Here is a 115343-nt window from a genome sequence, read left to right as displayed (position 1 = left end):
ATTCTTAATCGCTCAGCTACTTCACGTGCGCCATCTTCAGCTGTATTTGGGAGAAGTAAAATGAACTCTTCACCGCCATAACGGAACACTTCGTCATGCGGTCGCCGTAAGTGTGACTTAATTAAATTGGCAAATTCGCAAATAGCCTGATCACCAGCCAAGTGGCCATATTTATCGTTAATTTTTTTGAAGTGATCGATATCAAAAATGACGAGGCTCAGTACTGTCTGTTCCCGTCTTGAGCGTCGTACTTCCATTTGTAAGCGCTTATCGAAGTAACGACGATTTTTCACTTTAGTGAGTGGGTCTTCCATGTTCATCCGTTCTAGTTCTCGATTTTTATCTTCGAGTTCTCGTAACGTGACTTGTAGCTCAAAAGTGCGTTCCTCAATATTGGATTCTAAATCATATTGTGCTTGTTCTTGGAGTTTGAGCTTCTCTTTTAATAAGGCATCTTCAGCTTGGGTATGCGCCAATCGTTGTTGTTGCTTAACCAGCTTTTCGTCTCTTTGAAAAATGTAAAGGCGTACTAGTAAATAGCTGAGTAAAGTCGCTTCTATCGCAAAAATACCAAAGTACCCCAAGTGATTTAAAAAGCTTCCAGACTGAACACCGAGTTCAACTGTAAATGGGTAGCTGACCACAATAAAGTGGCAAAGTGCAATCGCAATTAAGATATTGCGGTTTTTATTGCTAAATCGGGTAAGTATGTAGATAAGTATTAGTGCGATAATAAAACTGATACTTTGAGCTAATAAAAGTGACTGAGAAACTGGCAGAAAAGCGGTTATTACGAACAAACTCACTATGACCGCAATGATTCTTTTACGTGTAAGCAGAGGGTGAGCGAGTAACCTTCTTTCTGCGCAATAACTAGCAGTAGGCAACAGTAGTATACTGAGCAGCAAAGTCATGACACCTTGGCCATACTGCTGGAACCACTGCCAAGTAGAATACAAGTAGCGGTAGCCAAAGCCATAAATATGAGCGTTAAATAGCCAGATTATAGCGATGAATAAAGTTGCGCATAGAAAGTAACTTCTTTTGGTAACAAAATAAAGTGTGGCATTAGTTAAAGCGAGTGCTAATACAAAGCCTGCTAAAATCCCAAAAATAAGATTAAATTTACTCTTAAATTGAAGGTATTCGTTAGGCTCCCAGATAGCAATAGGTGCATTGAACACACCATCATCATTGATTTGCAAATATAAATGGCTTTGCGTTTGTGGCTGTAGCTCAAGTGGAATGACTAACGACTCATATTTAAGTGGTCGTCTTATCAGTGGTAGCGCATCACCCATATCAAGAGTAAATATAGGATGGTTTGGTTTAACATGATAAGCAGTCACCGCATCAATGAGGTTATTGTTTATACTGACTAACACCGGTGTGAGAGCGTTATTCGCGTTGTGTATTGTAATCTTTAACCATAAAAATTTCTCAACAGGCCGGAGGCCTTTTGGAACTTGAATGCTTTCATGCCATTCGGCTGGGGCTGCAAGCAATTTAGCTAAAGAGGCGTCTTCACTCAGTGTATAACTTAACTTTATTTGGTGCTCTACCTTAAATGACTCAGAAATAGTCACAGTAGAAAATGCGGCGGAGCTGAATAACAATAAAAGTAAAGATAACACAATGCGCATTATTGGTTTTACCTCACAAACAATTGTTTAAAATTGGTAGTGGTTGTGGATATAACTTCTGAAATGGGACATTGTTTTAAGCGTGCAATTTGCTCAGCTACATAGGATAAGTACATTGGTTCATTGCGGCGAGATTTAGGTTTTGGGTTAATTGTTCTTGGTAGTAGGTACGGCGCGTCTGTTTCCAAAAGTAAACGGTCAAGAGGTATGTATTGAATGAGCTCTTGCAGCGTTGTGCCTCTACGTTCATCGCAAACCCAGCCTGTGATGCCAATCATTAGTCCGTAATCTAAGTAATGGCGCAGTGCGGTACGGTCACCAGTAAAACAGTGTAGTACTCCTTGAACTTTAACTTCTTGCAGTAGCGCAAATAGCGCATCGTGCGCATCTCTTTCATGTAGATACACTGGGTAGTTAATAGCTTCTGCTAGCTGCAGTTGCGTCAAGCACACGTTTTGTTGTATTGGCCTTGGTGAAAAGTCGCGATTAAAGTCCAAGCCACATTCACCAACAGCAATAGCCTTGTTGCTACTTTTTAAAAGAGTGAGGAGGTCATCGTAGAGCGTGTCAGGTGCATCTTTGGCATCGTGTGGGTGGACACCTGCTGTACAATAAAGTTGGTATTGCTCAGCGAGTGAAATACTTTGCTCGCTGCTTGTTAAATCGCAGCCAATTGCTAGCATAGATTCTATGCCTGCTTCTTTGGCTCTAGTAATTACCTCGGCCAAGTCGGATGAAAATTGCGAGCTGGTGAGGTTTACACCAGCATCGATCATCTTGTCCATTAGTTAACTCGTTTAACTCGCGTTGTGCGGTTTGAACCCGCTTTTTTCATCAAAAATGAGCCGAAAGAAGCACGCTCAATAATTAATGTGTCGCCCTCGTTGGCAAAAAAGGTCTCTGATGAAACTTGTCGCCATACTTGGCCATTGTCTAGAGTGAAGACCATTTTATTACGGCCTTGGGTAGAGGTTTTAACTAGTTTAGCCGTAATTTCTTCGATTTCTTCGCTTGCTGCTTTAACTTTATGCTCTAAGCCAAAACCATCTTCTTTCGACTCTATTTTTTCTACGCTTCGCGCTTCACTTACCTTATTTTTACTTGTGATTGCTTTGCCAGACTGCGCTTCAGTGATTGGTTTATTTGCAATCACATTGTCATAGCACATGAGCCGCTTAAAATTATTCTCAATCAGGGTACAAGCTTGTAGAGCCTGTGTATTGATCGGCTTTGCAGCGCAAAGAGAGGTAAAGCCAACTGCAAACAGTATCATGGTTTTTTTCATTCTTCTGACTCCTGTTGTTGTGGTTTAGTGCTATAAAATCTGGCTAGAATGAGCCCCAACTCAAACAAGAGTAGCATAGGTAGTGCCAATAAAGTTTGAGATAGAACATCAGGGGGGTTAAAAACATTGCGATGACAAAAGCACCAACGACAACATAAGGCCGTTTCTCTTTTAAACTCGCAGGGGTTGTCATACCACTCCAACATATAAGCATGATGGCAACGGGAATTTCAAAGGCGATGCCAAAAGCAAAAAATAGCTTCAGGATAAAGCCAAGATAACTGCTAATATCTGGTGATAATGTCATCATCTCCGGTCCCACACTGGTAAAAAAACCGAGAATGATAGGCATGACAACAAAGTAGCAAAAGGCAATCCCGCCATAAAATAGTAGTACACTAGAAAGTAATATCGGTATAAGCATCCGCTTTTCATGCTTATATAAGCCTGGTGCGATGAAGCCCCACACTTGATGTAAAATAAATGGCACTGCAGCGAATAACGACACGAATAATGTTAGTTTAAAGGGGGCAAAAAACGGTGCTGTAACATCTGTTGCGATCATTGTTGTATTGCTAGGCAAGCTATTTACTAGCGGCGCCGCAACAAACGCATAGATATCATTGGCGAAATACACCAAGGAAACAAAGATAACGAAAACGCTCATTAACGCTCTCATTAAGCGGTTTCTTAACTCAACAAGGTGAGCTATAAATCCACTCTGGGCTGATTCTGTCATGTAACTTGACTCGTACGAATATAATGTCAATTGGATAAGAGAAAAGGTACTGCTTGGATGTCTAAATATCCAAAACTTGAACCCATTCTAACTATCTAACTGGTAGATTGATTAGTCTTTATTTTTATTATTTTCGGTTGATTTATAAGAATGTCTGACTGATTCAGCCGCTTCCTGTAATTCTTGAACGGATTGCTTGAGTTCGGGGGCCAAATCTTGCATTCCCTGTTGTTCCGCTTTCTTTAAATTATTATGTAGCTCGTGAACGCGTAACTCTTCACTTACTTCAGCTTTGACTGAATTAGCGACAGACTTTACCGTTTTTATCCATCTCGCTACGGTGCGGATTGCAACGGGAAGACGTTCAGGGCCAAGTACAATTAGACCGACGATAAGAACGACCACTAACTCCCACATACCCATGTTGAATTACACCTTATCTTTTTCTTTCTCTGATACAGGTTGTGCTTGCTCAGTTGTTGTATTTTTTAACTTTTCTGGCTCAGAGTCGGTCGCAGTTTGCTCATCCGATACCGCCTTTTTAAAGCCTTTAACTGCACCGCCTAAATCACTACCAATACCGCGTAGTTTTTTAGTTCCAAATAACAAAACAATGATGGCTAAAATAATAAGTAATTGCCAAATACTGATCCCACCGAATCCCATAATAACTCCATTGATACTTACTGCTTATGAATAATGATTATACGCCTAGCGAGCAAAAAATCACCCTGTTTTACGCCATGCGCCAATAAATACTAGCACGGCAATAATCGCAAGTAGGCTACTTGCGACAGGTTTGTCAAAAATAAAGCTCAATCCCGATATTATTGCAAAACTACTCGCTGCTAAGCCTAACAACAGCGGCTTTGTAGCAGTATCTGCTTTTTGTGTGACAGGTGGAGGTGGGCGGCGCTTGAGATTTTGATAAATCAAATCTGGCAGTTCAGGCATTTTTTCAGCCCAAAATGGTAAGTTTGCATATAGCTTTTTCGCCACCGCGAAAGGGCCTACTTGCTCTTGTACCCAATGCTCTAAAAATGGTTTTGCTGTTTTCCACAGATCTAACTGCGGATAAAGCTGACGCCCTAGACCTTCTACATACAGCAGGGTTTTTTGCAATAATACTAATTGTGGTTGCACTTCCATGTTGAAGCGCCTTGCCGTGTTAAACAAATTCACTAGCACATGGCCAAAAGAGATTTCTGCAAGCGGCTTGTTAAAAATAGGTTCGCATACGGTGCGAATGGCAAACTCAAACTCTTCTACGCAGGTATCTGCAGGAACCCAGCCAGAGTCCACATGAAGCTGTGCCACCTGACGATAATCACGATTAAAAAAGGCGATAAAGTTTTCGGCCAAATACCTTTTATCTTCACGGTTTAAGGTGCCGACTATGCCGCAATCTATGCCAATGTACTTAGGGTTATGAGGATTTTCACGAGCGACAAAAATATTGCCAGGATGCATATCTGCATGGAAAAAACTGTCACGGAAGACCTGTGTGAAAAAGACTTCCACGCCGCGCTCGGCCAGCAATTTCATATTGGTGCCTTGCGCTAACAAGGCTTCGGTGTCTGAAACCGGAATACCGTAGATGCGTTCCATCACCAGCACGTTTTTACGTGAATAATCACTATATACCTCAGGGATATACAGTGAATCTGAGTCTTCAAAGTTGCGTCTGAGTTGAATTGCGTTCGCGCCTTCTCGCATCAAGTCTAGCTCGTCGAGTAAGGTTTTTTTGTATTCCCTAACAACTTCCACTGGGCGCAGACGTTTTCCTTCGCTGAGTAAATTGACAACGATTTTAGCGAAACGCTCCATTAAAGAGAGATCGGCATGGATTTGTTTTTCGATATCGGGACGAATAACTTTGATCACGACATCCTTCAGATCTTCTTTGTGTTGTAGCTTGGCAGCATGCACTTGCGCTATTGAGGCTGAAGCCAGCGGTTTTGATTCAAATTCAGCAAAGTATTCATGAATATCGTCGATTTCTAGCGCTTGTTCAATGAGCTTTTGTGCCATCGCGGGGTCAAATGGTTGAACTTGATCCTGCAAAAATGCAAGTTCTTCGGCAATGTCTGGTGGCAGTAAATCTCGACGGGTCGAAAGCATCTGGCCGAACTTGATCCACACCGGCCCCAAAGTTTGTAGTGCCAGACGTAGGCGTGTGCCTACTGGTTTGTCTTTATGTTTGTTGCGCAGCCAAAACAAACTTGCTCGAGCGAGTTTACCGTACCAAGGCTGCTTATGCGCAGGGACGATTTCGTCTAAACCATAGGTTAAAAATGTTTTGGTGATCTGATGCAAGCGAAGTAAAGACAACCTAATTTCCTTTGTTCTGCTGAAGTAATGCGCTGAGGCGTTGATTTAAGCTTTCGACTTGATTGTTTAATGTTCTCACTTGCTGCTTAAACTGTTGAAACTCGAGCGGGTGAGGCGCAACCTTCAACTCATCTTGAAATAACCCAGTTAGTGTTGCTTTGGCTACCTGTCCATCTTGCTTTGCGCGATGCGCTAACTTATGAAAGGTATCTACGGCAACTTGTGCGGGCCCATCACCAACATATTTGGCGAGGTGTTCCGCCCAATCAATATCAAGTGTTGCTAATGCATTACTATATAGTTGTGCGAGCGCCAAATCCCCTTCAAGATCGAGCTTATCTTGACGGATAAGCGCAGTGAGTTGGCTTGGATCTTTGAGCTCAAGCAAGGTTGGTAAATCGGCACTAATTGAACAATCGGCTTCGCCATCAAAAGGACATAAAACGTGAATGTTAATGCCTGTGTAAGTAATAGCTAAACAAGTATTTTGATCTCGAATATCAACACTGAGCACTTTGTGTTGGCCTTTACTTAGCACATGCTTTAGCTCAGGTGAGAGTTTAAGACCTTTGTTTAAAGCCGTCTCAAGTACGGCGCCAAGTAATGAAGCTAACACAGCAACTCCTAGAATTTAAAGCCGCGATGAAGGGCGACGATGCCTCCGGTCATATTTTGGTAGTCAGTTTGTTCAAAACCGGCTTCATCCATCATGGATTTTAGCGTTTCTTGATCTGGGTGCATGCGAATAGATTCTGCAAGGTAGCGATAAGACTCACTGTCATTTGCAACTAATTTGCCCATTGCAGGTAATAGTGTAAATGAATACATATCATACAGCTTTGCCAGCGCTTCATTATCTGTCTTTGAAAATTCAAGTACCAGTAAGCGTCCACCTGGCTTTAGTACTCTGTACATTGAGCGCAATGCTTTATCTTTATCAGTTACGTTACGTAAACCAAAGGCAATAGTGATGACATCAAAAGTATTATCGTCAAATGGTAGCATTTCTGCGTTCATTTGAACGTATTCAATATTGCCAACAAGTCCCGAATCGCGTAATTTTTCGCGGCCTACTTTAAGCATTGAGTCGTTAATATCACCTAAAACAACTTGTCCTTTATCACCAACTAATTCGCTAAATCTTGCGGTTAAATCACCCGTACCGCCAGCAAGATCAAGTACTTTGTGACCAGCGCGTACACCTGAGCAGGCAATAGTTTGACGCTTCCACAAACGATGGATACCGAATGACATCAGATCATTCATGATGTCGTATTTTGCAGCTACAGAATGAAATACGTCTGCAACCATAGAGGCTTTTTTGTCGGTCTCGACTGTTTTGTATCCAAAGTGGGTAGTATTGTCTTGTGACTCTTTCATGTGGGTTCCATCATTACTCTGCAACTATGCTTGCTAGTGTACTTGATTGGTAGCCGTAGGTGCAATTTCTTATCCGTGTTGTATTGTTGAAAATGCAAACAAAAGAGGATATTGCGGATCAGTGACTAATATAACAGTGTTGGCCGAGAGAATGTGCTTTCTGTGCAGCGTAACCTGCGCGTTTTGCCAACATATTAAAGTCTTGCTCTGGTGCAAGTTGGGCTATCCCAAGGGCCAGAGACACATTCGGTAATGGAATTTTCCCTTTCGCGCTGACAAACTTTAATCGCTCAACACCTTTACGCACTTTTTCCGCGATAACACTCGCGGTATCTAAATCTACATCGGCAAGGATAACCGTGAATTCTTTTTTTCCTGTGCGACCAGGTAGGCCGCTTTCAACGACATAACGTTTGATATTATTGGCGATACGATTAAGCACAACTTCACCCACAACATCACCAAACCGTGTTGAAAACTCGTCAAGGTTATCAACTTGTATAGAAAGCGCACAGACGGATTTTTGCTGCGATTGCCATAGGGACACTTTTTGATGAAGATAGTGACGCTTATAAAGACCCGTTTGTGGGTCTAATAAGTGTTGTTTACGCAAGTCGAGTAGTAACTTTTGATTACGTTCATAATCTAAACGCGATTTTATTAACGCTTGTTTAAATTGTTTGTGCTGTTTTAGCAATAGCTCAGTTTGTTTGGTGAGTGTTGATAGTGCGCGCTTACTCTTTTGAATGTTGTGTTCATCTAAATTATGCACACATTGACTGACTTGTTGGGCAAAGCGAATAACCTGCTTTTGAGAGGTTTCTGCATTTTCGTGTAATTCAGTCACCAAAGAATCAACACCTTCAAGCAATTCAGATTGTGTTTTTTGTCCTTGATCTAGAAACTGATAGTAGAGTTGCTCAATGAATACACAGTCTATTTTTGTGTGCGCTTTGATGGCTTTGTTGATGGCACAGTCGAGATCTTTGTTCGTGGCGCTAATATGGGTATAAGCAACCTGATAATTTAAAGGCGTGGGCGGCAAATGATGTTGCTCTAAAAACAGGCACACCTGTGTCATTTTTTCTTGGGCAACAGCCATGGGATCATGGAACATCATTTCATTTACCACAACAATTAATTATCAAACGTTAATGAACTACCACCAACTCCATCGGTGTAACTCTTGTCCTAATTGCACTAGACCTACATTAATCTGTATCGTCCGAATTTAAAAGTAAAAAATTTGTCTTTGAAATAGAAAATTTACATTTTTTTGTTGAATTGCTGATTTTCTCATCAATTTTTACTAGGTTGAGTAAATTGTATTCGATCTGAGATATTCGTGATTCTGTCGAATTAAGTTGCATCTGTTACGGGACTCTCCTACTTTGACTAGCAGAAAGTTCATTTCACCATAACAAAGCTCAGAGCGATGGATAATCATTATTTTTTGGCTATTTTATCGCGAGCTGAGTAACAACAACGTATCGAGGAAGTCAGCGTGTTATCACCAAAATTAAAGCTGTGGACTAAGCGTTCAAGCGTCGCCGTTTATTTAACTGTCGCCTTATCAGGTTGTGCTATTACCGGAAGTGACAATAACGCTGAGTTTACTCAAATAGCTGGCAGCGTTATGAAATTTAGAAGTGATAACAATGCCTATGGTCGCAGTGATACAAAAGTAGAGTTTCTGCTACCAAACCTCAGTGCAGAAAAGTTGGCGACCACAAATCAGCAGCGTCTACAGTTTTTGGCTCAGCTCGACAATATCGACACTTCAGCGCTAAGTGAGGAAAATCAAATCAATCTCACTATTTTGCGTGCGCAAGTGCAGAATAGCGTCGATGAATATCGTTTTCATAGTCACTATATGCCGCTCACCTCTGAATATGGTTTTCATTCCGGTCTGTCTTTTATGATCTCGAGTCATGACTTTAAGAAACGTGCTGGTTACGAGCTATATTTAGCACGTTTGCAGCAGGTTCCTCGTTATTTCAAGCAAAATATCGACTGGATGAAAGAAGGTATGGCGATTGGTCTGACTCAGCCGAAAGCTGTGCTTGAAGGTTATGAAAGTTCTATCGAAGCCTATATCGTTGATGATGTGACAAAATCTGAGTTTTATGGCCCGTTTACACAAAACCAAGCGGGTTTACCTGATGCTGAATTTAAAGCGCTGCAACAGCGTGCCAAAAAGATTATTCAAGGTGATGTGATCGCTGCATATCAAAATTACCTTAATTTCTTTGTCAATGAGTATCGTCCTGCGGCTAGAACTGAAATTGGAATTTCTTCGACACCAAATGGTGAAGCGTTTTATGCGAATCGTGCTAAATACTACACCACCACGAATATGACGCCAAAAGAGATCCACGAGCTTGGTCTTAAAGAAGTGGCTCGGATCCGTGCAGAAATGGAAAAAATCATTAAAAAAGTAGGCTTTAAGGGGTCTTTTGCCGACTTTGTGCAGTTCTTAAGAACCGATCCACAGTTTTATGCTAAAACCCCGAAGCGTTGCTTAAAGAAGCTGCATATATAGCAAAGAAGATGGATGCCCAGCTACCTAAGCTATTCCATACATTACCAAGAAAGCCATACGGTGTCGCTCCAGTGCCTGCGAGCATTGCACCTAAATATACAACCGGGCGTTATTCGGGTGCACGTAGCGATACTGACGCAGGCTATTATTGGGTAAATACCTACGCTCTGGATAAGCGCCCGTTGTATGTATTAGAAGCATTGACTCTACATGAGGCCGTGCCTGGTCACCATTTGCAGATCTCCTTGAATGCCGAGCTTGATTATCTACCGGAATATCGTCGTAACGAATATATTTCTGCTTTTGGTGAGGGATGGGGGCTATATTCTGAGTTTTTGGGTATCGAAGCCGGGTTTTATCAAGATCCTTACAGTGATTTTGGTCGCTTAACCTACGAGATGTGGCGAGCGGCTCGTTTGGTTGTAGACACTGGCATGCATATGTTTGGTTGGAGCCGCGAGCGAGCGATGAACTTTATGAAAGACAACACTGCATTGTCCTTACATAATGTTAAAACGGAGACTGATCGTTATATCTCTTGGCCGGCTCAAGCGCTGTCATACAAAATTGGTGAACTAACCATTAAGCGGCTACGTCGCAAAGCAGAAAAAGCACTGGGCGATCAGTTTGATATCCGTGAGTTCCACCATCAAATCTTACGTCATGGTTCTGTACCATTGTTTGTGCTTGAAGACCAAATCGACAAATATATTGAAACCACGATGAATCAAGCACGTAAGTAATCGAGATTATCCATTTAATAAAAAAGCCCAAAGTAAAGACGTTGGGCTTTTTTATTTTATTAGCCTAAGCTAGTTTAGTTTACAAAACTAATGATTAGCTGATACACATCATCAGTCGTTCGGCATTTATTGGCATTAATGATGAGCTGTTCACCTAAGTGCAGTGCTCGCTGTTGTGCCGCTAAGCGTGCATCTTCATCTTCAATCGCATCTATGTCCGCAACATGTGCGAGACCAATGGTGCGGCGGATCAATTCACACCCACAATAACCAACCGCGTCTTGCAATACCTTAGTGAGGAAGTATTCCGCGTAGCCATCTGCTTGCAATGACAGGTCGCGTGTTTGTGTTTTTGCCAGTTCAAGCCAAGTTACATAGAAGTTAGATAGGGTGGTGGCGATACTATCGAGTAAATACACTTGCATATTTCGACGTTTTGGCAGAGCGTTAATGCGAGCATGTTGGGCACAGTAGTTGAGCAATAAATTGCCGATAAATGAGCCTAAATCAAAGCCAATGGGGCCAAAAAAGCCAAACTCTGGATCGATTAGCTTAGTGTGCTTGGCATCGACGAAAATACTACCATTATGGACATCACCGTGGAGCAAGGTTTCTGGAGCATTGAGAAACTGGGCTTTGAGCTTTGCCACTTCAACTAATAACGTCTTATTGTTTCTTAGCATTTCCACAGACGATTGCAATGCGGCTGGAAAGTTGTTTCTTTCAGCATCGCGGTATGGGTCGTCGAAGAACAAATCTTCAGTGATTGCGCACAGCTCAGGATTAGTAAACTCGGTGACTAGGGCTTTCTTTTCACTCGGTGTTAAGTAAAAACTTGAGTGATAAAAGCTGGTTTTTGCTAGGTAATTTGCGACGTCTTTGCTGAGTCTTGCAAAGGTGTTTGCTTGGTTTAATTCACCGCGCAAAATGCGTAGATGACCAAGATCTTCCAACACAGTTACCGCAAGCTCTGTATTGTGGTGCAGCACTTTTGCTGTGGTATCTGGGCAGAGCTCACCATGGCGTTGTAACACACTGGCTTCAATTCTGGCTCTGTCTAATGTCAGTGGCCAGCTCTCACCAACACATCGAGCGTAAGGCAAAGCTTGCTTGACAATGATGCTATTTTCTTGCGTGTCTTGCACGCGGAAAACCAAATTCAGATTGCCATCACCAAACTCATAACAAGATAAGGTTGCATCTTTATCAAAGAAGCTTCCTAAATTAGTAATGTAATCAATAACTTTCTCTGCATCAAATTCAATGTAGCTCGACATGTTTCTGCACCTTGTGGATATTTGCTATTAGCATTCTATATTTTTAAATGTTTAGATGTCTATACTTCTTTAGATCTTGATGTAAAATATCATTAGTACACTTTGAAAGAGCGGGATGTCATGAAAACCTTAATTGCACGTAGTCTTAAATTCGAATCGGGCGTGGTACAGGTATTGGATCAATACTTACTGCCACATCAACAGGTGTGGCATGAATGCCGCGACGTTGCGACGATGAGCGAGCTAATTCTGACACTTAAGGTTCGCGGTGCTCCGCTTATTGGTTTAGCGGCAAGTTTGTTAATTGGTTATCTTGCCGAACAGGGAGAAGACAAAGACACAATTGCTCGTTCGATAGATGAACTTGAAGCAACGCGTCCTACAGCGGTGAATTTAATGCACTGCATGGCGAGATTGCGTGAAGCGTTACAAGCGAATGATTGGCAACAACAAGTGATCACAACCGCTGAACAGTTATTTGAAGAAGACACTGCGCTATGCGAGCGTATGGCAAACATAGGTGCAGAGCTTGTGAATGCGGGAGACAATATTCTTACCCACTGCAATACTGGCGCGCTGGCAACGGCAGGTGTAGGCACCGCACTTGGCGTAATTCATCATGCTGCAAAACTACATGGTGACATTCATGTTTGGGTTGATGAAACTAGGCCACTGTTACAAGGTGGTAGGCTCACCGCGTTTGAACTAGATGCATGGCAAATCCCATACACGCTAATCTGTGACAATATGGCTGCGAGTTTAATGGCGGCGGGTAAAGTCGATAAAATCTTTGTGGGGGCAGATAGGATTGCGGCAAACGGTGATTTTGCGAATAAAGTCGGCACTTATAATCTAGCAGTGTTAGCCCATTTCCATAATATTCCTTTTTATGTGGTTGCCCCGATCACAACATTAGATAGCAGCTGTCCAAATGGCGCAGCCATTCCAATTGAACAACGTGCCAAAAGCGAAGTAACTGGTGTCAGTGGCAGCTTTGGTGATTGCCAATGGGCACCCAACAATGCTGAGGTATATAACCCAGCATTCGATGTTACACCAGCGAGTTTGATCACTGGGTGGGTGTTGGATACGGGGTTATTTACGGCTGAGGATGTTGCCAAGGGAGAATTTTTACAAAGTTAAACATTTGTAAATTATACAACTACCTAAGTGACTAAACTCTTGTTACAATGTACCCATTAAAGTGATGACTATTTTTAATAATAATGGAGAAGTTATAACAGGATGAAAAAGTTACTTATTTTAATTCTTTCCTTGATGGCGACAGCTGTGTTTGCTCAGCAAGACATACCGTTGGAGGCATTTAGCAAAGGTAGTGAGTTTTCAAGTGTAAAAATATCACCAAACGGTGAATACCTAGGCTTTATCACTAAAGCTGAAGGAAAAAGTATCTTGGGTTTTCTAGAGCTTGATGGATTTAAGGTTATTCATGCCGTGAGATTCAACGGTAATGCCCAAGTTGGTCGTTATGAGTGGGTTAACGACAACCGTGTAGTACTTGAGAAAGAGTATATCCGAGGGTGGCGAGATCACCCTGAGTATCATGGCGAATTATTTGGTGTAAATGTTGACGGTAGCCGAGGGAGATACTTAGTTGGATATCAAGGTGAAACTCAAACCGGATCACGACTGAAAAAAGCGACACCTCTGTATGGCACTTCCTACATCCTTGACCCTTTGGTCAATGATGAAGATAAAATGCTGATCGTGACTTATCCGTGGTCAGGCTCTAAGGAGCCAGTAACTGTGGTATACGAAGTCAACGTCCATTCAGGTGTTAGACGAAAAGTCTCTATATCTCCGCGTAGGATGGGGCGTTTTTTGACAGATCATCAAGGGGAGGTGAGAGCTGTTGCTTCGACTGATGATAATGGCAACACATCTGTATTTATAAAAAATACAAAAGATAGTGACTGGAAAGAGTTAACACTAGCACAAGATCTTGATGACTATTGGCTACATGGTTTTGATGAATCGGGTAAATTGGCGTATCTATCCGCTGCAAAAGCAGGAGAGCCGCGAGGGGTTTATCAACTGACACTGGAAACTGGCAAGCTCAAGCATTTTTTCCAAGACAAATTAGTTGATCCATCTAAAATATGGCGTGATCCGGTTAATCAAACTCCTTTCGCAATTGAGCTCGATCCGGATTATCCGACGTATGCGTTCGTAGATCAAGATTCAATATGGAGCCAACGACTAAAGTCGCTTATAGCTTCAATACCGGGGAATCAGATCCGCATAGTAAGTGGTACTCGAGATGGCAGCAGAGTTATCGTTTTTGCTGGTAGTGATATTAATCCTGGAAATTACTATCTATTTGATAGCAAGAAAAATCAACTTGGGTTATTAGTCGCAAACCGTAGTTGGATTGATCCTAATAGTATGTCAACGATGGAAGCCATCAGTTTTAAAGGACGTGATGGAATTACTATTCACGGGTACCTCACCACACCACAAGGTAAAGAAAAGAAAAACCTTCCTTTGATTGTTATGCCGCATGGTGGACCTCACGGACCAAGAGATTATTGGCAGTTTGACCCAGAAGTGCAAATGCTCGCGAGCAGAGGTATGGCTGTATTACAAATTAACTTTCGAGGGTCAGGTGGTTATGGAGATGCATTTGAAGAGCTTGGCTATAGAAAGTGGGGCAAAGAAATTCAATATGACATCATTGATGGAACCCGTGACTTAATCTCTAAAGGTATCGCTGATAAAAATCGGATTTGTATTATGGGAGCGAGCTTCGGTGGTTATTCGGCATTGCAAAGCGCAATATTAGAACCAGACTTATTCCAATGTGCTGTAGGTGTGGTTGGCGTATATGATTTACCACTGATGTTTGAAGAAGGTGATATTGCTCAGCGTAGTTCAGGGGTCGCATATTTAGAACGTGTACTTGGCACCGATGAAAAGCAGTTAAAGGAATTTTCTCCAAGCTATAATGTCGAGAAGCTTAAGGTTCCAGTCCTTATCGTACATGGTGGTGAGGACCAAAGAGCGCCAATTGAACAAGCGGAATCTTTAATTGATGCACTGAAAAAGGCTGATAAGCCTTATCAGTATTACTTACTTGAAGATGAAGGGCATGGTTTCTATAAACCGGAACATCGTCTGAAATACTTTAAGAAAGTGCTGGCATTCTTAGAAAAGCCCATGCAGTTATAGTAATAAAGTACAATGATAGCCAGCAATTGATGCTGGCTATTATATTTCTCAACTAACACCTTCAATACTTATCTTATTCGAACTGAGCAAAGCTTTTTAAATTCAAGAACAGTTCAAAATCACGCCACATGCTAGGTGAAATCACACATAATCGGTTATGCTTTATCCAAAGCTTAGCCATTCATTATGACAGCTTCAAATGCTCACGATGCAGATTAATTTTCTTGTAATAGAGCGCAATAGGCACTACCGATTATATAAATTAATAAGGGAATCGATGTTTTCACAAACCGTTCAGTTGCAGCCAGTAAACATCTTGCAAATAGTTTTTACAGTGGTTTCGGTGTTAGGAGTGATTTTAGTCTGGAAAATGGATAGATATCGAGGCGTCTTATTTCTTTTCATATATTATTCTATCTTAATGATATTTAATTTATATGAAGAAACACGAGGTCAAGATGGGTATATAGTAACTCCAATTTTTACACTAATTAAAGGGCCAATAGTCTACTTTTTAGTTAGATGGATAATTAATGAAAAGCCTATAGCTTCTAAATTAAAGTTTCTGCATGTGGCACCTGCAATTTTAGCATTACCCTTCACGCAACATGTCCAGCTTATTATCTTGATTGCTACATTTAGTCAAATTACCTACTTAATTGCTTCTTTAAAGCTAATAAAGCGATATCACTCCATATCAATGGCCGTCCGCTCTGACGCACTGTCATTAAAGTTAGATTGGGTTAACAAGATAATTTATGTTTTCTTTATCTTTGCTCTAGTAGATCTTTTAAGGTTAAATTTGCAGCCATTTAACGCCATTGAGATAAAGGCTGGTTGGTATTTTATTGATGTATTGGTGGCGCTGCTTTTGATGTGTTTTCTAGTAGTTAAAACTGCTCATCAACCTGAGCTATTTGATGATATGGTTCCCTATGAAGACTTGAAGGTGAAAGTTTTAGAATGTGATCAACAATCTAACTTAAAATTAGCACAACAATTATGTGAAGATATTACAAAAGTAGTATTAGAAAAAGAGCTTTATAAAAAGCCAAGGTTATCACTAATAGAAGTTGCGAATGAAACAGGTTTTAAGTTGAAAGACGTTTCTTGGTCTATAAATTTTTCCACAGGTTATAACTTTTGTGAATTCATTAACAACATGAGAGTCAATGAAGTTAAGAAACAAATTGTTCTGCCACAAGAATCTCACAAAAGTATCTTAGAAATAGCTTTTGATTCAGGTTTTAACTCAAAATCTGTTTTCTATAGTACATTCAAATCTACGGTAGGAATGACTCCTAGTAAATACCGAAGTTCACAAAAACAGTGAGTTAACCGGTCCTATTTAGTCCCAAATCATGATTTGGGAAGACAGAACTAATTAAAAAACGGATAGTGTTGTAAATTCGATTTGACTACCAAGTGCACCAGCCGTCTCCAATGCTAATTGAAGGCTGCTTCAATGCTAGTCGTAAGATAAACACTATTTTGTAGGTTTTATATGTTCAAAACTATAGCCGTTACACTTTCCTTTGCTTTTTACACCTTGTTTTTTTCACCTCCAGTATTAGCTGATCATTACACTGTTTTTATCACTAAGAACAACCCCAGAATAGCGAAAGTTAAAGCAGTTCTTTTCCCACATGGTCATGTTATTTCCATGAATGAGCAAAATGTTCATGGTTTGAAAAATGGCTGGGGAGGATTTGTAAGAAACCTCACAGTATTAAATTCAGATGGAGAAACTATTCAGATTTCTGAGGTTGAAAATAGTAAATGGGAACTAATTGGATACGAAAATGGAAAGATTACTTTGTCATATGATGTCGTTTTAGGACACGACACAGTAATTCCTAAGATAAAATTTGGTGATAATGGAGCTGCTTATGCAACAGAAGATGGTGTAATGTGGGCTGGACGTGCTCTATTTATTGCAGGGAAGCCAAGTAAAAAAGTAAATATAAAATTTGAAACCCCCAATTCTTGGGCCATTACTACTCCTTGGGAAAGTGTTAATGATAGTACAACTGAATTCTACGTGGAGGGGACGAGTGATCTGCAAAACTCAGCATTCTTTGCGGGTGAGCATACTCAAGGTTCTTTTAAAGTAGGAAATGTACAACTAAGAACGGCTTTTTCAGGTGAATATACTCGTAAAATGGTTGACGATATAAATCAGAAAGTTGACCAATTTTTTCAATATTACGGAGCTCAATATCAATCACCTTTAAAATCTAGAATGGTTCTTATAGTTTCAGATCGTAATGATGGAGGAGGGGAGGTCATGGGCAAAGCAATATCAATATCGGTAGGTCCAGCTGACAAAAAATTTTTAGATAAAAGTAGCAAAATCCCCTTGGGTATTTCACGGCTAGTTGCTCATGAGCTGTTTCACGGTTTCGCATTCAATCAGTTAGAAGTTGATGATAAAGGTGATAAGTCCGCATTATATGAATGGTTTAATGAGGGGTTTGGAGCTGAGTATGCTTCTCAACTTGCACTATTAAGAATAGGTATAAAAAATGAGTCTGAATTTTTAGATGGTATTTTATATAGAATGAAAGAATATGAAGCTGAAGCCGATGGAAAGTTAACTCTGATTAGTGCTGGTGCTGATAAGTCTGATAAATCTACCACTGTTTATTGGGGGGGCATGATTGCAGCTCTTACTCTTGATTTCAAAATCCGAGCCAAAAGTGAAGGGAGACGAAGTTTAGATGAGCTGTGGAGATATTTACTACAAAACTATCCAAGAGGTGGAAAAGAGATGAATTTGAATGAGCTATATAAATCAGTAAGTAAATTATATGGAGAATCAATAGCCTTAGAGTTTAAGGATTATGTAACAGTTCCTAATGTTATTCCATTTTATGACGCCGCGAAATTAATGGGGCTGAAATATAATGGTAGGAAACTGCTCAGAGATAGCTTAGCTACTAAAAGTCAGAAATTGTTATGGGAAGAATTTGTTTTAGGGAAAGGAAGTAGTTTATAGATCTAACTTTGTTGAATTTATAATTTTTATTTTTAGTGTGGTGTTGAGATAAGTTGATTTTTAAATGTGTTAGTCCTTTTTAAGTGAAGTAGGTGGCTCGTCATGAATTTAAAATTCTGCTTTTGTGTTTGGTTTTATAAAATTAAGTGAGCGATTATATTTTTATGAAAGAAAGATCGATTTTAGATGTGAGAATTCAACATAACGCGCCAAAAGTAAAGGAGTTTATTGATTTACGATGTATCGTAGGTTGGGAAAAACAAGATACAAAGACAGCTTCAAAAGCATTGGCAAACACCTTGTTTCATGTCGTTGCAAGATTAGATTCAAAGCTTATAGGAATGGGAAGAGTGATTGGTGATGGAGCTATGTTTTATTACATTCAAGACGTAATTGTCGACCCTAAATATCAAAGTATGGGAGTTGGAAATTTGTTAATGGAAAAAATTGAGATGTATTTATCAGAAAATGCAAACGCTGGAGCTACAGTAGGACTTTTTTCCGCAAATGGTAAAGAAACATTCTACAAAAAATATGGATATTTAGAAAGGGATGGTAGTCAGTTAGGTTTTGGTATGTGCAAGTTTTTATAATAAAAATGTTTTTTATTTGGGGTTTTAATGGTGGCTTGTGCAATGTTTGAAACTAAAATATTTAATTTTTTTGGTTTTGTTTTTATTAGCTTTTTTGTTTCAAGTTATTTGTTTGCTGCTGAAATATACCCAGATGTTACTTGGCTTCATTACAAATCTCCAGAACAGGCTGGCTTTACTTCAGAGCGATTAGATAAAATTAAAAAGTTTTACAATAAGAAGTCCTTCTCAGCGCTTTTAGTAGTTAAAGATGGCGCCATTGCTATAGATTGGGGGGAGAATGACCGAAGGTTTCCTATACATTCGATTAGAAAGAGCTTATTGAGTGCACTATATGGGATTCACTCTAGTTCTATCAACTTTCAAGCAAGCCTTGCAGATCTAAACTGTAATGATAACTCATTGCTGACTGATCAAGAACTATCAGCAAAGGTTTTTGATGTTATATCGTCTCGGTCTGGAGTCTACCTTCCTGCAGCCGCCGAAAATAATGAAATGAGATTAAACAAGCCAGCTAGAGGTAGTTATAAGCCAAGCAAGTATTGGTGGTATAACAATTGGGATTTTAATGTTGCAGGTACTCTGTTTTCGAAAATTACTGGAGAGGAAATTCTTGGGTCAATTGCAACTCAATTGGCAGCCCCTTTACAGATGCAAGATTACCGAGTTACAGACGGATATTATGTAAAGGCTGAGTCTGAACATTCAGCTTTTCAGATTAGGATGTCATCCCGCGACTTAGCTAGGTTTGGTTTATTATATGCTAGAGGTGGGGTTTGGAATGGCAAACAGTTGATTCCTCATGAGTGGGTTGTTAAAAGCACTAGCGCTATAAGCAACACGAATATGGGTGATAAATACCCTCCTTATTTCGGCCTTATGTGGTGGGTTGAAGAAGATGGTAGTTTTAGTGCCAGAGGGAATGGAGGGCATACTTTAGCTGTTTACCCTTCTCTAGATATGGTGGTGGTTTTACGTACTGATACATATTTGGAACACACGGTTTCTGCCAAGTCAATTCATAAAATGCTCAGCGGCATTATTTCTATTTCGAAGGGTCAACAGCATTCGAAACCGAGTTTGATTACTGAAACACAACAAGAGGCTGATAAAAAACAGATCCCTGAACTATATCGATTTAATAATGCAAGCATTGCTTTAGATAATGGGCTTTTAGTTAGCATCAACTTCAAAAATGAGACTTTATTTGTTGATTGGGGAACGGGAAAATTTGAACTTAGTTACTTGAATAATAATCGATTTATTATTTCTGATCTCCATGAGCCACTAGAAATTGAAGTAAATGATGTTGGTGAGCTAATTGACATTAAAACACCTAAGTTGTTTTTTATACAAGCAGCAACAGCTGCTAAATATGATGATTTATTAATCGCGGAAAGCTGGGTTGAAAAAGCCATTAAGATGAACCCTAACTCGCCAATACCTTATGTAAACCTGGCCAAAATACAGATTGAAAGAGGTAATAAAGAAGGTGCAAAAGAAAACCTACAAAAAGCCTTATCTATTGAGGTTAATAACAAGCAGGCAAAAAAGCTTTATCAGAAAATCTTATTAAAACAGTATTTTTTTCCTGGTTTAATGATTTTGATACTAGTTGGATTTTATTTAAGGTCGTATAAAGGTAAAGTGTGATTTTAACTTTGTTTTTATATTTTTAGTTGGTGGTGTGTTAATTTTAATCTTTGTGGTTTCGGGTTGGTTCTCAAGAGATAATTGTGTAAGGTTTTTAAATGAAACGTATTGTTGTTTTTATAATTTTGTTAATTCTATCTTGTAATGTTGCTATATCAAATGAGGGATTTTCAAATTACGAAGTAGTAAGTGAAAAGTTTAATTACTACTCAGCTTCACATAACGAAAATAGAGTAATACTAGTTAGTTTGCCTAAAAGTTACGCGTTGGATAAAAAAAGGAAGTACCCTGTCTTATATGTTTTAAATGCAGAGAAAAACCATATATTGGCGACAGAGATTGCAAGCTTCCTTGCATCAAAAAATCAAATTCATGAAATGATTGTGGTTGGGCTACCTAGTAAGGATAATTACTTTAATGAGAACCTTCCTTTTCTAAACTCAGAGTCATATACCATTTCCGAATTAGCAAAAAAGCACGAAAAATTTATAAGAGATGAAGTCACGCAATTTATAAGTGAAAAGTTCAGGATAAACAATACCAAGTTTATAGCTGGGCACTCAATGGCTGGCCTATTTGTATCATACTTGTTTTTGCAAAACCCTACTGGCTACAATGGACACATTGCAATTAGTCCTGCATTTCACCATGCTAAGCAATTTAGTAAGAAGTTAAAGCTGTACTTCACTAATTCAAGAGTTAATGAGGGAGCAATCTATTTCTCTTTAGGAGGGCTAGAGCACTCTCTAATTACAAAAGAATTTAACCACGTCGTTGATATATTCAAAAGTAATGTCTCAGGTAATTTGTATTGGGGATCTGAAATTTTGAAATATTCTGATCACAATACAACTAGTTTGAGTGGGATGATTCAGGGTTTGAGTTGGTTATACAATGGACTTTCTCTTACTGAGGAATTTATTTCTGGTCGTTCTTTTGAAGATGTTATATTGCATTATGAAAATTTATCAAAAAGAATAGGCTACCCTATTATACCAAGAGAAAACTCTCTCCTAGGAATGGCTTCATTCTGTATGTCTAGAACAAAAGATTACAGTATGGCGAATCTACTTTTGAACCTTTCAAATCACTACTACCCTGATTCTGTTTTGAGTAGGAAATCATTTCATATATATGGGAATTGGATGAAAGGAGGATTGTCAGCTATTTCGAGTTCAACGTCTAAAGCTGATGATTTAGATGAATCTATCTTAATATCATTAGCTTACGATCGTTTAAATAGTGATGAAGTAGGAGAAGCTATTGAGTTGTTAAAGTTTGTTGTTGGCTATTTTCCTAATTCGATAAATGGATTTGATAGTTTGGGTGAAGCATATGAAAAAGGAGGAGAGTATGACTTGGCTAAGCTTGCATATAGAAAAGCGTTGGAGTTGTCTATAGAGGGAGATGACCAAGAATTTATAAACATAGAAAAAAGAAATATTGCGAGAGTTAAAAAACTAAGCGCGAAAGTATTACAGCAAAGTAAGCTATGAAATCGAAACTTAATCAAATGGGAAAAGACGTCGTAGGAATATATGCTAGTGTGATTATTTGGAGAAGCTGACCGTGTTCTGCACTTGGTGTTCATGACTATATGATAACAAGACCCTAAAAAGGTGTTAGATCATTCAGTTTAAGGTAATCAATACACAAACCATAATTGACAGTGTAGTTTAAAGGTGCCTGGGCTTGAACTCAGAGTGTGTTCAACGAGCGGAGAGGCCTGAAATGGTATCAATAACGGCTGGACAACTAAAGATAAACATCGTCTTACAATGTTGATTCAACGGTAATAGGGGTTATACATGATTAAAGGTAGTTCTAAAAGAAAGAGTGTGGAAGATAAAGGAAAATCTAAAATTACCTTTTATTTTTTGTTTGCACTTTCAATTGCTACTTTTCTATTTTTTATGATGCCGAACTACAATAATGGTGATAATTTGTTTCCATTAATTGTAGTGTTTATAGCATATTGTGTAGGTGGGGTAGGTATTTACTTTTATGTTTTTTATCCTTCTGGAAGTAGGTTGGAAAAGTAAAGTGTATATAAATGGATGTTTTTTTTAATTTTTATATTGGTTATTTTGAATTTTATTAATAAGAAAGGGTGAAATATTATGAGTGCTAAAAAAGGTGTTATCTTATTGGCTATAGGAGCTACTATTTTCTTCAGCACGGCACTAGCGCATCTTTCTTGTATTTACTTTGGACCTCAGTGTTATTCATCACAGATGGCTCCTCCCGAGATTATCGAGTCTGCAATGAAAGGGACTCTACTAGCCCCAATCGGAACAATTCTAGTGTCTGCGATATTCATGGTGCTTGGGTTGTATGCATTATCTGGTGCAGGGCTATTGCGCAAACTTCCTTTATCGAGGTTTTGTATTTATCTAATTGCGTTTGTATGCATTATCCGAGGCGTTTTACCTATTCAATTGTATTTTCGCCATCCTGACAAAACAAGCAACATTGTCTTATCCATTGGTATTACTTGGTTGCTAGTTGGCTTGTTATGTTTTTTCGGATATAGAACGGTAAATAAGCAAACAGTCGGACACTTTGATAAAAATAAGGAAGAAGCAAGGTAATTTATTGATTATAATTCATAAAATGGTAAGTGTTACGCATTTTTCGACTAGGCCGATTAAGGTGAGTTTACTTTTGAAATGATTGAAAGTATTCACAAGATGACAGTCGCGAATTCAAGTTTGAAGTGCATCGCTCGCAAAATTAGGCTGCTTTTGCCTAATTCATCGAATATAACCGCTTGTTGTCTAAACCCTGAACATTTTCTGGGCCTCGTATTGAGTGCCCGTTATCTATTCAGGGCTCCACCTTTTTCTAATCCTAACTCAACAAACGCAATGGAGGATTGGTGCATTTAGCTGCAAGTCGTTTTCGTTTATGCACTGTTGAGTGGGCGATTTCAGTCAAATAATGACATCGAATACTATTGTACTATGACTCACTTTTAGCTTGTTTCTATCACCCTATAAAACTCATTGCGTAAACAAGCCTTAACTTGGTATCTGCTCTTATCTTCTGGCGATTACAGAGTACCACCAACAAGCAATTGATGCTTTCTCACCCTTTAATCATGATTGATGGATTTATTATCTGAATTCGCGAGCTATTTCCGTACTCCGAAATGGCTTATAGGCTTAATGCAATAGGTATAAAACGACATATTCGCATTGTTATCGTTATCTAACACTTCACTATTTGTTGTTCCAAAGGCTAAAAATAATTTCATTATATTTATAACTATTTGATTTTAGAGCTAATAAAAATAAATAAATTCATGATGACTCGATAAGCGACTTAAATTTCTTTGGCTTGTAATCTTGTCGCCAACAACGGGGAACGCTGAACGCTTCTAGCTTTGTTCCATACGAGATAACCGCCAAATTATAAAATAAATGTAAGGATTTTTTATGCTTTTAAACAAAGTTGCAATCGCAGTCATAATGGCCGCAACATTGAACGGTTGTAGTCAATTTCAATCTTCTGATGCGTCAAAGTACGCTGGTGCAACATTAGTGGAACAAAAAAACATTGAGGGCGGTGATATTGGGATCGCTTATCAAAAGTTTGAACTCGATAACGGTTTGACAGTTATTCTTCATGAAGATCATTCAGACCCATTAGTTCATGTAGATGTAACTTACCATGTTGGATCTGCACGTGAAGAAATGGGCAAATCAGGATTTGCACATTTATTTGAGCATATGATGTTCCAAGGATCAAAGCATGTAGCTGACGAAGAGCACTTTAAAATAGTGACGGAAGCAGGTGGTAAGTTAAATGCAACAACCAGTACAGACAGAACAAATTACTTCCAAACAGTGCCAGTAAATCAACTGGAGAAGATGCTTTGGTTAGAAGCGGACCGTATGGGATTCTTTGCTCAAGGTATTACTCAAGAAAAGTTTGAGATACAACGCGCCGCGGTAAAAAATGAGCGCATGATGCGATACGACAACGTCCCTTATGGGCAAGCTTTAGAAAAGCTGCACCAAGCGCTATATGACTATGGTCACCCCTATTCATGGATGCCGATTGGCTATATGTCTGATTTAAATCGTGCGAATTCAAATGATTTGAAAGCTTTTTTTAAACGTTGGTATGGGCCTAATAATGCGACGTTGACTATTGGTGGTGCTGTAACTCCAGATGAGGTTTTACCACTTGTACAGAAGTACTTTGGCTCTATTCCAAAAAGGGAGACTGTTTCAGATGCTGCAAAGCAACCCGGTACATTAGTTGAGTCTCGTTACGTTTCTTATGAAGATAATGTATCACTACCGATGCTTAGAAAAGTGTACTCAACGGTTTATATGGGGCATAAAGACGAAGCTGCGTTAGATGCGATTGGTTATTTTGCAGGGCAAGGTGAAAGCTCAGTGTTATATCGCGAATTGGTTGATACACAAAAAGCGGTAGCGGCATTTGCATGGCATCAATGCTTTGAACTATCTTGTCAAATGGCTTTTGGTGCACTTCCTCATCCGGTGAGTGGTGAGACACTGACTAGCTTAGATAAGCGCATTGATGAGTTAGTTGCAGATTATATTCAAAATAAAATTACCCAAGAAGATGTTGATCTTTTTATCACTAAAAGAGAAGCAGAGATTGTGAGAGCGCTGCAGAGCGTGGAGGGTAAAGTTTCTATGCTGGCTAAATTTGAGACTTTCCATGAGAATCCAGGTTTCCTAACTCAACAGCTTAAAAATGTTAAAGCTTTGAAAGTTGGAGATATAAAACGTGTATTTGAGCAATATGTTGCTAATAAGGCGAATGTTGTATTGAGTATTGTACCAAAAGGAAAGCCAGAACTTATCGCGCAGCAAGACAACTATACGCCGAAGTTTTATGAGCCTAAAGCAACTGAGGAAGTACGAGACGAAGTACAACTTCCCTCGATTACTGATAGTTTTGACCGCAGCATTAAACCGCAGGCAGGTGTTGCAAAAGCAATTACATTGCCAGACTTATGGCAAGTTAAAATTGATAATGGCATAGACGTATTAGGAGCGTTTGATACCGAAACGCCAACCACAACATTGCTACTTCAGATCCCTGCTGGTCGTTTATATGACCCTGAAAATAAAGCAGGGATCGCACTTTTAACGGTGGAAATGTTGGGTCAAGCTACAACACAGAGTACGCCGTCAGAGCTGGCACAGCAATTGGCAAAATTAGGTGCTGAGATCGCATTCGAAGCGAAGTCTGAATATATCGAGATTAAGCTATCCACATTAAGTAAGAACTTAACCGCGACACTAGATATCTTGTCAGAAAAGTTGTTACAACCAAAGTTTTCGGAGTCGGACTTCGCGCGAGTTAAAAGCATGGTTTCAGAATATAGTAAATCTGAACGCGATAGCGCAAAATTTCTGGCAGATAGCGCATTATCTCAGGTGATGTATCAAGAAGGAAACTACAGTAAACCTTGGTTGCCGTCTCAAGCAGAGCTTGCGACTATTGAACTTGCAGATGTTAAATCATTTTATGCGCAGCAGATACGTCCACAAGGTAGTAAATTATCAATTGTATCCGATGTTGCACAGTCGAAATTGATGTCGGCATTAACTAGTGCGCTATCACAGTGGCAAGGAAAAGGTGAGCTGGACATGGCGCTTCCTAAATTTGCTCCCCTCGATAGTAATATCGTGTATTTGGTACATAAAGAGAATGCACCTCAGGTCCAGATCCGTGTTGCTCGCCATGCCGCTGCGGAAGATTTAGCTGCGGAGCACTTTAAAAGTCAAATCATGAACTTTGCCTTCTCCGGCAGCTTTAACAGTCGAGTGAATCAAAACCTGCGTGAAAACAAAGGATATACATATGGTATCGGAGGACACTTCTCTGGATATGGTGATGCCGGTCAGTTTGTCCTCGCTTCAGGCATTAATGCAGCAAACGTTGCTGATGCGCTGACAGAAATCCAACAAGAGCTTAGCAAGATTAGTGAGCACGGATTAACTGATGAAGAAATTCAATTCACAAGAAATTCGATCGCGCAAAGAGATGCGCTGAAATACGAAACACCAGCGGCAAAATTAAACTTCTTTGCGATGATGCATGCTCATAATGTTGATGCTGATATTGTTGATGTCCGAGCTAAAATAATTGAAACAGTTGGCAAAAAAGAGCTTAATCAGCTGGCGAGCAAGTACTTTACTCCAGCCGAGATGACTTATGTTGTAGTTGGTGACACCAACACGCTAAGCAAGCAGCTTGAGGGTAAAGGCTTCACTGTAAAGCAACTGACTATTCAGTAGGTTAGTGTAATCGAAAGGATCCCAACCATGGCGAGCTTATAGAGCTCGCCATTTTTCGTTATAAGCCTATCGGTCGGTAAGCTTTACCTGTTTAGCGGTGATATAACTTTATCTCATTGTGGTATCTCGTGAGGTAAGAAATCAGTAACTTGTCAGCATGAGCATCAAGGTAGTAAATGCTAGATTCGGCATTCACGCTGGCTTTGATATCTAAGATGGTTGTTATTTGTTGATTTGCGTCAAGCTTATATACGTATTGCCGATTATAGAGGTAGATTGCACCATTGGAGGCGGTGATCGTTGGTCTTACTTTTACTTCATTGGTGCGGTTTGCAAGCTCGGATCCGGATATCAAAGGGGTCACTTGAGCCGTTTCTATATTCAGTAACGAAATATTCCGGTTACTTGATAAGGTTACTAGGTGATGGTCGTCGTACCAATCAATACTCACGATGTCATCAACCGTAATGATTTTGTTATTTTTGTCATTCAGAAAAGTAACCTCAATAATTTTGTCATCAGTTACCTTGTGAGCCCGCAGTTGAGCAACCTTATTTCCGCCAAGCCGAGTACCACCATTCTGTTCGTTATCGGACAGAGTTATTAGCACATCAAGAGACTTCCAATCTCTCACTTCAGTTTGTTTGTTGGCGACATGTTTGACGAGAATTTGCTGATTGCTTGGATCTGAGTCGATAATGGAGTAGCCCGAACTTAATGCCGCTATGGGTGAATATCGATGGCTTGAGTCTATATGCATGACCCCGTAAGATTCCACATCTTTGAAAATGGAATCATTGTAGGCAAATTCATTATCCCCAAGGTAAGCCATAATTACTTCGTAAATATTCGGTTTGGCAAAGAGGGTTGATTTACCCGTATTAAGATCGATGACATAGCTGTCATGGTCGTAGCCGTAGGTCGTCATGAGCAATTGGTTTTCTGACATTGGCAAAATGTACGAGGTGGGCTCGACCGCAACTTTTACGGCAGGCAGCTCCGTTAAGCTTTGCATGGAATAGCGTTTGATTTCACTGGTGTTGTGATCAAACCACAGCACACTTTTTTGTTTAGTATTCCAGTTCGCAGCCCATAGCAAATGCGGGAACTCTGCCAATTTTAAGGTCTTTTGCCCTGTTGAAGTGGTCACCAGTAGCTCGACTTTATCACCGATATTACGAGTAAAAATTAGCTGGTGTGACTCAGGGATAATTGCTAAAAGCTGATCCCCAAAACCATGGTTATTCGGTGTTGTGATCCTAGTTTCTTGTTGTTTTTCCATATTATAGCTATAAATAGCACCTAGGTTTGGTACGTCTAAATAGCCTCGTCGACTGTATATCAGATGGTCTTTTCCAAAATCAAACAGTGCGTTAATTAGGCCGCCAGAACAGCGAAAGAGTAACTGGTCATGAGCGCCTGTTTTTGGAGATAACTGGTGGCGGCGGTATTCGCAGATAGGGTTTTCCCCTTCAGATCGGTATAAATAATAAACCCATGTACTGTCAGCCGACCAACCTAAAATGTTGCTGCCATTCGGCAGGCTAAGTGCTCTTTCATGTTGGGTGGTAAGATCCATGAGCCTCACCTCCCCTAACGCCCCAACTTCATTGGTATCAGCTTTAAAATTATAGGCTAGGTAACGTTGATCCGGTGAGTTATACAGTTTGCCATGATGACCTCGATACCAAGATAGTATTTGATTATGGAAAATCTCAGCGGATGGCTGTGGCTGAGGTGCACTTTTTATCTGGAGAGTTTGCTTTGTGACGAAATATAGCACGGTGATCAAAGCGGCGAGCGCAATTAAGGTGCCACAGAGTATTCGCACTCGGTAAGACTTGCTTGCTTCGCTGTTTCCTGTGGTGTCAGATGTTTTACTAGATAGCTCAATCGGTTCAGGTGCCGGTATCGTGAAACTGTAGCCTTTGCGATAGTGGGTTTTGATCGTTGGTTGAGGTTGCAGATCACAAGCCAACTGCTTTCTTAACTCGAAAATGACTCGGTTAATTGTATTGTCGTCGACAAAGTTAAGTTGCCAAACATGTTCAGCCAGTTCCTGCCGCGTAATGATCCGCTCTTGGTTACCAATGAGATACATAAGTGTTTTAAACAGCAGAGGCTCAAGTTCTTTGCGCTCGTGTTTGTTGTTGATGGTTTGTGTTGCCGTATTAAGTTGCCAACATCCTATATCAATATACTTTGATTGTGTTGCTTCAAGAACCATGAAAATACCAAGTTAGTAATCAAAAAGGCGGATATACAAATTTCGATATTATCAAAGATTTCAAAATAATATTCAGCTGTTATTGCTTATATCATTAGAAATTAATAGTTTCCCATTATTGCATGGTCACAAAACCTTCGTTTCAGCTTTAGGGATAAGCTGCTTTACTATAGAGAATTTGAAGTAAGGTAAAGTAGCTAATGAAGGGATGGTTCATTATCGGTGTGGTTGTACTGGCCTTATGCAGCTGCCACTCTATTCACTCGCAAAAAACCTACATCCATATAGTTGCAAGTTGCCCCCCTCAGGTGTTTGAACAATTGTTTATTGATGCGACAGATAGCTTAATTATATCGTCCTCTGAGGCTGAAATTCCTACCGGCATGCACACTAATACTCTGCTTTTTTCACCGCTGACAATGTCTTGGGATGTGGTGGATAAACTTTTGATTGAGTTGGATAACGCTGGATTTAAGTTTCAAGCAGATTTTTTTGGTAAATATAATCACGCTTATCGTGATAACCATATAGGCGTGTATTTTGTTGAAGGTTGTGAGTATTTTATGCGCAAGTGAGATAGATATCGAGTTCACGATGTAATGGGTAAACTATCGACCGTAAAGTGTATAGGTCTTAAGCAGTTACCGTTATATTTAAAAAACGATGCTGGTTGCTTTATTTTGGTTAGAGTGTTGCATTTGTGAGTTATACCAATTTGTCTTAATACTTGCTCAATCTGAAGGAGCAAACCTGACGCTAACTATGTTAAAAACTTCTGATTGAGAACAACTAAGTAGAAAAATTTTGCCTTGCTTATATGGATGTAGATACCTTGGAGGCAACAGGACGCGGTAGCCGTGTTATCGACAATGTTTTATCACCTCATAATAGGGTACTTAATTAATCAAGTTGGCCTTAAAGTCGGGATAAATAACTTACTTTGATAATTTTTATTGATATAGCGGTAAGTGGCAGCCTAATAAGTTCTATTAAAAATTTTTTATTTATGTCTTATTCAGTAATGTGAAAGTCTAAGTCGTTAAAGTGTTTGTTAATTCAGTGGGTTGTTATATTTAACTCCATGCTTTGAATTGCTTTATAAAAATTTTAATTTCTAAACCCGATAATCAAGTTCTTACCAATTTGTTATTTGCTCATGATTTTTTGTAATAAGGTGTTGAAAATAATTGTTATTTTGTTTTTTTTGGAAGTTTTACTTTCTTCTTTATAAGTGTATTTTTGTGATGGCATCTCTCTATTGTTGAAGACCCACTCAATTATTATAGGTATTGGTGTGTCAAGTTTGATGCTTATAACGCCTATAAAAAGTTAGTCAAATACATACAAACCGTAACAAGTAAATAAGGTGAAAATAAAAACGCTTGTATTGAGCTTTATAGTGCTCGTAGCTACCCAAAATGTCACTGCCGTAGAAAGAATTGACGTGATAGGTCATAAGCCATAAGCCATATCCAATGCGGACACTATATCCGTGGGAAGGGGGTAACTCTAGTAATAGCGCTGGCGCTTGGGGTGATGTATAGGAGCACATTTTGCGCCTATACATCGTTGACGATATATATTAATGCAAGGAGCAAAATATTGAGTAAAAAGTCACTTTTAATTGCAAGCGCTACATTGTTAGCACTGCTCTGCCTTTATTGGACATACCTCGCCTTTGACAACATCGAGGAAAATGTAATAACTCGTGAGCCGTTGCAGTCAAATAACATTGGACAATATCAGCATACAAGCTCGGGAAGTGTTGCAACTCAGCCAGAAGAAACGCTCAGTGTGATGTGTAATGACTATGCAAGTGATATTGATGATATGGTAAGCTGGCAAGCTCTAGCTGAGCAGCGTATTCAATATATATTTTCTTCTATGCAGCATCAGGGATTAGGCGAAAACCAGCTAGATTATATTTCAAAAGCTGCGGGCCTAGGTATACTTAGAGGTCGAATGCTAAGGCCTGAATCGAAGTATTACCAATCGGTAGATGCAATCCCTCACTACGCTAATGGTATTTTATCTCAGCGACAGGCTGATATGTTCTGGGCCTACCTTAGAAGTCAAGACATCAAAGGGTTAATAACCGCCTATCAGCAAAATAAAATACAAGCCAGCAAGCGTGTTTCTGTCTACGACACACCTGTGAGTCTCATATTGACGCAACTTCAAGGTGACAATTCCAACGTTATTTCAGAGCTTACCTCGAGCGGTATTTTGGTGACATATCAAGACTTGGTTACAGCCACGCAACTAGGTATCGCTCCAACCCTTATGGCCCAGTTACTCGATGCAAGCGGACTAACACCCAGTGAAGTTTGGTATGACTATGAGTTAGAGCATTATACATCACTAACAAATGTTGCTATTGCTGCAATTAACTCTGAATTAACTACGTTTTGGCTTAAAGAAGGAAGTCCAGCAATTGCTGACCCATTTTCGAATAATGCCCTCGATTTACTCTCACCAGCACCTACAGACAAAGCTGATGAAGTAGAATCTATCATTCTTTTATTACTAGCAAATGGGGTGCGCCCTTCGAACGAACTTAGTAGTAAGAGGCTTCTTCACTGGCTCTCTGATGGTACTCTCGCGCAATATAAGACCCAGCTTCAACACGTAGAAAATGCAATACCGTCAGAATGGCAAGATGAGATTGAATCGGGTGTCGATAAATTATATCGTGCCGTTTTATCAGACATAGTAGCTCCTGAAAAGTTGTCTAAAGCCCATCCCTGCTTTCACTCTGTCGGGCGAGCAAAAATACAGCTAGTATTTAATCGTGAGCACGCATATGAACAGCTAAATAATGAGCAGTTACAGGCCGTTAATGTTAAAGAGATAAAACAGTCAGCTGAGAGTTTGGTTACTACAGTCACTGAACAGAATACTGATCCAAGCATGATAGTCCGTGTTTTAGGGCAAGAACCTGATTTGCTGAACAAAATGGCAGTAGACCATTATCGTTATGAGCAATTAAAAGCTTTGCTGGCGAGACACACCGAACAACAAGCGCAGTTAAGCGATGAAGAAAAGGCAAAGCAAGCCAAGTTACAAGAGGCGATCACAGAAGCCTTTACGCTGGCACAAAAAGGTAATTGGCAGCAAGCTGCAGATCACATGACTGAACAAAATGCGCAAATAGAGCAGCAAGAAATGCTAAACGCTTTATTGACCATGGCCATTTCGACAAATGCCAGTATCGATGAAATAACTAGATTACTTGAAAAAGGGGCACGGCTAGGTCCCCAAACAATATTAAATTTAGTGCGAACGCACAACCTTCCACTAATTAAGGCGCTCGTTAAATATGACTTGGATTTACATTTTGTTGACCCACTAGGTCGCAATGCGTTGCTCTATGCCGTTTTATTACGCACTCCAAAAATCATGACATATTTGCTGAGACATAAGGTTTCAGTCAAGCCAGATCCCTATGGGCTAGATGCCTTAGACTTTGCACTAGAGCAGGTTGAAAATGGGGCAAGTGCCATGGAGTTAGCTGCTGGGAATAATATGAGTTTGAATGACAGCTTTTTCTATATCTCTCAGCTGCTCTACGCGGGAGCCCCTATTGAATCAAGTCACAAACAAAGGGTTGCTGCGTATCAAAATAGCAACCCGATACTATACAAAGAAATTATTTCGGCCTTTCCGAGCTTTAAACTATAGTGTCGTCTTATTTAACCTAAACCAAGCAATAAGCGAATCAAACTTTAAAAGGTATTATTATGGAAAAACAAGAATCGAAATCAATAGAATTAGATGAAATTATTAAGCAATTAGAACAAGCAAATAAGGTTGAACGGAAGAAAAAAATTGAAGTCACGGGGTTTGTTTTCTTGTATCTTGCTCTCTCTGTATTTTTAAACTACTTTCCATACATGTATAAATCTGTGTTATTTGGGTATACAGCGATAACGGTGATGTATTTACTTTTGAAACAGCATCAGCAGCAAACATCAATAAACTTACTCATCAGCGCGCTCAAAGAAATTAAATAATTTTGTATTTTAATCAAATGTCGAGCCGATTAGTTGATAAGGAGGCTTTCTTGCAGTTAGGTACAAAAAGTTAACGCATTTTAGGGAAAGTATGCGCATTTTAAGGACTTAGTTTTGATAAGTGAAAACGTTCATATCAACGGAAATGTAGATTGAAAGTCAGGCCTCTCCAAGAGTTTACCTATTATGTCAGTGCCATGTTGGTTTACTTGCTGTTGTAATACAAATATTGAAATGAGTCATGAGGTAAAATCTGATGATGGAATTTGGTGTGTATTTTGTTGAAGGTTGTGAGCCTAGCATGAGTAAGCAAGTACTCACAGTGCTTCGTTAATACTGTGAGTATTCAGACTTGGATTAATCAAGTAAGGGAAACTGCTTTGCAATGTCAGAGTCCGTGCTTTTCGCAACCCAGCCCTCTTGATTATTGAACAGGCGAATGGCAGTAAATTCTGGATCGCTACCCATATCGAACCAATGAGGCGTATTTTCTGGCACTGAGATTAAGTCGCCTTGCTGACATAAAACTTGATAAACCTTGTCGTTTAAATGCAGGCAAAATAACCCCTGTCCTTTAACAAAAAAACGCACTTCATCTTCGCTATGAGTATGCTCAAAAAGAAACTTTTGTCGCAACTCCGAGGCACTAGGGTTGCCCTTTGCAAGTGAAATCACGTCGACAGTTTGATAACCGCCTTGCGCCTTTAATCTTTCAATATCGCTCAGGTAGGCATTAATAATGTCGTCTTGTGACATTTCAGCTGTGATATCGGTGCTAGTCTGCCATTGTTCAAAGCGTACGCCTTGCTCTGCGAGCAAAGATGCGATGATGTTTGCGTCTTGCTCTTGTTGTAAAGCTTGGCTTGGATTCTGTACCTGGTAGATAGTCAGTTGACTCATGAAAATGCCCCTTCATCAAAATGGTCAAAGCTTGATATAACTGGATGTTCAGGTGATGTTGCTTGTGCATCTCTAAACAGTTGTAATGTTTGCATGCCAGCGGCCTTTGCCGCGTCTAGCTCGGCAACGATATCGCTTAAAAAGAGGATTTGCTCCGCTTCATACGGTAGGGTTGCAATAATATTCTGATACGCCGAAATTTCCTGCTTGGCACCCACTTTAGTATCAAAGTAGTCACTAAATAGCGGGCGAATATCACCATAGTCTGAGTGCGCAAACAGTAGCTGCTGCGCTTTCACTGAACCCGACGAATACACGTAGAGGTCGCGGCCGTTCGCTTTTTGTTGTGTTAAAAATTGGTAGGCATCTTCATACAAATGTCCGGTAAAATCGCCGTTTGTATAGCCAAACTGCCAAACGAGACCCTGTAGCTGTTTTAATGGCGTGATTTTTTTATCTGCGGCGATCCACTCAAGTAGTGCGGCAATCACGGTATCAATGTCTGCATCAGCATTATCCAATTCTGCTCTGACGGCACTAATTTGCTCGGCAACGGCGGCGTCATGCTGATGGTCGCGAATAAACTGCGGTAAATGCGCAGCGGCATATGGGAATAGTATCTCTTTAACAAAGGAGATGCGGGTAATTGTCCCTTCAATATCTGTTAAAATGGCTTTGATCATTGGCGCCCCTCCAATTTGATGCGTTCTAATTCGCAGGCAAATAAAAACTCTAAGCCCTCAATATGACGACGAGTTTCTTGCACTGTGCGGCCCACGGCGTATAACCCGTGACCTCGGATCAATACACCGTGTACAACTGGTGTAGTTTGATGAGATTGCGCCACCCGCTGTGCTAGTCTCTTTATATCCTGATCGTTATCAAAAATAGCAATGGATAGGGTTTCTTCATGAGATTGAATGCCAGACAGTGACTTTTGCATTTCATAACCACGGATCTGAAATTGATCGCCTTGAATAAGCCGTGATAACACAGTCGCAGCTACGGAATGCGTGTGTAATACACACTGTGCACCCGCACATAAATCATATAATTTTAGGTGCAATGCGGTTTCGGCTGAAGGCTTGCCACTACCGGCAATGATGGTGCCTGTGGCGTCTAATTCCAGAAATTGTTCTGGTGTTAATTTACCTTTATCAAAGCCGCTGGCCGTGACAACAAAGCCAGAGTCTGTTTTGATAGAGAAATTACCACCAGTCGCGGGAACCCAGCCTTGCTGAGCAACCCAAGCTCCTGCGTCGATAAGCGCGAGTTTTGCGGCTTGTGTGTGCATAGTTAACACCTATAAATTAAATGCGTTTGGACGGCTATACATCTATTTTGAGCAATGATAGCATCCACTCACGATTAGCACCATAAGAAAGAGAGTGTTGCAGTGAAAAGTAAGTTACCTCAGGTTGGAATTAGTATATTTAGCCAAATGACGGCATTAGCGAACGAGCATGGTGCGATCAACTTATCGCAAGGCTTTCCGGAGTTTGATGCGCCTGATTACCTCAAATCACAATTGAGTCACTATGTTGGCGAAGGTCAAAATCAGTATTCGCCTTCTGCCGGCATACCGAGCTTGCAAGCACAAGTTGCGGCATTAATTGAGCGTCGTTATCAGGTGAGTGTTTCAGGACAAGAACAGATCACGGTGACCTCCGGTGCAACGGAAGCACTCTTCGTGGCAATTCAGGCAATAGTATCTGAAGGGGACGAAGTTATTGTATTCGATCCGGCTTATGACTCCTATGAGCCTGCAATTGAACTTGCTGGCGGAAAAGCCGTACATATTGCATTGACCGCGCCACATTACCAAATTGATTGGCAACAAGTCGCAGAGAGTATCAACCCAAATACCCGTGCTATTATCATCAATACACCGCATAACCCGTCGGCTAAAACGCTGAAGCCGTCAGATTTAGAGCAACTAAAACAGCTGCTAAATCAGCATGACTTGTTATTGATCAGTGATGAAGTATACGAGCATATTACCTTTGATGGTTTGCCCCATCTGAGCGCATTAACTGATCCTGCATTGTTTGAGCGTGCGTTTGTGATCTCTAGCTTTGGTAAAACCTTTCATAGTACAGGCTGGAAAATGGGTTACTGTGTGGCGCCAAAGCAAATGACTGTTGAGTTTAGAAAAATCCATCAGTATGTAACGTTCTCAAGTTTCACTCCGGCACAACTTGCATTGGCTGATATGCTTGCTGAACACCCTGAGCACGTTGATGAGCTGAGTGGGTTTTATCAACAAAAACGCGATGTACTGGTTAAGGCGTTAGCGTCAAGCCGATTTACGCTATTACCAAGTGAAGGGACTTATTTTTTGCTTTTGGATTACAGTGAAATTTCTGATCTTGATGATGTTGTCTTTTGTCGCTATCTGGTGGAAGAGGTTGGGGTGGCGGCAGTGCCACTCAGCGTTTTTTACCAACAAGCACCTGAAGACAAGGTCATTCGATTGTGCTTTGCTAAGGAAAACCAGACATTAGAAGAGGCTGCAAAACGCTTATGTCAACTTTAACCGTTACCCTTGTTCAAACAGATATCCAGTGGCTTTCACCTGAGGCCAACTTTACCCATATTGAACGTTTGCTAGAAAATGTCGAGCCAAGCGATTTAATTTTGCTACCAGAAACATTTGCGACCGGCTTCGCCGTAAAAGAGCTGGGTGTTGAGCGTTATGCTGATGCAGCCATCGAGTTTCTACAGCAATGTGCTCAGCACTTTCAAGCTGTTGTTGCGGGCAGCATACTGGTTTCGCAAGGAGATAAAAAGGCCAACCGTATGGTGTGGTGCCAGCCAGATGGAAAGATACTTCATTATGACAAAAGACACTTATTCTGTTTGGGTAATGAGGGTGATTTTGTGGTTGCTGGTGAGCACCGTGAAGTGTTCGAATTAAAAGGCATAAAATTCTTACCGCAGATCTGCTATGACTTACGTTTCCCAGTATTTCAGCGTAATCAGAATGATTATGAGGTTATGATTAATATTGCAAACTGGCCAGCGGCACGCCGAAATCATTGGGATACTTTACTGGCTGCTCGTGCAATCGAGAATCAGTGCTTTGTGCTTGCGGTAAATCGCGTAGGTGAAGACGGGTATGGCACTGCGCATAATGGTGGTACTAAAGCGATTGACTTCAATGGTAATAGTCTTGTGTCGGCAGTAGATGAACAAGCAGAGGTTATTACCGTAAAGCTAAAACTGAGCGATTTGCAGCAGTATAAAGCTAAATTTCCAGCCCACCTCGATGCGGATAAATTTACGCTGGCATAATACACATTGGTACAGGCATAACATGCCCAACTAAAAGGCTTAGTTGGGCATGATCTAACTCGAAGCTCAACAGGCCCTAAGATGCATTATATTGATGCACAAGCAACTCACCTTCTCTACCTGTGGCGCTGTAATCATTTTTTGATAAACGGAAATAGCTCAATTGGGAGCGCATTTCATGGGCTTGCTCGGCCATTTGTCTCGCTGCTGCCATCGTTTCTTCGGTAATTGCAGAGTTTTCTTGAATAAGATCTGTTAGCCTTTGCACCACCAAATCCACTTCTTTAATGGCTTGCTGCTGCATTGAAGTCGACTCATTGATTTTAATGATGTTGTTATTTACATCACTCACGGCACCAACGATTTGTTGCAGCTTTTCACCGGAACTATTGGCAAGTTCAGTCCCTTGCTCTACCTTCTGATTACTGTTTGAGATAATTTCTTTGATTTGCTTTGCAGAGGCGGCGCTACGCCCTGCCAGCTCTCGTACTTCGTTTGCAACGACTGCAAAGCCACGGCCATTTTCTCCCGCTCGTGCCGCTTCAACGGCAGCATTTAGTGCCAGCAGGTTGGTTTGAAACGCAAGTCCATCAATCACCGATACAATCTCATTAATGTCTTTACTGGCTTTGTTCACTTCAATTATTGCAGCTACGGTTTGGGCAGATAAACTGCCTCCTTCTTTGGCTATGTTTTCTGCGTTTGTTGCCAGTCCTACGGCATCACCAGATTGGTTTGAAACCTTAGTGAGTTCATCTAACATATTACCAGTGCTGGCACTGGCTTCTTCTAAGTTTGCTGCTTGCTCTTCTGTGCGTTGACTGATTTCAGTGTTACTCGCCGCTATTTCTCCGGCACTTTGAGCAACATAATTTGCAGCGGCTTGGATCCCTTCGATTACACTGGTGAGTTTTTTAATTGTGGTATTAGTGTCATTTTGCAAAGACTTAAACACGCCAAAATATTCACCATTTACTTGATTACTTAAGTCACCCTGAGCAACGTTGGCCAACACGCTGCTCACTTCGGAGATTGCCCCAGAGACCTGTAAGGTCGAGTCATTTACATTCTCTTTAAGCTGTTGCAGCTGACCTTGTAGTGGCAACTCTATTTTTTGACTAAAGTCTCCTTCGGACATTGCGCCCATTACGCTGCCGAGTTCTTCGATGACCTGATTGAGGTTCTCGACTGAACGGTTGATATCACCTTTGAGATTATCAAGCTGGCCAGACATCGCAGATTGAATGGTGCGGTCGAATCGACCATGGCTAATAGCCATCATCACCGTAGAAATTTCCGAGATAGCAACATCAACGGCCGTCACCGAAGCATTAATGTTATCTTTAAGTTGCGCGAGTTGGCCCGTTGCTACCACATCCACTTGTTGTTTAAAGTCGCCGTTGCTGACGCCAGCCATCACAGTGCCTATTTCTTTCATTACTCTGTCTAGGTTTGCCATGCTGGAGTTGATATCTTGTTTTAAGGTATCAAATTGGCCTGCGAGTGGGGCATCGAGTTGCGCAGAAAAGTCGCCTTGGCGTAGTGCAGACATAATCGTGCTGATACCGTCAATTGCACTGCTAAGGCTGCGTACGGAATTATTTACCGAATCTTTAAGTTGCGCTAACTTGCCTTTAGCGGGCACGGTGACTTGTTCCTTAAAGTTACCTTGCTCAATATTGGTCATCACATGAACAATACCGTTCATAGTCGAATTAATCGATGCCAAAGAATCGTTAATATTATTTTTGAGCTTGTCTAAATCGCCAGACATGGGAGCATTAAGTTTGGTATCGAAGCGACCATTAGCCATATCAATCGAAATTTCATTCAGCTCGGAAATCGCTCGACTTAACGTATTAGCACAATGGTTAGTGGCTTCTTTTAAGGTTTCTAGCTCGCCCCGACACGGTACTTTGATGCGGTCGTCAAACTTGCCCGAGGCCATTTGATTCATGACGCGATTAGCCTCTGTGATAGAAAGCTGTAAGGCATCTAGTAGTGAGTTGAATGCCTGTGCACTGTTACCTATTTCATCATGACTACGAATGGGGGCACGCAATGAAAAGTTGCCTTCTTGTTCAACTGATTTCATGGTTTCTACCAACTCGTGAACAGGTTTGGTAAGCGTTTTTGAGAACCAATAGGCGACGATCAGTACTAACACTATAGTGACCGCTAAAATAATCATCAGGTATTGAGAGAGTGAGGTGATAGAAGCAAATGCTTCCGCTTCGTCAATTTCGGCAAGCAGCGCCCAACGGGTATTAAAAACTTCCACAGGTGTATAGGCAGATAACACGGCCTCGCCGTTATAGTCCTCAATAACCTGTTGTCCAGATTGATTATTTAATGCTTGAGAGACAGCAAGCGTAGCTACCTTGCCGCGCTCAGGGTATCGAAATGAATTCACCACGGAATGATGTTGTGGATCTAAGAATGAGTCTGAACGCATCAGACCCTCAGGGCCGACTAGGTAGGTTTCACCACTTTCTCCTAAGCCTTCTCGCTCGGTCATAATGGCATTGATGGCATCAATAGATAGCTGTGCAGCTACAATTGCAACGGTTTGGCCATTCACCACGATAGGTTTGGCAATAAAACTAGCGGGTGCATTATAGGAGGGGAGGTATTGTTTGTAGTCTGCGAAAGCGCTGATTGTTGGATCCGCTGAGTCCTTCAGTTCTTGATAAAGAGAAGCTAGATTACTATTGGCATAAGGACCCGTTTCTAGTGACGTAGCAAAGTCGACCTCTTTAAATACAGAATAGACAATATTTCCATTACTTGGGTCAATGATAAAGATATCGTAAAACTCATAAATGTCGGCGATGTTAAGCATATATGGATGGTAACTGCGGTGAGCAAGGTCATAACTATCTAAGTGACCGGTTTCAATAAATTTGTATTTTTCGCCAACTGGGTAGGGGTTGCTTGCTAAGTAACGTGCTTGCAGCGCAAGCCCAGACTCTGAAATGTTACCAATTAGCCTTGCCGTGCTCGTATCTTCGGGGTTTTCTTGATTGAATTTAGGTACGAACACTTCATCATAAAATCGAGATAATTTGGCATAGTTAATATCGGCCTGAGCGCTAGGAAAGCTGGTAATAAACTCTTGTGCAATCACAGGAAGTAATGGGTTTGCCGTAAAGGCATCGAGTTTATCCTCAACGGTCTTAAAGTAACGATTAACCGCGCTTTTTTTAATCTCACTAACGGCACCAAGTTGTGAATATACTTGCGCTGTCATGGCATTCGATGCGGTATTAAGTGCGATGGAAATAATTACTATCAACGGCACGAGCGCGACGATTAGAAATGCAAAAATCAGCTTTTTAGTTAAATTAAGAGAGTTAAAAAATTGCGAAAACCCAGACATAACCTAATTCCTTGTTGTTATGGAAGTACCTATAACAGCATAGAACAGTATTGATTAAGATCTAGACAAAAAATAAAAAACCCGGCTATCTAGATAGCCGGGCTTGTAAACTTAACGTTTCACGCTTCAATCGTGCTACGTATTAGTGTTTCCAATGATAGGTATGGGCCTTTTCTTCCATATACTCAGCAGTTGCTGGATGCATTTGGGTTTGTGCGCCATTTTCAAAGAAGAAAGGCTGACGTTTATTGTCATAGTTGCCGATTTCATTCATGGTGGCCGCATCGTAGATACGGCCATTGATCACGGTGTAGGCAACTTTCTCTGAATCACGGATGTTAGACAGCACATCACCATCTATGATGGCAAGATCGGCGAGTTTTCCTTGTTCAATCGTACCAAGGTCACGGTCCATACCTAGATATCTTGCACCGTCGATTGTACCGCTGCGAAGCGCCTGCCAAGGTGTAAATCCGCCTTGTGCCATAGACCATAATTCCCAATGTGCAGCTAGACCTTCACGCTGGCCGTGAGCACCAATGTGCACAGTCACACCCTTATCGCGAAGCTGTTTTGCGGTTTTGGCGACATTGATATGGTTATAGTGACGTTCAGGTGCTTTGCTTGGACGAATTGATCTTGGCTTTACCACATACTCAGGAACGAAGCTCATTAAGCGCTCGTTTTCCCACACATTAGTGTGTTGATACCAGTATTCTTCGCCAGAGATACCGCCATAGGCAACAACGAAAGTTGGCGTAAAGCCAACATTTGTTTGTCCCCACATTTGTTCGATATCAGAGTAAATATTCGGGATCGGCAGGGCATGTTCAACACCGGTATGACCATCGACTATCATGTTCATGTTGTGTTGGAATTTTGAACCACCTTCAGGCACAACCATGATTTCCATGTTCTTCGCCGCTTCCAATACTTGCTGACGTGTCTCACGGCGAGGGTGGTTGTAACTCTTCACTGAAATAGCGCCAGCGTCTTTTAGGCGTTTAACGTGGAACTCTGCGTCTTCAAGGTTACTGATTGGTGTTTTATAACCCGGCGCGTGACCAGCATATAAAATACGTCCAACAGAATAGGTACGTGGCGCGACCGTTAAACCCGTTCTTTGTAGTTCTGCCATAGAAAATACCTCGGCAGAGTTATTTGATGGATCATGGATAGTCGTTACACCAAAGCTAAGATTAGAATACTGATTCCAATTTTGCTGTGGCTGTAGGTTATAGCTACCGTAACTGCCATGTGCGTGGGCATCGATAAGGCCTGGGATCACGGTTTTACCGCTAATATCCATTACTTTAGCTGTGCTAGGAACGTCTAGCTCACCTTGCTTACCGACTGCAACGATGCGATTCTCTTTGATTAGGATCACACCATTGTCGATGATTTCTTGTTCGTTCTCAGCGTTACGCATAGTCACTACTTTACCGCCGACTAACGCAATCATACCTTCAGGCTTATCTGCTTTTTGCTCAAAACTCAAGTCGATACCTTCAGCGGTTAGCTCGTCGGTGTTGTCAGATGCACCATCGACGAAAGCGAAAGTGTCAGTCAGTTTGCGCTGATAAAGTGTGGGACCAAATGCCCAAGTTAGCGCGCTGCTGTCCGCTTTCCAATTTAGGAAATCACCAGAGTACTTTGACACTTGCTTAACTGGGAAAGCTTTCTCACCCTTGTTAATGGATAAGGTTTTACCCGTACTGGTAAAAGGTGCAACAAACGTATTGAAATGCTCGATAAATGCAACATATTGGCCATTTGGAGAGACCTTAAAGTCAAAGACGTAATCACCTTTGAAGTGGCTACGTTCTTCTTGACCATTGAGGTTAACACTTTTTAGTTCGCGATGTGTTTCATCACTCATGGTGGAGAAGTAAATGCGCTCAGAGTCGGCTCCAAAGTGCGGATTGTCGCCGCGTTTAATGATGCGTTTTGCTTCACCGCCGTTGGCATTAACTAGATAAATCCCTGGATGCATTGACCAGTCACCGCTTAGCAAGTAGCCACCAGTTACCTTTTTAAATAGCACGTTTTTGCCATTTGGTGAAAAGCTAGGTGAGATATAGTGACCAGGTTCTTGGGTGATCACTTTACCTTTACCACCGTTTGCAGACACAACACGTATTGCGCCTAAGTCTTTATCACTCCAAGTTGTGTAAACGATAGACTTGCCATCGCGAGAGTAGCTTGGGTAGAACTCAAAGTGGTCGGTTTGCTTAGTGAGGCGTTTTACTTTGCCTGACGCAATGTCTTTTACGTAAAGGTAGCCAAGCGCTTGGAATAGTGCAGTTTCACCATCAGGAGAAATTTGCGACCAGCGTGCAAGTTTGACTTTAAAAGTGTCAGGCGCGACATCTACCGCAAAGCGTAGCGCCGGTGTGATTTGTTTTTCAGCGACAACGCGAGTAGGGATGACGTTGACCTCGTGCGATGCGATATTGACGCGGTTGAATACCCCTTTCGCCCAAAAAACGAGGGATTTACCATCCGGCGTGTAAGCAAAAGAAGGTGTGTTACCATGTGCGCCATTGGCTTCTTGTAAATCGCGATCAAGGCCGGCATAAACACGAGTTTCGACGCCAGAGTGTAAATCTTTAATATATAAGGAACCGATCATTTCGTTGCCGTTATCTTCGCGTTTAACAAACGCAATAGATTTACCATCAGGACTGACGGTTGGACGAATAGCACCGCCAGCACCACGGATCACTGTCTCTTCTTCACCGGTTGCTAAATCCCAACTACGAATTTCGAATACAGCGTCGAGCGAGTTTTTGTTATATTCCCAGCGCACGCCAGAGGTCGCATCAACTGAGTAATAGATTTTCTTGCCATCGTGAGAAAAAGCGGGCTCTGCAACGTTCTTTTGCGATTTTGCACCATGTAGACGCTCGCGAACCAACACGCCTTTACCGCCGCTGATGTGATACATACGAATAGAGCCACCTGGAATGGTACGCCCCGTTACTTGACCTTGCTTAACTGCAATGTATTGACCATCAGGCGACCATGCAGGGTTGTGAACAATATTATTCACTTCTTTTGATACCTGACGCAGGTTTTTGCCATCTACGTCCATCACCCACAGGTTATCGCCACCAGCGCGATCGGAGATAAATGCGATGTGCTTGCCATCAGGCGAAAACTTAGGTTGAATGTTCCAGCCCATGTCGGATGTTAAGGCTGTTGCTTTACCACCGCCAATTGGCATGATGTAAAGGTCGCCAAGCATATCAAAGACGATGCTTTTACCATCAGGGCTAACATCTAAGTTACTCCATGTGGTTTCGTTGGTATCGATGGTGATGGTTTGCTTTTCACCTGGTGGGTTGAGCACATCCCAGCCTTTGGTTGACTTCTCTTCTTTTTGCGTGGCTGTAACGGCATCATCAGCGCTGGCTGGCTGAGCCAAACCAATCACAGCAGCACCAATAGCAATGGCTAATGGTGATTTAAAAAATGACATAGATGTTCCCTTAATTTTATAGTTATTGCCCAAGGCGAGCAGTTTGCCTCGGTTAAATTAGCGTTAATGTATATGCTTACTAAGCATGAACAAGTTTTATTATGATGTCGAACAACATGCGTTTAATGACGCTTAACCTATCGCCTCTTTACGAACAAAGTGGAGATATGCAGCGAGACTGTCTTGCCATAGCGTCATGGCTTCTGTGAGTTCATCATGGCAGGATTTGCCATCCAATAAGCGGCGCTCTGCTTTTTTCAAATTTGAACCATAGCGGTTAAACCCGAGTTGTAACGCGGTGCTGGCTTGACGATGAAGCTGTCTAATACATTGATCTTCGTCTTGCTCTAATAGCTGCTGAATATGGATGAGTTTATTACGAGCCGACAACACAAACTCGTTGTAAATCGAAGAGACTTCATCTTCACTAAATCCAGACTTTAGGGCATTTACAGCCGTTTCATCGTATAGGATATCGGGCAACTCGACGCTGACATTGGCTTTTTTGGGAGACTGAGACTCGCTAAGCGCTTGGCGTAATTTTTCTTGCTTTATCGGTTTGCCAACAATATCGCGAATGCCGAGTGCTAAGTATTCTTTAACCTCATCAGGGCTGAGGCTTGCGGTAAAGGCTAGGAAAGGGGTTCGTTTGTTTTTATGCTCACAATTTTGTAGCTGCTTTAATACTTCTTGCCCGGAAAGATCGGGTAAGTTCATGTCTAACAACACCACATCGAAATGGTGCTGTATTAGCATCTCGATGGCGCTTTTACCATTGGTTGCCAATTTAACCTTATGCTCATCTTCTGCCATAAACTCAATAGCGATTTTTTGGTTGAGATCTAGGTCTTCGACCAACAGTACTTTCAGACCAGTGATACAATTATCGTGCTGCGGGCGCTGCTCCACTAGGCTCAGTTCACCAATGTTTAGCAGTAAATCAAAACTGAATGTACTGCCTTTGTTAAGCTCGCTTTGAATATCTAGCTGCGAATTCAGACGGTTGAGTAGGCGACTGGTAATGGCAAGCCCCAAGCCCGTACCACCCTTAACTTTACCTGCACTACTTTGTACGTATGGCTCGGTCAGCTTATTAATATCTTCACTATCAATACCTGGCCCTGAGTCCGTGATACTAAAGCGCACTTTATGCTCAATTTGTTGGTCTTTTAAAATCTCAACTTTGAGTTTTACTTCCCCTTTATCAGTGAACTTAATGGCATTACCAACGAGGTTGATAAGAATTTGTCTTAGCTTTTGTTGGTCAAAGTAATAGCACACCTGATCGGGCAGCTCGTACACCAATTCAAAGTGCAGCTTCTTTTGCTCTGCAAGCGGACTTAACAATAAGCAAAGGTTCTGTAGCCAACTTCTAAGCTCAACGTCCTCTTCGTACAAGGCTTCATCACTTTGCTCCAAACTGGCGTAGTCTAGTACTTTATCAATCAGTAAATTTAGCGACTCTGCAGAGTTTACGATAGCCTCACAGTAGGCCTTGTTGCGACTATCTCTGGTGCGTCCCAGTACAAGTTGGGCGCTGCCCAAGATACCGTTAAGCGGAGTTCGTATCTCATGACTGATCGTTGATAAAAACATACCGCGCAGCTCAAGGTCTTGTTGTGCCTTTAATGCAAGTTTATTAAGGTTTTGTTCTCTTTGCTCGTTACATAACAGCGCCATGCCGGTGGCATAAAAAATGGGAGCAAGGACGCCATTGAAGAAAATAGTGATGGTAAACCAGTTCTCTTTGAAAAGCGTGAAATGCGTCACTTCTCCCATTAATAGGGTTCTGCCGGTAAATATCACCAATATAATAAGTAGAATGGTGATATAGACTATGCTGCCGTTAGGGTATTTATTTCGTGCAAAGCGGATAAAGAAATAGAGCAGGAGTGTCGCTTCAGCTAAGTGTTGTAAGTCTGAGATAAGGATCCTGTCTCTCAGGCTAGGAGAGAAAATACTGCTGTACATCAACAAGATGAAAAGCCCTGCTGTAACGCCGAGAAACACTTTAAAGGATGGGCCTTTAACCCCTAAAAACTGCCTTATCGCCATACAGTGGATGATGGAGGCCGTGAATAGCAAGGTATTAGCAATGGGAATAGTTTCCCAATTGTCAAAATAGCCGTGTAGTGCAAAGGAAGAAATCGCACAAAGCAAAACCAGAGGGTAAAAAATATAGAGCAGCGTTCCGGGAGTGCTTTTATTCGCTCGCCACGTTAAAAAGGTAAGGAGTGCCATCATTGCCGTCATGACGAGGCTGGTTAGGTAGAGGGTTTTTGGGTCGAGCATTTACCTAAAACTGCTTTTTGTTGCGAAAAAACTTAGCATAGAGGTATTCGTTGAGGCAGTAAAGCCCGTATGAAACAGAAGCTTCGATATCACGATGTCAGCGCTGTCTTCCCCCGCCGACTTGCGTCAGCAGGTTAAAGACATATGAAGCTTAGCGAATTTCGTCAGGAATATTCTGCTGAGCCCATGAAAGGAGTTCGATACGGTTACGACATTTGGTCTTACGAAATGCACTGTACAGATGCGTTTTCACCGTATGTGGACTGATATTTAGCTCTTCAGCGATCTCTTTGTTTTTCGCGCCTTTACTCATTAGCGCGATAATTGCTTTTTCTCGCTTAGTGAGCTTAACAGGTTCGATATCACCTTCGGTTAGTTTATGTAATGCATCCTTATTGAATTGCAACATGCGATTTAATACATTACACATCACGTCACGGCGATACCACAGTTGATCTTCAAGCAACAAACGGATCCCTTTCATTAGCACGTCGGCGTTGTCTGTCGTGTAAAATACACCACGAATACCGCTTAGCAGCGCACGATTGGCAAGCTCCGGGTTTTCATCTAAGTTGAATAGCACGATATCGCATTTAACTTTGAGGTTGACTAGTTGTTCTTTTAATTGACCCCAAGAATCGTTCACTGCGGTTTCGATGAAAAGTAATCGAGTGCCTTCAGGCACATCTGAGATATCAGTTCCGATAGTAACATCCAACCCTTGGGTTTTTAACAAAGGCTGTAACACATTGATACCAATGGTGTTAACCGGTTCTTTATCTAATAACAAAAAAGCACTACTGCTCATTTTAGGACACACTCTAATTTTTCCGATTTCTCAATGCTAACATGGGATTCAGACCTTTTGTATTAGAATTTTTAGTACAAGATAGAGAAATCCGCTATATAACAAAGTGAAATAATAAATCGAAATTATGTACAGAATATGTATTTAAATGTAATTTATTGAAATAAGTAAGCTTTTAACAATTTCTGTTAATAACTTACTTATTTACATTGCTTAACAGAGAATAATTTAAACTGGTACTTTTTTCGTATTTTGGTAAGGCGGCCAGCCCATTTCTTTTCCAGCTAATACATGTAGATGAAGGTGATATACGGTTTGACCACCGTGATCATTACAGTTCATCACCACGCGATATCCATCTTCCGCAAAGCCGTGCTCTCTCGCTAATTTGGCGGCAACAACATATAAATGACCAACAAGATGAGCATTTTCTTCCGTCACGTCATTGATGGTCGCAATTGCTGTTTTAGGAATAACTAAGACGTGAAATGGTGCTTGTGGATTAATGTCTCTAAACGCGAGTGCTTGTTCATCTTCGTAAACGATGTCTGCTGGGATCTCTCGATTAATAATTTTGGTAAAAATAGTTTCTGAACTCATGGTCCTTCCTTATCTGCATATTGAATTGCTCTAGCATAGCTAACTCTCAAGGAGACTCAATAGATTTGATGCGTTATCCCGCTGCGCATCAATTAAAAGGGTAGAGATATAAGCAGGTATGCAGTAATCTCATCAAGGTATAATGATTTGGTACTCACGAAGGAGTGAATAGATGCGCTTAAAATATACGCTTGCGACCGCTGTTTTACTGTTGTCACCGCTTTCACAGGCTGCGTTGCTAAGTTTTCCTGAAGAAATTATTCCCTTGCAAGTTGATGATAAAACCATTGAACACTCATTCTTCTCCAAAGTGCGAGAGCTAGACTTAGCAAAAGGTGAGTATGCGGTCAAAATGCGTTACACCGACTTGTATGAAGTGGGCTATGACGACCACGAAACCATAGAGTCGAAGCCATTTTGGGCAAAAGTAAGTATCGATCAAGACGGCGAGTATCAGGTTGAATTTAACCGACCTGACAATGTGGTTGCGGCAAAGGCATTTGCAGATCAGCCGTTGATTATGTTGCAAGCACCCAATGAATCGTTAGCGACAACATTGGTGGTGACACAAGAAAGACCTAAATTAACGGCGACGATGGTAAGTGAGCCTTCAACAGCCACTGCACCACGTTATTCAACGCCAAGTACTACCACACGAGCCGTTACGCCAGCACCTGTAGCGCCTAAATCAGCACATCCAGATGTGGTTGGCATGTTGGACTATTGGTGGCAACAAGCAACTCCAGAACAAAAACGGTTGTTTTTGGAAAAAATAAAGGGCAACTAAGCCCTTTATCTGAATAAGTCTTAATTTGACCTGTTAGTCTTTATTAACGGGGCTCAATCAAATATGACCGTTGTGTATGTGTCAGAAGCGAACCCGCAGGCGTAACTCGTTTTTGCCCCAAAACAAGCTAGAAAATTTTGCTCAAAGGGCTAACAACTCCGTTTGCGTCTTGCTGTAAAACATGAGTATATATTTGCGTTGTCTCACATCGGAATGACCAAATTTAGATTGCACGGTTCTGATATCTGCACCACTTTGTAGTAAATGAGTAGCCAATTCATGTCGCAAGCGAAAGTTAGCATTAATAAAGTCACAAGAATCACACACAGGTAAAGTGGAGAGGCCAAAGACAGAAGAAAGCGTGACGCTGATACCACATTGGCCTTGTCAGCATTGTCGAGCAGGTATCTTGCGGCTAATTGGCGTATTCAAGTTAGATGCAACAACGGCCAAAGTAGAACGAACGAGGTGGCAGCTAGATAGCTTTTTACAATCAATGAGTTAACCTGCTTAATTGTTCAGGCTAGAGGTCTTTGTACGCGTAAAAAATATAATTGCTTATTAAGGCAAATTTAGGTGTAATGAATACATAATAAGCGCTGAGCAATGCAGGGAAAGCTTACATAACACTAGCTAGGAAAGTGAGAGCCTCCAAAAAGCCTATTTTTTCTAAGTAAGCTATAGCATAAACAACACCAACTCTGTTACACCGAGCAGGTAGCGGCTCAGTTCAACAAGCGATTATGCAACACAAATTGCGTGTCACATAAATACTAAAACGTTATGGCTAAGTAACTTCGCGTGCGGTTGTTTTAAGGAAGATTTATGATTAATGAAATTAAAAATTGGTGGAGCTCAGTACCAAAAGCCCAGAAAACTGGCCTGATTGTGTTAGCGGCATTTGTTGCGGCAGCTCTTATCATGAGTTTTGGAGTAATTATTGGCTCATCTCTGGGCAAGGCGCTCTAAAGTTGTTGCCTTTGCAAAAAGATATATTTGAGCAGTTATGGCAAAACGAGCTACCAATGTCGTTATCAGGTCTGGAACATGTGTCATCAAGCGAGCGAAGTAGTCATAACAAGGTCAGGCACAGCGACGGCTTTTCTGTTGCGGCTTCACCTTCACTACAAAGCCGCGTGTGCTGGCGGCGTTAGTCCATAGAAATTTTTATGCGAAATTCGTCTAATGCAGCCGACGGCCGAAAACGTTTTTATCCGTGCGAACTAGAGCGAACATCTACTGTTCGCTCATAACTACAGGTCAGGTGAAGTATTAACCCAATCATCAAGGCTGTAGAGTCAGATATGAGTCACTACACTTTAACAATTGAGTTTATGTTTTGATTCGGCCTACTTTTCGAAAGCACGCTTCATAAAGTTAGGTGTTGCTAATGCACCTTTATGAATACCTGTGTTGTAGTACTCAGTATCAAATGTTGCGTTATCAACGTCTTGTTCGCGGAATCCGGCAAACTTTTCATCTTTACGCGCCATCGTTGCTGACCACAGGCCGCTTGGGTAGATTGGCTGTGGGAAAGGCAGGGTTTGCAGATCAACAAAGCCTACTTCCAACATTGCATCGCGCATTTCTAGTAGCAACGGCATGTGCATCAGTGGTGATTCACTTTGCTGGATCATGATACCACCAGTGCGAAGCGCTGCTAAACAGCTCTTGTAGAATGCGTGGTTGAATAAACCTTCACCAGGGCCAACAGGATCGGTGCCATCAACGATGATAACATCGATAGACTCTGCTTCGGCTTCACGCATATATTTGATGCCATCATCAAACATCACAGTTGCACGAGGATCGTCATTAGACTCACAAAGCTCAGGGAAGTATTTCAAAGACATTTGCGTTACAACTTCGTCGATATCAATCTGCGTTACTTTTTCAACGCCAGGGTGCTTTAATACTTCACGCAATGTGCCACAGTCGCCGCCGCCAATGATCACAACATTTTTAGGTGCAGGGTGCGAGAATAGCGCCGGGTGACTCATCATTTCGTGATAGAAAAAGTTTTCACGCGTGCTCACCATAGTGCAACCGTCAATGATCATCAGGTTACCAAAATCCGTCGTTTCAAACATTTCTACTTTTTGAAATGGTGATTGGATTTCGTCTAATTTTTTGTTGACTCTAAGTGAAAAAGCGCTGCCATCGCGGTCGCTAATTTCTGTAAACCAACGGTTTGCTTCTAAGTTTGCCATGATTGTGTTCACACTTGATAAAAATTAAGGCAATTTTGCCAGTGCTTGCGCCTTTGCTCAATCAATTTTAGTCAACATTTTGTACTTTGCCTCATATTAGTCCTAATCAAGCATGGGCTATTTATCAGGTTTGTAAGCTAATGAAAACGCAACTTTAGGTCGCATTGACTTGCCTCGCGTATTAGAATGAAGCTTTATAAAGAATTAATTGAGAGCAGCAATGACTTGGGGTCTGCAAACAGCACGTTCTATCTATAACGTTACCCACTGGAGTGACGGCTATTTTGATATCAATGAACAGGGCCGGTTAGTGGCGTTTCCTGATGGTGATCGCACTAAGCCACCAATTCTTCTTCCAGAGTTAACTGAGCAATTTAAAGCGCAGGGGCTAACTTTGCCGGTTTTGGTGCGTTTTACCGACATTTTAAAACATCGTGTCGATACCTTGACTCAAGCATTTACTGCTGCACGAACTCAACGTGATTACCAAGGCCAGTACACTTGTGTTTACCCAATAAAAGTGAATCAGCAGCGCTCGGTTGTCAGCAAGTTATTGGCTCATCCAAGCGGTCTTGTTGGCCTTGAAGCCGGTTCTAAGCCTGAGCTGATGGCAATTTTGGGTGTGGCACACCAACCTATTACCATTGTCTGTAACGGCTACAAAGACAGTGAGTTCTTGCGCTTAGCTTGCATTGGTCAAGCGATGGGTCATCAAGTAAACATAGTCGTTGAAAAGCTCTCTGAACTAGATACCTTATTACAGGAAATCGACGATTTAGGGATTGAACCGTCGATTGGTATTCGTATTCGCCTTAATTCAGTTGGTAAAGGCAAGTGGCAAAATACCGGTGGTGAAAAAGGCAAGTTTGGTCTTACTGCTAGCCAAGTGCTGCAAGCGGTTGAGCTACTTAAGTCGCATAATCGTTTGCACTTAATGCAGTTGGTACACTTCCATATCGGCTCGCAAGTTGCCAATATTCGCGATATTCAACGTGCGCTTAAAGAATGTGCGCGTCACTATGCTGAGCTATACCAACTAGGTGTTCCGCTGCGTATCGTTGATGTTGGCGGTGGCCTAGGAGTGGATTATGAAGGCTCAGGTTCTCGTAGTTCATGCTCTATGAATTATACGGTGGCGGAATACGCGAAAAATGTGGTGCATGCTTTTCATGATATTGCGGAGCTCAATAACATTCCGCATCCGGATATTATTACTGAATCTGGCCGAGCATTAACTGCCCATCACGCGATGCTTATCACGGATGTGATCGACGTAGAAAAAGCGCCAAATCAAGTTGAACCGGTGCAGCCACAAGATACCAGCCCATTGGTGTTGCAAGAGTTATGGCATTCGTTGTCACAACTGACTCCTCGCATGGCTTTAGAAACTTATCATGACGCTATGCACTTGTTCAGCGATGCACACGACCAATACGTGCATGGTTTGATCAGCATGCAAGAGTGGGCGCAGCTTGAGCAGCTTTACTTCACGACACTTCATAAAGTGCGTGAGTGCTTAAATGAGAATGCGAGAGCACACCGAGAAGTACTAGACGACCTCAATGAAAAGCTGGCTGATAAACTGTTTGTGAACTTCTCGTTGTTCCAATCACTGCCGGATGTTTGGGGTATTGACCAGCTATTTCCGGTGATGCCTATCGACAAGCTCAATCAGCCGTTGACGCAAAGAGCGATTATTCAGGACATTACCTGTGATTCTGATGGTCAAATCAACAGTTATGTTGAGGGCGCGGGTATCGAGTCAAGTTTACCCATTCCTGAGTATGTGCCGGGAGAGCAATATCACGTTGCAATGTTCTTGGTGGGAGCCTATCAAGAAATATTGGGTGATTTACATAACTTATTTGGTGACACAGACTCAGTACACGTTGAGCTTTGTGATGAGGGTTATAAACTCACTAATGCAATCAAGGGCGACAGTGTTGAAGATGTACTGCGCTTTGTTCATTATGACAAAGCGGTGTTATCTGAGAATTACGCACAGCAAGTCGCGGCCTTGTCGTTGCCAGAGTCAATTAAAGCTCAGTATCTGCAAGAGTTAAACGCCGGACTTGAAGGTTATACTTACTTCGAAGATTGATTTTCAAATAGTGAAATGGAATAAATTATAGCCGACCAACTGGTCGGCTTAATTGTGTGTGATTTTCAAGGTATGATACAGCTCTGCCGTAAAACACGATGAGGGAATGAATGTCGTTTATTCGTAAAGTGATCAGCATCTTGCTGTATGCCGTTAACACTATATTTTGGTTTATACCGATCTTTATTTGTGGCTTGATTAAGCTACTGCCGATCCCACCATTGCAAAAAGCCATGAGCTATATTGCTAAAGCGTGCGCAAGTAACTGGGTCGCGTGTAATTCAGTGAGCCAAAACCTCATTGCGCCGTATACGCTCAATGTCAGCGGATTGGATGAGCTAAAACGCAAAGACTGGTACTTGGTTATCGCTAATCACCAAAGTTGGGTGGATATCTTAGTGTTGCAGCGCGTGCTTCATGGCAAAATCCCGTTTTTGAATTTCTTTTTGAAAAAAGAGCTGCTGTACGTACCCGTGCTAGGCCTTGCTTGGTGGGCGCTCGATTTTCCTTTTATGACGCGAACCAGCAAGTCGCAATTAAAGAAAAACCCTAAATTGCGTGGTAAAGACATAGAAACGACGCGAAAAGCATGCGAAAAGTTTAAAACAATGCCAGTGAGTATTGTAAACTTCGTTGAGGGTACGCGTTACACCGAATCCAAGCATAGTAAGCAGAAAAGCCCATTCACACACCTGCTTAAACCAAAAGCGGGAGGCATCGCATTTGTGATGCAGGCCATGGGTGAGCAAATCAGCAAAGTGGTGAATGTCACCATTCATTATCCCGGTGGTGTACCAACTTTTGCAGACTTTATTGCTGGTAAAGTGAAGTCAGTAGATGTTCAGGTGGAAGTAATGCCGGTCAGTGCAAACTTGGTCGGCGACTACACGAATGATCCCGAATTTAGAGTGCGTTTCCAATCCGAATTAAACGCCTTGTGGCAAGCCAAAGATGCACAACTTGTGGAGCTTGCCGATAAAAAGTAGTAGAAGGATGTTGTGATGTTAAAACAAATACTACCTAAGTGGTTTCTCGGGCTATCGGCCAGTGTGTGGCTGCTGGTGAATACCTTTGTGTGTGGTTTATTGGTGCTATTGTTTGGCATCATAAAATTGCTTGTGCCAGTTAAGTTTATCTCTACAGCACTGCACTTTTTTTACGGTATGTGGTGCAAAGGCAATTACCTTGGTTTGCGCATCGCGTGCGACAAAATCCAAGTGAGCTTGCCAAAAGAATTACACGCTCAAGGGTGGTATTTATTAATTTCCAATCATCTTAGCTGGCTTGATATCGTTGTGCTTAGTGCCATGGAGGTACTACCTGCACCTAAATTTTTCCTAAAAGATGAATTAAAGTACGTGCCTTTCATTGGTACTGGTGCATGGGCTATGGGCATGCCATTTATGAAACGTGCGAGTAAAGCGCAGATCGCCAAAAACCCTAAGCTTAAAGGGATGGATGTAGAGCGTACCAAAGCCAGTTGTCGCAATTTTCGTGATCATCCCACAACGGTAATTAATTTTGTGGAAGGTACTCGTCATACTAAAGCCAAACATACGCATCAAAATAGTCCGTTTAAGCATCTGCTCAAACCAAAGGCGGGTGGTGTAGCGTTTGCCCTTGAAGTGTTATCTGAGCAACTTGACGGCATGCTCAACGCGACTTTGGCTTATGAGTTAGAGGGTGAGCATATTTGCCGTGCATTTACGCTTGGACGCTTGGATGCAATTGATGTAAAAATAGACTACATCGCGATGGAAAAAGTGCCACTTGGCAACTATCAAGCCGATAAAGCCTATCGTGTACAGTTTCAATCTTTTATGAATGAAGTTTGGCAACGCAAAGATTGCCAACTCGAAGCGCATTGGCTGCATTCGACTGAGCCAAATGACACGCTCAATGAGGAGCTAAAACAGCTATGAAGTTTGATCACCTTCATGATGTCGTTCAACCGTGGTTAAAAGAGTTACCGCAGGGCACTGTGATCAGTGCTTTATTTACCAATGGTGTCGCGGTGGTTGGATTATTGTTTTTATATTGGGTGATCCGCCGTTTAGTGCTACCCAATGTAGAAAACCTCGCGCGCCATATTTCACCGCGTAAAATTGGTCACCTTGCCCCTCAGTTAAGTAAATTTAGCGGCCGCTTTGCCTTTGTATTGTGTTTACTGGTTTTTTCCGCCTACCACGAGCGTCTATTTGTCGCGCCAGCTTGGGTGTTTGTCGTGATGGAAACACTGGTGTACGTTATGTTGGTGGTGGCATCAGGGTTTTTATTTAGCAGTTTAGTCAATTTAGGGAATGGCGTTTATAACCTCTTTCCATTCGCCAAAGAAGTGCCGATCCAAGGGATTATTCAAGTAATTAAGTTACTGATATTTATAGTTTGTTCTATATTGGTGGTCAGTATCTTGGTGGATAAATCACCGACCTATATTCTTTCCGGTTTTGGTGCTATCGCGGCAGTCATTATTTTGGTATTTAAAGATACGATTTTGGGATTGGTTGCGAGTATTCAAATAGCGGCCAACCGACTGGTAACCACTGGCGACTGGATCCAAGTTGACGCATTTGGTGCAGACGGCGAGGTGATAGATCTGGGGTTAAATACCGTTAGGGTACGTAACTGGGATAACACCGTCACCACCATACCAACTTATATGTTGATCTCTGATTCATTTAAAAACTGGCGTGCCATGCAAGAGTCAGCAGGACGCCGCATCAAACGCGCCATCCATATTGATTTTACTAGCATTGAGCCGTTGCCAGAGCAAAAGCGAGCGTCGCTAACCGAGCAATATCCACTACTGGAAAAACTTGAAGATGTACCAAGCGATATCACCAATTTAGGCTTATTTAGACGCTATGCAGAGGCCTACTTGAAGCAGCATGATGCCATCAATCAAGATTGTTTATGTATGGTCAGGGAACTTGCACCCACACAACATGGCTTGCCTCTAGAGTTTTACTGTTTTAGTCGCGATAAACGCTGGGTGTTTTACGAGCACCTACAAGCCGATATTTTGGACTACATGCTAAGCGTAATGCCAGCATTTGGGTTACGTCCATATCAAAGCGTGAGTGATTACTTTGGCGCACACCGCGTGAAAGTGCGCGCCGGTAGCAAACCAGACGCAACTTCAGAATAATCATCAAGGCCACTCAAGCGTGGCCTACACACTTCCTGCGATAACCCCAAACACCATAAAGGCAATAAGCAACTGCCATATCGCGGGCTTTAGCCATTTTAGTGCTGCAAAGCCTAATACCACCGCGGTGATATCGAGCAAACTATGCACCGCAGAAAGCCAAATTGGTTGATAAAACGCAGCAGCTAAAATTCCCACAACACCGGCATTTAAGGCCGCGCTAATGCTTGCAAACCTTGGCAATGCAATAAGTGATTGCCACTGTTGGTTAAACGCCCACATTAACAGTAGGCCCGGCAAGAAAATAGCGAGCGTCGCAATCGCTGCGCCCAAAATGGGATGTGTATTGTCGACAACGGCACCTAAAAAGCTTGCGATGGTAAACATCGGCCCTGGAATGGCTTGCGCGGCAGCATAAGCCGTTAAGAAGGTTTCTTGCGTGACCCCCTCGACACTGGTTTGTAGCAGCGGCAGCACGACGTGACCGCCGCCAAAAACCAAAGCACCTGCCTGATAAAACTCGGCAAATAGTTGATTTGATAGCGCGGTAAAGGTTAACGCAAATAGGCCAATAAATAGCGCAAATACAGACCAGTTGATTTGGCTTTTTGATTGACTCGGTTTACTTGGCACATTGCTAAATGAGTAAAAGCAACCCGCGATGACAAGCACCATGAGCACACCCAATTGTGCGCTTAAGTTCGGCAGCATCAACAGCGTGAATGTGGCGAAAAATGCGACGAATTTGAGTGCTGTGGTTTTACAAAAGCTTTTCGCCATACTCATTACCGCATCGGCAACGATGACAACAGCAAACAATTTCAACCCATCGATGACATTCAACGCAGTGCCCGAAAGCTGCTCAGCGGTTAATGCCAGCATGATCATGAGCAAAAAAGACGGTAGCGTAAATCCTAAGAAGGCGGCGATCCCTCCTAGTATTCCAGCTTTTTCTAAACCAATCGCGAATCCGACTTGACTAGACCCCGGTCCTGGCAGTATTTGTGACAGACTGATCATACTGGCATAGCGCTCGTTACTCAGCCATTTTAAGTTATCGACAAAGTGTTTTTTAAAGAACCCAAGGTGGGCTGCAGGTCCTCCAAAGCTCGTACATCCTAATAACAAAAACTGGTAAAATATTTTCAGAAACATAGTGTACCTTGTGATATTGTTAACCTTATATCTTCACAATTTTATATGACATATTTATGACTTTTGGCGCGAGTGCGCCTCAGTTGGATAAGTATTATGCGAATGACTTTTTTATCGCCGTGTTTACTTTTTTTGTTGGCGAACTTCTCTTGTTTTGCTCAGCAAATTAATGTCGCTGTTGATCACGCGCCACCGTATAGCATTATTGAAGACAATGGTGAAGTGCAAGGTTTAATCTTAGATATATTGGCAACGGTACAGGCTCAAGCTGGTGTTGATTATCAAATAAATGCCGTTCCCTGTCCTTTCTCACGCTGTATGCGGATGATAGCGCAAGGTGAAGTAGACGTCATGGGTGGCTTGATCCGTACGCCTCAACGAGAAAAGTTAATCGACTTTGTCGAACCCGCCTACATGGCGCTGACATCTTCGTTTGTATTCTACGCTAAGCAAGACAGCGATATTCGGGTGAAACAATATACGGACCTTTATACCAAGCGGATTGCAGTGATGCGTGGGGGCGTTTTTTATCCTCGTTTTGATGAAGACCGTCAACTCAATAAAGTCCCAGTTTTTAGTGAGCAAGTGGCGTTTGATTTATTGCTTAAAGGGCGTGTTGACCTAGTGATCGCAGTTGAAGACACCGCGGAGGTGGCGATGGAAGTGCTTGGTCAGCCCATTGAAAAGTTGAAAAAAGTCTCCTATCACCACGCTCAGCCGATTTATGGCCATATGGCGATGAGCAAACGCTTCAGCGGCACCGAGCTTGCGCAAACCATTCGTTTAACGATGAAGCAATTGGCTGAAAAAAAGCAGCTTGATGCTGTGGTTGCAAAATATAAACTGCCACCAGTTTCTGAGCATATAAGCGACTTAGTCCCTGCTCATCCTTAAAAAAACCAACAAGGCTTCAGCCAGAGTTAATTGTTTATTGCAACAATATAGACAATCAAGTTGAAACGAACTCAGGTGGGAAGATGATTGCAAGAAATATGTTAATTGGTGCAGCTGTTGTGGTTGCTTTGTCTGGATGTGAAATGAATAACACAGGTAAAGGTGCGGCGATTGGTGCTGCAACCGGTGCGGTGTTAGGTAAAGCTACAGGTAACCACAAAGATAAGCGTCTTGCCATTGGTGCTGCGGTTGGTGCAATTGCAGGTGCCGCGATTGGTAACTATATGGACAAGCAGGAAGCCGCTTTTAACCAAGAGCTTGCTGGTACGGGTGTTGAGGTTGTTCGTGAAGGCGATCAAATGCGCTTAGTGTTGCCATCAAACATAACCTTTGCGACAGGTAAGTCAGCTATCAGCCCTGGTTTTTACAATACACTTCAAGGCATTGCACGCGTGATGCAGCAGTACGATAAGACATTCTTAACGATTGTCGGACATACAGACTCTACTGGTTCAGCGAGCTTCAATCAGACTTTGTCTGAACAGCGCGCAAATAGCGTAAAGCAGTATTTATTATCACAGCAAGTACTACCTGCGCGTTTGTACGCAGAGGGCATGGGTGAGTCTCAGCCAATCGCGAGCAATAGCACCGAGCAAGGTAAGGCACAAAATCGCCGAGTCGAAATTAAAATTATTCCAAACCGCGCGTAAGAAAAATCAAGGAGTGCTATGTTTGAGCACTCCTTTTTATGGATTTCGGCTGCTATAAGAATAAGGTATTTATCGAATTATCAGATAAATCAGGCCTGCGCCGATAACGCCCCCAACGCTTAGGGATAGGATTGCAGTAAACAAGAATAAATGATAACTCACTGTTTTTTCTTCTTTGTTTTCTTTATTATGGAGCATGTCGGCCAAGTCAATAAGCTTGGATTGGGAGATTTCAAACACCGCACACAAGCTCATTACAGTCTCTTTACTTGCTGTCCCGTCGCTCTCGACGCGTTGAATTGTGCGTAGACTTACTCCAGAGGCATCTGCTAAATGTTGCTGAGTCCAACTCTTTTCGGTTCGCAACAGCTTTACTGTATTATTATTTATTTGCATTATCTCCTCCTTGACGAACTTAAAGTACGGTGCTGCCGTACCAGCGTCCCAAGTAGTACGCGAGAGTAAATATACAAAAACCTGCAACCAGGCCGTAGCCCATAAAAGTGAATATGACCTTGGCTAAGGTCAGTTGATCGTTCAGAGGGGGACTTGACTGGCGACCAAGTATTTTTTTTCCTTTGAGTAGTAGGCACTCAGTTTCAAAAGTAAACCCGTTAATTAAACAAAATCTAGCTTCATAGGCTTGATCTGCATAAGTAAATTTATGGGTACTATCACCGAGTAAGTGGCGTTTTTGAGAAACGCAAACATCGTCGACGAAAACATATTGAGTGCAATTTAATGCATTTGCACAACACGTAATTTGATGATCTCCATCTTGGAAATACACTTTGTAGGTGGCTCTTTCTAGCTTTTTTAAGTCAGACATATTGAACTCCCGTTAAGTTGTTGTCTCCACTGTGCCTGTTTCTCCATTAAAACACGCCGACAAGCTTACGTCAGTGCTCAAACTGTCATATGACAATAGATTTATAAAATTAATTAACTTAATGATTTAAATACTTTTATAGCGAATGTTAAGGCTGGGTAAGAAATGGAAGTCAGAAAAAGCACTGAGCCTAATAAAGTTTTGTGACTCAGTGCCTCAATAAAAAGAAGGTCATAATGTGCTTAAAGCGTGTCACACACCACTTCAGCTTTGCAGGTAATTACGCTGACATTGGTGTAACCGATACGAGTTAGTTGCTCTGCGGCAAAAATAGCACGGCCACCAGCGGCACAGTGTAAATAAATTGGTCTGTCTGCGTCTTTTTCCAGCTCTGGAAGCTTAAATTCTAGCAATCCTCTTGGGATATTTACCGTGCCGTTGGCTGCCTTTTGACTGTGTTCAGCCGGCTCTCTCACGTCGATAACCAGACCATTGTTTTGTGCAATCTCTGATTTTGCTTGTACCGCGTCAATGCAGCGTTGATTAGGCTTGACTGTCTTTAATACATCTTGGGCAGATATCAGCATATATAGCTCCTTATTGGGTTATCGGTTTCATTATGACTCACCTTTCCTGAATGCCAAGTTTCTTCAATATAACGATCATAGGGCACCAGTTTGTAAAAGCAGACTGCACTAAATTGACACAAATAAACACACTAAACCAAACCCAATGTGGGTTGACAAAATGTGTGAGCAGTAAAGAAATGGCAAACATAACACCAGCGATTAATCTAAGTAGAGGATGTAAGGTCATAATGAGTGTCATCTTTAATATTAGGTGTTTCTAATATTAGACATTGCTAATGTTTGTGTCTATACTTTAAGCGCATTTATTTTTTGGGAGTCAACATGGATCTTCAGCAAATGGCGCAAAATGCCGAACAGGCAGAAGCCTTGTTAAAGCTTATGGCGAATAAAAATCGCTTGATGATTTTGTGTGCATTGCAAAAGCAAGAGCTCAGTGTTAGCCAGCTTAACGAAATGGTGCCGTTAGCGCAGTCTGCCTTATCACAACATTTAGCCAGCATGAGAAAGGCACAAATCGTGGCGACTAGGCGTGAGGGAGCGACGATTTATTATCAGGTTAAAGATAGCCGAGTCGCTGTACTACTCGAGAGTTTACATCAGCTGTTCTGCGCCTCAAGTGCAGAGTAACTAGGAACGACTGAGATGCAAAAGTTAGATGGTGTCATTCGGTATGCTCTACAAGGCAGCTTGCCAACGATTATCTTCTTGTGCGCTGTGGTACTTGGATTATTTGCATTGCAAATGACACCACGAGAGGAAGAACCACAAATAGTGGTGCCTATGCTGGATATTCATGTGTCGGTACCAAATACTGCCTCACCAGAAGTGGCACGATTGGTCACCACTCCACTTGAAAAGTTACTGCTGCAAATTCCGGGCGTTGAACACGTCTATTCTACGACCCAAACCGGCGGCACGGTTGTTACTTTAAGATTTCATGTGGGTGAAGACAGAGAGAAAGCCATTCTCAACACCTACACTAAGCTGTATGCCAACCGGCATACTATGCCGGGAATTGTCACTCAGTGGCAGATCCGCCCAATAGAAGTCGATGACGTTCCGATTCTTATGCTTGGACTGACAAGTTCCAAGCCGCAACTATATGATGACTACGCGCTAACGCGTTTTGCACAAGAGCTAGCTATCCAGTTACAGAGCATTGCAGATACCAGCGAGGTTTCAGTTATTACCGGGCGCACGAGAGCACTTAGGGTTGAGTTGAACTTAGCTGCGCTTGCCGCACATCAAACAACACCAATGGATGTTTTAGGTGCTATCCAAAGTAGTAATCTAGTGACACGAGTCGGGCAAGTGACGGCAGGCAGTAACACAATTGCCTTTGAATCAGGTGATGTCCTTCGTAATAAGTCGGCACTTGAAGGGCTCACGGTAAATGTAATTAATGGTCGTGCCATTGTTTTAAAAGAAGTTGCTCGGGTTATTGATGGTCCTAGTGAGCCCGATAGCTATCAGTGGTTAGCAAGCAGCGACAGCCAGGCTGATGCACCATTAGTGACGATTGGCGTGGCGAAGCAAAAGGGAAGTAATGCGGTAACGGTTGCAGAGCAAAGTTTAGCGCTTGTGACCCAGCTACAACAGGAGCTCCTTCCTGCTGAGGTATCGGTAAAAGTACTAAGAAACTATGGTGAGACGGCCAATGACAAAGTCAATAATCTTACCTCTAGCTTGGCCTTTGCGGTATTTACCGTTGTGATATTTGTCGGTGTATTTTTAGGTTGGCGGCCTGCCATCGTTGTTGGTCTTGCAGTGCCAATTTGCTATGGCATTACACTTGGGTTGGACTTTGCGTTTGGTTACACCATTAATCGGGTCACCTTGTTTGCGCTTATTTTGTCGCTGGGATTGTTGGTCGATGACCCAATCACTGGGATTGATAATATTAGCCGCTTTATTCATCGCGGCGCGGCAGCTGACACAGATCATAACATTGTCGCTGCTATGGTCGAGATCAAATCTGCGCTTTTGATGTCAACGTTAACTATCATCATGGCGTTTATTCCATTGGCGTTTATTACTGGCATGATGGGCCCATATATGGCACCCATGGCATTTAACGTCCCCATTAGTGTCATTGCCTCGACGTTAGTGGCTTTTTTAGTGACGCCTTGGCTATCTAAAAAGCTACTCAAAGCGGATTCAAAAACAAGTGAAGTCGCGCCTCAAGACTCGTACTACAGCAAAATCATGCTGCCAATTTTACAAAACCCCCGCAAAGCCAAATGGTTATTATGGGGTGTGTTAGGGTTATTTATTGCAAGTGTGAGCCTCCCTATTTTTAGGGCCGTACCACTGAAATTGCTGCCGTTTGATAATAAAAGTGAAATCCAAGTATTGATAGATATGCCTGAGGGAACCAGCCTTGAGCAAACGGCCGCAATGGCGAGGCAAGTACAGCAAATCGTTTGGTCAGAAGCTGAAGTGACCGACATCGCCGCTTTTGTCGGTAAGCCTTCCAGTATGGATTTTAATGGTATGGTGCGAGGCTATTATCGTCGTAGTGGTACGCATCTTGCCGAACTTAGAGTCGTACTGGTGGATAAGCGTGAACGCGAACATCAATCTCACGCCATCGTCATGCGACTGCGTGAAAAGCTTCAGCCTTTTAACCAAACTTTGACGCAAGTAAAAGTGGTGGAAGTGCCGCCGGGACCTCCGGTATTAAGTACACTCGTTGCTGAGGTTTATGCAGATCCGTTTGTTGCTCGTGAAACGCAAGAGCAAGCAGCCCAGAGGTTAGCACATCGTTTAAGGCAGGAGCCACATGTGGTTGAGGTTGACACCTCAATGGCTTCGCCAACATGGCTAAAGCGGTTTGTGGTTGATAAACAAAAGGCTGCGTTATCAGGTGTGGCCACAGAGGATATTAATCAATCTTTAGTGGTTGCAAGCAGCGGCATGTCAGCAGGCTTTTTATATACTCAAGGTGAGGTCGCAACGGTGCCCATCGAGTTAGGTGTGAGTTACGCGCAGCGTAATCAATGGCAAAACGTATTGGCGATGCAAGTTCGTGGTCGTCAGGAGTTGGCTAAAACCATTCAAGAATACGGCTTAGAGCAGGCTGCGAGACCCCTTGTGGCGATTGGTGAACTGGGCGAATTAACATCTATTCCTACGGCTCCCGTGATCCTTCGAAAAGACCTAAAAGAGGTGATTTATGTGTTTGCGGAGCTAAATGGCCGCATGCCAGCTGAGGTGATTGCCGATGTGGTTGCGGATGAAAACCAACAGATAACACCGAGCAATTGGGCATCTCGCACCTTTTTACACAGTGGCGGAGGAGTCACTTGGTCAATGTTTGAGGGAACCCATTATACCTTTAAAGGCGAAGGTGAGTGGCGCATTACCATAGATGTGTTTAGAGATATGGGGATCGCATTTGCGTTTGCACTGGTGGCGATATTTATCATCCTGCGGGTACAAACGGCATCTAGTAGCTTATCACTTATCATTATGTCGGCTATTCCCCTCACTATGATAGGGATTATGCCGGGTTTTTGGTTACTCAACCAGTTTGGTGAGCGTGTGGTTTCAGGTGCGCCAGAGCCCGTGTTATTTACAGCGACCGCGATGATAGGGATGATAGCGCTGGCCGGAATAGTGGTGAGAAATTCCCTGATTTTGGTGGAGTTTATTAATCAGTCTCGAGCGGCTGGTATGGCACTTATCGATGCATTGATTGCGGCGGGAAGTGTAAGAATGCGACCGGTATTACTTACAGCAGGTACGACGTTATTAGGCAATTTAGTGATTATCTTAGATCCCGTTTTTAGTGGCCTCGCCCTTGCTATTATCTTCGGGATCATTGCTTCAACGTTATTTTCACTGTTGGTCGTGCCTATCGTTTACTATTTAGTATTCAAATCATCATCGACACCTAATCAACCCCTTAATGCCTCATCAGTTCAGGAGTTTTCTCATGTCTCGTAATAAAATCTTTATTCCTGTTCTTGCTATTTTTTGCCTATTATTGATGGTCGTATGGCTTGCTGGTGGATTCCAAAATAAGCTAGCTCCGGGCAATAAGTCCGAACTTCCCGCCTATCAAGGAGCACGTTATACCGTGCAAAAGTCGCTGATTGCGATGATTGAACAAGTTCCCGCGAGTGTGGTCGCAAAAGAAAATACGTTAGTGTCCAGTCGGTTATTGGCGGAGCTTAAAACGCTTAACGTCAGAGCCGGTGATAAAGTCACTGCGGGACAGCTGATAGCAACACTCGATGATGCAGAGCTTAAAGCAGAGCTGCAAAGAGTGGCAGCGCAGCAAGCGGCAAATTCAGCCAAGCTAGAGCAAGCAACTAAGCAGTTAGTACGCAATAAATCTCTTAATGAAAAAGGGCTTATCGCGATTAACCAAGTGGATGAGTGGCAAGCCACAGTGAACGAGTTACAAGCGCAAGATAAGGCATTGCAAGAAGCGTATCGTAGCGCTGAAGTCGCGCTGGGTTACACGCAAATCACAGCCCCTATTTCGGGTAAAGTGGTGGCGCGCTTACAAGAGCCGGGCAGCATGGTTAGCCCCGGTGGCGCCATTATTTCGTTATTCAACCCATTACAATTGCAGATTGAAGCGCCAATTCGCGAGAGCCAAGTTAAGCATATTCAGCTAGGAAGCGAGATTAAGGTACGCATACCTGCGCTAGACATAAGCCAAACCGCGCGAGTGTCGGAAATGGTGCCAATTGCCGACAGCCAAGCGCGCAGCTTTATTATTAAACTGGATATGCCTTTGCTGCAAAATGTGGTGCCTGGCATGTACGCGCTGGTTGAACTTGTGCTTGGCGAGCAGGCGGTTATCCAAATTCCAACTAATATGATCAGCAAGTATGGTCAATTGGCGATGGTTGAGGTAATAGAAATTGGCCAGCTTCACAAACGCTACCTCAGGTTGGGCGAAGAGACAGGTAATAAAACGATTGTTATTAGTGGCCTAAACGAAGGTGATCAGCTAGCTGTGCAGCGATAGTTAGCTGATCCGAACTTTTAAATAAAGGAAGCGATTTCGGCGAGTGATTTTTTCACTGTTGCGTGCTCTGGAATAGTTGCATCATCACTTGGATAACCTGCAATCAATAACATATAAGGACGTTCGTTATCTTTATCTCTACCGCACAACTCGCTTAAAAAGCTCATAGGTTTAGGTGTATGGGTCAGTGTGGCAAGTCCTGCATTATGCAGAGCTTGGATAAGAAACCCAGTAGCGATCCCAACCGATTCATGGACATAGTAGTTGGTATTTTTGTCTTCCGCGTGGATCCCACCTTTTTTCTGACTAAAAATAGCGATAAGCCAAGGTGCATGTTCTAAGTAGGGTTTTTGTGCATCTGTGCCCAAAGGCTTTAGTGCGTCCAGCCACTCATCTCCCGCACGGCCTTGGTAAAACGAGCGCTCGAGCTCTTCGGCTGCAGCTCGGATCTGTTTTTTCTTTTCTGCGCTGCCAATCGCCACGAAATGCCATGGCTGGTGATTTGCACCACTAGGAGCAGTGCCCGCTGCTTTGATACAAGTTTCGATGATTTCTTGCGGTACTGGGCGGTCGCTAAAAGCACGGATACTATGACGTCTCTTACTGTTCTCCAAGAATGCTTCCGCACGACTTAGCATTTCCTCGTGAGGGTATTCAATAAAATCCGTCAATGGGTGGTTGGCGTGATCTTGCATGTTAGTTTTCCTTGGGTGTTGTAAACTAAGAATGCTTCTTAGTGTTTCAGTGTTTACTTTTATTTGCAATTGATATGTTTATGTTAATTGTCACTAACCTAGGGAAATGTTATAAAAAGGACAATAATAAAAATCCGGACAGGAAATAAAAATGCTCGAAATCTCAGGACTTTCAAAAACCTATGACAATGGCGTTCATGCTTTGAGAGGTGTAAACCTGACTATTCCAAAGGGAATGTTTGGTTTACTCGGACCTAATGGCGCTGGTAAATCTTCGTTGATGCGCACGATTGCCACATTACAGTCGGCAGATGCAGGCACTATACAGTTCGATGGTGTAGATGTTTTAAAGGAGCCAAAGGCACTTCGTGCACGTTTAGGCTACCTGCCGCAAGACTTTGGTGTTTACCAACGCGTTAGTGCGTATGATTTATTGGATCATATGGCAATCCTAAAAGGGTTAAATAATAAAAAAGAGCGTAAAGAAGCCGTTGACGGATTGCTCGCACAAACTAACTTATATGATCACCGTAAAAATGCGGTAAGCGGATTTTCCGGAGGTATGCGTCAACGCTTTGGTATTGCACAGGCACTGCTTGGCGACCCTGATTTACTCATTGTGGATGAACCGACGGCGGGACTAGACCCAGAAGAACGTAATCGTTTCCACAATCTACTCGTTGGCTTAGGTGAGAGTAAAGTAGTCATCTTATCAACGCATATTGTAGAGGATGTGTCTGAGCTATGTCCGAATATGGCTGTATTGGCGAGCGGACAAATTTTACTTGAAGGTAATCCTATTGCACTCACGGAGCAGCTACAGGGAAAAATCTGGCGTAAGTCGGTCACACTTGCAGAAGCGAAAGAAGTAGAGCAAAACTTACCGGTTATTTCTAAGCGCTTATTCGCGGGCCAGACCTTACTTAATGTATTTGCTGATCAAGCACCTGAAGGCTTTGAAGCGGTACCAGCCGATTTAGAGGACGTCTATTTTTCTACTCTGCATACTCATCGAAATAATCAAGCAGCGTAAGGAGTAGGCAGATGCTATTTAAAATGATGCGTTTTGAGCTACGGTATTTTGTCCGTCAGCCTTCCTTTTATGTGACTTCTCTGATTCTATTTTTACTCACCTTTTTTGCGTCAGTTTCGGACTCAGTACAGATTGGTGGTGGCAGTAACGTCAATGTAAACTCGCCCTATGCCATCTTGCAAACCGTTGCCATCATGACCATTTTTTCCATCTTTTTGGTGGTTAACTTTGTTGGTAGTGCGGTAATAAGAGACGATCAAAGTAAGTTCAGTGAGCTTATTTTGAGTAAGCCTTTGCACTTAGCTCAGTACCGATTGGGTCGTTTTCTCGGCGCTTATCTTGTTACTTTACTAGTATTTTCAATGTGTTTAGTGGGGATCTGGGTAGGCTCAGGCATTGGTGGTTTAGTCGGTTGGCTAGATACCGAACTGATTGGGCCTAATAAACTCAACTATTACTTAACGCCACTATTTGTCATCGCGGCCCCTTCACTGTTCTTTATGGCGAGCCTATTTGCGCTGGTGGCGCAAAAATTTAGAACCATGATAGCAATGTACTTAGTTGCTGTGGGTTTGTTTGTGACTTATCTTGTGGCAAATAGTATTTTTTCAGATATTGAATACCGTACTATTGCTGCGTATTTAGACATGTTTGGCCTATCAGCTATTTCGGCGCAATCAGAATATTGGACCATTGCAGATCGCAATACGTCAGTCATAAGCCTAGTTGATGAACTGCTCTATAACCGCTTAATTTGGATGTCAGTTGCACTGCTCAGTTTAGGTGTTTTAGCCTTAAATACTTCTCATTATTTACCGCAAAAACAAAAAACCAAGAGTAAAGCCAAAGAAGATGGTAACCAAGCGTCGGCATTGCTGAATCGTTTTGATTTTAAAGCGAGCGTAGGTAGTAGTTGGGTGCACTTTTGCACCAGAACCACTTTTGAAGTAAAGCAAGTGCTTAAAAGCTACCCATTCTTAGTGTTATTAATTTTGGCGGTGGCAACCTTAATACCTGCATTGGTTGGCTCATTTAATTGGTATGGCACAGAAGTATGGCCAGTGACCTTTAGAATGGTGGAGCTTATCCATGGGAGCTTCTGGCAATTATTGGTCATTGTATTGGTGTATTACAGCGCTGAGCTGGTATGGCATGACCGTGATTCGCGAATGGGAGACATTGTTGACTCTTATCCTGTAGCAAACTGGGTATTTTGGGGCTCTAAATACATAGCCTTAGTTGCGGTGATGACGCTGCTATGTGTATTTGGTAGCTTGATCACCATTAGCTATCAACTATTGTCGGGTGTGACACAGATAGATCTTGCCCAGTATATTGTGCGCTTGGGATATTTATATGTGTTAGGTTTTGCCTTCCAAACCACCTTAGCATTTTTGATACAGGTGATGAGTCCAAGCAAATATATGGGTATGGGAATATATGTCGTTTATTTCATTATTTCGATAGTCCTGACCAACTTTGGTTTTGAGCACAATATGTACCACTTAGGCGAAACTTCCCCAGTGCCGTACTCAGATATTAATGGTTATGGTCATTTCCTCAGTGCGGCACATTGGTACAATTTGTACTGGTTTGGTTTTAGCATGATATTAGCGACACTAAGCTATGCACTTTGGCCTCGTGGTGCAGGACAAACGCTGAAAGCACGCATTTCACTGATGGGCTATCAGTTAGGTAACGCTGGTAAAGCATTATTGGCTTGTGGTGCTTTAATATTCGTGGGCAGTGGCAGCTACATCTACTACAACACGCAAGTGGTCAATGAGTTTATCACGCAGGATGAAGCTGAAGATATCGCAGAGCTATATGAGCAACAATTTTCCCAGTATCGTGATGACCCTGTACCTATCACGTTAGATGTACAGCTCAATGCTGAGATATTTCCAAAGACACGTCGTATTGAAGCGCAGGTAAAGCTGTTGGTTGAAAACCGCTCAGATAAAGAGATTGCTCGCTTCTTGGTCAATAAACCTGATCATACATTAGAGTGGCAAGTTGAAATGGCTGGCGCTACGCTTGCTGAAGAGGATAAAACCTTTAAGCATGCTTGGCTTGAGCTTTCACAACCAATGACACCGGGTGAGCAGCGTGTAATTACGATGTCAGTCGTACGCCAAACGCTTGGCTTTGTAGATAGAGGCTATGATGAAACTTTGGTGAACAATGGTACCTTCATTGATAACGCGACCTTGTTCCCGACATTTGGTTATAACATCTATAAGCAAATTCAAGACAAAAGTGAGCGTCGTCAGCGCAGCCTTGAACCACTAAAACGTGGCAATAAGATTGAAGAAACACACTATCATCATGAGCCATTGTTTGCTGAAAATTTCGTCACATTCGCCGCAACGGTGACGACGGATGAATCGCAAGTTGCGATGGTGCCGGGTTATTTGCAATCAAAATTCAGCAAAGACGGCCGCACGACCTATGTCTATGAAATGGATGCTCCAATGCTGCACTTCTATAACATCTTGTCGATGGATCTTGAGGTGAAACGAGAAGAGTACAAAGGCATTGCGCTCGAGGTTTACTACCATAAAGACCATGCTTGGAATGTAGACACTATGTTGCAGTCGACTAAAGACTCAATTGATTATTTCACTCGAGAGTTTGGGCCTTACCAACATAAGCAAATGCGTATTATTGAGTTTCCTCGTTACCGAGACTTTGCGCAAAGTTTTGCTAATACAGTGCCTTACTCGGAGAATATTGGATTTTTAACGGACACCCGTAATCCTGACAATATCAACGTACCTTACTATGTGACGTCACATGAGCTGGCACACCAGTGGTGGGCGCATCAGGTGATTGGTGCTAATGTGGAGGGATCAAATATCCTGTCGGAAATGTTGTCGCAATATTCTGCCATTATGGTGATGAAAGAAAAGTACGGCGAGCATAATCTCCGTAAATTCTTGAAGTATGAACTAGACACCTATTTAAGTGGGCGAGGTTCTGATCCGTATGAAGAGCGGGCGCTATCCAGAACAGTCGGTCAGCAGTACATTCACTACAATAAAGGTTCTGTTGTGATGTTAGCGCTGCACGATTTACTTGGAGAAACGCGACTCAATAGCGCATTAAGAAGCTTCTTAAATGACTATCGTTTTAGAACAGATATCTACCCAACGACACTCGACTTTTTGACTTACTTAAAAGCGGGGGCTTCAGAGCAAGAACAAGTATTTATCGAAGATCAGTTCAATGCGATTACGTTGTATGAGCTTAAGCTTGCGGGTGTTGAAGTGCAAGAAGCGACGCAAGCGGGAGAGCTACATACGGTGACCTTAACGGTTGAGGCGGCGAAAAAGCATGCAGATGGTGAAGGTAACGAAGAAGAAATCCCGCTTAATCAAGAGATTGATATAGCCTTATTCTCTGCCGATCCTAACAACATTCAAAGTGACGAAACGCTGTTATATCTACAAAAGCACGTCATCACATCGGGTGAAAATAAGATTGAGTTGAAAGTAATAGAGTTACCGAAATTTGCGGGAGTTGATCCGTTTGTAAAACTGATTGATAAGAAAACCGCCGATAACATCAAGTCACTCTAATGGATATATAGGTAGGAGAGGGCTTTTCGAAAGCCCTCATTCGTTTTTAAAGGAAAGTTATGCCAGATTTATTGCAAGTAACAGGGGTGTCGAAGCAATATGTTTCGGTAAAAGCAGTAGACAATCTAAGTTTTAGCGTTAAACAAGGTGAGATCTTTGCATTACTGGGCCCCAATGGTGCGGGTAAATCATCTCTCGTGAGAATGTTGGTTGGATTTACCTATCCAGATAGCGGCACAATCGCTGTGAATATTGATGGGCAAGCATATCAATCAATCCCTCATCAAAGTTTAGGTTATCTCCCAGAAGATAGAGGGCTTTACGCTGAAAAAACCGTGCAGCAGAATTTGCTCTATTTTGCCAAGCTACGCGGTGTTGAGAAAAACGCAGCGCTAGCACAGATTGAGTCTTGGCTAACACAGTTTGACTTAAGTGATAGAGCGCATGAGCGGTTGAAATCGTTGTCAAAAGGCAATCAGCAAAAAGTACAGTTAATATCGGCAGTATTGCACAAACCCAAGGTTGTATTGCTTGATGAGCCTTTCTCTGGTCTTGACCCCATCAACCAAGAAAAGGTGGTGGTGTTTTTAGAAGCGTTAAAAGCACAAGGCATGACGGTTATTTTAAGCGCACATCAGATGGCGATGGTGGAAAAGCTTGCCGATCGAATGCTGTTAATGAATCACGGGCAAGCCGTGCTTTATGGCACGTTAGCCGAAATAAAACAGGACGTTGGTGTTGGCATCGACATCACAGTGAGTTTCAGTGAAGCAACGAACTACGCAGAGCTCAATTTAGGCAACTACAGGGTGGCTTGTACTCAATTAAGTCAGAATAAAATTAAGTTTGAGTTGAGTGACTCCTCAGAGCTTAATTTGCTGCTCGCTGATTTGTCTAAATCAACGACTTTGCAAGGAATAGAAACCAAAACGATGGACTTGCATCAACTCTATCTTAAAGCAATCGAGTCTCATCAAGGCAAAGTGCAATCTCAGGAGAATGCCCATGTCTCATAAGCTGCAACAGATACTGCAAGTGACCAAATGGGAGTTTATGTACTTTTTTAAACTCAAGCAGGAGCTGATCGGTAAAGCAATTATGCTGGCGATAGGTTTGCTTATCTATTTTTGGCAAAGCACTTCGTTTTTTGAACCTGAGCAATATGTTATCGCAACACCATCCGCCATGAACTTAACTCAGCTACCTGAGCCTTTGCTTCTAAAGCGAGTTGATGCTTCAAAAGCTGAACTTCTGACTCAGTTAGAACAAGAGGAAATTGACGGTATTTTGATACTTCAAGCCCAAACGGGTGAGGCGTTACAGTTTGAACTGATTACCACAGGTAAAATGTCTTGGCAGAATGAAGTTGAGGTAGCGCTTAAGCAGTTTTACAGCAACGAACTCGCACAGAGTTTTAATTTATCTGCCGCTCAGCTCGCCTTGTTACAGCAACCTGTGAGCGTTTCCAATCAATATACCAAGGATGCGGTTAAGGAGGCACACAACCAGTCTTCGATGACAGCATTTGGCGTGATGCTATTGATGCTCATCGGTATTTTTACGTCATTTGGACAGATCTTCGTGTCTATCACCGGAGAAAAGCAGCAGCGTGTTACCGAGCAATTATATTCTTGTATGAATGCGCAAACTTGGATTGACGGCAAAATATTTGGCCAAATGCTTCATTGTCTAAAGGCTATGTTAAGTACGTTATTTTCATTTTTGTTGGCGATGGCTTTTATACAAGTCGTTGTAAAAAACGAAGCCTTGGACTTTACGATGATAGACTTTGCAATGTTGCCTTGGTTTACCCTGTTTGCGATAGTAGGTCTTTATATGGCAACAGCCTTTATGGCAGCAATAGCCGCAGCTATTGACGATCCTAACCATAGTGGCAAGACAGGATTTATGATGATCCCTATATTGCCAATTGTTATCGCGTTTATGATTGTTGATAGTCCTAGCAGCCTTGCCGTGGATATTTTGAGTCTTTTCCCGCTTACCGCATTTGTGGTGATGCCAGTAAAAATGGCGTTAATTGAAGTACCCATTTGGCAAGTGTTATGCGCGTTGGTCAGCGCATTACTTGGTTGCTACCTTATTCGTGTTGCTGCGGGACGATTGTTTAAAGCGGGTATGGTGATGTATGGCAAGGAACCCTCAATTAAGGATATGGTGCGCTGGGTCTGTAAACCGGAATAATACCGTTTATATGATAACTTGCTAGCTCAAGGCTTTGGTTATGGTACGCTCCATAACCGGAGCTTATGGCAGTACAGAGAGGGTGAAATGTATCAACACATTGATAATGAAAACAATAAAATAAGTCTACCAGCGGGGAAAATCATTTGTGTTGGTAGAAACTACGTAGCGCACGCCAAAGAGCTAGATAACCCTATTCCAAGCAGTCCGCTGTTGTTTATCAAACCAGCAACGAGCTTAGTACCATTTAATAATGAAATGAAGTTGGACGCCGCACTTGGCGAACATCATTATGAGGCCGAGCTTGCACTATTAGTAGGCACCAAAATTGATGCAAAAACCCCTGCGCCTCTCAAGCATATCGCTGGAATTGGGCTGGCACTCGATTTGACATTACGAGACTTACAAAGTGAGCTAAAAGCACAAGGGCACCCATGGGAGCGGGCAAAGGCCTATGATAATAGTTGCCCAGCGACGCCTTTTGTACCATGTGATGAAAACACCTTTGCTGAGTGTATTGAATATCGTTTTTGGCAAAATGGAGAGCTTAAACAACATGGCGACTCTAGCTTAATGATTTTTCCAATCGCTGAGTTGCTAAAGGACATTGCTCGTTACTTTACGCTTCAGCCAGGAGATATTGTCTTAACAGGAACGCCAAAAGGGGTAGGGAGCCTAGCGCATGGCGATGAACTTACGCTGCAGCTGAAAAGCCATACTCCTTGGCATGGCAAAGTTGCGATAGATTAGCTTCTCGCTTTTATGTACATCGCTGCGTAGTCTGTTACGACTGCGCAGCAACGAGCTCAGCTTCCGGTTGATTGATTGTGCTCGAGCAACACAGCATGATAGCAACGAGTGAAATTACGCCTAATATTATCCAGCTGATAGTCAGGCTGACGTAGCCCAACAGTAAAGCGGTTAATGCAGAGCCGAGCAAGCCACCAAAGCGAGTGGTCAGTGACATTATTGACTCCACACTAGCTCGCACGTTATCGCTACTCAGTTGATGTTGTAGTTGCAGTTGTGCCGGTTGCGCTAGTCCCATACAAAGATAAAAGCACAGCAGGGCTACAATCAGTAATGGTAGTGACGTAACCCAAGCAAGTAACAGCACAAAGGCTAATTTGGCGAAATGAGCGAACGCCATGACATACCCTAAGCGTTGGCCAAATAGAGAACAGATCGGAGCGCTGATCGCAGCAGCGACGCCATTTAATAAAAACCCAGCTGCCATCATTGCTGGGAATATCCACGCAATAGAGTCAACTGGTGCACTACTATAGCGCTCTGCTAGAGCAGGCCAAAACTTCTCTATGCTACTGGCAACAGGAATTGCAAAAACAATCACCAACAGCAGCCTTTGCATACCACTTTGCTTACAAGTTGCCAGCATGGCCTTAGCTTGGCTAATCAGTCCTTTCTTAACCACGTCTTGCAGCGGTCTCCTTGACTCTTTCACCACGACAAAAGTACATGCAAATACCACACACAATACCGCTATCGAAACCACGATTAAGGCTTGATACAAGTGGTTGAGCTGTTGTGTTGGGCTAGCCGCAAACGCCAAAAAGAGGGCGGCAAATAAAGCGGCACTGGCGCCGATAAGATAACCAATACCATACACTTTACCGAACCCCTTATTCAGTGGTTCGTCTCCTTCAAGCTTTTGATAAGTTTCAACAAACCATGCGTTGAGCGTGCCAGTTAACGATGCCTGACTTAATCCCCAACATGCCATGGCTAAGCAGACGTGCCAAAAGTCTTCACTCAACAATAAAAGTAAGTTGCATACAGCGGCAAACACTAAAGAAACTAAAAATACTTTGCGGCGACCAATGGCATCTGCCGCAATACCACTTGGTACTTCAAATACCACGATAGTGATAGCCATGACCACCATAGCTAAGGCCACATCTTGCAATGCTAGGCTTAAGTTCAGCATGTAAGGCGTAAAAATAGGGAGCACCAGCATACTGGCAAACATAGTTAACCCAAGGTGGATGCCGTATCGTGTAGCAAATTGTGAACGAGTCATGCGCGTTGCTCCACAGTGGTTGCGGCGCTATTCGTTTGTTGCATTAACGCATTAATGTGTGACGCGATGATGGATAAGTCTTTAGCGTCGGTCATGATTTCATCGTGTGCACTTTCAAGCGCAATATAGTCTGCATTGGCAAGTAAATTTTCAAAACCATTTCTGTCACTCGCAAACGTCCGTTTATACAGCGCAGGTATGTCTTCCACTTGATGGATCAACCTCAGTGCCGGAAGTGGAATGGCCTCATCACTGACATGATCGGCGATAAAGAAGCTCACAGGGAAGGTAAACGCCGTCGCGCTTTGAAAGTATTGAGTAAAGTCTAAAAATGCTCGAGCGATGGGTTTAGCGTCATCGTCTTGCGAGCGAATATACTCTTCTTCAGCGGCCTGACGCGCTGTTGAAGTAAGCCTTGGTAAGACGGGGTCAATCAAAAAGCAATGGACAATTTCTCTACCCATTTCGGCCAAGTAACGCGCCACTTCCAGTGACAATGCCGCACCTTCACAAAAGCCACCCAAGTAAAGTGGGCCAGTTGGCGATACCTCTGTAATACGCTGAGCATAATAGCGCACCATAGTATGCAAGCTGATGTGTTTGCCTGTGAACAGTTTGATATTTTCTAATGCGTGAATGCGCAGGTCGGGCGCGAGTTTTTCACACAGAGGTGCAAAGCTATCTGCGGTTGCTGCTGCGGGCATGAGGTGAAGCAGAAACTCACCCTGCGGTGCATTAAAAAAACGCGAAGGAGCGAAATGCTCATGGGCAAGCGCAGCTTCAATTGCTTGATCTTCATTCATGGTGGCAAAATCAAGTCGGGTCTGATGATCAATAAATCTTGCCAGTTGCTGCACTGATAGGTGTTCAAGGATAAGTTGTGGCGTTAGCTGCCAATTACGCTTGCTTGCCGCGCCACAGAAGCTTAATAAACTAATGGAGTCGGCACCTTGCTCAGTTACTGCCGTCGCACAACAAAGTGGATTCTGGCCTAAAATATCCTGCCAAATGGCCTGCACTTCCTTCTCTGTGTTGGTTTGTGGCACAACGAGTTGATGCTGCTTTAGCTCAGGTTCTGGCAGCTTAGTTTTGTCGAGTTTACCGTTGAGCGTTAACGGTAACGCCGAAAGTACAGTGAAGCTATGTGGCATCATATAACTAGGAAGTAACTTGGTAAGCTGAGTTTTACAGTGGCTGAGTGCCGCAGCTTGATCGGCCGCTGGTTTGATGACCAAATATGCATGCAGCATGGTCTGAGCCTGCTGCTTTTTGGCAATAACCGCACAGCTATCTATATCCGCCAGCTGATTAAGGTGATGCTCAATCTCTGCCAACTCAATTCTAAAGCCTCGTACTTTGACTTGTTGGTCGCCACGGTTGATATAACACAGTTGCTGTTTTGCATTCCAATATACTAAGTCGCCCGTGCGATAGTACTTTTGCATTGAGCCAAACAGATTTAGGGATACAAACTTTTCGCTGTTGAGTGTTGGGTGATTGAGGTAACGTGCAGCCACGCCATGTCCACAAACCACTAACTCGCCGGGACAGCCAAGTGGCAGTAATTCGTTATTGCGACCGACAACAGCCACTGCTCGCCCTGGGATTGGCTTGCCGATTGCTATCTCAGACTGCTGTTTAGACATCGTTTGCACTGTGGTAAATGTGGTGCACTCAGTCGGGCCATAACCATTGATAAAGTGTTTTGGACAAGATGTGGACGCCAGCAATTTATTTACCATCGACTCTGTTAATGCTTCACCACCCACGAGTAAATGAGTCAGAGAAGCGAAAATATGCTCGTCTTGCAGCAACAAAGTGTCGAACAGTGAGCGGGTTAGAAACATTGAAGTGATATTCAACGTCTGCAATGTTGCACTGAGCTGCGCTGCAGAATTAAGGCTGTCCTGATAGCCTAAGTGCACCTCGGCACCGTTGAGTAATGCGCTCCATATCTCAAATAGAGTGGCATCAAAAGCTGGGTTTGCGAGTTGAATAAAGCTATCTTGGGGCTGATGCTGGTAACTATGATTATCGAGTGCCAAAGAGCTAATTGCGGCGTGAGAGAGCAATGTGCCTTTAGGGTTTCCTGTCGTACCTGAGGTATAGATAATCGTCGCGACTTCACTAGGTGCGATGTACATAGGCTCAAAATCGGCCGTGATATCAGTATCTTCCAGACTCGTATCACAGAAAACTTCAACGATATTGTTGTGGTTGAGTGTTGCCAATGTTTGGCTATGTTCATGCAAGGTGACTATTACGTCGGCATTACTATCACTCAGTTGATATTGATGACGCGCCACTGGGTCTTTGAGCGATAGTGTTGTGTATGCCGCGCCGATTTTTAGTACCGCCAACATGGCAATCACAAACTCAATGTCGTTTTGCATGTAAAGAGCGACGACTTTGGGTTCAGGGCAGGCTGCCAAGATTGCATTGGCAAGTTGCTTGGCTTGATGATCAAGCACTTGATAGCTCATGGTTTGATGGCGATTACTGATAGCGGCTTTATCTGGATAGCGCGCTGCTATTTCAGCAAACTGGTCGGTGATACTTGCCACGCTCGGATAGGCGTGTTGCATTCCACTTAATTGATATTGTTTTTGCTGCGCCGTGTTACTCAATAAAGGTAGGCTATAGAGAGGCTGTTGGGCGTTTTCAGCTGTTAGATATGCCTGTAAAACCGTTTGATATAACTCGAGGATCTGCTGCGCGTATGAGCTGGAAAAAAGTGCCGTGGCATAAGTTAACCCCAACTCAGTGGTTTTCCCTGCACTCAAGTGTAACGTTAAATCAAACTTCGCTTGGCACTGCTGGCTAAGATCAAGGTCAATGCTTTGCCATAAGGTATGATGTTGCTCAGGGGCAAACTGACTACTGCTAAACAACGTTTGAAATATCGGGTGCATGCTAGTGTCGAGCGGTACGTCTAAGCTATTCTTAATGGCCTCAAACGGCAAGGCCTGATGTTGTTTGGCTTGATTAACGACTTGATTAACTTGAGTGAACCAGCGCTCAAGTAACATCGTCATGTCGATATCCGCTTTAATCGGCAATGAGTTAACAAAATATCCAAGTATGTTTTGCTGCAGTGCCGTTGGACGGTTCTCGCTTGGAATACCAACAACAAATTGACGTTGATGACTGAGTAGCGCAAGGGTGTGATACCAAGCCGCAAGCCCAAGTGTATTAATACTAATGCGGTGCGTTTTCGCTGTTTGTTGTAACTTTAGGGTCGTACTTTCATCTAGCACAATGCTCTGTATCGCGCCGCGATGATCAAAGGTGGCTGGGCGCGACTGATTTTGCGCAAGTTTTAATGGTTCGTAATCAGCCAATTGAGTTTGCCAATAACGTTGACTTGTTGCTTGTCGTTCACGTTGGCCGGGTGTTGCTATGTAATAAGCATAATCACTAAATTGTAGACTCAGAGGTCGATTTTCCCCCTCATAGAGTGACGTTAATTCTTGTAAAAACAGTCCCAAAGACCATCCGTCAAAGGCGATATGATGCCAGACAAAAAACACATGTTGTTGCTCCTTTGAGGTGATGACATAGGCACGAAATGGTCGAGAATGCTGTAAGCTAAACGGCTCGTTAAAGAAATGCTCGCACTGCTCATGCAAGTTTAGATTACCAAGCTCATGATGCGTCACGACAAACGCCTCATTGGCAGGCTGCTGTATCGTCTTTCCTTGGTGATCATAGGCCACAACCATATCTAGCGCACTGTGGCGGATCACCAGTTGTTCTATTGCTGTTGTGAGTTTTTCAATATCGCAGTGCTTGGCGATTTTGAGTAGGCATGGAATATGATAAGTACTTGCCGCGTTGCTCACTTCTTGCGTAAACAGTAGTTGTTGCTGCCCAAGCGTAAGCGGAGCGCATCGCGTTTCCAACGGCAAGATAGACAGTTCATCAAAACGAGCTTTGCTATCTATGCCTTGCCTTGTGAGGTAGCGTAACAATTGTGGCTTATTCTGTTTTAACTGCTCAACGATGGCTTGGCCTTGTAAATTCACGTTGCTAGCAATTTTTAATTTATCCTCTTGCTGCCAAACGCTTATCCCACTTTGTTTTAGTCCATAAATAAATGATTCGATCATGCGTTATAACTCCATTTCAAATTCGCAGTCTTCGCTGCTAGCTAGCGTGTTTAGCTGTTGTTCTACTTGCGTGGCAAATGCGTCAAGTTGTGGGTAAGTCAGTAAGGTCGCGACGGCAATTTCGTTGCCGAGTGCTTGACTACACAGAGCGGTAACTTGTGCTGCCTGTATCGATGAGCCACCTAAAGCAAAAAAGTCGTGTTGTAGGCCAATCTCGGAGACTTCAAGCACTTGCTGCCAAGCATTGGCGAGTTGTTGTTGTAGTTCCGTTGCTGGCGCGATATAGGTAATACTATCTTGCAGCGTTGGAATGATGAGCTGAGCGGTATCAAGTTTGCCATTTACTGTCATTGGAAGTGCGTCAATCTGTGATATCGCAGCAAGCTGCATATAGCTTGGGAGCTGTTGATTCAACCATTGGCGAAGGTCGTTCACATCACACTCAGTGTTAGCGTTAAGTACGACATAACCCAACAGCACTTTGCCTGTTTCACTTAAATGTAAGTGTGCAACGGCGTGGTCAACATCTGGATGCGCTTTGAGTTTATACTCAATTTCGCCTGGCTCAACACGGTGACCATGTAAATCCCACTGTTTGTCAGCTCTGGCAACAAACTCGAATTCACCTTGCTGATTTTTACGCACTAAGTCTCCGCTGCGGTAGAGCTTTTCGTCAGAAAAGTGGTTGTTTTCACAGCGAAGGTGATAGTCAATATAGTGTTTTTCCGTTTGCTTTGGTGACTGCCAATAGCCCAAACCGACGCAATCACCGGCGATGTATAGCTCACCCAACGCACCGTCCGGTAAAATCCGCATAAAAGGGTCCAACACATAGCATCGAGTGTTACGAATAGGCTTACCAATAGTGATAGGTGTATTGGGGTACACTTCACTAAGTGTTGCGGTGACACTTGTTTCACTTAACCCATATTCATTGAAATGATACTCTGCCAACTTGTGGCTGACTGGGTCTAAACGAGAACCACCGGCATACAATACGGTTAAGTTAATATCCGCTATCCACTTTGGAAACTGATTGATAAATACCGTAGGAATAAATGCGACGTTGACCTGTTTAGCTTTGAGATAGCGGCACAGCTGTTGTGGATCTTTGCGTATTGGCTCTGGAATGATTTCCAGTTTAGCGCCGGCAGCTAGGGCTGGGAATATCTCGCAAATACAGGCATCAAAAACATATTCAGCATATTGGCTAGTGACTACCTGAGTATTTCCCTCTAATTTATGGGTGTTGCGCTTCTCGGTGCAGAGGTTAGCAAGGCCTTGGTAAGACAGCATCGCCCCTTTTGGTTCTCCCGTCGTCCCCGAAGTAAAAATGAGGTAAGCCAGCTTGTCTGTTGCATGATTGTTGGCTGAGAATGACCGTAGTTGAGCACTTTGCTGTAATGTCTGTACATCAAGAGTCAGTGTTGGCAATGCATTCCAGCTGAGTGGTGTGCGGCTAAGGAGCAGTTTTGCCTGCGCTTTTGCCATAATCTCTTGGCGACGAGCAACGGGATGATTAGCTGAGAGTGAAACAAAGGGCATGCCCGCTTTTAGCGCCGCTAGCATTGCTATGGGAGCTTCTATACCTTTATCAAAATATAATGCAACTGGTGAGCCTTCGTCATTGGTTGCAATCAACTGTGCTGCTAAGTGATCAGAAAACAAGTCTAGCTCGCGATAACTCACGGTTTGCTCAGCGAAGCTTAATGCTGTGCGTGCTGGATACGCTGCTACTGTCTTTGCAAATTGCACTAAAAAAGCGTCATTTGGTTGTGATAGTCGTGTTTCTGAGATGACTTGCTGTAAATATTCAGTACTAACCAAAGGGCATTGTAGTAAAGGTTTCTCGTTGTACTGACAGAGATTTTCAAGATAACGGCAAAAAAAGTGCACAAATTGTTGGCAGCGGGAAGACTGGTAACGACTGCGAGCAACAATGAGCTGACCAATCAATTGTTCTGGCATATCTTTAATCACCAAATTCCAGTCAAACTTGGCTGGGTGATACTGGTTTTGCTGGGCGGTGTCGCTGGCGACTTCAAAATGTTGATATTGCGCCGTTGGTAGTGAGAACTGATCAAAGGTAAAAAACACTTGGAACAGTGGCGATACACCCACCTCTCGGATCAATCCAAGTTGTGCAGCAATTGACTCTAACGGCAATTGTTGGTGAGATTTCGCCGCAAGTAACAGCGTTTGGCTTTGTCTTAGGTAGTCAGAAAAACTCTTATTTAAGTCGACACGCAGCGGCATCGGTAAGGTATTAACAAAGTAACCTAGCGTATCTTTAAATGCCGAGTCGCGGTTATCGGTGGGGGAGCCAACGACAATACTTTCACGACTATCCCATGCACATAATGCGAGCTGAAAAGCACACAGTAGTAAGTTGTACATAGATACCTGATGTGATTTTGCCAGCGTCCTTAACTCAGCTGTTAGTGTTGCCGAGAGGGTAAAGGGGAATGCTTCACCTTGGTGATCAAACAAAGCCTGTCTTGGCTCATCGGTTGGCCATGGGGTGACATCAATATCAATCAAGTGTTGCTGCCAAAATGCGGTGGCATCGTCGTATTGTTGTGTTGATTGCCAATATGCATAGTCGCGAAATTGCAGTGAGATTGGGGCAAGCGTGTGTCCTGATAGCAGCGTGTTAAGCTCATCCAACAATACTTGTGTCGACCAACCGTCGAAGGCTATGTGATGAAATACCAGTAACACGCCAAATTCATTACCTTGGTGATACAGTCCAAGCCGCAGCGGCGCATCATTTTCAAGGTCAAATGTCTGAGCGATAAATTGACTATGCGGCGTGTTTATTAGGGTTTTGCATGTTGGCACGCCTTGCTCATCTTTATATGCCCAGCGACCTTGTTGCTGTTGAGTGTAGCGGGTGCGCAAAATAGCATGACGCTCAACCAGCTGATAGATTGCGTGTTGTAACGCTTGCTGTTGTAGCTCACTTGGGCATTTAAGCTGTAAGGGGATATGAAAAGCGCCTGATTGTGTTGCTAATTGCTCGCTGGTGAGCATCGCTTGCTGCTGCGCTGGCACGATGAGATCATCAAGTGATTGTGATGTTGATGCGACCGGTAAAGGCTCGTTGGCGTTGCTAGTTTGTTGTAATACCAGTTGCGCTATCGTTTTGCTTTGCAAAAATTGACTCAAACTGATGTTAACGTTACAGCTAGAGTGCATTTTAGCCACTAATGTCATTGCACTAAGAGAATGACCGCCTAAGGCAAAAAAGTCATCATCAATACCTACTAGCTCAACATCAAGTTGCGTCTGCCATAGAGCACAAAGCTGCTGCTCTAATGGGGTGCGTGGTGCTCGGTATGGTGTCTGTGATACTAGTGCGACGCTTGGTAAGCTGCGGCTGTCCACTTTACCAGAGGCGAGCACAGGCAATTGTTCGAGCCAACACGTGGCACTTGGCAGCATATAATCTGGCAATTGTGGTTGTAGCCACTTCACAATCTCGGTGTGAGAGAGGGTTTGGTCGCCAGTGAAATAAGCAATGAGATGGTTGTTTTGCTGTACTTTGACGCAAGCTTGGTTGATTTGCGAATGCAGGTTAAGTAGGTGCTCTATTTCTTGTAGCTCGATGCGATAGCCACGAATTTTTACCTGCTCATCGGCACGCCCTAAAAATTGGATCTCGCCGTTTGCCAGATACCGCGCCTGATCGCCCGTGCGATACATACGTGTTCCGTGCCAGTTAATAAAGCGCGACGCCGTCTGCTCTGCAAGGTTAACATAGCCTCGTGCGACACTCGCGCCACCAATAAGGATCTCTCCTTGACAAAAGGGTGGCAGCGCTTTGAGGTTGGCATCAACAATCTGAATATCAACATGAGGCAGTGGTACACCAATATTATTGAAATAGCGTGATTGTAGCGGCTGGTGGTTTGCTGTTGCGGTTACCGTGGTTTCGGTCGGACCATATTCAATATGAAGAAGAGGCGTCCATGCCTCCATGAGATTACGGTCACAAGGCTCGCCACCGGTGATCACACGCTGTAGTGCATGATGCTGGGGCGGCGTACCGATGGCACTTAAAAATGCAGGAACTGTGACTAAGTGACTGATCCTTTGGCTAACGATAGTTTCGCTTATCATAGCTGGCGAGTTTGCACTTGCCTCATTCATGATCACCCAGCAAGCACCGTTGAGCAGCGTTAAAAAGAGTGGCTCTACGGACGCGTCGAAAAAGTACGGAGCCAGACTCAGTGTTTTTTCACTTGAGTTAAAATTGTAAGCCGCAGTTGCGCTTTGAACCAAAGCCTGAACTTGCCGCTGCTCTACCATGACGCCTTTTGGTTTACCGGTGCTTCCAGAAGTATAAATAATATATGCAAGTGATGAATGACACGTTGAGTTCGCTTGATCTATATCGAAAACAGGAGCTGGTTGTTGCGCTAACTCGTCAATGTTTTGCACCTCTGTGATTGCGCTAAAACACATGGCTGTATTCAAGGTTGCTTGATGACAAAGTAGCAGGTTGGCACTACTGTCTTGCAACATAAACTCACTACGTGTTTGGCCTTGCTCTGGATTGAGGGGTAAATATCCAGCACCGGCTCCAAGCGTTGCTAATATGGCGACTATCATCTCTGGACTGCGCTCAAATATCAGCGCGATAACAGGGTTTTGCTCGTGGGTTAACTGTGCTTGGAGTTGCACAGTCAGGTGCTGAACACGCGCAGCGAGTGTTTGGTAAGTAATAACCTCATCGTTGATTTGTAACGCTGGTGCATCTGGAGCTGCTGAGGCGCAGGCTAAAAATTGTTGATATAGCGATAGGGTTGAAGTTTGCTTAACTGTGGTTGCTGATGGCTTTGTGCTTGGGTGAGAAGTTGATAATTGCTCAAGAGCGACGTCGCTGTGCTCTAACTGCTGTACCAATAATTGCTGATAGGTGTGGGCAAATTGCTGTGCAAATGCATCATCAAACTTATTGGGATCGAGATTTACCTGTCCTTGTAAATTTGTATTGCTATCATCAAATGCTAGGCGGAAATCACATTTAATCGGGTTGTATAAAGACTCACTAGTAAAAGCATCAACCGCTGAAAATGGCAACGCAAACTCGTCCATAAGCGCGCTGGCAAACCTCTGTACACTAAACATCAGGCTTGGCTGAGGTGAATGTTTGCCCTCACTCAAACAGGCAATTTGTTGATCATAAGGATAACTTTGGTATTGTTTTGCGGCGCGCACAGTCTCATGAACTTGCTTCACGAGGCTAGCAAAGCTTTGGCGATAATCTAGCTTCACTCTAAGCACTAAGGTATTGACAAAAAAGCCAATTATTTCTTGCGTTTGCGGGTGATCTCGATTATCAGATGGCGCACCAATCACGATGTCTGTTTCACCGCTATGAAGTGCCAAAATATAACAGTAATGGGCAAGCAACACGCTGTACACTGTGGTATTTAATGACTTTGCTAGGGCACGCAATGCCAGACTTTGCTGTGGTGAAAGTGCAAAATAGTGCGTGAGCGATTCGGTTTCGTGTGTTTGTGTAGCAAACAGCGGTGCAATTTGTGTGGCATGAGCGCCTGCAAGTTGCGTTTGCCAATAACTGTGTGCAGCGCTTTGTTCTTGCCTTTGTTGCCACTTGGCAAAGTCAAAATAGCTTAATGGCTTAATGTTTTCTCCTTGTAGCAAGCTAACTAAGTCGCGCAACATGACTCGCATTGACCAAGCATCAAGGACGATATGATGCCAAAGGAAAAGCATAAAACGCCTTTGCTCAAGCTCAATAATACAGACTCTAAAGGGAGCTTGAGTATGGAGGTCAAACGGCGTGTGGATGTGCTCTTTTACCAGTGTTTGTACATGAGCCAAAGTGGTTGCACGGTGATACTCGACCGCTAGAGGTTGTAAGGTTGCTCGGCAGTTAAAATGCTCAGCATCGGTTTCAATCACACTCGTTAGGATCGGGTGATGGACAAGCAGCTGTGCTAGTGCCGAGATTATGTCTTGTTGCTGCGCTGGATCATCCAGCTCAACCAGCATTGGAATATGATAAGCACAGGACTTTGGTGCACGTTTGTCTACATACAGCAACCTTGCCTGGGCATTGGAAAGCGGCACTGGCTTTAATAATGGCCAACTTAAAAAGGCGGCTTCGGAGCAGATCTGGTGGGCGCTTAGTAGCGCCAATAATTCAGCTTTATGCGCTTTGAGTGCCGAGAGCAAAGTTGGCGCTACGTTACCCTCATATCCCAGTGCCAAGGTATTTTGCTCAGACACCCACACGCGCAACTGCTGCGCGTGAAGGTCGTTCAGTAAAGATGTTAACTCCATGACTATAGCTCCATCACCTGCGAAGAGGAGGTAGTAGATGCCTCCTGAGATTGGGTGATATCACTCAACTCTATGGTGTTTAGGTATTGAGCCAGAGCCGCGACTGATGGATTGGCAATGATCGCTGATAACGGGATCGCAATCTGATGCCATTTATGGGCGTTGCGTACGAGCTGCACCGCTAAGATGGAGTTACCACCTAGGCGATAAAAGTTATCATGGATACCGACTTGTTCCAGTTCTAATGTGCTTTGCCAAATTTGGCAAAGCGTCTGTTCAAGCGCAGTGCGCGGAGCTGCGTATTGGTTTGATGATAACACCTGCGGCAGCGGTAGTGCTTTGCTATCTAGCTTACCGTTAACGGTTAGTGGCATCGCCGTGAGTTGGGTGATGCTATCCGGTATCATATATGCTGGCAGCTGCGTTCGTAGATAATTAAGTAACAGCTCGGCGTCAAAATAAGCATGGCTTTCCATCACAGCATAGCCACTTAGCGCCGTTTGATTTTGGCGTGTATAGGTGATCACTGCTGCCTCTTTAACACCGCTACAGCTGAGCAATTGGGATTCGACTTCACCAAGCTCGATACGATGCCCCCTGATCTTCACTTGGTTATCCAAACGACCTAGATATTCTAAATGACCGTTTGGCAATAGTCTGGCGTTATCACCGGTTTTGTAAACGCGGGTGAGTTTGCCATTTAGCGTTAGCTCGAAAAAGCGAGTAGCGCTCAGTTCTGGCTGATTCAAATAACCAATCGCCAAACCTGCACCAGAGATAAACAGCTCTCCAGGACAGCCCACAGGTACTGGACGTAACTGACTATCCAGCACCCAAGCCTGCATATCATTGAGCGGCACACCAATGTCAGCAATCTGGGTATTCATGTTAGGGTGCAAAGGTTGGTACGTGACATGTACTGTGGTTTCAGTAATACCGTACATATTGACCAATTGAATACGTTTACCAAAACGTTGCCACCAAGGAGCTAGTTTATCGTAGTTGAGCTGCTCACCACCAAAGATCACAGTGCGAAGGCTATCAAGTGACGCGCCCGCAGAAATGGCAATATCACTAAGATTATAGAATGCACTTGGAGTTTGGTTAAGGACGGTGACAGCAAATTGCTCACACTGTTTTACAAAACCAAAACTGTCTCTTGCTTGTTCGTAGCTTGGAATAAACAACCGACCGCCATGACACAGTGCTCCCCATATTTCCCAAACACTAAAGTCAAAAATCGTATCGTGATAAAGCACCCAAGTATCTTCGCTATTAAAGTGGTAAAGCGGTTGACTGGCAGATAGCAAACGCGCAACATTTTTATGGCTTTGAATAACGCCTTTAGGTTGGCCCGTCGTACCTGAGGTGTAAATTATGTAGGCTGCAGAATCAGGCGACGGTCGGCAAAGTGCAATATCGCATGGCGCGAATGTATTATCCAAGTTTAACAGTGGCCAATTTGATTGCTCATTTTCGCTCAAGCTTTGCTGACTTATGGTGTTAGTTAATACTAACTTGAGCTGAGCATCGTCAATAATAAAAGCATTGCGGGCAGCTGGCGCTCTTGGCGATAGCGGCACATAAGCGGCGCCAGCTTTCATGATGGCGAGCATTGCAACCACTGTGTCAATGCCGGGCTGCAGGTATAGGCCGATATACTCAAGCGTACCATACTGCTTAAGAATATGTGCAGCCAGGCTGTCTGATCGAGTACTTAGCTCCTGGTAGCTTAACTCCATTTGACTGGTGATAAGTGCAGTTTGCTGGTTGCGAGACTGCGCGTGATGCGTAAATAGTGACAGCAAGTCTTGGCTTTGGTGCTGTGCCGCTTGAACATCGCGCTCAGCAAGGTTTTGTAAACTTAACTGCTCAAGTGGTAATTGCCCATCTACACTGATAAGTTGCGCGAGAATATGACTGAAGTTGTCACTCAAGGCATCGATAAACCAAGGATCGTAGCGGTTTAAGTCAAACTCCCATAACATGGTGACCGAATCATCCTGTTCTTGCCCCATACGGGTAAGCACCACGATATTAATCTCAAATTTCGCCGCTTGACTGCTGATCGCCTCGAAATACTCAATATCATCTAACCCCGGAAGCGTGAGTTCTGGGAGTGGTGAATCATGGAAGCTAAAACAGATCTGGAATAACGGGTTGACGCCTTTGATGCGCTCAGGGTTTACGTCCGCGACGACTTCAGTAAATGGTAGGGTTTGATTGGCCAGCATGTCGTTACTGACTTCAAAACAATGCTGTACCAGTTGTTCAACAGGCATTTCTGGTGTTTGCTGAACTCGCGCCACTACGGTGCTGACGAGCATACCAATGGTATCATCCACATTGGTGTAGCCTCGGTTTGCAACACCAGAACCAATACAGATATCCTGATCGCCACTAAAGCGCGAAAGGACAATATTTAATGCCGCAAGGGCGACGGCGAATGGCGTGATCTGATGCGCTTGGCTGTAGGCTTTTAAATTGTTCCATAGCGAACGAGGCAGTTTTACTCGGTGTGCGCGACCACGTTCGGTGGCGGTTTCGCCGAGACGAGAAACAGGCAAGTTAATACGGCTCGGTGCATCTTGTAGTTGTGCTTTCCAAAATTGGCGTTGCAACTCGGCTTGCTCTGTTCCTAACCATTGATGCTGATAGGCTGCGTAATCGGCGTATTGTGTGATTTCAGGCAAAGTACCTTGGCTTGCGCCATGTAAGCGCTGCTTATAACAACTAAAGAGGTGATCAAGGAAGATGTTAGAAGACCAACCATCATGTACTAAGTGATGTTCAATATGAATAAGTACATGTTTATATTCGCTAATTTTTACAATTGCCCAGCGCGCTAGCGGTAATTGGTCAATCGCAAAAATATCATTCATATGACCATTAACGAGTTTATCGACCTCAGCTAATGCTTGTGTTTCTTGATACTCACTAAAATCAAAGTAAGGCACGTCTTGCTGGTAGTGTTTTGCAATATATTGCAGTGGCTCATGTAAGTCGTAGCTAGTACGGAAAATCGCATGGTTATCAACGATATCCTGTAATGCACCTTGTAGTGCTGGTACATTTAAATCACCACTGAAGGTGATTGTACACTTTGCATGATAGGCTTTATCACTTGGATCGGCTTTGGCTAAAAACCAAATCGCGCGTTGTTGCAGTGATAGCGGGGTGACCTCAGCAAAATCAGCATCGCGCTTTGGAATCGCAATGGTTTCAAAGTGTTGAGTTTGCATTGCCTGCCATACTTGCCCAGCACTACGATAGCGATAAATTAGGTGTGTTGGCACGCTTAAGCCGAGCTGCTGAAATAACTGGTTGCTAAGGTTGATTGCAGAAATGGAGTCACCACCTTGTTGGAAAAAATCTTGTTGCCAGCCAAGGCCTGGCAAACAGAAACCTTGAAACTGTGTTAAAAAATCTTGTTGTTCTTGGCTCAGCTGATCTTGCGGTTGGTCTTGTTGGCTACTTAATTCGTAATTAGCGAGCGCGCGGCTATCTACCTTCCCGTTTTCGGTCATGGGTAATGCGTCTAAACATTGATAGTGATCAGGCAACATGTAGTCTGGCAGTAACTTTTCTGCTAACTGGCTGATGTGTTGTCCAAGGTCTGCTGTGGGTTTACTATGGGGAACGATAAATGCCACCAAGAACTTAGCATTACCTCGTTGTACTACTTGGCAGCTTGCAAGTTTTACTGCCTCATGTTGGGCAACAACTTTTTCTATTTCACCTAACTCAATACGAAATCCGCGTAGCTTAATTTGGTTGTCATTACGACCAACAAAATGATAATTATCACCGTCAAAACTAACTAAGTCGCCAGTTTTATAAAGTCTAGCGAAGTGCGCAGGGTCTACTTCTGCTTGATAATAGGGGTTTGCGATAAATCGAGACTTTGTGAGTTCAGGACGGTTTAAGTATCCTTTTGCCAAACCTGCACCACTAATATAGAGCTCACCGATAGCACCATTGGCTACTTGTTGCAATTGCTCATCTAGCACATAAAGTCTGGTATTCACAAAGGGTTGACCAATATTAAATTCGGAGTCGGCATTGGTATATTCATTGGCGCAGGTGCACACGGTATATTCGGTAGGACCATAACCGTTAAACACTCGCGTGACTTCTGAAAGTCGAGATAGCATTTCTAGATTTGGGGTTTCTCCTGCAACGATTAATTTGCGCATCGAGCGCAAATCTCGGGGATCCATCAAAGCCAGCAATGCAGGAGGGATAGCGCCAAATTGAATCGCATTTTTTGAGATCAATTGGCTCAGCGCTTTGGCATCTCGTCGCTCGGTTTCTGTCGTTACAAATACAGTTTGACCCAACATGATATGCACGAGCAGCTCAAACACGCTAGCATCGAAAATATAAGAAGCAAACATCATAACGCGGTCTAATCGGTCTAGCTCAAAACGGTTAATTTGTGATTCGGCTAAATAAAGTAAGTTTTGGTAAGGTACTTCTACGCCTTTTGGCGTGCCAGTGGTGCCCGAGGTGTAGATCACATAAGCAATATCACTCATTTTATAATCAGGAGTAACAAAGGCTTGCGTTGCAGGAGAGTCGATCAGCACTTGAGGTGTGTGGCCAAATTGTGGCAGTGCTTGATAATGTCCATGGGTGACGATAAGCGCTGGTTGGCTATCTTCAAGAATAAACTCGCAGCGAGCTTTGGGTGCCTCCGTGGAAATAGGGATATAACCCAGTCCTGATTTGATTGCCGCTAAGATCCCCACGACCATATCAATGCCACGCTCGAGATATAGTGCCACATAAGGCGATTGAGATTGGCTCAGACTCACCTGTTGCTGAATATTCGTGGCGACCCGTGTTACCTGCTCTTCAAGTGCTTGATAGGTGACTTGCGTACCGTTAAATACCAGTGCGACTTTATTGGCGTATTGGCTGAATGCGCGCGTTAATAAGATCTGCGGCTGAGTGCTGTAATCAATAGGAGACTGGGCAGTCATTGAAGTAATCCTTTAAATAAAAAAAGCTCTTTGTGTACGATATGTAAAGAATGTGTTTGAAATGTGTATTTTGTGATTTCGAGTTGAATTGCCGTCTTCTCAGCTTTTGCATATGACAAAAAGTCGCTACCATGGGGTATCAAACCAACCAAGGAATCATCATGAAAATCAAACCTCTGGGCACGCCTTTTTCGGCAACTGCTTGCAAAATATTACTCTGCGGTGGTGGTGAGTTAGGGAAGGAAGTCGTTATCGAGTTTAAGCGCTTAGGTGCAGAAGTGATTGTCTTAGATCGCTACGACAATGCGCCAGCGATGCAAGTGGCAGATCGCAGCTATACCTTGTCTATGTTGGATGGTGAAAAACTCAAAGCGATTATTGAACAAGAGCAACCTGATTATATCGTGCCGGAAATCGAAGCCATTGCGACGGATAAGCTGGTGGAATTAGAGGCTGAAGGTTACACGGTTGTGCCAACCGCCAAAGCGACTCAACTGACCATGAACCGAGAAGGGATCCGCCGTCTTGCCGCTGAAACGCTTGGGCTTGCCACTTCACCCTATCAATTTGTTGACACCCTGGCAGACTTTAATGCTGCTGTCGCGCATATCGGCATACCTTGTGTGGTTAAGCCTATCATGAGCTCGTCAGGTAAAGGGCAAAGTGTGATTAAAAGTGTCGCGGATATCGAAGCGGCTTGGCACTACGCTCAAGAGGGGGGGCGTGCAGGTCAGGGCAGAGTGATTGTGGAAGGTTTTGTTGATTTTGATTATGAAATTACGCTTTTGACGGTACGCCACATTGATGGCACGAGTTTTTGTGAGCCAATTGGACATGTGCAACAAGATGGTGATTATCAGCAAAGTTGGCAGCCGCAGCAGATGTCAGTACTCGCGCTAGAGCGCAGTAAAGCGATGGCTGAAAAAGTCACGGCAGCACTGGGCGGTCGGGGTCTGTTTGGCGTTGAGCTCTTTATTAAGGGTGATGAAGTTTACTTCAGCGAAGTCTCACCAAGGCCACATGATACCGGCATGGTCACGCTTATCTCGCAAGACTTAAGTGAGTTTGCGCTGCATGCTCGGGCAATTTTAGGTTTGCCTATCCCCACCATTCACTTTAATGGGCCATCGGCATCTAGCGTGATCCTTGTCGAAGGGGAATCAACACAGCTACAGTTCAACAATCTTGCACAAGCGCTTGCAGAGCCACTAACGGATATTCGTTTGTTTGGTAAACCCGAGGTGAGTGGCAAGCGTAGAATGGGTGTGGCGTTAGCGCGCTCAGATTCGGCTGAAAGTGCTGTCGAAAAAGCCAAGCAAGTGGCTGAATCAGTAGGGTTTACTTTATAAATCAATCTTTCCTTTCTTGTTTATATTCGGTTTCTGGCCGTTTATTGATGAATGAGCTGAATAACAAAAGCCGAGTACAGAGGTTACTCGGCTTTTATCGCTATTCAGTTTTTCATTATCTAGTGAGCGTTAACTGACTGGGGTCAGCAGTCTCAATATAGAGTTCTTTAAAAACGGTTTCGCCATGTTTATTTTTCTGTTTGCTTTGAAAAGATGAGTCAGGGTTTTATGCAGGCACTTGGGTCTCTAACATCGACTTTGGCGACTCCGCCAGTTACGAAATGGATCTGTACGCGGGTTACGCTGGAGAAATCAAGGGCATGAGTTTTGATTTCGGTTATATCCACTACGCCTATCCCGATGCCAGTGGAGATATTGATTTTAGCGAGATTTACGCCGCGCTTGGCTGGCAATACTTTACGTTTAAACTCAGCCACCTAGCCACAGCGCAAAGCGACTCAACCACAGAAGAAGACATGCTATATGCCGAAGTGTCGGCCAGCTTCCCCATTTTTAAAGACAGTGAATTAACTCTACATATTGGTCGCTCCAGCGGAGATACAGTGCTTGAGTGGACAGGAGAAGACTACGCTTATATGGATTACGGGGTGAGTTTATCTACGCAAGGTTTTACCTTCGGATTAGTAAAAACCGACCTAGACAGTAGTGACGATATTAAAGCATACGTAAGTTATGGATTAGATTTTAATCTGTGATGACCAAAGGTGAGCGGTCCTGTGACAGCCGCATCACCTTATTTTTTACTTGCTGCAACACGTAGGGCCGAAAGGCCCTTTTTCGAAGTAGGGATACCCATAAAATCAAGTAACTACTTTTAAATATCTGTCTATCACCTTGGTAAGCAAAGCAATGAAATAATATAGAAAAATCACTTTTTAACCAAATATGAAAGTTCATCAACGCGCTATTATTATAATTTCTAAACACAACCACTAAACAACACACACAAACTAATAAACCAACTGCTCAGCCTTTTGAATCTAGAACCAATTAAATTCAAAAAAATACCATTTACCTCCCCCCCAATAAAGGTATGCTGGTATCTTTATTGAATAATGAACAAGGCAGTTACTATGAAAAAAATGCTCGCAGTTTTAGCTCCACTTTTACTCTGCAAGATAGCGATTGCTGCAGACTACCATGCAGAGATAAAAATAAGTATGGATGGGAAAGTCGTTGGGCCATTATCTGTACAGGGGAATTTTAGTGAGCAACTAAGGCTTGAAGTTGGTACCAACCATAGCTTTTCTATGGCTGTACACGATATCAACAGCGACTCCGCTCAAGTTGATTTATCGGTAAGTGCCGAACAATTTCAAGCTTCACCAACTTTTAACGCTGAATACAAAAAATACACAAAACTGATTTTTGACACAAACAGTATTGAAGTGAAAATATCAAAGGAAAAATTATGACTTTAAGAGAAAAAATTAAACAACGTGCAAGCCTATTAAAAGCTAACTCAAATAGCATCCCAAAAGAATTACTTGATAAGGTTTCAGGAGGGCACGATTCTCACTTTGGCCAAGGCTGTGATGGCGATTGGAGTGATTCAAGCTGTGGCTTTACTCAAGCTTGCAAACCTTTCTAGATAGTAAACTCTAACTCCCCGAATTGGGGAGTTAGACACATAAATCACATGAACTTTAACTATCCAAAAAATCATAAAGACTTCTTCTTATTCGACGGCGTCGAATCTATTGAATTAGTGCTGAAAGTGACAGAAAGATGCAACATTGCTTGCAAATATTGCTACTACTTCTTTGGAGGAGATGAATCACCATTATCGCGAAAGCCGATTTTTTCCTCAGCAAAAATGCACGAATTGGTATCGTTTTTAGAGCGTAGTATTGAGTTTGGCTTAAAGCGGGTCAGAGTTGTGCTTCATGGCGGGGAGCCTTTATTAATAAAAAAAGAATACCTTAATGGGCTCTTAGCGACAATGACTGACGCGCTTAGCGGAAAGATAGAACTAAGCTTTACAATCCAAACTAACGCTACCCTAATTGATGACGAATGGATTGACATATTCGTTAAATACAAGGTTTTTGTTGGCGTAAGTATTGACGGGCCTGAGGAATATAACGATTTATATAGAATCGATTTTTCCGGAAAAGGAACTCACTCAAGGGTACTACAAGGAATAAAACTCCTCTTTGCCGCACACGAAAAAGGCTTAATGCCTAAACCAGGTATGATAGCAGTCGTTAACCCTAGCTTTTCTGCTAAAAGAATTTATAACCACCTTACAAAAGAGTTGAACTTTGATTCACTGCACTTCCTTTTGCCTGATGATACCCACGATACATTTAATGAAAGTGAGCAGTCCAAATTCACTAGTTTCTTATTGGAGTTAATCGAGTGCTGGGCTTCAGATACCGATAAATCAAAAACAATAAGATTCGTTAACGAAGCACTAGATAAACTGAAACAATCTGTATTTCAAAGAAATATTATTGGCAATTATAATAAAGTTAGAAGGCATATTTTAACTATCGATTCCGATGGTTCAATTGGACCTGAAGATACTCTACGTTCAATTGCTCCACATTTATTTGAAACAGGCCTAAATATTTCGGACTCAAGTAGCTATGACGTTGCTACAAACCCCACTATGATAACAGCATTAGAAAAACTAGTGGATATACCTAAACATTGTAAAGGATGTGATTGGGAAACTATTTGTGCAGGAGGCTCTCTAAAAAATAGGTTTTCTTCTAAGGATAGCGAGTTATTTGATAGACCGTCGGTTTATTGCGATACATTAAAAGAAGTCTACACAACACTTGCTGCTTATCTAATTTCATCGGGATTTAGTGAAGAAAAGCTAATATACAATATCTCTGGTAACTCTCAGTAACCCTATAAGTCTCTAGTATAGGTGAGAGCCTAGAACTTGTCTTGGGTTCGGATAACAATTTAGACTCGTTAAACGATATATCGGAATTTGATAAAAACTATATATCGTGCCGGAAATCGAAGCCATTGCGACGGATAAGCTGGTGGAATTAGAGGCTGAAGGTTACACGGTTGTGCCAACCGCCAAAGCGACTCAACTGACCATGAATCGAGAAGGGATCCGCCGTCTTGCCGCTGAAACGCTTGGGCTTGCTACTTCCCCCTATCAGTTTGTTGACACCTTGGCAGACTTTAATGCTGCTGTCGCGCATATCGGCATACCTTGTGTGGTTAAGCCTATCATGAGCTCGTCAGGTAAAGGGCAAAGTGTGATTAAAAGTGCCGCGGATATCGAAGCGGCTTGGCACTACGCTCAAGAGGGAGGGCGTGCAGGTCAGGGCAGAGTGATTGTGGAAGGTTTTGTTGATTTTGATTACGAAATTACGCTTTTGACGGTACGCCACATTGATGGCACGAGTTTTTGTGAGCCAATTGGACATGTGCAACAAGATGGTGATTATCAGCAAAGTTGGCAGCCGCAGCAGATGTCAGTACTCGCGCTAGAGCGCAGTAAAGCGATGGCTGAAAAAGTCACGGCAGCACTGGGCGGTCGGGGTCTGTTTGGCGTTGAGCTCTTTATTAAGGGTGATGAAGTTTACTTCAGCGAAGTCTCACCAAGGCCACATGATACCGGCATGGTCACGCTTATCTCGCAAGACTTAAGTGAGTTTGCGCTGCATGCTCGGGCAATTTTAGGTTTGCCTATCCCCACCATTCACTTTAATGGGCCATCGGCATCTAGCGTGATCCTTGTCGAAGGGGAATCAACACAGCTACAGTTTAACAATCTTGCACAAGCGCTTGCAGAGCCACTAACGGATATTCGTTTGTTTGGTAAACCCGAGGTGAGTGGCAAGCGTAGAATGGGTGTGGCGTTAGCGCGCTCAGATTCGGCTGAAAGTGCTGTCGAAAAAGCCAAGCAAGTGGCTGCAACAGTAGGAATTACGTTATGAACTCAAACACCCGCGTACTTGACCCATTAGTATTGGGGTTTTGGCGGCTATTAGATTGGCAAATTACGCCGCAAGAAAATTTACGCTTTTTAAAGCAAGCGATTGAGCTTGGAATACGCGATACTGATCATGCTGATATTTACGGTGAGTATCAGTGTGAGGCGGAGTTTGGCAAAGCCTTAGCGCTTGATCCTGGTATTCGAGAGCACATTCGGATCATCACTAAATGTGGCATTAAGCCCGCATTTCCAAGCTTGGGGCTAGTGGGAAAGGCGAACCACTATGATTCGAGTAAGGCGCATATCATTGCCCAAGCGCAGCAGTCACTAAAGCATTTCGGCACGGATAGGTTAGATGTGTTGTTGATCCATCGCCCGGATTATCTGATGGATGCTGATGAAGTTGCCGATGCGTTTAATACCCTCAAACAAAACGGCGATGTGCTGCATTTTGGGGTCTCGAACTTTACACCCAGCCAGCTTGCCTTACTGCAATCGAGACTCGATTTCGCTTTAGTGACTAACCAAATTGAGTTTTCACCTTATGAGATGAAAGCGCTTGACGATGGCACGCTTGATCAGTGCCAACAACTAGGCATGAACCCTATGCTGTGGTCGCCGCTAGCAGGGGGGAGAATATTCTCCAGTGAAGATGAAAAAGCCAAACGCCTGCGTGCGGTGCTACAGCTAGTGGGTGAAGAGATTGGTAGCACTGAAATTGATCAAGTGATCTACGCATGGCTTGCCATGCATCCATCGAAACCCGCCACTGTGCTTGGAACGGGAAACATTACTCGAGTTGCCAGCGCGTTTGCTTCACAGTCACTTAGCATGAGTCGCGAGCAGTGGTATCGCATTTGGACAGCGTCTACTGGGCATAGCGTACCATAACCGATTAGTTTGCCCTGAAGTTATTTGGGGCAAACCACGGCAATAAATTTGAGCCAGTTATAATATCAGTTGCATTCAAACCTCAGGTATCGTAGTTTGTTAAAAATTTATCAATTAGAACAAATGAATAGCGAAGTTTTTCCTAGTAAACATAGATAGCTTGGCAGTAGCTGAGAGCACTACTTTTGAACTTTAATACTTATCTCAAACTACTTGTATATTGTCTCTTCTTTTGATTATTTTGTACTTTCATTTCTAAAAAGGAGTTAAATAAATGAAATGTATAATCTCAGCGGTGCTATTCTTGATGTGCATATTGGCCACCAGACCTGTATTTGCGAATTCGAGTGCGTCTGATTATCGAGGCCAGTTTTGCAGCTTATGTACATCCGAAAGTAAAGCTCAGAAGATGGCTAAAACTTATGCACCACAAAAAAGCTGCTATCCATTAAAACCTAGCGCGCCTATGACCCCTGAAAACATGCAGTGTACTTCTGCAAAAAAACAGGTTTTTCTTGTACACCCTGCAAGTGGAACGACTTACGGTTTTTGGGTTACGCATGAAGATTTTTTACCCTATGATGTCAAAGTGACTGCCTTTTCGTTAACGGAAGTACAAAAAAAGGTCTTTGCAGAGGCGGCCAGTTTTTATGAAGAGATGAAGCACGTACTAGCAACTACCTCAAGTCAGAATGTGAGTCGTTATGGTTTGTCAAACGTGCGTAGTCAGGCTCAGCAGCCAGAACAATCGTGCCCATCAAATTCTGCGCTAGCAACTTTGCTCGACCCCTCAAAAATGATGGCACTGGAGGAGCTTGCGTTGGCTGAGATTACAGTTGGGATGGGTGACGGTATTGATGTTAATAAGAGAATTTATCAAGGCGCGCGTTTCACTGGAGGTTCCGTGAGTCTATCTTATTTTGGAGCGAGTGTGTCAGTCAGTATACCTGAACATGAGCAACCGCTAGTTTATGCTAAGACGTTTTATGAAAATGAAGAGTCTAGCTCATTTCGTGATGTGCTAGCGTTGAGCATAGATCATATCGGTTGGGATGCTGAAAATGTACCTTTGCTGGGTATGAAGTTGAATAAAGCTCATTCGCGAGTTGCTGGGGGGAAAAGAATTACGACGCTATTGCAAGCACTTCATGGGCCGCAAGAAATTACTAATGAGTGTGTTTTATACCAGCTAGAAAAATTAAGTCAGTTCGGACAGTTGAAACTTAAGGGTGGTTCGGCGACTCGGTTTGGTAATCCAGGTGGAATTCCGCCAGAGTCTGGAGACAGCAGTAAGGTAACAGGCTGCACAATTCACTTTTACAATTCTCGCAATGAATTACAGTACGTTTTTAATGTTCCAAACTCAGAATGTTGAAGAATTAAAAAAAGGGCCTTTCGGCCCTACGTGTTGCAGCAAGTAAAAAATAAGGTGATGCGGCTGTCACAGGACCGCTCACCTTTGGTCATCACAGATTAAAATCTAATCCATAACTTACGTATGCTTTAATATCCTCACTACTGTCTAGGTCGGTTTTTACTAATCCGAAGGTAAAACCTTGCGTAGATAAACTCACCCCGTAATCCATATAAGCGTCGTCTTCTCCTGTCCACTCAAGCACTGTATCTCCGCTGGAGCGACCAATATGTAGAGTTAATTCACTGTCTTTAAAAATGGGGAAGCTGGCCGACACTTCGGCATATAGCATGTCTTCTTCTGTGGTTGAATCGCTTTGCGCTGTGGCTAGGTGGCTGAGTTTAAACGTAAAGTATTGCCAGCCAAGCGCGGCGTAAATCTCGCCAAAATCAATATCTCCACTGACATCGGGATAGGCGTAGTGGATATAACCGAAATCAAAACTCATGCCCTTGATTTCGCCAGCGTAACCCGCGTACAGATCCATTTCGTAACTGGCGGAGTCGCCAAAGTCGATGTTAGAGACCCAAGTGCCCGCATAAAACCCAGACTCATTGCTATAATCCAAGCCGCCAGACACCGCTGCGCCGTCATCAGTCTGGGTGATACCACGCCAGTAATAATTTGAGCTTGCCGCAATATTCGCGGTCACTTCCGCCTGAGCAGAGACACAAAAGCACGCAGTCAGGCCGCCTAGTAGCATAAGCAAAGGTTTGTTTTTCATTCTGTTTTCCCCATTGAACGCAGAGTTATTATTCAGTTGTTGTCATTGCATTTTTTGCAAAGAGTAGGTGCAAGGGGGAGGCCAATGTCGGAAAATAACGGAGAATTTATTCTATGTTATTAAAAATATTAGCATTTAATTTCTGAGTTTCGAAAGTAGGGCAGAGTGATTTGCATAAATGTTGCACATGGCTGGTGCAAAGTACCACAGCTTGCACAGTATTAATGCAAGCTGTGTTTTGAGCTAGTCGTTATCCAAAGATGGTGCGCATTAGGCTGATGGTTTCATCAACACTGCGGCCTTTTTCCACTTCGGCGACTATCGAGTCACGTTTGGCGCGAATATGTTCTGGAATAGACTCATCCGCGAGTGCGCGGTCGACTAACACTTCAGCTGACTCTTTACCGCGGCGTACGGTCTTTTTGCCACCACTGCTGCCGCTGCGCTTAGGCTTATGCAGTAGCTTAAAGTAATTGGAGTTAGTGGCGGTGTCTTTATCCGCGTAATAAAACAGGCATGGTAGCAGCGCTTTAATTTCAGCAAGTTGCGTTTCAAACTCATCCACAGGAGCGGCCATCGTATACCATGGCATTGCTTTAATGGTGCTGACGACATCGGTCCAGTAACGCTCAAAATCGCGATTGTTAAGTTTAGCAACACCAAGCGCTTGGCACAAAGCGTCAAGCTTGCTCGAGGTTATTGGAGTGAACACATCAGGGCGACGCATTGCTAATAGGCGAGTAGCTGGTGCAAGCGTTGGCTTTTCCTCGCTGCCAGCAAAGGCACTTAAATACCCGACCATAAATGACTGATAATGTTCGAGCGTCACGTCACCTTCTGCCGGGATTGTGGCTAGCGCTTCATCAAAAGCTCCCGGTAGGTCGTCTAATAACTGGTGAAAGCCTTTTGCACTTTTGGTGGAGGCAAACCACTCCACGTCAAACTGATACACGCTGGTATCTAAATTTGCAGCATGCTTACCGCTAAAGGCGAGGCGATCCTCTTTAATCATATCTTTAAGTGGAGTGCTGCGCATTGATTTAAGATATTCAATCAGTTTTAATTGCTCATCTAGTGCAATCACTTCTTTGTGACTGGTAATAAATGCGGCCACCATAGGCCAAGGCGCAATGCGTAACGTCTTGAGTTGTAAAAAGCTAATCGCTGCGATGAGCAGATCTTGTAGCTTTTTCACTGTGGGTAATTGATGGTCATCCAGTAAATCAAAATTGATACGATTTTTCGCCACATCAAGCAGTTCATAACACCAACCAAGAAAATCTTCAGGGTGATTTTCCACCTTAACCGCCATCAGATTAAGGCTGATCTCCGTGGCCTGTTTGAGGATATTTTGATAAATCTGACTTTCTTGTTCGCCCAAGGCCATGTTTGACGGTGATATGAGCAGTTTCTTCATGCGGGTTAGATACTCCAAGTTTGATTAATAAACCAACCAGTAAAATATAGCTAATGACGCTAAAAACTGGCAAGGGCGAGGATCATACCGATTAGTCAAAAGGTTGCAATCGCTCAGTACAAATTATTTGCCTTTATTCATGGTATATTCGACTACAGCCGTTATCATAAAGAGAACCAAGCCTTACGAAGGAAAAGCAATGAACCGGCTAGTTAAAATCGTAGGCGCCATTGTCGCGCTTATTATTATTCTTGTTATCGCAGCCCCGTTTTTAATCCCCAAACAGGCAATTATTGACCAAGTCACGTCACAGGTTGAGTCAGTGACAGGTAGAAAACTGTCGATCGATGGCGACTCTGACATCGGTATTTTCCCAACGCTGCACATTGAGCTAAACCAAGTGCGATTTGCCAACATGGCAACGGGCAGTCGCCCAGATATGTTCGCCATGGAGCAACTTGCCGTACATATTCCGTGGTTAAGTGCGCTGTCAGGCGAAGCTAAGCTTGAGCGCTTTGTGATAAATAATCCTAAAATTATTCTAGAAACCGACAAACAAGGTAATGCTAACTGGCAGTTGCTACCCACCAGTGCAGAAAACACGCCCACGGCGCAAACCAGCTCAAAAGGTAATATGCAGTTACCGGAAGGCTTAGATGTTAGCCTTGGCGAAGTGGCGATTTATGGTGGCTCGGTGACTTATCTTGACGGTGTGACAGGCGCTGAATATCAGGTAACTGATTTAGACATTAGCGTGATGTTATCGTCACTGTACCAACCATTAGAAGTCGACGGTAAGCTGACTTTTCAAGGTCAAACTTTTAACCTAGTTACTACACTCGATAATCCAGCAAAGGCGATCGAAGGTGAAACCTTTAATGTTGAACAACAAGTAAAATCAGCGCTGTTCAACCTTGACTATAAAGGTGAAATTGCAGAGCAAGGTAAAACCATTCGCGGTCAATTAGCCTTGTCTGGCGACTCGGTAAAAGCGCTAGCTAAGTGGCAGGGCGTTGATCTAAAAGCCAAAGAAAATGCGTTCAATGACTTTGGCCTAAACGCTAAAATGACGACGCAAGGGCAAGTTTTTACTCTCAATGCCTTAGAAGCGACCTTGGACGAATTGGTAATAAAGGGTCAAAGTAAAGTCACTCTCTCTGGTAAGCCTGATATTACCGCGAGCGTTGACCTTGGCATGTTAAATCTTAACCCGTATTTGCCAGAACCTATGGAAAAGCCACAAACGCAACCTGAGCCCGAAGGCGCACCAACACAGCCTATCGTGTGGGATGACACTGCAATTGATTTGTCAGTACTTAATAGCCTCAATGCGAATGTGAAGATCACCTCAACAGGGCTACGTGCGAGAGAAATTAAGCTTGGCGAAAACCAAATCAGCTTTGTACTTAACTCAGGTAAGGCGACACTGAGCCTAGATAAGTTCCAAGCCTATGAAGGTCAGGGTAAAGGTAAGGTTGTTGTAAATGCAGCAGCAAAACCTTATGCCATCAGTACTGACTTTGCGTTAACGGCAATTAACGCTGAGCCACTACTGACCGATGCTATTGGCTTTGACAAAGTATTGGGCAAAGGTAGTCTTAATTGGACGTTAAACACACAAGGTATCAGTCAAAAGCAATTTGTGAATGCCCTAGGTGGTAAATTAGGTTTTGAGTTCAAAGATGGTGGCGTAAAAGGCGCAAACCTTGCTGAGATGATCCGTAAGGGCAAAGAGATGCTCAAAGGTGACTTCTCTTCGGTATCGCAAGGACTCAATGCCAATTTCGACCCAGATCAAAAAACCGACTTCTCAGCCATGACTGGCACCTTTGTCTTTACCAAAGGCGTAGGTCAAAACGATGACTTCTCGTTGGCAAGCCCGTTACTACGAGTGACAGGCAAGGGCACCGTTGATTTACCACAAACTTTAGTTGATTATCGTGTGGTGACTGGAATTGTTGATACCATTGAAGGGCAAGCCAGCAGCGATGACAGTACCGGCTTTAAAATTCCGGTGCGGATCAAAGGTCCATTCCACAAAGTTGAAACTAGCTTAGACCTAAAAGAAGCGGCAAAAGACAAAGCCAAAGACAAGGTTAAGGATAAGGTAAAAGACAAACTTAAAGGTTTGTTTGGTGGATAGATCTTTATGACGCTTCAATAAACAGCTCATCTGTTTGTTTTAAATCAATTTCAGCTTAACAAGGGCTTGCCGATGGTAGCCCTTGTTCTATATTCATCGCGAGTTAATTATCTATATGCAGTTATAGTGAGCTTATGATGACTTATGACTATAAGTTGTAATCTACAGCAATAGTATTACTGCTATTCATGTGCTTAAATAGAGGCGGATAGCTCTACAAACAAAGGAAGGATAAAATAATGAGTACACCTACTTATTTACTCGAATACATGGTGACCCCAAAAGCTGAGGGCAACTGGATATATGACGATAAGCCAGTTAAACTTAAATTAGCTCAGGGTGAAAGCGCTGTTCTAACCTATAAGCTCGTTACCGATGAAGCTGGCTGGAGCTTTGCTGAAAACGGTACTTACTTTATCGAGGCGCAAGATAACTTCAATTATAACCTTACAAGCACATTAAAAGATGAGTTAACGGTTGAGGTTAAGATTGAGGCATTGAATGTTGCGAATACGCTAAGTGAAAATGATATCAAAGCGCTTTCAGCTGACCCTGGTGCGAGGGTTGTTACACTAGTGAGGAATAACAGCTCAAATATTGAGTTCAGACTTGTTGCTCAATATGACTCCGCAAATGGTGCTGTGCGTTATTTCTCTCAAGATCCAAGGGTGATAATTGACAACCCAGATGGTCCAGGTTAATTCGTAATTTGCATTTGGCACAGATAGGTAAAATGTTCTGTGCCAATTCTTAATTCAAGTGATGGCGAGTGACATAGTGTCCTGAACCATGACAGGCGATAAAAAGACGGGCTCCAGCCTAAATCAATGCTTTTTTTCAGTGAAGCCATCGCGGAATACTTTTCTTCTATCAGGGTTTGAATTAACGATTTTACGTAAAAAGCTTCAGCTGAATCGGGATACTCAGCCAAATATTCATCAATTGCTATTAATGCCTCTTGGTGCTTACCTAGGTGTGCTAAAGCTTGGATGCGCACGACTTCAACTTGGTTTGCTGGATCACTGGCTAAAATTTGCAGATACACTTCACTGGCTTTCGCCTTCTTGCCCATTAGTGAGTATATGTCTGCGTAGTTAAGCAAGATTTCTACATTACTGGGCGCCAACTGAGTTTCTCGTTCAGCAAACTCGAGTGCCCGTTCTAAATCACCTAATAGCATCAATACAATGGCATAATTATTAAAGGTAGCCGTACTTGTATATGAGCGCTTAACTAGAGTTTAGTAGAGTTTGTTTGCTTCATATTGAGCAAGGCTACACTGCGGATGACTTTTATAGTACTTCTCATCGAGTTGAGCCTGTTGATTATGGTTTCGGCTTTGGTGAATCACTGTAGTCGCTTTGCTTGCTGTAACCTATTGTAATGGCATTGGTGCAGCTGATGTGCTTATATTAAGTGCGAATAGCTCTGCAAACAAACGAAGGATATTAAAGATGACGCAACAGTCGCTCAGTTATATAGTTACTCCTGGTTTTTTACCACCTGTAGAACACTCTGAAGAGGCGGCGAAAACTGCCCCTTGGAAAATCACTAACCTTCAACACGAGGATGTAGAAGAAGTTGTTATAGACATTTCTGAGTTATCAGGAAAGTCGGTTAACTTATATTATGAACTTGACTCTGGAAGCTTTGATAGCGGTTGGCAATTCGGTGATAACGGTACGCTATTTGTTAATGCACAAGACAACTTTAACTATCAAGTGAGCAGCATTGTTGCTAACGATGGTCGTAGTATGATTGTAAGTATCAGTAGCATTGAATCGTCTAAAACGATTCTAGAAGGCGCTGCTCAGGAAATGGCGGGTCACTTAGACTCTGGGTTTGCAATCCCTTTGCAGTCTAACAATAACTTTAAGGTTGCTTATCGACTCATAGCAAAACATAAGAATGATTCACAAATGCGTTATTTTTCTCAAGATCCTGTCATTGTGATCGAAGACGTTGATCCGCCTTCTTGATTTAAGTTTTTTGGCATAGATAGGTAAAGTTTAGCTGGCCTATCTGTGCCGCTAAATCTGGTTGGTTACAAAGTGGTTTGAACCAAGCTAATCTATAAAATACGGCACTCCAGCCTAAATTTAGACTACGTTGTAATGAAGAAATAGCAGAATAGGTTTCGTGCAATAAAGTTTGTACCAACGCCTTAACATAGTAGGCTTCCGCTGAATTTGGCTCTAACGCAATCTGCTGTTCTACCAGTAATAATGCTTCTTTAAAATTCCCTAAATGTGCTAGTGCTTGTGCTTTTACCAACTTTGTGACTTTTGAATCGTCCAGAGCAAGTACCCGTAAATAAACCTCTTCCGCTTTTTGCTGTTGGTTAGTTAAAGTTAGTAAATCAGCATGATTTATCAAAAACTCAGCTTTGCTAGGCGCATGTTCAACGGCTTGTGATGTATATTCTAATGCGGAGATAAACTCTCCTTTTAGCATTAAAACAACGGAGTAATTGTTCAGGGTAGCCGTATTAATTTTTTCGTTTTCTATTAGCTTTTTATACGCTGCACTGGCTTCGTCGAGTTTGCCCAAAAATGAATAAATATCCGCAATTGTTTTGAGTGTTTTAAAATCATTGGGTGCATATTGTTGTGCTTTTTCGAGGTAGCTGAGTGCTTGTTCGTAGCGACCCAAGCGTATGTTTAGAAAAGCGGCATTTCTTGTGATACTTAAAGTCGGTCTTAGCTTGAATGCATTAGTGGTATGTATTAATGCCGCTTCGTAGTCACCTTGTAAATCCAAATAAAAGCTGAGAAGCCCTTGTTTTTCGAACTCATCTAATGAAGAACTGTGGATAGTTTCTAATACTTTTTTGGCTTCTCGATTATTTTGAGAGTATTGATAAAGTTGCAAAAGATGCGTTTGGTAAAGTGGCGTATTTCTAAGCTTTTCGGGAGCAGATTCAAGCACTTCACTCAGCGAATGTAAGATTAAATTGTCTGAGCTATTTTTGAACGCGTTGATGGCAGTCTTTGTATATATCGAATAAAGCGGAAGAAAGTCGGGAGAGATTCGGATTAATGACTCTATTTTTTTAATCGTTGTACGATTTTCAATATTAACAGACTGTGCTTCACGATAGAGCTCTGCGTATTGGTTCAAAAAGTTTCTGTCAGTCAATTCAGGTGCAGATTCTTCTTTTGATAATGAGTATAAGGAGGATAATGTGACATTAAAAACATCGCCGTAACTTTCACTAGAAGTGACATTTCGAACACTATTGGTTAACGTAGCATTGGCTCCATTGATGGTGCTTAACTCAATGTCACAGCTGTTCACATCACAGACTAACTGGGATGATATTAGAATATCAGCATTCAAAGCTGCGCCGATTTCTTTTAAAGGCGCGGTATCACCGAGTAGCTTTTGTGTTTGGCTTATTTCGCTATTAGCAATCAATACGTGACTAGAATCGTCGAGAAAGTACTGCTTTATTGCATCTTGGATAGCCAATTCAATAATTTGTTTGTGAGCATTCAATATTTGCGTGCTTTCACTGAATTCTACTGGTAGCGCTGCAATATAGATCTTGGGTTTGGTTTCCTGCCAATACCAGTACCCACCAACGGCTAAGCACACTAAAAAGGTGAAAAGTGCTGCAATACCTAATTGCTTTTTACGTGCTTTGGCTTTCTCTCTGGCTCTATCTCGTAGCTCTATTTGTTCAAGTGACACTGTCGCTTCGCTGTTATCGTAGCTAAAGGCGTGTAAAATTTGCTTTAGCTGCTGACTGACTTCATTCGCGCTGCTTGGACGAGCGCTTTTGTCATATTGCAATAAGCGATCAATGAGCTGTGCCAGTGCAGGGGGAATATCTAAAATACGTTTAGCACTGGCTTTTAATGGCTGAAACTTGATCTGTTCAGCAATAGACTTGTCACTGCCATCTTCAGCTTGTTCGAAATAAGGATGATGTCCTGCTAACAATTGATAAGCTATTAGCCCAAATGAGAATAAGTCACTGCGACTGTCTAGCGTTTCATCACGAAGTTGCTCTGGTGACATTGCTGTGAGACTACCGTAACTGGTATGTGGGCGAGAGGCTTGGTTGTCTTCTAATTGTGAAATACCAAAGTCGGCAATTTTGGCTATGCTCTGTTCATTAACCAGTATATTGCCAGGTTTTAAGTCTAAATGAAGAATGTTCTGGCCATGAGCTGAGGCTAGGCCATCGGCGACATGGCTTAGTAGCTCGACTTTTTGCTCGGTAGTTAATACGTGTGTTTTTGTGTAGTGCTGTAAAGTTGCACCTTGCACATATTCCATTTCCAAAGCCATTTGGCCATCGCTTTCAAAGACATCATAAATTTGTACTATATTTGGATGGTTAAAACGCGCTAACAGGCGGGCTTCGTTGAGTGCATCTGATTGCGTGTGCTGAGTTAGTGACATCACCTTTACCGCCACTCGGCGGCCTAATTTTTTGTCGGTAGCAAGGTACACTTTGCTCATTCCGCCTTCGGCGAGCAAGATCACGTCCTGATAGTATTCTTCTAACTTCAACACAGCGCTGTCTTTCTCTTTTATTATTGGGGTTAGTGTATCGCTAAAAATACTAAATTAGTACCATTTGCGTTGGGCTTAGTCGCAAATAACAAGTTGAAAATTTAACACTTTGTCATACTCACAGCCGCATGTAGGTTATAAGGATAAACAACAATAAGGACAAGCAAATGGCAAAGTTATCTTCTAATTTAGTTTCTCACTTCAGTTTGGCCGCCATAATGGCAAGCGCTCTGCTCGTGAATACGTCTAGTATAGCGGCAGATAACAAACAAACCTTTAGTTACCCCAATAACGCTCGTAACGCAATAAGCCTTACGTTTGATGATGCAAGACCAAGTCAAGTTGATGTGGGAGTGCCGCTACTCAATCGCCACAAGGTGAAAGGCACATTTTATGTTATGCCACCACAGGTGAAGGAAAAGCTCGCATTGTGGCAAGCCGCTGTGAAGCAGGGGCATGAAATAGGTAATCACACCAGTGAACACTTATGTACGGGCAACTTTGCTTGGCTGAGGGAAAAGGACAAAGGACTCGAACAGGTTGATTTGGCCTACATAGAACGCGATGTAGTAAGCACCACAAAATATATTGAAAAGCATTTAGGCGTAACCCCCAGAAGCTTTGCATATCCTTGTGGTAATACCTTTGTTGGTCGCGGCGCTGAAGTAAAAAGTTATGTGCCGATGATTGCGAAGCATTTTGACAGTGGCCGCACGTGGTTAGATGAAACCGCTAACCACCCAACTTATACTGACTTTGCGCAGCTCACTGGAGTGAGAATGGACGGTGTTAGTTTTGAAGAGCTAAAAGGGTTACTGGAGCACCTTAGGGCAAATAACAGTTGGATAATTCTTGCTGGACATGAGGTGGGCGAAAAAGGCATGTACACCGTCGATACCAAAATGTTAGACCAGCTTATTCCTTACTTACAGGACCCTAAAAACGGTTATTGGTTAGACACCGTAAGCAATGTGGGTGATTACATAAAAAGTAAAAGAGAGCCGTAGGTCGAGATTTATCTCGACTTGACGATTTCTAAAATTCTCTCGTCGCTCCATATAGCTGTTTGCTCAAAGCTTGAGCTTGTTTGTGAGAAAAGGATGAGAAACTCTTGTTCACAGCCTACTAAGCGATATGTCTAAACAATAATCGAAATAAAATTTCCGCTGTAAACTTTGTTTAATATTTGCGCAAGTGGTTGAATTCTCGATTGCTTGCCGCCATATCCTCAAACTGTAATCGGTACGTCATGTTAACGCGTTAAATTAATTAAAAATTGAACTATCTTTGATGCGACATTGCTGATACAATTGCCCGCCCTTGAAAGACATAATCACAGTTTTTTGAGTGGAATTTAACCTAAATGCCTTGATTTTGAACGAAATCTAGGCGAGTTGTAACTACACCGGAGGTCATTAAGATGATCCAAATGCAAACTCAGCTGGACGTTGCTGATAACAGCGGCGCTCGCAAAGTGCAGTGTATAAAAGTCCTTGGTGGTTCGCACCGTCGCTACGCAGCGGTTGGCGACATCATTAAAGTTTCTGTTAAAGAAGCGATTCCTCGCGGCAAAGTGAAGAAAGGTGATGTTAAAAACGCAGTAGTAGTGCGTACTAAAAAAGGCGTACGTCGTCCAGACGGCTCTTTAATCCGTTTCGATAGCAATGCGGCTGTTATCTTAAATGATAACTTACAGCCTATTGGTACTCGTATCTTCGGCCCTGTGACTCGTGAACTTCGTACTGAAAAGTTCATGAAGATCGTTTCACTAGCACCAGAAGTACTATAAGGAGTCGATCATGGCAGCAAAAATCCGTCGTGATGACGAAGTAATCGTACTAGCCGGTAAAGACAAAGGTAAGCGCGGTAAAGTGCTTTCAGTTGTTACTGAAACTGGCCGAGTATTTGTTGAAGGCGTTAACATCATCAAGAAACACCAGAAGCCTGTACCACAACTACAGCAAGCTGGCGGTGTTGTTGAGAAAGAAGCGTCAGTCGACGTATCAAACGTAGCGATTTTCAATGCCGAAACTGGCAAAGCGGATCGTGTAGGTTTTAGATTTGAAGACGGTAAAAAAGTCCGTTTCTTCAAGTCTACCGGTAAAACTATTTAATAGTTGGAGTAGACGATGGCGAAACTGCATGAAGTGTACAAAGACAAAGTGGTAAAAGAGCTTCAAGAGAAGTTCGGTTACAGCTCTGTCATGCAAGTCCCTCAGATCGAAAAGATCACACTTAACATGGGTGTGGGCGAAGCCCTAGCTGACAAGAAAATTCTAGAAAACGCAGTAGCAGACCTAGAATCAATCTCTGGTCAGAAGCCTCTAGTGACGAAAGCACGCAAATCAGTTGCTGGCTTTAAGATCCGTGAAGGTTACCCAATTGGCTGTAAAGTAACCCTACGCGGCGAGCGTATGTGGGATTTCCTAGAGCGTTTAGTCTCTATCGCGATGCCACGTATTCGTGACTTCCGCGGTGTTAGCGCAAAGTCTTTTGACGGTCGCGGTAACTACTCTATGGGCGTACGTGAACAAATCATCTTCCCAGAAATCGATTATGATAAAGTAGACCGCGTTCGCGGTATGGATATCACAATCACTACTTCTGCGAAAACAGATGACGAAGGCCGTGCGTTGTTAGAAGCGTTCAACTTCCCATTCAAAAAGTAAGGGTAGGGTTATGGCAAAGAATTCAATGAAAGCACGTGACGTAAAACGTGCTAAATTAGTTACTCAGTATGCTGAAAAGCGTGCTGCGTTAAAAGCTATCATCAGCGATGTTAATGCATCTGATGATGAGCGTTGGGATGCAGTGTTAAAGCTACAGTCTTTACCACGCGATTCTAGCCCTTCACGTCAACGTAATCGTTGTAACATCACGGGCCGCCCTCATGGTTACCTTCGCAAGTTCGGCTTAAGCCGTATTAAAGTTCGCGAAGCAGCGATGCGCGGTGAAATTCCTGGCCTTAAAAAGGCTAGTTGGTAATAGAATCACGGGAGTAAGACATGAGCTTGCAAGATCCAATTGCGGATTTGTTCACACGTATCCGTAACGGTCAGTCTGCGAAGAAGGTATCTGTTTCAATGCCAACTTCAAAGCTGAAAGTAGCTGTAGCTAAGGTACTTAAAGACGAAGGTTATATCACTGACTTCGCAGTATCTGGTGACGTAAAAGCAGAATTGACTATCGAACTTAAGTACTTCGAAGGCAAAGCTGTAATCGAAAACATCCAGCGTGTTAGCCGCCCTGGTCTACGTATCTATAAGAGACGTGACGAATTACCTAAGGTAATGGGTGGTCTAGGTATCGCTATCGTATCAACTTCTAAAGGCCTGATGACAGACCGCGCTGCGCGTACCGCTGGCGTTGGTGGTGAAATCATTGGCTTTGTAGCTTAATCGGAGGGGAACTATGTCTCGTATAGCGAAGGCTCCAATCAATGTTCCTGCCGGTGTTGAAGTTACAATTAACGGCCAGGACATCAAAGTTAAAGGCAAGAACGGTGAATTAACTCGCACAATCAACGATGCGGTTGAAGTTTCACTAAACGACAACGTTATCACTACAGCTCCTCGTGAAGTTGCTAATGCTTGGGCTCAAGCTGGTACTGCACGTGCGCTAATCAACAACATGATTGTTGGTGTTAACGATGGTTATGAGAAGAAACTACAGCTAGTAGGTGTTGGTTACCGTGCGGCAGTTAAGGGTAATTCATTAGATTTAACCCTTGGCTTTTCTCACCCAGTGAACTTCGAGATCCCAACAGGTATCACTATCGAAGCTCCAAGCCAGACTGAAATTGTTGTTAAAGGCGCAGACAAGCAGTTAGTTGGTCAAACAGCTGCTAACATCCGCTCATACCGTGAACCAGAGCCTTATAAAGGTAAAGGTGTACGTTACGCTGATGAGCACGTGCGTCGTAAAGAGGCTAAGAAGAAGTAAGGTAAGACGATGGATAAGAAAACAGCTCGTCTACGTCGTGCTAAGCGCACTCGTAGAAATATTATCGAACAAGGCACAACACGTCTTGTTATCCACCGCACGCCACGTCACATTTACGCTCAAGTAATCAATGCTGAGGGTAATGTACTGGCTGCTGCTTCTACTGTTGAAAAAGCAATTGTTGAAACAGTTAAAGGCACAGGCAACATCGAAGCGGCTCAAGCAGTTGGTAAAGCAATCGCTGAGCGCGTAGCTGACAAAGGCGTTGAAAAAATCGCTTTTGATCGCAGTGGCTTTAAATATCACGGCCGTGTGAAGGCGCTAGCTGATGCTGCGCGCGAAGCCGGTCTGCAATTCTAGGAGTAGACAATGGCTAACGTAGAAGCAAAAGCACAACAGCCTGAATTGGCTGAAAAGCTAATCGCGGTAAACCGTGTGTCTAAAGTGGTTAAAGGTGGTCGTATCTTTAGTTTCACTGCACTAACAGTAGTTGGTGATGGCGCTGGTAAAGTAGGTTTTGGTTATGGTAAAGCACGTGAAGTTCCTGCTGCTATTCAAAAAGCAATGGAAAAAGCACGTCGTAACATGATCACTGTTGAACTTAAAGGTAACACGCTACAGCACCCAATCAAGGGTCGCCACGCGGGTTCTAAAGTTTACATGCAGCCTGCATCTGAAGGTACAGGTATCATTGCAGGTGGTGCGATGCGTGCAGTACTAGAAGTAACTGGCGTACAGAACGTACTATCTAAAGCATACGGTTCAACTAACCCGATCAACATCGTTCGCGCAACTATCGCAGCGCTAGAGAATATGAATTCTCCAGAAGGTATTGCTGCGAAGCGTGGTCTTAGCGTTGACGAAATCTTGGGGTAAGACACCATGGCAAACACAGTAAAAGTAACTCAAGTACGTAGCTCAATCGGTCGTTTACCGAAGCATAAAGCTACATTACGTGGCCTTGGTTTACGTCGTATCAACCACACTGTTGAGCTAGAAGATACGCCAGCAGTTCGCGGTATGATCAACCAAGTTTCTTACATGGTTAAGGTTGAGGGGTAATTCGATGAACTTGAATACACTTTCACCTGCTGCAGGTTCAAAAACAGCTGGTAAGCGTCTTGGCCGTGGTATCGGTTCTGGTCTTGGTAAGACTGGTGGCCGTGGTCACAAAGGTCAAAAGTCACGCTCTGGCGGTAAAGTACGCGTTGGTTTCGAAGGCGGTCAAATGCCTATGCAACGTCGTCTACCTAAGTTTGGTTTCACTTCACGCAAGTCTCTTGTGTCTAAAGAAGTGAATCTATTCGAAATCGCTAAAGTTGAAGGCGATGTGGTAGATCTAAACGCGTTACAGGCAGCTGGTATCGTTAAAAAGAACATCCAGTTCGTAAAAGTTGTAAAATCTGGCGAAGTTTCACGCGCTGTTACTGTTAAAGGCATGAAAGTGTCTAAAGGTGCACGCGAAGCTATCGAAGCTGCCGGAGGCAAGGTAGAAGACTAAGGAAGTACGCTATGGCTAAACCAGGTCAAGATATGCAAAGTGCACAAAGTGGGCTTGCGGAACTGAAGCGCCGATTACTATTCGTATTGGGTGCTATCATTATTTACCGTCTGGGCTCTTTTGTGCCAATCCCTGGGATTGACGCCGCTGTACTTGCCGAATTCTTCGAGCAACAAAAGGGCACCATTGTTGAGATGTTCAACATGTTCAGCGGTGGTGCGCTTGAGCGTGCATCGGTATTGGCGCTAGGTATTATGCCGTACATCTCGGCTTCGATTATTATGCAGCTATTAACGCACATACATCCTGCGATGATAGAGCTTAAGAAAGAAGGTGAGCAAGGGCGTAAGAAAATCAGCCAGTATACGCGTTATGGTACGCTTGTGCTTGCTACATTCCAATCGATAGGTATCGCTACTGGTCTACCTAACATGATGGAAGGCCTAGTTGTGAATCCAGGCTTCGGCTTTTATTTCACAGCTGTAGTGAGCTTAGTCACGGGAACTATGTTCCTTATGTGGTTGGGCGAACAAATCACTGAGCGTGGTATCGGTAACGGTATCTCAGTTCTAATATTTGTTGGTATTGTAGCTAACCTGCCGTCTGCAATTGGTTCGACAGCAGAAATGGCGCGCCAAGGTGATCTGCATATTTTAGCATTGTTATTGATTGCGGTAATCGTATTCGCCGTAACTTACCTAGTTGTGTTCTTCGAACGTGGTCAACGTCGTATCGTTGTAAACTATGCGAAGCGTCAACAAGGTCGTCAGGTATTTGCTGCTCAAAGCACGCACTTACCACTAAAAGTTAACATGGCGGGTGTTATTCCACCAATCTTTGCTAGCAGTATCATTTTGTTCCCTGGTACAATAGCAAGCTGGTTTGGCCAAGGTGAAGGTCCGGTCGCTGATGTGCTACAAGCTATCTCAGCAGTATTGACTCCAGGTCAACCACTGTATGCGATGGTATTAGCTGCGGCTATTATCTTCTTCTGCTTCTTCTACACTGCGTTGGTGTTTAACCCGCGTGAGACAGCAGATAACCTGAAAAAATCTGGCGCTTTTATTCCAGGCATTCGTCCAGGTGAGCAGACATCTAAATACATTGATAAAGTGATGACACGCCTGACATTGGCAGGTGCTTTGTATATAACCTTTATCTGTCTGGTGCCCGAGTTTATGACTATGGCATGGCAAACGCCATTCTACTTCGGCGGTACATCGATTCTGATTATCGTTGTTGTCATCATGGACTTTATGGCACAAGTACAGACTCATATGATGTCACATCAATATGATTCTGTGCTGAAAAAAGCGAACCTTAAAGGCTACGGCCGTTAAGGTCAGTTTACGGAGTTGAGTAATGAAAGTACGTGCTTCCGTTAAGAAAATTTGCCGTAACTGCAAAGTAATCAAGCGTGCAGGTGTTGTACGTGTGATCTGCAGTGAGCCAAAGCACAAGCAAAGGCAAGGCTAAGCAAATTAAGTCGTGCAGGCTGAGTAACTTTACTTAGCCTGTTTCTTTGGTAAAACTTGAATGTCGGTTGGGTATCCTATACGGGCTTTCCAGCAAGATGATAATCAAGTTTATTTATAGGAGATATGTTAGTGGCCCGTATCGCAGGCATTAACGTTCCTGATCATAAGCATGCTGTTATCGGTTTAACAAGCATCTATGGTGTAGGTAAAACTCGCGCTAAGGCGATCTTAGCTGCGACAGGTATCGCTGAAACTACTAAAATCGGCGAGTTAAATGACGAAACACTTGACATCCTTCGTGAAGAAGTTGGCAAGTACACTGTTGAAGGTGATCTTCGTCGTGAAGTTACACTAAACATCAAGCGTCTTATGGACCTTGGTTGTTTCCGTGGCTTACGTCACCGTCGTTCGCTACCACTACGTGGTCAGCGTACTAAGACTAACGCGCGTACTCGTAAGGGTCCTCGCAAGCCTATCAAGAAATAAGGTGGGGTAAGTTATGGCAAAAGCACCAATTCGTCGTAAAAAGGTCAAAAAGCAGGTTGTTGACGGCATGGCTCACGTTCATGCATCTTTCAACAACACGATTGTGACCATCACTGACCGTCAAGGTAATGCTCTTTCTTGGGCGACTGCAGGTGGTTCAGGTTTCCGTGGTTCTCGTAAGTCTACTCCATTCGCTGCACAGGTTGCTGCGGAGCGTGCAGGTGTTGCTGCACAAGAGTACGGTCTTAAGAACCTAGAAGTATTCATCAAAGGTCCAGGTCCAGGCCGTGAGTCTGCTGTTCGTGCATTGAATGCTGCTGGTTACCGTATCACTAACATCACTGACGTGACGCCAATTCCACACAATGGTTGTCGTCCACCGAAGAAACGTCGCGTATAACAATAGGTTAGGAGAAAGAACATGGCAAGATATTTGGGCCCTAAGCTCAAGCTGAGTCGTCGTGAAGGTACTGACCTGTTCCTTAAAAGCGGCGTAAGAGCAATTGACTCTAAGTGTAAACTAGAAACAGCACCTGGTCAGCACGGCGCACGTAAAGGTCGTCTATCTGATTACGGTTTACAGCTACGTGAAAAGCAAAAAGTTCGTCGTATCTACGGTGTACTAGAAAAGCAATTCCGTAACTACTACAAAGAAGCTGCTCGCCTTAAAGGTAACACAGGTGAAAACTTGTTACAGCTTCTAGAGCAACGTCTAGACAATGTTGTATATCGCATGGGTTTTGCAAGCACACGTGCTGAAGCACGTCAGCTAGTAAGCCACAAAGCGATTATGGTTAATGGTCGTGTTGTTAATATCCCTTCTTTCGTAGTTACTCCTGAAGATGTAGTAGTAATTCGCGAGAAGTCTAAAAAGCAAGCGCGTATCATCGCTGCTCTAGAGTTGGCTGAGCAACGTGAAAAGCCAACTTGGATTGAAGTTGACGGTAAGAAAATGGAAGGCACTTTCAAGCGTCTACCAGAGCGTTCTGATCTGTCTGCGGACATTAACGAACAACTAATCGTCGAACTTTACTCGAAGTAAAGTTAAGAGTTAAGAGAGGATAAAATGCAGGGTTCTGTAACCGAATTCCTAAAACCAAGATTAGTCGATATCGACGCTGTAAGCTCAACGCGTTCTAAAGTAGTTTTAGAGCCTCTAGAGCGTGGTTTTGGCCACACACTAGGTAATGCTCTACGTCGTATACTTCTTTCATCTATGCCTGGTTGTGCTGTGACAGAAGTTGAAATTGACGGCGTATTGCACGAGTACAGCGCGAAAGAAGGCGTACAAGAAGACATCATTGAAATTCTGTTAAACCTTAAAGGTCTAGCGGTATCTCTAGAAGGTAAAGATGAAGTTTTCCTTACCCTGACTAAGTCTGGTGTAGGCCCTGTGACTGCGGCTGATATCCAGCACGACGGAGATGTGACTATCGCCAACCCTGAGCATGTCATTTGTCACTTAACTGCTGACAATAGCGAAATCAGCATGCGCATTCGTGTTGAGCGTGGTCGCGGTTATG

At 43.0% G+C, this 115343-nt stretch carries 92 protein-coding genes and 4 pseudogenes (2 of these 96 running past the window's edge); 60 read left to right on the top strand and 36 right to left on the bottom strand.

Annotation, left to right across the window (positions count from 1 at the left end; all coding sequences use genetic code 11):
- The 10 genes and pseudogenes from GSF13_RS23555 to GSF13_RS23510 form a co-directional block, all read right to left on the bottom strand.
- On the bottom strand, positions 1-1643 hold the 5' portion of the coding sequence (locus GSF13_RS23555) for a diguanylate cyclase (protein WP_211867290.1). 196 nt of this gene lie to the left of the window's left edge; 1643 of the gene's 1839 nt are visible here — the first part of the coding sequence; it begins with the start codon at positions 1641-1643; the stop codon falls past the left edge of the window.
- Positions 1644-1651: 8 nt separating this feature from the next.
- Positions 1652-2428, bottom strand: coding sequence for a TatD family hydrolase (locus GSF13_RS23550; RefSeq protein WP_174170242.1), 777 nt, complete (start codon positions 2426-2428; stop codon positions 1652-1654).
- Positions 2428-2928 (bottom strand): hypothetical protein, encoded by a 501-nt coding sequence (locus tag GSF13_RS23545; protein WP_211867288.1) that lies wholly within the window; start codon positions 2926-2928, stop codon positions 2428-2430. The genes GSF13_RS23550 and GSF13_RS23545 overlap by 1 nt, the downstream gene beginning before the upstream one ends.
- A pseudogene (gene tatC, locus GSF13_RS23540) lies at positions 2925-3667 on the bottom strand (twin-arginine translocase subunit TatC). The gene GSF13_RS23545 and the pseudogene tatC overlap by 4 nt, the downstream one beginning before the upstream one ends.
- Before the next feature lie 111 nt (positions 3668-3778).
- The gene (gene tatB, locus GSF13_RS23535; RefSeq protein WP_010606879.1) at positions 3779-4090 is read right to left on the bottom strand and encodes a Sec-independent protein translocase protein TatB; all 312 of its coding nucleotides are present in this window, start codon (positions 4088-4090) and stop codon (positions 3779-3781) included.
- 6 nt (positions 4091-4096) lie between these two features.
- Positions 4097-4333 (bottom strand): Sec-independent protein translocase subunit TatA, encoded by a 237-nt coding sequence (gene tatA / locus GSF13_RS23530; protein ID WP_010376470.1) that lies wholly within the window; start codon positions 4331-4333, stop codon positions 4097-4099.
- Positions 4334-4393: 60 nt separating this feature from the next.
- On the bottom strand, positions 4394-5998 hold the full coding sequence (gene ubiB / locus GSF13_RS23525; protein WP_211867286.1) for a ubiquinone biosynthesis regulatory protein kinase UbiB: 1605 nt from the start codon (positions 5996-5998) through the stop codon (positions 4394-4396).
- A 1-nt stretch (position 5999) separates the two neighbouring features.
- Positions 6000-6614, bottom strand: coding sequence for an SCP2 sterol-binding domain-containing protein (locus GSF13_RS23520; protein ID WP_211867284.1), 615 nt, complete (start codon positions 6612-6614; stop codon positions 6000-6002).
- 8 nt (positions 6615-6622) lie between these two features.
- Positions 6623-7378, bottom strand: coding sequence for a bifunctional demethylmenaquinone methyltransferase/2-methoxy-6-polyprenyl-1,4-benzoquinol methylase UbiE (ubiE, locus tag GSF13_RS23515; protein ID WP_010376465.1), 756 nt, complete (start codon positions 7376-7378; stop codon positions 6623-6625).
- 118 nt (positions 7379-7496) lie between these two features.
- On the bottom strand, positions 7497-8498 hold the full coding sequence (locus GSF13_RS23510; RefSeq protein ID WP_211858832.1) for a GGDEF domain-containing protein: 1002 nt from the start codon (positions 8496-8498) through the stop codon (positions 7497-7499).
- A gap of 600 nt (positions 8499-9098) precedes the next feature.
- Between GSF13_RS23510 and GSF13_RS23505 the strand changes: the two are divergent.
- Positions 9099-10663: pseudogene (locus tag GSF13_RS23505) on the top strand (DUF885 domain-containing protein).
- A gap of 74 nt (positions 10664-10737) precedes the next feature.
- On the opposite strand, the gene mtnK reads toward GSF13_RS23505, so the two are convergent.
- On the bottom strand, positions 10738-11940 hold the full coding sequence (mtnK, locus tag GSF13_RS23500; protein ID WP_211867282.1) for an S-methyl-5-thioribose kinase: 1203 nt from the start codon (positions 11938-11940) through the stop codon (positions 10738-10740).
- A gap of 120 nt (positions 11941-12060) precedes the next feature.
- Here mtnK and mtnA point away from each other — a divergent pair, with 120 nt between their 5' ends.
- The 10 genes from mtnA (at position 12061) to GSF13_RS23450 (ending at position 26660) form a co-directional block, all read left to right on the top strand.
- A complete protein-coding gene (mtnA, locus tag GSF13_RS23495) occupies positions 12061-13083 on the top strand; it encodes an S-methyl-5-thioribose-1-phosphate isomerase (protein ID WP_211867280.1) in 1023 nt (340 codons plus the stop codon).
- A gap of 102 nt (positions 13084-13185) precedes the next feature.
- Positions 13186-15129 carry a S9 family peptidase gene (locus tag GSF13_RS23490; protein ID WP_211867278.1) on the top strand — a complete coding sequence of 648 codons (1944 nt, stop codon included), beginning with the start codon at positions 13186-13188 and terminating at the stop codon, positions 15127-15129.
- Positions 15130-15406: 277 nt separating this feature from the next.
- Entirely contained in the window at positions 15407-16462 is a 1056-nt protein-coding gene (locus GSF13_RS23485; protein ID WP_211867276.1) for a helix-turn-helix transcriptional regulator, read from the top strand.
- Positions 16463-16633: 171 nt separating this feature from the next.
- A complete protein-coding gene (locus GSF13_RS23480; protein WP_211867274.1) occupies positions 16634-18127 on the top strand; it encodes a hypothetical protein in 1494 nt (497 codons plus the stop codon).
- 164 nt (positions 18128-18291) lie between these two features.
- The gene (locus GSF13_RS23475; RefSeq protein WP_174170250.1) at positions 18292-18720 is read left to right on the top strand and encodes a GNAT family N-acetyltransferase; all 429 of its coding nucleotides are present in this window, start codon (positions 18292-18294) and stop codon (positions 18718-18720) included.
- Between the two features lie 42 nt (positions 18721-18762).
- The gene (locus GSF13_RS23470) at positions 18763-20373 is read left to right on the top strand and encodes a serine hydrolase (RefSeq protein ID WP_206473454.1); all 1611 of its coding nucleotides are present in this window, start codon (positions 18763-18765) and stop codon (positions 20371-20373) included.
- A gap of 98 nt (positions 20374-20471) precedes the next feature.
- Positions 20472-21869, top strand: coding sequence for an alpha/beta hydrolase-fold protein (locus GSF13_RS23465; protein WP_211867272.1), 1398 nt, complete (start codon positions 20472-20474; stop codon positions 21867-21869).
- 312 nt (positions 21870-22181) lie between these two features.
- Positions 22182-22415: a hypothetical protein gene (locus GSF13_RS23460; RefSeq protein ID WP_010606866.1), complete on the top strand. Its 234-nt coding sequence runs from the start codon at positions 22182-22184 to the stop codon at positions 22413-22415.
- A gap of 78 nt (positions 22416-22493) precedes the next feature.
- Positions 22494-22964 carry a hypothetical protein gene (locus GSF13_RS23455; protein ID WP_211867270.1) on the top strand — a complete coding sequence of 157 codons (471 nt, stop codon included), beginning with the start codon at positions 22494-22496 and terminating at the stop codon, positions 22962-22964.
- Between the two features lie 846 nt (positions 22965-23810).
- Positions 23811-26660 carry a pitrilysin family protein gene (locus GSF13_RS23450; protein WP_211867268.1) on the top strand — a complete coding sequence of 950 codons (2850 nt, stop codon included), beginning with the start codon at positions 23811-23813 and terminating at the stop codon, positions 26658-26660.
- A gap of 91 nt (positions 26661-26751) precedes the next feature.
- On the opposite strand, the gene GSF13_RS23445 is transcribed toward GSF13_RS23450, so the two are convergent.
- On the bottom strand, positions 26752-28887 hold the full coding sequence (locus tag GSF13_RS23445; RefSeq protein ID WP_211867266.1) for a winged helix-turn-helix domain-containing protein: 2136 nt from the start codon (positions 28885-28887) through the stop codon (positions 26752-26754).
- A 200-nt stretch (positions 28888-29087) separates the two neighbouring features.
- On the opposite strand from GSF13_RS23445, the gene GSF13_RS23440 reads away from it, so the two are divergent.
- The 3 genes from GSF13_RS23440 to GSF13_RS23430 all read left to right on the top strand — a co-directional run bounded on the left by GSF13_RS23440 (position 29088) and on the right by GSF13_RS23430 (position 32900).
- Complete coding sequence (locus GSF13_RS23440) at positions 29088-29462, top strand: hypothetical protein (protein ID WP_010606862.1); 375 nt, start codon at positions 29088-29090, stop codon at positions 29460-29462.
- A 1027-nt stretch (positions 29463-30489) separates the two neighbouring features.
- Complete coding sequence (locus tag GSF13_RS23435; protein WP_211867264.1) at positions 30490-32568, top strand: hypothetical protein; 2079 nt, start codon at positions 30490-30492, stop codon at positions 32566-32568.
- 59 nt (positions 32569-32627) lie between these two features.
- Positions 32628-32900, top strand: a complete 273-nt coding sequence (locus tag GSF13_RS23430; protein WP_010606859.1) for a hypothetical protein — start codon at positions 32628-32630, stop codon at positions 32898-32900.
- A 357-nt stretch (positions 32901-33257) separates the two neighbouring features.
- Here GSF13_RS23430 and GSF13_RS23425 read toward each other — a convergent pair whose 3' ends face one another.
- Genes GSF13_RS23425 through GSF13_RS23415 form a run of 3 tightly spaced genes read right to left on the bottom strand, consistent with a single transcriptional unit; the run spans position 33258 to position 35094 of the window.
- Positions 33258-33800, bottom strand: coding sequence for a cupin domain-containing protein (locus tag GSF13_RS23425; protein ID WP_174170258.1), 543 nt, complete (start codon positions 33798-33800; stop codon positions 33258-33260).
- On the bottom strand, positions 33797-34483 hold the full coding sequence (gene mtnC / locus GSF13_RS23420) for an acireductone synthase (RefSeq protein WP_211867261.1): 687 nt from the start codon (positions 34481-34483) through the stop codon (positions 33797-33799). Before mtnC ends, GSF13_RS23425 begins: the two co-directional genes overlap by 4 nt.
- Complete coding sequence (locus tag GSF13_RS23415) at positions 34480-35094, bottom strand: methylthioribulose 1-phosphate dehydratase (protein ID WP_174170260.1); 615 nt, start codon at positions 35092-35094, stop codon at positions 34480-34482. Before GSF13_RS23415 ends, mtnC begins: the two co-directional genes overlap by 4 nt.
- Positions 35095-35196: 102 nt before the next feature.
- Between GSF13_RS23415 and GSF13_RS23410 the strand changes: the two genes are divergently transcribed.
- Both GSF13_RS23410 and GSF13_RS23405 read left to right on the top strand, forming a co-directional pair.
- Positions 35197-36336 carry a methionine aminotransferase gene (locus GSF13_RS23410; protein ID WP_211867259.1) on the top strand — a complete coding sequence of 380 codons (1140 nt, stop codon included), beginning with the start codon at positions 35197-35199 and terminating at the stop codon, positions 36334-36336.
- Positions 36324-37094 carry an amidohydrolase gene (locus GSF13_RS23405; protein WP_211867257.1) on the top strand — a complete coding sequence of 257 codons (771 nt, stop codon included), beginning with the start codon at positions 36324-36326 and terminating at the stop codon, positions 37092-37094. Before GSF13_RS23410 ends, GSF13_RS23405 begins: the two co-directional genes overlap by 13 nt.
- Positions 37095-37170: 76 nt before the next feature.
- Here GSF13_RS23405 and GSF13_RS23400 read toward each other — a convergent pair whose 3' ends face one another.
- The 5 genes from GSF13_RS23400 to GSF13_RS23380 all read right to left on the bottom strand — a co-directional run bounded on the left by GSF13_RS23400 (position 37171) and on the right by GSF13_RS23380 (position 47654).
- Positions 37171-40473: a methyl-accepting chemotaxis protein gene (locus GSF13_RS23400; protein WP_211867255.1), complete on the bottom strand. Its 3303-nt coding sequence runs from the start codon at positions 40471-40473 to the stop codon at positions 37171-37173.
- Between the two features lie 142 nt (positions 40474-40615).
- Positions 40616-43954: an amidohydrolase family protein gene (locus GSF13_RS23395; RefSeq protein WP_102057702.1), complete on the bottom strand. Its 3339-nt coding sequence runs from the start codon at positions 43952-43954 to the stop codon at positions 40616-40618.
- 132 nt (positions 43955-44086) lie between these two features.
- Positions 44087-46246: an ATP-binding protein gene (locus GSF13_RS23390; protein WP_211867253.1), complete on the bottom strand. Its 2160-nt coding sequence runs from the start codon at positions 46244-46246 to the stop codon at positions 44087-44089.
- A 151-nt stretch (positions 46247-46397) separates the two neighbouring features.
- On the bottom strand, positions 46398-47054 hold the full coding sequence (locus tag GSF13_RS23385; RefSeq protein ID WP_010606850.1) for a response regulator transcription factor: 657 nt from the start codon (positions 47052-47054) through the stop codon (positions 46398-46400).
- 228 nt (positions 47055-47282) lie between these two features.
- On the bottom strand, positions 47283-47654 hold the full coding sequence (locus GSF13_RS23380; protein WP_211867251.1) for a histidine triad nucleotide-binding protein: 372 nt from the start codon (positions 47652-47654) through the stop codon (positions 47283-47285).
- Between the two features lie 172 nt (positions 47655-47826).
- Between GSF13_RS23380 and GSF13_RS23375 the strand changes: the two genes are divergently transcribed.
- The gene (locus tag GSF13_RS23375) at positions 47827-48441 is read left to right on the top strand and encodes a DUF2057 domain-containing protein (RefSeq protein WP_211867249.1); all 615 of its coding nucleotides are present in this window, start codon (positions 47827-47829) and stop codon (positions 48439-48441) included.
- Positions 48442-48568: 127 nt separating this feature from the next.
- On the opposite strand, the pseudogene GSF13_RS23370 reads toward GSF13_RS23375, so the two are convergent.
- Positions 48569-48729, bottom strand: a pseudogene (locus tag GSF13_RS23370) (tyrosine-type recombinase/integrase); the annotation flags it as partial.
- Positions 48730-49266: 537 nt separating this feature from the next.
- On the opposite strand from GSF13_RS23370, the gene GSF13_RS23365 reads away from it, so the two are divergent.
- Positions 49267-49410: a hypothetical protein gene (locus GSF13_RS23365; protein WP_158299133.1), complete on the top strand. Its 144-nt coding sequence runs from the start codon at positions 49267-49269 to the stop codon at positions 49408-49410.
- 380 nt (positions 49411-49790) lie between these two features.
- On the opposite strand, the gene speE is transcribed toward GSF13_RS23365, so the two are convergent.
- Complete coding sequence (speE, locus tag GSF13_RS23360) at positions 49791-50651, bottom strand: polyamine aminopropyltransferase (RefSeq protein WP_099030945.1); 861 nt, start codon at positions 50649-50651, stop codon at positions 49791-49793.
- A gap of 220 nt (positions 50652-50871) precedes the next feature.
- On the opposite strand from speE, the gene speA reads away from it, so the two are divergent.
- The 4 genes from speA (at position 50872) to GSF13_RS23340 (ending at position 55900) form a co-directional block, all read left to right on the top strand.
- Positions 50872-52752, top strand: coding sequence for a biosynthetic arginine decarboxylase (speA, locus tag GSF13_RS23355; protein ID WP_211867247.1), 1881 nt, complete (start codon positions 50872-50874; stop codon positions 52750-52752).
- A 110-nt stretch (positions 52753-52862) separates the two neighbouring features.
- Positions 52863-53738: an acyltransferase gene (locus tag GSF13_RS23350; RefSeq protein WP_010378193.1), complete on the top strand. Its 876-nt coding sequence runs from the start codon at positions 52863-52865 to the stop codon at positions 53736-53738.
- 15 nt (positions 53739-53753) lie between these two features.
- Positions 53754-54674 carry an acetyltransferase gene (locus GSF13_RS23345; protein WP_010606835.1) on the top strand — a complete coding sequence of 307 codons (921 nt, stop codon included), beginning with the start codon at positions 53754-53756 and terminating at the stop codon, positions 54672-54674.
- The gene (locus tag GSF13_RS23340) at positions 54671-55900 is read left to right on the top strand and encodes a mechanosensitive ion channel domain-containing protein (protein ID WP_174170269.1); all 1230 of its coding nucleotides are present in this window, start codon (positions 54671-54673) and stop codon (positions 55898-55900) included. Before GSF13_RS23345 ends, GSF13_RS23340 begins: the two co-directional genes overlap by 4 nt.
- Positions 55901-55924: 24 nt before the next feature.
- On the opposite strand, the gene chrA is transcribed toward GSF13_RS23340, so the two are convergent.
- Positions 55925-57055, bottom strand: coding sequence for a chromate efflux transporter (gene chrA / locus GSF13_RS23335; protein WP_211867245.1), 1131 nt, complete (start codon positions 57053-57055; stop codon positions 55925-55927).
- A 96-nt stretch (positions 57056-57151) separates the two neighbouring features.
- Here chrA and GSF13_RS23330 point away from each other — a divergent pair, with 96 nt between their 5' ends.
- Together GSF13_RS23330 and GSF13_RS23325 are read left to right on the top strand one after the other, a co-directional pair.
- Positions 57152-57949 carry a transporter substrate-binding domain-containing protein gene (locus GSF13_RS23330; RefSeq protein WP_211867243.1) on the top strand — a complete coding sequence of 266 codons (798 nt, stop codon included), beginning with the start codon at positions 57152-57154 and terminating at the stop codon, positions 57947-57949.
- An 83-nt stretch (positions 57950-58032) separates the two neighbouring features.
- Positions 58033-58659, top strand: a complete 627-nt coding sequence (locus GSF13_RS23325; RefSeq protein WP_010378204.1) for an OmpA family protein — start codon at positions 58033-58035, stop codon at positions 58657-58659.
- 69 nt (positions 58660-58728) lie between these two features.
- Here the strand turns inward: GSF13_RS23325 and GSF13_RS23320 are convergent, their stop codons facing one another.
- From GSF13_RS23320 to GSF13_RS23305, 4 genes are all read right to left on the bottom strand, one after another.
- On the bottom strand, positions 58729-59055 hold the full coding sequence (locus GSF13_RS23320; protein ID WP_010606831.1) for a helix-turn-helix transcriptional regulator: 327 nt from the start codon (positions 59053-59055) through the stop codon (positions 58729-58731).
- Between the two features lie 19 nt (positions 59056-59074).
- Positions 59075-59488 carry a hypothetical protein gene (locus GSF13_RS23315; protein WP_102057692.1) on the bottom strand — a complete coding sequence of 138 codons (414 nt, stop codon included), beginning with the start codon at positions 59486-59488 and terminating at the stop codon, positions 59075-59077.
- Positions 59489-59730: 242 nt separating this feature from the next.
- Complete coding sequence (locus GSF13_RS23310) at positions 59731-60075, bottom strand: rhodanese-like domain-containing protein (protein WP_010606829.1); 345 nt, start codon at positions 60073-60075, stop codon at positions 59731-59733.
- A gap of 37 nt (positions 60076-60112) precedes the next feature.
- The gene (locus tag GSF13_RS23305) at positions 60113-60265 is read right to left on the bottom strand and encodes a DUF2892 domain-containing protein (RefSeq protein WP_083229929.1); all 153 of its coding nucleotides are present in this window, start codon (positions 60263-60265) and stop codon (positions 60113-60115) included.
- A gap of 134 nt (positions 60266-60399) precedes the next feature.
- On the opposite strand from GSF13_RS23305, the gene GSF13_RS23300 reads away from it, so the two are divergent.
- Genes GSF13_RS23300 through GSF13_RS23290 form a run of 3 tightly spaced genes read left to right on the top strand, consistent with a single transcriptional unit; the run spans position 60400 to position 65062 of the window.
- On the top strand, positions 60400-60705 hold the full coding sequence (locus tag GSF13_RS23300) for a metalloregulator ArsR/SmtB family transcription factor (protein WP_211867241.1): 306 nt from the start codon (positions 60400-60402) through the stop codon (positions 60703-60705).
- 15 nt (positions 60706-60720) lie between these two features.
- Positions 60721-64026 (top strand): efflux RND transporter permease subunit, encoded by a 3306-nt coding sequence (locus GSF13_RS23295; RefSeq protein WP_211867239.1) that lies wholly within the window; start codon positions 60721-60723, stop codon positions 64024-64026.
- The gene (locus tag GSF13_RS23290) at positions 64016-65062 is read left to right on the top strand and encodes an efflux RND transporter periplasmic adaptor subunit (protein WP_211867237.1); all 1047 of its coding nucleotides are present in this window, start codon (positions 64016-64018) and stop codon (positions 65060-65062) included. The genes GSF13_RS23295 and GSF13_RS23290 overlap by 11 nt, the downstream gene beginning before the upstream one ends.
- Before the next feature lie 17 nt (positions 65063-65079).
- Here the strand turns inward: GSF13_RS23290 and GSF13_RS23285 are convergent, their stop codons facing one another.
- Complete coding sequence (locus GSF13_RS23285; protein WP_211867235.1) at positions 65080-65757, bottom strand: nitroreductase family protein; 678 nt, start codon at positions 65755-65757, stop codon at positions 65080-65082.
- A 151-nt stretch (positions 65758-65908) separates the two neighbouring features.
- Between GSF13_RS23285 and GSF13_RS23280 the strand changes: the two genes are divergently transcribed.
- From GSF13_RS23280 to GSF13_RS23260, 5 genes are all read left to right on the top strand, one after another.
- The gene (locus GSF13_RS23280) at positions 65909-66790 is read left to right on the top strand and encodes an ABC transporter ATP-binding protein (RefSeq protein ID WP_010606823.1); all 882 of its coding nucleotides are present in this window, start codon (positions 65909-65911) and stop codon (positions 66788-66790) included.
- 11 nt (positions 66791-66801) lie between these two features.
- Positions 66802-70371: a M1 family aminopeptidase gene (locus GSF13_RS23275; RefSeq protein ID WP_211867233.1), complete on the top strand. Its 3570-nt coding sequence runs from the start codon at positions 66802-66804 to the stop codon at positions 70369-70371.
- A 59-nt stretch (positions 70372-70430) separates the two neighbouring features.
- On the top strand, positions 70431-71387 hold the full coding sequence (locus GSF13_RS23270; RefSeq protein WP_174170276.1) for an ATP-binding cassette domain-containing protein: 957 nt from the start codon (positions 70431-70433) through the stop codon (positions 71385-71387).
- Positions 71377-72573, top strand: coding sequence for an ABC transporter permease (locus GSF13_RS23265; RefSeq protein ID WP_174170277.1), 1197 nt, complete (start codon positions 71377-71379; stop codon positions 72571-72573). The genes GSF13_RS23270 and GSF13_RS23265 overlap by 11 nt, the downstream gene beginning before the upstream one ends.
- A gap of 87 nt (positions 72574-72660) precedes the next feature.
- Positions 72661-73323 carry a fumarylacetoacetate hydrolase family protein gene (locus GSF13_RS23260; protein ID WP_211867231.1) on the top strand — a complete coding sequence of 221 codons (663 nt, stop codon included), beginning with the start codon at positions 72661-72663 and terminating at the stop codon, positions 73321-73323.
- Positions 73324-73357: 34 nt separating this feature from the next.
- Here GSF13_RS23260 and GSF13_RS23255 read toward each other — a convergent pair whose 3' ends face one another.
- The 4 genes from GSF13_RS23255 to GSF13_RS23240 are packed head-to-tail and all read right to left on the bottom strand — an operon-like array spanning position 73358 to position 90020.
- Entirely contained in the window at positions 73358-74611 is a 1254-nt protein-coding gene (locus GSF13_RS23255; RefSeq protein ID WP_211867229.1) for an MFS transporter, read from the bottom strand.
- Positions 74608-78720, bottom strand: coding sequence for a non-ribosomal peptide synthetase (locus GSF13_RS23250; RefSeq protein ID WP_211867227.1), 4113 nt, complete (start codon positions 78718-78720; stop codon positions 74608-74610). Before GSF13_RS23250 ends, GSF13_RS23255 begins: the two co-directional genes overlap by 4 nt.
- 3 nt (positions 78721-78723) lie before the next feature.
- Complete coding sequence (locus tag GSF13_RS23245; protein WP_211867225.1) at positions 78724-85035, bottom strand: non-ribosomal peptide synthetase; 6312 nt, start codon at positions 85033-85035, stop codon at positions 78724-78726.
- 2 nt (positions 85036-85037) lie between these two features.
- Positions 85038-90020 (bottom strand): non-ribosomal peptide synthetase, encoded by a 4983-nt coding sequence (locus GSF13_RS23240; protein ID WP_211867224.1) that lies wholly within the window; start codon positions 90018-90020, stop codon positions 85038-85040.
- Between the two features lie 161 nt (positions 90021-90181).
- On the opposite strand from GSF13_RS23240, the gene purT (GSF13_RS23235) reads away from it, so the two are divergent.
- The 8 genes and pseudogenes from purT (GSF13_RS23235) to GSF13_RS23200 all read left to right on the top strand — a co-directional run bounded on the left by purT (GSF13_RS23235) (position 90182) and on the right by GSF13_RS23200 (position 97566).
- The gene (purT, locus tag GSF13_RS23235; RefSeq protein WP_211867222.1) at positions 90182-91369 is read left to right on the top strand and encodes a formate-dependent phosphoribosylglycinamide formyltransferase; all 1188 of its coding nucleotides are present in this window, start codon (positions 90182-90184) and stop codon (positions 91367-91369) included.
- 251 nt (positions 91370-91620) lie between these two features.
- A complete protein-coding gene (locus tag GSF13_RS23230) occupies positions 91621-92085 on the top strand; it encodes a TorF family putative porin (protein WP_249122802.1) in 465 nt (154 codons plus the stop codon).
- 378 nt (positions 92086-92463) lie between these two features.
- Entirely contained in the window at positions 92464-92805 is a 342-nt protein-coding gene (locus GSF13_RS23225; protein WP_211867220.1) for a hypothetical protein, read from the top strand.
- Positions 92802-92981, top strand: a complete 180-nt coding sequence (locus GSF13_RS23220) for a hypothetical protein (protein WP_211867218.1) — start codon at positions 92802-92804, stop codon at positions 92979-92981. Before GSF13_RS23225 ends, GSF13_RS23220 begins: the two co-directional genes overlap by 4 nt.
- A gap of 48 nt (positions 92982-93029) precedes the next feature.
- The gene (locus tag GSF13_RS23215) at positions 93030-94250 is read left to right on the top strand and encodes a radical SAM protein (RefSeq protein WP_211867216.1); all 1221 of its coding nucleotides are present in this window, start codon (positions 93030-93032) and stop codon (positions 94248-94250) included.
- Between the two features lie 103 nt (positions 94251-94353).
- Positions 94354-95301: pseudogene (purT, locus tag GSF13_RS23210) on the top strand (formate-dependent phosphoribosylglycinamide formyltransferase); the annotation flags it as partial.
- Entirely contained in the window at positions 95298-96191 is an 894-nt protein-coding gene (locus tag GSF13_RS23205) for an aldo/keto reductase (RefSeq protein ID WP_211867214.1), read from the top strand. The pseudogene purT (GSF13_RS23210) and the gene GSF13_RS23205, both read left to right, overlap by 4 nt.
- Before the next feature lie 274 nt (positions 96192-96465).
- The gene (locus GSF13_RS23200) at positions 96466-97566 is read left to right on the top strand and encodes a hypothetical protein (protein ID WP_211867212.1); all 1101 of its coding nucleotides are present in this window, start codon (positions 96466-96468) and stop codon (positions 97564-97566) included.
- Positions 97567-97657: 91 nt separating this feature from the next.
- Here GSF13_RS23200 and GSF13_RS23195 read toward each other — a convergent pair whose 3' ends face one another.
- Together GSF13_RS23195 and GSF13_RS23190 are read right to left on the bottom strand one after the other, a co-directional pair.
- Positions 97658-98329 carry a TorF family putative porin gene (locus tag GSF13_RS23195; protein WP_211867210.1) on the bottom strand — a complete coding sequence of 224 codons (672 nt, stop codon included), beginning with the start codon at positions 98327-98329 and terminating at the stop codon, positions 97658-97660.
- Positions 98330-98579: 250 nt separating this feature from the next.
- Positions 98580-99746: a hypothetical protein gene (locus tag GSF13_RS23190; protein ID WP_211867208.1), complete on the bottom strand. Its 1167-nt coding sequence runs from the start codon at positions 99744-99746 to the stop codon at positions 98580-98582.
- A 199-nt stretch (positions 99747-99945) separates the two neighbouring features.
- Between GSF13_RS23190 and GSF13_RS23185 the strand changes: the two genes are divergently transcribed.
- Positions 99946-101889, top strand: a complete 1944-nt coding sequence (locus tag GSF13_RS23185; protein WP_211867206.1) for an AsmA family protein — start codon at positions 99946-99948, stop codon at positions 101887-101889.
- A gap of 239 nt (positions 101890-102128) precedes the next feature.
- A complete protein-coding gene (locus tag GSF13_RS23180) occupies positions 102129-102590 on the top strand; it encodes a hypothetical protein (protein WP_211867204.1) in 462 nt (153 codons plus the stop codon).
- Here the strand turns inward: GSF13_RS23180 and GSF13_RS23175 are convergent.
- Positions 102587-103069 (bottom strand): tetratricopeptide repeat protein, encoded by a 483-nt coding sequence (locus GSF13_RS23175; protein WP_249122730.1) that lies wholly within the window; start codon positions 103067-103069, stop codon positions 102587-102589. The genes GSF13_RS23180 and GSF13_RS23175 overlap by 4 nt on opposite strands.
- A 274-nt stretch (positions 103070-103343) precedes the next feature.
- On the opposite strand from GSF13_RS23175, the gene GSF13_RS23170 reads away from it, so the two are divergent.
- Positions 103344-103868: a hypothetical protein gene (locus GSF13_RS23170; protein ID WP_211867202.1), complete on the top strand. Its 525-nt coding sequence runs from the start codon at positions 103344-103346 to the stop codon at positions 103866-103868.
- Position 103869: 1 nt separating this feature from the next.
- Here the strand turns inward: GSF13_RS23170 and GSF13_RS23165 are convergent, their stop codons facing one another.
- On the bottom strand, positions 103870-106413 hold the full coding sequence (locus GSF13_RS23165; RefSeq protein WP_211867200.1) for a serine/threonine-protein kinase: 2544 nt from the start codon (positions 106411-106413) through the stop codon (positions 103870-103872).
- 167 nt (positions 106414-106580) lie between these two features.
- Here GSF13_RS23165 and GSF13_RS23160 point away from each other — a divergent pair, with 167 nt between their 5' ends.
- From GSF13_RS23160 to rpoA, 17 genes are all read left to right on the top strand, one after another.
- On the top strand, positions 106581-107420 hold the full coding sequence (locus GSF13_RS23160) for a polysaccharide deacetylase family protein (protein WP_174170289.1): 840 nt from the start codon (positions 106581-106583) through the stop codon (positions 107418-107420).
- Positions 107421-107833: 413 nt separating this feature from the next.
- Positions 107834-108202 (top strand): 50S ribosomal protein L14, encoded by a 369-nt coding sequence (rplN, locus tag GSF13_RS23155; protein WP_010378257.1) that lies wholly within the window; start codon positions 107834-107836, stop codon positions 108200-108202.
- A gap of 10 nt (positions 108203-108212) precedes the next feature.
- Entirely contained in the window at positions 108213-108527 is a 315-nt protein-coding gene (gene rplX / locus GSF13_RS23150; RefSeq protein WP_010378260.1) for a 50S ribosomal protein L24, read from the top strand.
- Between the two features lie 15 nt (positions 108528-108542).
- Positions 108543-109082, top strand: coding sequence for a 50S ribosomal protein L5 (gene rplE, locus GSF13_RS23145; protein WP_010378262.1), 540 nt, complete (start codon positions 108543-108545; stop codon positions 109080-109082).
- A gap of 10 nt (positions 109083-109092) precedes the next feature.
- A complete protein-coding gene (gene rpsN / locus GSF13_RS23140) occupies positions 109093-109398 on the top strand; it encodes a 30S ribosomal protein S14 (protein WP_010378264.1) in 306 nt (101 codons plus the stop codon).
- Between the two features lie 20 nt (positions 109399-109418).
- Complete coding sequence (gene rpsH / locus GSF13_RS23135) at positions 109419-109811, top strand: 30S ribosomal protein S8 (RefSeq protein ID WP_010378266.1); 393 nt, start codon at positions 109419-109421, stop codon at positions 109809-109811.
- 13 nt (positions 109812-109824) lie between these two features.
- Positions 109825-110355 carry a 50S ribosomal protein L6 gene (gene rplF / locus GSF13_RS23130; protein WP_010378268.1) on the top strand — a complete coding sequence of 177 codons (531 nt, stop codon included), beginning with the start codon at positions 109825-109827 and terminating at the stop codon, positions 110353-110355.
- A 9-nt stretch (positions 110356-110364) separates the two neighbouring features.
- Positions 110365-110715 carry a 50S ribosomal protein L18 gene (gene rplR / locus GSF13_RS23125; protein WP_010378271.1) on the top strand — a complete coding sequence of 117 codons (351 nt, stop codon included), beginning with the start codon at positions 110365-110367 and terminating at the stop codon, positions 110713-110715.
- A gap of 9 nt (positions 110716-110724) precedes the next feature.
- Complete coding sequence (rpsE, locus tag GSF13_RS23120) at positions 110725-111231, top strand: 30S ribosomal protein S5 (protein ID WP_010606806.1); 507 nt, start codon at positions 110725-110727, stop codon at positions 111229-111231.
- Between the two features lie 6 nt (positions 111232-111237).
- Positions 111238-111417, top strand: a complete 180-nt coding sequence (rpmD, locus tag GSF13_RS23115) for a 50S ribosomal protein L30 (protein ID WP_010378276.1) — start codon at positions 111238-111240, stop codon at positions 111415-111417.
- Positions 111418-111421: 4 nt separating this feature from the next.
- Positions 111422-111856, top strand: a complete 435-nt coding sequence (rplO, locus tag GSF13_RS23110) for a 50S ribosomal protein L15 (protein WP_010378278.1) — start codon at positions 111422-111424, stop codon at positions 111854-111856.
- An 11-nt stretch (positions 111857-111867) separates the two neighbouring features.
- Complete coding sequence (secY, locus tag GSF13_RS23105; protein ID WP_010606805.1) at positions 111868-113196, top strand: preprotein translocase subunit SecY; 1329 nt, start codon at positions 111868-111870, stop codon at positions 113194-113196.
- A 22-nt stretch (positions 113197-113218) separates the two neighbouring features.
- Positions 113219-113332 (top strand): 50S ribosomal protein L36, encoded by a 114-nt coding sequence (gene rpmJ / locus GSF13_RS23100; RefSeq protein WP_002959476.1) that lies wholly within the window; start codon positions 113219-113221, stop codon positions 113330-113332.
- A 131-nt stretch (positions 113333-113463) separates the two neighbouring features.
- A complete protein-coding gene (gene rpsM, locus GSF13_RS23095) occupies positions 113464-113820 on the top strand; it encodes a 30S ribosomal protein S13 (protein WP_010378282.1) in 357 nt (118 codons plus the stop codon).
- 13 nt (positions 113821-113833) lie between these two features.
- Positions 113834-114220 carry a 30S ribosomal protein S11 gene (gene rpsK, locus GSF13_RS23090; RefSeq protein WP_010378285.1) on the top strand — a complete coding sequence of 129 codons (387 nt, stop codon included), beginning with the start codon at positions 113834-113836 and terminating at the stop codon, positions 114218-114220.
- 21 nt (positions 114221-114241) lie between these two features.
- Complete coding sequence (gene rpsD / locus GSF13_RS23085; protein ID WP_017218390.1) at positions 114242-114862, top strand: 30S ribosomal protein S4; 621 nt, start codon at positions 114242-114244, stop codon at positions 114860-114862.
- A 24-nt stretch (positions 114863-114886) separates the two neighbouring features.
- On the top strand, positions 114887-115343 hold the 5' portion of the coding sequence (gene rpoA / locus GSF13_RS23080; protein ID WP_010378288.1) for a DNA-directed RNA polymerase subunit alpha. It continues 530 nt past the right edge of the window; the window shows 457 of its 987 coding nt (coding positions 1-457); it begins with the start codon at positions 114887-114889; the stop codon falls past the right edge of the window.

The sequence above is a fragment of the Pseudoalteromonas sp. M8 genome (assembly GCF_018141365.1).
In the GTDB taxonomy this organism is placed as follows: domain Bacteria; phylum Pseudomonadota; class Gammaproteobacteria; order Enterobacterales; family Alteromonadaceae; genus Pseudoalteromonas.
The sequence above is the reverse complement of the archived record's forward strand: the minus strand, read 5'-3'. Positions and strand labels throughout refer to the sequence as shown.

Bases quoted from the DNA above. Each gene is read 5' to 3' on its own strand.
- GSF13_RS23550 (WP_174170242.1), bottom strand. From the start codon at position 2,428: ATGGACAAGATGATCGATGCTGGTGTAAACCTCACCAGCTCGCAATTT.
- GSF13_RS23545 (WP_211867288.1), bottom strand. From the start codon at position 2,928: ATGAAAAAAACCATGATACTGTTTGCAGTTGGCTTTACCTCTCTTTGC.
- tatB (WP_010606879.1), bottom strand. From the start codon at position 4,090: ATGGGTATGTGGGAGTTAGTGGTCGTTCTTATCGTCGGTCTAATTGTA.
- tatA (WP_010376470.1), bottom strand. From the start codon at position 4,333: ATGGGATTCGGTGGGATCAGTATTTGGCAATTACTTATTATTTTAGCC.
- ubiE (WP_010376465.1), bottom strand. From the start codon at position 7,378: ATGAAAGAGTCACAAGACAATACTACCCACTTTGGATACAAAACAGTC.
- GSF13_RS23510 (WP_211858832.1), bottom strand. From the start codon at position 8,498: ATGATGTTCCATGATCCCATGGCTGTTGCCCAAGAAAAAATGACACAG.
- mtnK (WP_211867282.1), bottom strand. From the start codon at position 11,940: ATGTCGAGCTACATTGAATTTGATGCAGAGAAAGTTATTGATTACATT.
- mtnA (WP_211867280.1), top strand. From the start codon at position 12,061: ATGAAAACCTTAATTGCACGTAGTCTTAAATTCGAATCGGGCGTGGTA.
- GSF13_RS23490 (WP_211867278.1), top strand. From the start codon at position 13,186: ATGAAAAAGTTACTTATTTTAATTCTTTCCTTGATGGCGACAGCTGTG.
- GSF13_RS23485 (WP_211867276.1), top strand. From the start codon at position 15,407: ATGTTTTCACAAACCGTTCAGTTGCAGCCAGTAAACATCTTGCAAATA.
- GSF13_RS23480 (WP_211867274.1), top strand. From the start codon at position 16,634: ATGTTCAAAACTATAGCCGTTACACTTTCCTTTGCTTTTTACACCTTG.
- GSF13_RS23475 (WP_174170250.1), top strand. From the start codon at position 18,292: ATGAAAGAAAGATCGATTTTAGATGTGAGAATTCAACATAACGCGCCA.
- GSF13_RS23470 (WP_206473454.1), top strand. From the start codon at position 18,763: ATGTTTGAAACTAAAATATTTAATTTTTTTGGTTTTGTTTTTATTAGC.
- GSF13_RS23465 (WP_211867272.1), top strand. From the start codon at position 20,472: ATGAAACGTATTGTTGTTTTTATAATTTTGTTAATTCTATCTTGTAAT.
- GSF13_RS23460 (WP_010606866.1), top strand. From the start codon at position 22,182: ATGATTAAAGGTAGTTCTAAAAGAAAGAGTGTGGAAGATAAAGGAAAA.
- GSF13_RS23455 (WP_211867270.1), top strand. From the start codon at position 22,494: ATGAGTGCTAAAAAAGGTGTTATCTTATTGGCTATAGGAGCTACTATT.
- GSF13_RS23450 (WP_211867268.1), top strand. From the start codon at position 23,811: ATGCTTTTAAACAAAGTTGCAATCGCAGTCATAATGGCCGCAACATTG.
- GSF13_RS23445 (WP_211867266.1), bottom strand. From the start codon at position 28,887: ATGGTTCTTGAAGCAACACAATCAAAGTATATTGATATAGGATGTTGG.
- GSF13_RS23440 (WP_010606862.1), top strand. From the start codon at position 29,088: ATGAAGGGATGGTTCATTATCGGTGTGGTTGTACTGGCCTTATGCAGC.
- GSF13_RS23430 (WP_010606859.1), top strand. From the start codon at position 32,628: ATGGAAAAACAAGAATCGAAATCAATAGAATTAGATGAAATTATTAAG.
- GSF13_RS23425 (WP_174170258.1), bottom strand. From the start codon at position 33,800: ATGAGTCAACTGACTATCTACCAGGTACAGAATCCAAGCCAAGCTTTA.
- mtnC (WP_211867261.1), bottom strand. From the start codon at position 34,483: ATGATCAAAGCCATTTTAACAGATATTGAAGGGACAATTACCCGCATC.
- GSF13_RS23415 (WP_174170260.1), bottom strand. From the start codon at position 35,094: ATGCACACACAAGCCGCAAAACTCGCGCTTATCGACGCAGGAGCTTGG.
- GSF13_RS23405 (WP_211867257.1), top strand. From the start codon at position 36,324: ATGTCAACTTTAACCGTTACCCTTGTTCAAACAGATATCCAGTGGCTT.
- GSF13_RS23400 (WP_211867255.1), bottom strand. From the start codon at position 40,473: ATGTCTGGGTTTTCGCAATTTTTTAACTCTCTTAATTTAACTAAAAAG.
- GSF13_RS23395 (WP_102057702.1), bottom strand. From the start codon at position 43,954: ATGTCATTTTTTAAATCACCATTAGCCATTGCTATTGGTGCTGCTGTG.
- GSF13_RS23390 (WP_211867253.1), bottom strand. From the start codon at position 46,246: ATGCTCGACCCAAAAACCCTCTACCTAACCAGCCTCGTCATGACGGCA.
- GSF13_RS23385 (WP_010606850.1), bottom strand. From the start codon at position 47,054: ATGAGCAGTAGTGCTTTTTTGTTATTAGATAAAGAACCGGTTAACACC.
- GSF13_RS23380 (WP_211867251.1), bottom strand. From the start codon at position 47,654: ATGAGTTCAGAAACTATTTTTACCAAAATTATTAATCGAGAGATCCCA.
- GSF13_RS23375 (WP_211867249.1), top strand. From the start codon at position 47,827: ATGCGCTTAAAATATACGCTTGCGACCGCTGTTTTACTGTTGTCACCG.
- GSF13_RS23365 (WP_158299133.1), top strand. From the start codon at position 49,267: ATGATTAATGAAATTAAAAATTGGTGGAGCTCAGTACCAAAAGCCCAG.
- speE (WP_099030945.1), bottom strand. From the start codon at position 50,651: ATGGCAAACTTAGAAGCAAACCGTTGGTTTACAGAAATTAGCGACCGC.
- speA (WP_211867247.1), top strand. From the start codon at position 50,872: ATGACTTGGGGTCTGCAAACAGCACGTTCTATCTATAACGTTACCCAC.
- GSF13_RS23350 (WP_010378193.1), top strand. From the start codon at position 52,863: ATGTCGTTTATTCGTAAAGTGATCAGCATCTTGCTGTATGCCGTTAAC.
- GSF13_RS23345 (WP_010606835.1), top strand. From the start codon at position 53,754: ATGTTAAAACAAATACTACCTAAGTGGTTTCTCGGGCTATCGGCCAGT.
- GSF13_RS23340 (WP_174170269.1), top strand. From the start codon at position 54,671: ATGAAGTTTGATCACCTTCATGATGTCGTTCAACCGTGGTTAAAAGAG.
- chrA (WP_211867245.1), bottom strand. From the start codon at position 57,055: ATGTTTCTGAAAATATTTTACCAGTTTTTGTTATTAGGATGTACGAGC.
- GSF13_RS23330 (WP_211867243.1), top strand. From the start codon at position 57,152: ATGCGAATGACTTTTTTATCGCCGTGTTTACTTTTTTTGTTGGCGAAC.
- GSF13_RS23325 (WP_010378204.1), top strand. From the start codon at position 58,033: ATGATTGCAAGAAATATGTTAATTGGTGCAGCTGTTGTGGTTGCTTTG.
- GSF13_RS23320 (WP_010606831.1), bottom strand. From the start codon at position 59,055: ATGCAAATAAATAATAATACAGTAAAGCTGTTGCGAACCGAAAAGAGT.
- GSF13_RS23315 (WP_102057692.1), bottom strand. From the start codon at position 59,488: ATGTCTGACTTAAAAAAGCTAGAAAGAGCCACCTACAAAGTGTATTTC.
- GSF13_RS23310 (WP_010606829.1), bottom strand. From the start codon at position 60,075: ATGCTGATATCTGCCCAAGATGTATTAAAGACAGTCAAGCCTAATCAA.
- GSF13_RS23305 (WP_083229929.1), bottom strand. From the start codon at position 60,265: ATGTTTGCCATTTCTTTACTGCTCACACATTTTGTCAACCCACATTGG.
- GSF13_RS23300 (WP_211867241.1), top strand. From the start codon at position 60,400: ATGGATCTTCAGCAAATGGCGCAAAATGCCGAACAGGCAGAAGCCTTG.
- GSF13_RS23295 (WP_211867239.1), top strand. From the start codon at position 60,721: ATGCAAAAGTTAGATGGTGTCATTCGGTATGCTCTACAAGGCAGCTTG.
- GSF13_RS23290 (WP_211867237.1), top strand. From the start codon at position 64,016: ATGTCTCGTAATAAAATCTTTATTCCTGTTCTTGCTATTTTTTGCCTA.
- GSF13_RS23285 (WP_211867235.1), bottom strand. From the start codon at position 65,757: ATGCAAGATCACGCCAACCACCCATTGACGGATTTTATTGAATACCCT.
- GSF13_RS23280 (WP_010606823.1), top strand. From the start codon at position 65,909: ATGCTCGAAATCTCAGGACTTTCAAAAACCTATGACAATGGCGTTCAT.
- GSF13_RS23275 (WP_211867233.1), top strand. From the start codon at position 66,802: ATGCTATTTAAAATGATGCGTTTTGAGCTACGGTATTTTGTCCGTCAG.
- GSF13_RS23270 (WP_174170276.1), top strand. From the start codon at position 70,431: ATGCCAGATTTATTGCAAGTAACAGGGGTGTCGAAGCAATATGTTTCG.
- GSF13_RS23265 (WP_174170277.1), top strand. From the start codon at position 71,377: ATGTCTCATAAGCTGCAACAGATACTGCAAGTGACCAAATGGGAGTTT.
- GSF13_RS23260 (WP_211867231.1), top strand. From the start codon at position 72,661: ATGTATCAACACATTGATAATGAAAACAATAAAATAAGTCTACCAGCG.
- GSF13_RS23255 (WP_211867229.1), bottom strand. From the start codon at position 74,611: ATGACTCGTTCACAATTTGCTACACGATACGGCATCCACCTTGGGTTA.
- GSF13_RS23250 (WP_211867227.1), bottom strand. From the start codon at position 78,720: ATGATCGAATCATTTATTTATGGACTAAAACAAAGTGGGATAAGCGTT.
- GSF13_RS23245 (WP_211867225.1), bottom strand. From the start codon at position 85,035: ATGGAGTTAACATCTTTACTGAACGACCTTCACGCGCAGCAGTTGCGC.
- GSF13_RS23240 (WP_211867224.1), bottom strand. From the start codon at position 90,020: ATGACTGCCCAGTCTCCTATTGATTACAGCACTCAGCCGCAGATCTTA.
- purT (WP_211867222.1), top strand. From the start codon at position 90,182: ATGAAAATCAAACCTCTGGGCACGCCTTTTTCGGCAACTGCTTGCAAA.
- GSF13_RS23225 (WP_211867220.1), top strand. From the start codon at position 92,464: ATGAAAAAAATGCTCGCAGTTTTAGCTCCACTTTTACTCTGCAAGATA.
- GSF13_RS23220 (WP_211867218.1), top strand. From the start codon at position 92,802: ATGACTTTAAGAGAAAAAATTAAACAACGTGCAAGCCTATTAAAAGCT.
- GSF13_RS23215 (WP_211867216.1), top strand. From the start codon at position 93,030: ATGAACTTTAACTATCCAAAAAATCATAAAGACTTCTTCTTATTCGAC.
- GSF13_RS23205 (WP_211867214.1), top strand. From the start codon at position 95,298: ATGAACTCAAACACCCGCGTACTTGACCCATTAGTATTGGGGTTTTGG.
- GSF13_RS23200 (WP_211867212.1), top strand. From the start codon at position 96,466: ATGAAATGTATAATCTCAGCGGTGCTATTCTTGATGTGCATATTGGCC.
- GSF13_RS23195 (WP_211867210.1), bottom strand. From the start codon at position 98,329: ATGAAAAACAAACCTTTGCTTATGCTACTAGGCGGCCTGACTGCGTGC.
- GSF13_RS23190 (WP_211867208.1), bottom strand. From the start codon at position 99,746: ATGAAGAAACTGCTCATATCACCGTCAAACATGGCCTTGGGCGAACAA.
- GSF13_RS23185 (WP_211867206.1), top strand. From the start codon at position 99,946: ATGAACCGGCTAGTTAAAATCGTAGGCGCCATTGTCGCGCTTATTATT.
- GSF13_RS23180 (WP_211867204.1), top strand. From the start codon at position 102,129: ATGAGTACACCTACTTATTTACTCGAATACATGGTGACCCCAAAAGCT.
- GSF13_RS23175 (WP_249122730.1), bottom strand. From the start codon at position 103,069: ATGCTATTAGGTGATTTAGAACGGGCACTCGAGTTTGCTGAACGAGAA.
- GSF13_RS23170 (WP_211867202.1), top strand. From the start codon at position 103,344: ATGACGCAACAGTCGCTCAGTTATATAGTTACTCCTGGTTTTTTACCA.
- GSF13_RS23160 (WP_174170289.1), top strand. From the start codon at position 106,581: ATGGCAAAGTTATCTTCTAATTTAGTTTCTCACTTCAGTTTGGCCGCC.
- rplN (WP_010378257.1), top strand. From the start codon at position 107,834: ATGATCCAAATGCAAACTCAGCTGGACGTTGCTGATAACAGCGGCGCT.
- rplX (WP_010378260.1), top strand. From the start codon at position 108,213: ATGGCAGCAAAAATCCGTCGTGATGACGAAGTAATCGTACTAGCCGGT.
- rplE (WP_010378262.1), top strand. From the start codon at position 108,543: ATGGCGAAACTGCATGAAGTGTACAAAGACAAAGTGGTAAAAGAGCTT.
- rpsN (WP_010378264.1), top strand. From the start codon at position 109,093: ATGGCAAAGAATTCAATGAAAGCACGTGACGTAAAACGTGCTAAATTA.
- rpsH (WP_010378266.1), top strand. From the start codon at position 109,419: ATGAGCTTGCAAGATCCAATTGCGGATTTGTTCACACGTATCCGTAAC.
- rplF (WP_010378268.1), top strand. From the start codon at position 109,825: ATGTCTCGTATAGCGAAGGCTCCAATCAATGTTCCTGCCGGTGTTGAA.
- rplR (WP_010378271.1), top strand. From the start codon at position 110,365: ATGGATAAGAAAACAGCTCGTCTACGTCGTGCTAAGCGCACTCGTAGA.
- rpsE (WP_010606806.1), top strand. From the start codon at position 110,725: ATGGCTAACGTAGAAGCAAAAGCACAACAGCCTGAATTGGCTGAAAAG.
- rpmD (WP_010378276.1), top strand. From the start codon at position 111,238: ATGGCAAACACAGTAAAAGTAACTCAAGTACGTAGCTCAATCGGTCGT.
- rplO (WP_010378278.1), top strand. From the start codon at position 111,422: ATGAACTTGAATACACTTTCACCTGCTGCAGGTTCAAAAACAGCTGGT.
- secY (WP_010606805.1), top strand. From the start codon at position 111,868: ATGGCTAAACCAGGTCAAGATATGCAAAGTGCACAAAGTGGGCTTGCG.
- rpmJ (WP_002959476.1), top strand. From the start codon at position 113,219: ATGAAAGTACGTGCTTCCGTTAAGAAAATTTGCCGTAACTGCAAAGTA.
- rpsK (WP_010378285.1), top strand. From the start codon at position 113,834: ATGGCAAAAGCACCAATTCGTCGTAAAAAGGTCAAAAAGCAGGTTGTT.
- rpsD (WP_017218390.1), top strand. From the start codon at position 114,242: ATGGCAAGATATTTGGGCCCTAAGCTCAAGCTGAGTCGTCGTGAAGGT.